This window comes from Pedococcus sp. P5_B7 (assembly GCF_054049895.1).
Genome location: NZ_JBFULM010000001.1, coordinates 511,522 through 619,948, shown reverse-complemented (window position 1 = coordinate 619,948; position 108,427 = coordinate 511,522). Strand labels below are relative to the sequence as shown.

General features: G+C 69.9%; 104 protein-coding genes and 1 tRNA gene (1 of these 105 cut by a window edge). 71 read left to right on the top strand and 34 right to left on the bottom strand.

All coding sequences use genetic code 11. The annotated features are described in order from the left end of the window. From ACXJKD_RS02840 to ACXJKD_RS02830, 3 genes are all read left to right on the top strand, one after another. A partial coding sequence (locus ACXJKD_RS02840; protein WP_457252811.1) for an FtsB family cell division protein occupies positions 1–606 on the top strand: 606 nt, incomplete at its 5' end. Beyond that, a complete protein-coding gene (locus tag ACXJKD_RS02835; protein ID WP_457252810.1) occupies positions 603–1,118 on the top strand; it encodes a DUF501 domain-containing protein in 516 nt (171 codons plus the stop codon). The genes ACXJKD_RS02840 and ACXJKD_RS02835, both read left to right, overlap by 4 nt. 16 nt (positions 1,119–1,134) lie before the next feature. After that, complete coding sequence (locus ACXJKD_RS02830; protein WP_457252829.1) at positions 1,135–2,112, top strand: Ppx/GppA phosphatase family protein; 978 nt, start codon at positions 1,135–1,137, stop codon at positions 2,110–2,112. Here the strand turns inward: ACXJKD_RS02830 and ACXJKD_RS02825 are convergent. Next, entirely contained in the window at positions 2,095–2,739 is a 645-nt protein-coding gene (locus ACXJKD_RS02825) for a TetR/AcrR family transcriptional regulator (protein ID WP_457252809.1), read from the bottom strand. The genes ACXJKD_RS02830 and ACXJKD_RS02825 overlap by 18 nt on opposite strands. 52 nt (positions 2,740–2,791) lie before the next feature. Here ACXJKD_RS02825 and ACXJKD_RS02820 point away from each other — a divergent pair, with 52 nt between their 5' ends. Continuing rightward, positions 2,792–4,285 carry a flavin-containing monooxygenase gene (locus tag ACXJKD_RS02820; protein WP_457252808.1) on the top strand — a complete coding sequence of 498 codons (1,494 nt, stop codon included), beginning with the start codon at positions 2,792–2,794 and terminating at the stop codon, positions 4,283–4,285. After that, on the top strand, positions 4,269–5,129 hold the full coding sequence (locus tag ACXJKD_RS02815) for an SDR family NAD(P)-dependent oxidoreductase (RefSeq protein WP_457252807.1): 861 nt from the start codon (positions 4,269–4,271) through the stop codon (positions 5,127–5,129). The genes ACXJKD_RS02820 and ACXJKD_RS02815 overlap by 17 nt, the downstream gene beginning before the upstream one ends. 117 nt (positions 5,130–5,246) lie before the next feature. On the opposite strand, the gene ACXJKD_RS02810 is transcribed toward ACXJKD_RS02815, so the two are convergent. The 4 genes from ACXJKD_RS02810 to ACXJKD_RS02795 are packed head-to-tail and all read right to left on the bottom strand — an operon-like array spanning position 5,247 to position 8,243. Beyond that, positions 5,247–5,573, bottom strand: a complete 327-nt coding sequence (locus tag ACXJKD_RS02810; protein ID WP_457252806.1) for a hypothetical protein — start codon at positions 5,571–5,573, stop codon at positions 5,247–5,249. An 11-nt stretch (positions 5,574–5,584) separates the two neighbouring features. After that, a complete protein-coding gene (locus ACXJKD_RS02805; protein ID WP_457252805.1) occupies positions 5,585–5,887 on the bottom strand; it encodes a hypothetical protein in 303 nt (100 codons plus the stop codon). Then, entirely contained in the window at positions 5,884–7,473 is a 1,590-nt protein-coding gene (locus ACXJKD_RS02800) for a radical SAM protein (RefSeq protein WP_457252804.1), read from the bottom strand. Before ACXJKD_RS02800 ends, ACXJKD_RS02805 begins: the two co-directional genes overlap by 4 nt. Further along, entirely contained in the window at positions 7,470–8,243 is a 774-nt protein-coding gene (locus ACXJKD_RS02795; protein WP_457252803.1) for a prolipoprotein diacylglyceryl transferase, read from the bottom strand. The genes ACXJKD_RS02800 and ACXJKD_RS02795 overlap by 4 nt, the downstream gene beginning before the upstream one ends. Before the next feature lie 110 nt (positions 8,244–8,353). On the opposite strand from ACXJKD_RS02795, the gene ACXJKD_RS02790 reads away from it, so the two are divergent. Next, positions 8,354–8,431 (top strand) — tRNA-Leu (locus tag ACXJKD_RS02790). Between the two features lie 16 nt (positions 8,432–8,447). Here ACXJKD_RS02790 and ACXJKD_RS02785 read toward each other — a convergent pair. Further along, the gene (locus ACXJKD_RS02785; RefSeq protein ID WP_457252802.1) at positions 8,448–9,566 is read right to left on the bottom strand and encodes an endonuclease/exonuclease/phosphatase family protein; all 1,119 of its coding nucleotides are present in this window, start codon (positions 9,564–9,566) and stop codon (positions 8,448–8,450) included. Positions 9,567–9,725: 159 nt separating this feature from the next. Here ACXJKD_RS02785 and ACXJKD_RS02780 point away from each other — a divergent pair, with 159 nt between their 5' ends. After that, positions 9,726–10,592, top strand: coding sequence for a Bax inhibitor-1/YccA family protein (locus tag ACXJKD_RS02780; RefSeq protein ID WP_457252801.1), 867 nt, complete (start codon positions 9,726–9,728; stop codon positions 10,590–10,592). A 100-nt stretch (positions 10,593–10,692) separates the two neighbouring features. Further along, entirely contained in the window at positions 10,693–10,902 is a 210-nt protein-coding gene (locus tag ACXJKD_RS02775; protein ID WP_457252800.1) for a hypothetical protein, read from the top strand. A gap of 110 nt (positions 10,903–11,012) precedes the next feature. On the opposite strand, the gene ACXJKD_RS02770 is transcribed toward ACXJKD_RS02775, so the two are convergent. The 3 genes from ACXJKD_RS02770 to ACXJKD_RS02760 all read right to left on the bottom strand — a co-directional run bounded on the left by ACXJKD_RS02770 (position 11,013) and on the right by ACXJKD_RS02760 (position 14,641). After that, on the bottom strand, positions 11,013–11,912 hold the full coding sequence (locus tag ACXJKD_RS02770) for a DUF695 domain-containing protein (RefSeq protein ID WP_457252799.1): 900 nt from the start codon (positions 11,910–11,912) through the stop codon (positions 11,013–11,015). A gap of 249 nt (positions 11,913–12,161) precedes the next feature. Continuing rightward, positions 12,162–13,385 carry an acetyl-CoA C-acetyltransferase gene (locus tag ACXJKD_RS02765; protein WP_457252798.1) on the bottom strand — a complete coding sequence of 408 codons (1,224 nt, stop codon included), beginning with the start codon at positions 13,383–13,385 and terminating at the stop codon, positions 12,162–12,164. A 50-nt stretch (positions 13,386–13,435) separates the two neighbouring features. Next, positions 13,436–14,641: an SGNH/GDSL hydrolase family protein gene (locus tag ACXJKD_RS02760; protein WP_457252797.1), complete on the bottom strand. Its 1,206-nt coding sequence runs from the start codon at positions 14,639–14,641 to the stop codon at positions 13,436–13,438. Between the two features lie 181 nt (positions 14,642–14,822). Between ACXJKD_RS02760 and ACXJKD_RS02755 the strand changes: the two genes are divergently transcribed. After that, positions 14,823–16,199: a cystathionine beta-synthase gene (locus ACXJKD_RS02755; RefSeq protein ID WP_457252796.1), complete on the top strand. Its 1,377-nt coding sequence runs from the start codon at positions 14,823–14,825 to the stop codon at positions 16,197–16,199. Between the two features lie 40 nt (positions 16,200–16,239). On the opposite strand, the gene ACXJKD_RS02750 is transcribed toward ACXJKD_RS02755, so the two are convergent. Beyond that, a complete protein-coding gene (locus ACXJKD_RS02750) occupies positions 16,240–17,130 on the bottom strand; it encodes a cobalamin-binding protein (RefSeq protein WP_457252795.1) in 891 nt (296 codons plus the stop codon). A 69-nt stretch (positions 17,131–17,199) separates the two neighbouring features. Between ACXJKD_RS02750 and ACXJKD_RS02745 the strand changes: the two genes are divergently transcribed. Next, positions 17,200–17,709, top strand: a complete 510-nt coding sequence (locus ACXJKD_RS02745) for a DnaJ family domain-containing protein (protein WP_457252794.1) — start codon at positions 17,200–17,202, stop codon at positions 17,707–17,709. Here the strand turns inward: ACXJKD_RS02745 and ACXJKD_RS02740 are convergent. Together ACXJKD_RS02740 and msrA are read right to left on the bottom strand one after the other, a co-directional pair. Then, positions 17,633–18,121, bottom strand: coding sequence for an N-acetyltransferase family protein (locus tag ACXJKD_RS02740; protein ID WP_457252793.1), 489 nt, complete (start codon positions 18,119–18,121; stop codon positions 17,633–17,635). The genes ACXJKD_RS02745 and ACXJKD_RS02740 overlap by 77 nt on opposite strands. 31 nt (positions 18,122–18,152) lie before the next feature. Further along, a complete protein-coding gene (gene msrA, locus ACXJKD_RS02735; protein ID WP_457252828.1) occupies positions 18,153–18,875 on the bottom strand; it encodes a peptide-methionine (S)-S-oxide reductase MsrA in 723 nt (240 codons plus the stop codon). A gap of 122 nt (positions 18,876–18,997) precedes the next feature. On the opposite strand from msrA, the gene ACXJKD_RS02730 reads away from it, so the two are divergent. From ACXJKD_RS02730 to ilvA, 7 genes are all read left to right on the top strand, one after another. Next, on the top strand, positions 18,998–20,011 hold the full coding sequence (locus ACXJKD_RS02730) for a GNAT family N-acetyltransferase (RefSeq protein WP_457252792.1): 1,014 nt from the start codon (positions 18,998–19,000) through the stop codon (positions 20,009–20,011). Then, positions 20,008–20,472: an MOSC domain-containing protein gene (locus ACXJKD_RS02725; protein WP_457252791.1), complete on the top strand. Its 465-nt coding sequence runs from the start codon at positions 20,008–20,010 to the stop codon at positions 20,470–20,472. Before ACXJKD_RS02730 ends, ACXJKD_RS02725 begins: the two co-directional genes overlap by 4 nt. Positions 20,473–20,493: 21 nt before the next feature. Further along, positions 20,494–21,684 (top strand): cystathionine gamma-synthase, encoded by a 1,191-nt coding sequence (locus tag ACXJKD_RS02720; protein WP_457252790.1) that lies wholly within the window; start codon positions 20,494–20,496, stop codon positions 21,682–21,684. A gap of 16 nt (positions 21,685–21,700) precedes the next feature. Then, positions 21,701–23,029 carry a glutamate mutase L gene (locus ACXJKD_RS02715; RefSeq protein WP_457252789.1) on the top strand — a complete coding sequence of 443 codons (1,329 nt, stop codon included), beginning with the start codon at positions 21,701–21,703 and terminating at the stop codon, positions 23,027–23,029. A 214-nt stretch (positions 23,030–23,243) separates the two neighbouring features. Further along, complete coding sequence (locus ACXJKD_RS02710; protein WP_457252788.1) at positions 23,244–24,236, top strand: ATP-binding cassette domain-containing protein; 993 nt, start codon at positions 23,244–23,246, stop codon at positions 24,234–24,236. Beyond that, positions 24,233–25,090 (top strand): ABC transporter permease, encoded by an 858-nt coding sequence (locus tag ACXJKD_RS02705; protein ID WP_457252787.1) that lies wholly within the window; start codon positions 24,233–24,235, stop codon positions 25,088–25,090. Before ACXJKD_RS02710 ends, ACXJKD_RS02705 begins: the two co-directional genes overlap by 4 nt. 47 nt (positions 25,091–25,137) lie before the next feature. Further along, on the top strand, positions 25,138–26,364 hold the full coding sequence (ilvA, locus tag ACXJKD_RS02700) for a threonine ammonia-lyase (protein WP_457252786.1): 1,227 nt from the start codon (positions 25,138–25,140) through the stop codon (positions 26,362–26,364). A gap of 83 nt (positions 26,365–26,447) precedes the next feature. On the opposite strand, the gene greA is transcribed toward ilvA, so the two are convergent. Beyond that, entirely contained in the window at positions 26,448–26,942 is a 495-nt protein-coding gene (gene greA / locus ACXJKD_RS02695; protein ID WP_457252785.1) for a transcription elongation factor GreA, read from the bottom strand. A 399-nt stretch (positions 26,943–27,341) separates the two neighbouring features. On the opposite strand from greA, the gene ACXJKD_RS02690 reads away from it, so the two are divergent. Continuing rightward, a complete protein-coding gene (locus ACXJKD_RS02690; RefSeq protein ID WP_457252784.1) occupies positions 27,342–27,794 on the top strand; it encodes a hypothetical protein in 453 nt (150 codons plus the stop codon). Between the two features lie 108 nt (positions 27,795–27,902). Here the strand turns inward: ACXJKD_RS02690 and ACXJKD_RS02685 are convergent, their stop codons facing one another. Beyond that, positions 27,903–28,292 (bottom strand): DUF4307 domain-containing protein, encoded by a 390-nt coding sequence (locus tag ACXJKD_RS02685; RefSeq protein ID WP_457252783.1) that lies wholly within the window; start codon positions 28,290–28,292, stop codon positions 27,903–27,905. Between the two features lie 96 nt (positions 28,293–28,388). On the opposite strand from ACXJKD_RS02685, the gene mca reads away from it, so the two are divergent. The 3 genes from mca to ACXJKD_RS02670 are packed head-to-tail and all read left to right on the top strand — an operon-like array spanning position 28,389 to position 30,037. Beyond that, entirely contained in the window at positions 28,389–29,324 is a 936-nt protein-coding gene (gene mca, locus ACXJKD_RS02680; RefSeq protein ID WP_457252782.1) for a mycothiol conjugate amidase Mca, read from the top strand. After that, entirely contained in the window at positions 29,321–29,608 is a 288-nt protein-coding gene (locus ACXJKD_RS02675; RefSeq protein WP_457252781.1) for a hypothetical protein, read from the top strand. Before mca ends, ACXJKD_RS02675 begins: the two co-directional genes overlap by 4 nt. 42 nt (positions 29,609–29,650) lie before the next feature. Beyond that, a complete protein-coding gene (locus tag ACXJKD_RS02670; protein ID WP_457252780.1) occupies positions 29,651–30,037 on the top strand; it encodes a VOC family protein in 387 nt (128 codons plus the stop codon). 3 nt (positions 30,038–30,040) lie between these two features. Here ACXJKD_RS02670 and trhA read toward each other — a convergent pair whose 3' ends face one another. Both trhA and ACXJKD_RS02660 read right to left on the bottom strand, forming a co-directional pair. Next, complete coding sequence (gene trhA, locus ACXJKD_RS02665) at positions 30,041–30,739, bottom strand: PAQR family membrane homeostasis protein TrhA (RefSeq protein ID WP_457252779.1); 699 nt, start codon at positions 30,737–30,739, stop codon at positions 30,041–30,043. Between the two features lie 104 nt (positions 30,740–30,843). Further along, positions 30,844–31,668: a thioesterase family protein gene (locus ACXJKD_RS02660; RefSeq protein WP_457252778.1), complete on the bottom strand. Its 825-nt coding sequence runs from the start codon at positions 31,666–31,668 to the stop codon at positions 30,844–30,846. Between the two features lie 140 nt (positions 31,669–31,808). On the opposite strand from ACXJKD_RS02660, the gene ACXJKD_RS02655 reads away from it, so the two are divergent. The 3 genes from ACXJKD_RS02655 to ACXJKD_RS02645 all read left to right on the top strand — a co-directional run bounded on the left by ACXJKD_RS02655 (position 31,809) and on the right by ACXJKD_RS02645 (position 35,397). Continuing rightward, a complete protein-coding gene (locus ACXJKD_RS02655) occupies positions 31,809–32,570 on the top strand; it encodes an isoprenyl transferase (RefSeq protein WP_457252777.1) in 762 nt (253 codons plus the stop codon). Positions 32,571–32,998: 428 nt separating this feature from the next. After that, on the top strand, positions 32,999–34,327 hold the full coding sequence (locus ACXJKD_RS02650; protein ID WP_457252827.1) for a PhoH family protein: 1,329 nt from the start codon (positions 32,999–33,001) through the stop codon (positions 34,325–34,327). A 320-nt stretch (positions 34,328–34,647) separates the two neighbouring features. Then, positions 34,648–35,397, top strand: coding sequence for an aggregation-promoting factor C-terminal-like domain-containing protein (locus ACXJKD_RS02645; RefSeq protein ID WP_457252776.1), 750 nt, complete (start codon positions 34,648–34,650; stop codon positions 35,395–35,397). Between the two features lie 33 nt (positions 35,398–35,430). Here ACXJKD_RS02645 and ACXJKD_RS02640 read toward each other — a convergent pair whose 3' ends face one another. Then, on the bottom strand, positions 35,431–36,834 hold the full coding sequence (locus ACXJKD_RS02640; RefSeq protein WP_457252775.1) for a class II fumarate hydratase: 1,404 nt from the start codon (positions 36,832–36,834) through the stop codon (positions 35,431–35,433). A gap of 70 nt (positions 36,835–36,904) precedes the next feature. Beyond that, positions 36,905–37,876 (bottom strand): type I pantothenate kinase, encoded by a 972-nt coding sequence (coaA, locus tag ACXJKD_RS02635; RefSeq protein WP_457252774.1) that lies wholly within the window; start codon positions 37,874–37,876, stop codon positions 36,905–36,907. Between the two features lie 66 nt (positions 37,877–37,942). On the opposite strand from coaA, the gene glmS reads away from it, so the two are divergent. From glmS to ACXJKD_RS02575, 12 genes are all read left to right on the top strand, one after another. Beyond that, positions 37,943–39,802 carry a glutamine--fructose-6-phosphate transaminase (isomerizing) gene (gene glmS, locus ACXJKD_RS02630; RefSeq protein ID WP_457252773.1) on the top strand — a complete coding sequence of 620 codons (1,860 nt, stop codon included), beginning with the start codon at positions 37,943–37,945 and terminating at the stop codon, positions 39,800–39,802. A gap of 68 nt (positions 39,803–39,870) precedes the next feature. Then, complete coding sequence (locus tag ACXJKD_RS02625; protein WP_056923069.1) at positions 39,871–40,221, top strand: holo-ACP synthase; 351 nt, start codon at positions 39,871–39,873, stop codon at positions 40,219–40,221. 3 nt (positions 40,222–40,224) lie between these two features. Beyond that, on the top strand, positions 40,225–41,682 hold the full coding sequence (locus ACXJKD_RS02620; RefSeq protein ID WP_457252772.1) for a bifunctional ADP-dependent NAD(P)H-hydrate dehydratase/NAD(P)H-hydrate epimerase: 1,458 nt from the start codon (positions 40,225–40,227) through the stop codon (positions 41,680–41,682). Positions 41,683–41,711: 29 nt separating this feature from the next. Next, positions 41,712–42,890: an alanine racemase gene (alr, locus tag ACXJKD_RS02615; protein ID WP_457252771.1), complete on the top strand. Its 1,179-nt coding sequence runs from the start codon at positions 41,712–41,714 to the stop codon at positions 42,888–42,890. Further along, on the top strand, positions 42,887–44,059 hold the full coding sequence (locus tag ACXJKD_RS02610; RefSeq protein WP_457252770.1) for an alpha/beta fold hydrolase: 1,173 nt from the start codon (positions 42,887–42,889) through the stop codon (positions 44,057–44,059). The genes alr and ACXJKD_RS02610 overlap by 4 nt, the downstream gene beginning before the upstream one ends. Next, positions 44,052–44,525: a tRNA (adenosine(37)-N6)-threonylcarbamoyltransferase complex ATPase subunit type 1 TsaE gene (gene tsaE / locus ACXJKD_RS02605; protein WP_457252769.1), complete on the top strand. Its 474-nt coding sequence runs from the start codon at positions 44,052–44,054 to the stop codon at positions 44,523–44,525. The genes ACXJKD_RS02610 and tsaE overlap by 8 nt, the downstream gene beginning before the upstream one ends. Next, positions 44,522–45,196 carry a tRNA (adenosine(37)-N6)-threonylcarbamoyltransferase complex dimerization subunit type 1 TsaB gene (tsaB, locus tag ACXJKD_RS02600; protein ID WP_457252768.1) on the top strand — a complete coding sequence of 225 codons (675 nt, stop codon included), beginning with the start codon at positions 44,522–44,524 and terminating at the stop codon, positions 45,194–45,196. Before tsaE ends, tsaB begins: the two co-directional genes overlap by 4 nt. Continuing rightward, positions 45,193–45,666, top strand: a complete 474-nt coding sequence (gene rimI, locus ACXJKD_RS02595; protein WP_457252767.1) for a ribosomal protein S18-alanine N-acetyltransferase — start codon at positions 45,193–45,195, stop codon at positions 45,664–45,666. The genes tsaB and rimI overlap by 4 nt, the downstream gene beginning before the upstream one ends. Then, positions 45,663–46,712, top strand: coding sequence for a tRNA (adenosine(37)-N6)-threonylcarbamoyltransferase complex transferase subunit TsaD (gene tsaD, locus ACXJKD_RS02590; protein WP_457252766.1), 1,050 nt, complete (start codon positions 45,663–45,665; stop codon positions 46,710–46,712). Before rimI ends, tsaD begins: the two co-directional genes overlap by 4 nt. Positions 46,713–46,908: 196 nt before the next feature. Then, the gene (locus ACXJKD_RS02585) at positions 46,909–47,778 is read left to right on the top strand and encodes a hypothetical protein (RefSeq protein ID WP_457252765.1); all 870 of its coding nucleotides are present in this window, start codon (positions 46,909–46,911) and stop codon (positions 47,776–47,778) included. A gap of 205 nt (positions 47,779–47,983) precedes the next feature. Further along, complete coding sequence (locus ACXJKD_RS02580; RefSeq protein ID WP_457252764.1) at positions 47,984–48,985, top strand: hypothetical protein; 1,002 nt, start codon at positions 47,984–47,986, stop codon at positions 48,983–48,985. Positions 48,986–49,633: 648 nt separating this feature from the next. Continuing rightward, positions 49,634–50,638: a hypothetical protein gene (locus ACXJKD_RS02575; RefSeq protein ID WP_457252763.1), complete on the top strand. Its 1,005-nt coding sequence runs from the start codon at positions 49,634–49,636 to the stop codon at positions 50,636–50,638. 88 nt (positions 50,639–50,726) lie between these two features. Here the strand turns inward: ACXJKD_RS02575 and ACXJKD_RS02570 are convergent, their stop codons facing one another. Then, complete coding sequence (locus tag ACXJKD_RS02570; protein ID WP_457252762.1) at positions 50,727–51,380, bottom strand: TetR/AcrR family transcriptional regulator; 654 nt, start codon at positions 51,378–51,380, stop codon at positions 50,727–50,729. Between the two features lie 52 nt (positions 51,381–51,432). Between ACXJKD_RS02570 and ACXJKD_RS02565 the strand changes: the two genes are divergently transcribed. Then, positions 51,433–52,728, top strand: coding sequence for a glycosyltransferase (locus tag ACXJKD_RS02565; RefSeq protein ID WP_457252761.1), 1,296 nt, complete (start codon positions 51,433–51,435; stop codon positions 52,726–52,728). 85 nt (positions 52,729–52,813) lie between these two features. Here ACXJKD_RS02565 and ACXJKD_RS02560 read toward each other — a convergent pair whose 3' ends face one another. Continuing rightward, positions 52,814–53,077, bottom strand: a complete 264-nt coding sequence (locus tag ACXJKD_RS02560; protein WP_457252760.1) for a hypothetical protein — start codon at positions 53,075–53,077, stop codon at positions 52,814–52,816. A 299-nt stretch (positions 53,078–53,376) separates the two neighbouring features. On the opposite strand from ACXJKD_RS02560, the gene ACXJKD_RS02555 reads away from it, so the two are divergent. From ACXJKD_RS02555 to ACXJKD_RS02535, 5 genes are all read left to right on the top strand, one after another. Further along, entirely contained in the window at positions 53,377–55,431 is a 2,055-nt protein-coding gene (locus tag ACXJKD_RS02555) for a S8 family serine peptidase (RefSeq protein ID WP_457252759.1), read from the top strand. A 259-nt stretch (positions 55,432–55,690) separates the two neighbouring features. Beyond that, positions 55,691–56,323 (top strand): class I SAM-dependent methyltransferase, encoded by a 633-nt coding sequence (locus ACXJKD_RS02550; protein ID WP_457252758.1) that lies wholly within the window; start codon positions 55,691–55,693, stop codon positions 56,321–56,323. 259 nt (positions 56,324–56,582) lie between these two features. Continuing rightward, positions 56,583–60,902 (top strand): hypothetical protein, encoded by a 4,320-nt coding sequence (locus ACXJKD_RS02545; RefSeq protein ID WP_457252757.1) that lies wholly within the window; start codon positions 56,583–56,585, stop codon positions 60,900–60,902. A gap of 242 nt (positions 60,903–61,144) precedes the next feature. Beyond that, the gene (locus tag ACXJKD_RS02540; RefSeq protein ID WP_457252756.1) at positions 61,145–61,507 is read left to right on the top strand and encodes a hypothetical protein; all 363 of its coding nucleotides are present in this window, start codon (positions 61,145–61,147) and stop codon (positions 61,505–61,507) included. 220 nt (positions 61,508–61,727) lie between these two features. Beyond that, on the top strand, positions 61,728–62,063 hold the full coding sequence (locus ACXJKD_RS02535; RefSeq protein ID WP_457252755.1) for a hypothetical protein: 336 nt from the start codon (positions 61,728–61,730) through the stop codon (positions 62,061–62,063). Between the two features lie 363 nt (positions 62,064–62,426). Here the strand turns inward: ACXJKD_RS02535 and ACXJKD_RS02530 are convergent, their stop codons facing one another. From ACXJKD_RS02530 to ACXJKD_RS02520, 3 genes are all read right to left on the bottom strand, one after another. After that, on the bottom strand, positions 62,427–62,729 hold the full coding sequence (locus ACXJKD_RS02530; RefSeq protein ID WP_457252754.1) for a hypothetical protein: 303 nt from the start codon (positions 62,727–62,729) through the stop codon (positions 62,427–62,429). Positions 62,730–63,034: 305 nt separating this feature from the next. Then, entirely contained in the window at positions 63,035–63,742 is a 708-nt protein-coding gene (locus ACXJKD_RS02525; protein ID WP_457252753.1) for a hypothetical protein, read from the bottom strand. Between the two features lie 1,017 nt (positions 63,743–64,759). Further along, positions 64,760–65,344 carry a methyltransferase family protein gene (locus ACXJKD_RS02520; RefSeq protein ID WP_457252752.1) on the bottom strand — a complete coding sequence of 195 codons (585 nt, stop codon included), beginning with the start codon at positions 65,342–65,344 and terminating at the stop codon, positions 64,760–64,762. A gap of 332 nt (positions 65,345–65,676) precedes the next feature. On the opposite strand from ACXJKD_RS02520, the gene ACXJKD_RS02515 reads away from it, so the two are divergent. Then, entirely contained in the window at positions 65,677–66,378 is a 702-nt protein-coding gene (locus tag ACXJKD_RS02515) for a DUF4386 family protein (RefSeq protein WP_457252751.1), read from the top strand. 797 nt (positions 66,379–67,175) lie between these two features. Here the strand turns inward: ACXJKD_RS02515 and ACXJKD_RS02510 are convergent. After that, entirely contained in the window at positions 67,176–67,637 is a 462-nt protein-coding gene (locus ACXJKD_RS02510; RefSeq protein WP_457252750.1) for a hypothetical protein, read from the bottom strand. 228 nt (positions 67,638–67,865) lie between these two features. Between ACXJKD_RS02510 and ACXJKD_RS02505 the strand changes: the two genes are divergently transcribed. The 6 genes from ACXJKD_RS02505 (at position 67,866) to ACXJKD_RS02480 (ending at position 73,407) form a co-directional block, all read left to right on the top strand. Next, complete coding sequence (locus tag ACXJKD_RS02505) at positions 67,866–68,198, top strand: hypothetical protein (RefSeq protein WP_457252749.1); 333 nt, start codon at positions 67,866–67,868, stop codon at positions 68,196–68,198. Positions 68,199–68,410: 212 nt separating this feature from the next. Next, positions 68,411–68,821, top strand: coding sequence for a VOC family protein (locus ACXJKD_RS02500; protein WP_457252748.1), 411 nt, complete (start codon positions 68,411–68,413; stop codon positions 68,819–68,821). A 261-nt stretch (positions 68,822–69,082) separates the two neighbouring features. After that, positions 69,083–69,334: a hypothetical protein gene (locus tag ACXJKD_RS02495; protein WP_457252747.1), complete on the top strand. Its 252-nt coding sequence runs from the start codon at positions 69,083–69,085 to the stop codon at positions 69,332–69,334. 44 nt (positions 69,335–69,378) lie between these two features. Continuing rightward, positions 69,379–70,254, top strand: a complete 876-nt coding sequence (locus tag ACXJKD_RS02490) for a hypothetical protein (RefSeq protein ID WP_457252746.1) — start codon at positions 69,379–69,381, stop codon at positions 70,252–70,254. Positions 70,255–70,375: 121 nt separating this feature from the next. Next, positions 70,376–70,780 (top strand): hypothetical protein, encoded by a 405-nt coding sequence (locus ACXJKD_RS02485; protein ID WP_457252745.1) that lies wholly within the window; start codon positions 70,376–70,378, stop codon positions 70,778–70,780. A gap of 482 nt (positions 70,781–71,262) precedes the next feature. Then, entirely contained in the window at positions 71,263–73,407 is a 2,145-nt protein-coding gene (locus ACXJKD_RS02480; protein WP_457252744.1) for a CHAT domain-containing protein, read from the top strand. A gap of 116 nt (positions 73,408–73,523) precedes the next feature. Here ACXJKD_RS02480 and ACXJKD_RS02475 read toward each other — a convergent pair whose 3' ends face one another. Continuing rightward, positions 73,524–74,423 (bottom strand): hypothetical protein, encoded by a 900-nt coding sequence (locus tag ACXJKD_RS02475; protein ID WP_457252743.1) that lies wholly within the window; start codon positions 74,421–74,423, stop codon positions 73,524–73,526. A gap of 332 nt (positions 74,424–74,755) precedes the next feature. On the opposite strand from ACXJKD_RS02475, the gene ACXJKD_RS02470 reads away from it, so the two are divergent. The 3 genes from ACXJKD_RS02470 (at position 74,756) to ACXJKD_RS02460 (ending at position 77,660) form a co-directional block, all read left to right on the top strand. Continuing rightward, complete coding sequence (locus ACXJKD_RS02470; RefSeq protein ID WP_457252742.1) at positions 74,756–75,568, top strand: hypothetical protein; 813 nt, start codon at positions 74,756–74,758, stop codon at positions 75,566–75,568. Further along, positions 75,549–76,124 carry a hypothetical protein gene (locus ACXJKD_RS02465; protein ID WP_457252741.1) on the top strand — a complete coding sequence of 192 codons (576 nt, stop codon included), beginning with the start codon at positions 75,549–75,551 and terminating at the stop codon, positions 76,122–76,124. Before ACXJKD_RS02470 ends, ACXJKD_RS02465 begins: the two co-directional genes overlap by 20 nt. 387 nt (positions 76,125–76,511) lie before the next feature. Then, complete coding sequence (locus ACXJKD_RS02460) at positions 76,512–77,660, top strand: IS110 family RNA-guided transposase (protein ID WP_457252740.1); 1,149 nt, start codon at positions 76,512–76,514, stop codon at positions 77,658–77,660. 170 nt (positions 77,661–77,830) lie between these two features. Here ACXJKD_RS02460 and ACXJKD_RS02455 read toward each other — a convergent pair whose 3' ends face one another. Further along, positions 77,831–79,087, bottom strand: a complete 1,257-nt coding sequence (locus tag ACXJKD_RS02455) for a glycoside hydrolase family 3 N-terminal domain-containing protein (protein ID WP_457252739.1) — start codon at positions 79,085–79,087, stop codon at positions 77,831–77,833. Between the two features lie 78 nt (positions 79,088–79,165). Between ACXJKD_RS02455 and ACXJKD_RS02450 the strand changes: the two genes are divergently transcribed. Continuing rightward, positions 79,166–80,146, top strand: coding sequence for a nucleoside hydrolase (locus tag ACXJKD_RS02450; RefSeq protein WP_457252738.1), 981 nt, complete (start codon positions 79,166–79,168; stop codon positions 80,144–80,146). Beyond that, the gene (locus ACXJKD_RS02445; RefSeq protein WP_457252737.1) at positions 80,146–80,982 is read left to right on the top strand and encodes a PfkB family carbohydrate kinase; all 837 of its coding nucleotides are present in this window, start codon (positions 80,146–80,148) and stop codon (positions 80,980–80,982) included. The genes ACXJKD_RS02450 and ACXJKD_RS02445 overlap by 1 nt, the downstream gene beginning before the upstream one ends. 33 nt (positions 80,983–81,015) lie before the next feature. Here ACXJKD_RS02445 and ACXJKD_RS02440 read toward each other — a convergent pair whose 3' ends face one another. From ACXJKD_RS02440 to ACXJKD_RS02430, 3 genes are all read right to left on the bottom strand, one after another. Further along, complete coding sequence (locus tag ACXJKD_RS02440) at positions 81,016–81,723, bottom strand: hypothetical protein (RefSeq protein WP_457252736.1); 708 nt, start codon at positions 81,721–81,723, stop codon at positions 81,016–81,018. A 194-nt stretch (positions 81,724–81,917) separates the two neighbouring features. Continuing rightward, positions 81,918–83,150: a THUMP-like domain-containing protein gene (locus ACXJKD_RS02435; protein ID WP_457252735.1), complete on the bottom strand. Its 1,233-nt coding sequence runs from the start codon at positions 83,148–83,150 to the stop codon at positions 81,918–81,920. Between the two features lie 199 nt (positions 83,151–83,349). Beyond that, a complete protein-coding gene (locus tag ACXJKD_RS02430; RefSeq protein ID WP_457252734.1) occupies positions 83,350–84,174 on the bottom strand; it encodes a GNAT family N-acetyltransferase in 825 nt (274 codons plus the stop codon). 261 nt (positions 84,175–84,435) lie between these two features. Between ACXJKD_RS02430 and groES the strand changes: the two genes are divergently transcribed. From groES to ACXJKD_RS02415, 3 genes are all read left to right on the top strand, one after another. Continuing rightward, positions 84,436–84,729, top strand: coding sequence for a co-chaperone GroES (gene groES, locus ACXJKD_RS02425; RefSeq protein WP_056916628.1), 294 nt, complete (start codon positions 84,436–84,438; stop codon positions 84,727–84,729). Between the two features lie 133 nt (positions 84,730–84,862). Then, on the top strand, positions 84,863–86,482 hold the full coding sequence (gene groL, locus ACXJKD_RS02420; RefSeq protein WP_457252733.1) for a chaperonin GroEL: 1,620 nt from the start codon (positions 84,863–84,865) through the stop codon (positions 86,480–86,482). Positions 86,483–86,715: 233 nt separating this feature from the next. Then, entirely contained in the window at positions 86,716–88,203 is a 1,488-nt protein-coding gene (locus ACXJKD_RS02415) for a hypothetical protein (protein ID WP_457252732.1), read from the top strand. A gap of 24 nt (positions 88,204–88,227) precedes the next feature. Here the strand turns inward: ACXJKD_RS02415 and ACXJKD_RS02410 are convergent, their stop codons facing one another. After that, positions 88,228–88,452 carry an RNA-binding S4 domain-containing protein gene (locus ACXJKD_RS02410; RefSeq protein ID WP_457252731.1) on the bottom strand — a complete coding sequence of 75 codons (225 nt, stop codon included), beginning with the start codon at positions 88,450–88,452 and terminating at the stop codon, positions 88,228–88,230. A gap of 19 nt (positions 88,453–88,471) precedes the next feature. Next, positions 88,472–88,765 carry a WhiB family transcriptional regulator gene (locus ACXJKD_RS02405; RefSeq protein WP_457252730.1) on the bottom strand — a complete coding sequence of 98 codons (294 nt, stop codon included), beginning with the start codon at positions 88,763–88,765 and terminating at the stop codon, positions 88,472–88,474. 236 nt (positions 88,766–89,001) lie between these two features. On the opposite strand from ACXJKD_RS02405, the gene guaB reads away from it, so the two are divergent. From guaB to ACXJKD_RS02385, 4 genes are all read left to right on the top strand, one after another. Continuing rightward, positions 89,002–90,603: an IMP dehydrogenase gene (gene guaB / locus ACXJKD_RS02400; protein WP_457252729.1), complete on the top strand. Its 1,602-nt coding sequence runs from the start codon at positions 89,002–89,004 to the stop codon at positions 90,601–90,603. Positions 90,604–90,975: 372 nt separating this feature from the next. After that, positions 90,976–92,097 carry a GuaB3 family IMP dehydrogenase-related protein gene (locus ACXJKD_RS02395; protein WP_056923048.1) on the top strand — a complete coding sequence of 374 codons (1,122 nt, stop codon included), beginning with the start codon at positions 90,976–90,978 and terminating at the stop codon, positions 92,095–92,097. An 81-nt stretch (positions 92,098–92,178) separates the two neighbouring features. Continuing rightward, positions 92,179–93,771: a succinic semialdehyde dehydrogenase gene (locus tag ACXJKD_RS02390; RefSeq protein ID WP_457252728.1), complete on the top strand. Its 1,593-nt coding sequence runs from the start codon at positions 92,179–92,181 to the stop codon at positions 93,769–93,771. Continuing rightward, entirely contained in the window at positions 93,768–95,486 is a 1,719-nt protein-coding gene (locus ACXJKD_RS02385) for a GMC oxidoreductase (RefSeq protein ID WP_457252727.1), read from the top strand. Before ACXJKD_RS02390 ends, ACXJKD_RS02385 begins: the two co-directional genes overlap by 4 nt. 214 nt (positions 95,487–95,700) lie before the next feature. Here ACXJKD_RS02385 and ACXJKD_RS02380 read toward each other — a convergent pair whose 3' ends face one another. Together ACXJKD_RS02380 and ACXJKD_RS02375 are read right to left on the bottom strand one after the other, a co-directional pair. After that, the gene (locus tag ACXJKD_RS02380) at positions 95,701–97,464 is read right to left on the bottom strand and encodes an ABC transporter ATP-binding protein (RefSeq protein ID WP_457252826.1); all 1,764 of its coding nucleotides are present in this window, start codon (positions 97,462–97,464) and stop codon (positions 95,701–95,703) included. A 38-nt stretch (positions 97,465–97,502) separates the two neighbouring features. After that, positions 97,503–99,230 carry an ABC transporter transmembrane domain-containing protein gene (locus ACXJKD_RS02375; protein WP_457252726.1) on the bottom strand — a complete coding sequence of 576 codons (1,728 nt, stop codon included), beginning with the start codon at positions 99,228–99,230 and terminating at the stop codon, positions 97,503–97,505. A gap of 122 nt (positions 99,231–99,352) precedes the next feature. Here ACXJKD_RS02375 and ACXJKD_RS02370 point away from each other — a divergent pair, with 122 nt between their 5' ends. The 7 genes from ACXJKD_RS02370 to ACXJKD_RS02340 all read left to right on the top strand — a co-directional run bounded on the left by ACXJKD_RS02370 (position 99,353) and on the right by ACXJKD_RS02340 (position 105,158). Continuing rightward, positions 99,353–100,606: a YncE family protein gene (locus ACXJKD_RS02370; RefSeq protein ID WP_457252725.1), complete on the top strand. Its 1,254-nt coding sequence runs from the start codon at positions 99,353–99,355 to the stop codon at positions 100,604–100,606. Positions 100,607–100,610: 4 nt separating this feature from the next. Next, positions 100,611–101,354, top strand: a complete 744-nt coding sequence (locus ACXJKD_RS02365; protein ID WP_457252724.1) for an SURF1 family protein — start codon at positions 100,611–100,613, stop codon at positions 101,352–101,354. Then, positions 101,347–101,697: a DUF3817 domain-containing protein gene (locus tag ACXJKD_RS02360; protein ID WP_457252723.1), complete on the top strand. Its 351-nt coding sequence runs from the start codon at positions 101,347–101,349 to the stop codon at positions 101,695–101,697. The genes ACXJKD_RS02365 and ACXJKD_RS02360 overlap by 8 nt, the downstream gene beginning before the upstream one ends. A gap of 63 nt (positions 101,698–101,760) precedes the next feature. Continuing rightward, the gene (guaA, locus tag ACXJKD_RS02355; RefSeq protein ID WP_457252825.1) at positions 101,761–103,371 is read left to right on the top strand and encodes a glutamine-hydrolyzing GMP synthase; all 1,611 of its coding nucleotides are present in this window, start codon (positions 101,761–101,763) and stop codon (positions 103,369–103,371) included. Positions 103,372–103,425: 54 nt separating this feature from the next. Continuing rightward, positions 103,426–104,121, top strand: a complete 696-nt coding sequence (locus ACXJKD_RS02350; RefSeq protein ID WP_457252722.1) for a lysophospholipid acyltransferase family protein — start codon at positions 103,426–103,428, stop codon at positions 104,119–104,121. A gap of 106 nt (positions 104,122–104,227) precedes the next feature. Further along, a complete protein-coding gene (locus tag ACXJKD_RS02345) occupies positions 104,228–104,350 on the top strand; it encodes a hypothetical protein (RefSeq protein ID WP_457252721.1) in 123 nt (40 codons plus the stop codon). Between the two features lie 514 nt (positions 104,351–104,864). Beyond that, the gene (locus ACXJKD_RS02340; RefSeq protein WP_457252720.1) at positions 104,865–105,158 is read left to right on the top strand and encodes a hypothetical protein; all 294 of its coding nucleotides are present in this window, start codon (positions 104,865–104,867) and stop codon (positions 105,156–105,158) included. Between the two features lie 9 nt (positions 105,159–105,167). Here ACXJKD_RS02340 and ACXJKD_RS02335 read toward each other — a convergent pair whose 3' ends face one another. After that, positions 105,168–105,935: an IclR family transcriptional regulator gene (locus ACXJKD_RS02335; protein WP_457252719.1), complete on the bottom strand. Its 768-nt coding sequence runs from the start codon at positions 105,933–105,935 to the stop codon at positions 105,168–105,170. A 127-nt stretch (positions 105,936–106,062) separates the two neighbouring features. On the opposite strand from ACXJKD_RS02335, the gene ACXJKD_RS02330 reads away from it, so the two are divergent. The 3 genes in view from ACXJKD_RS02330 to dhaL are tightly spaced (at most 37 nt apart) and all read left to right on the top strand, a layout consistent with a single transcriptional unit that may run on beyond the window. Then, positions 106,063–106,854, top strand: coding sequence for an MIP/aquaporin family protein (locus ACXJKD_RS02330; RefSeq protein ID WP_457252718.1), 792 nt, complete (start codon positions 106,063–106,065; stop codon positions 106,852–106,854). A 37-nt stretch (positions 106,855–106,891) separates the two neighbouring features. After that, positions 106,892–107,893, top strand: a complete 1,002-nt coding sequence (gene dhaK, locus ACXJKD_RS02325) for a dihydroxyacetone kinase subunit DhaK (protein ID WP_457252717.1) — start codon at positions 106,892–106,894, stop codon at positions 107,891–107,893. A gap of 2 nt (positions 107,894–107,895) precedes the next feature. Then, a protein-coding gene (gene dhaL / locus ACXJKD_RS02320) for a dihydroxyacetone kinase subunit DhaL (RefSeq protein WP_457252716.1) crosses the window boundary here: on the top strand, positions 107,896–108,427 show its 5' portion. It continues 107 nt past the right edge of the window; the window shows 532 of its 639 coding nt (coding positions 1–532); the start codon lies at positions 107,896–107,898; the stop codon falls past the right edge of the window.

The window sequence follows — 108,427 nt, the reverse complement described above, 5'->3', positions numbered from 1 at the left end:
AGCTCGACCCGGTCCACCACGGCGCCCCGGTCGACCACCCCTCGCGCCGGCACCGGGCGACCCGGCACGGCGCGGGGGGCGTCGGCCCGACCGGGAGCCGGCCCGGGTCGCTCCCGCGCCACCGCCTCGGGTACGGCCCGCAAGGTGGCCGGCTCGCCGCTCCCGCCCGAGCGGCGCAGCTCCCGCGGGGTGATGCGCGTGGTGGTGCTCGCCTCGATCTTCGTGCTCCTCGCGGTCACCCTGGTCCCGACCCTGCGGTCCTACCTGCGCCAGCAGGGCGAGATCGACGCCCTGCGCGGCCAGGTCAGCCAGCAGCGCCAGGGCGTGAGCGACCTGCAGAAGGAGCAGGACCGCTGGCACGACGACGCCTACGTGATGCAGCAGGCGCGCGAGCGGCTCAAGTTCGTCAAGGTCGGCGAGAAGTCCTACACCGTGATCGACGGCAAGCCCTCGGCCAAGGCGCTGCCCGGGGTGGCCACGGCGCCAGCGGCCTCGAGCGACCACCCGTGGTACGGCCAGCTCTGGGAGTCGGTGCAGGTCGCCGACGCCGGCCCGGCCGCGACCGGTGCGACCTCCGGCACGACCTCCGGCACCCCGGCCAAGTGAGCGACCAGCCGACCCAGGCCGACCTCGACGCGGTGCAGGCCCAGCTCGGTCGCGTCCCGCGGGGCGTGGCCGCCGTGGCCCACCGCTGCCCCTGCGGCCACCCCGACGTGCTCAAGACCGAGCCGCGCCTCCCCGACGGCACGCCGTTCCCCACGACCTTCTACGCGACCTGCCCCAAGCTGACCGGCGCGATCTCGACGCTCGAGTCCACCGGGCTGATGAAGGAGATGAGCGACCGCCTCGCCGACGATCCCGACCTCGCGGCCGCCTACGCCGCGGCCCACGAGGACTACCTGACGCGTCGCGCCGAGCTGGGCCAGGTCGAGGAGATCGAGGGCATCTCCGCCGGTGGCATGCCCACCCGCGTCAAGTGCCTCCACGTGCTGGTCGGCCACTCGCTGGCCGTCGGCCCCGGCGTGAACCCCCTCGGCGACGAGTCCCTGGCCCTGCTCGACGACTGGTGGGCGTCGGGCTCCTGCGTGGCTGCTCCGGCCGCCGATGGCGAGGAGTGAGCGCGTCATGGGTGCGGTGACCCGCGTCGCTGCAGTCGACTGCGGCACGAACTCGATCCGCCTCCTGGTCGCCGACGTCGACCCGGACCGCGGCACCCTCGTCGACGTCGCGCGTCGCATGGAGGTGGTGCGGCTCGGCTACGGCGTCGACCGCACCGGCCGGATCGACCCCGTCGCCATGGAGCGCACGCTGGCGATGGCCCGTGAGTATGCCGCGCAGTGCCGTGAGCTGGGCGCGGAGCGGGTGCGCTTCGTGGCCACCTCCGCGTCACGGGACGCGTCGAACGCCGACGAGTTCGTGGTCGGCGTGCGGGAAGCCTTCTCCCACTACGGGATCGCGCCCGAGGTCATCTCGGGTGACGAGGAGGCCGCGCTCTCGTTCCGGGGAGCCACGGGCGAGCTGCGGGCACGCGGCATACCCGGTCCGTATCTGGTGGTGGACCTCGGTGGTGGCTCGACGGAGTTCGTCCGCGGCGCCGACTCGGTCGAGGCTGCGCGCTCGGTCGACATCGGCTGCGTGCGGATGACCGAGCGGCACCTGCGGTCGGATCCGCCGACCGACACCGAGATCGCGGCAGCAGTGCGCGACATCGATGCTGCGATCGACAGTGCTGCCGAGGTGGTCGACTTCGCGGGGGTCGGGGCGCTGGTCGGGCTGGCCGGCAGCGTCACGACGATCACCGCCCACGCGCTCGGGTTGGCCGCCTACGACCCGCAGCGGATCCACCTCACCGAGCTGGACTCCGACCAGGTCCTGGCGGCCTGTCAGTCGTTGCTGCACCTGACCCGCGCGGAGCGGGCGGCGCTGGGGTTCATGCACCCGGGCCGGGTCGACGTCATCGGGGCAGGGGCACTGATCTGGCACGAGGTGGTGCGCAGGCTGGCCGGTCTGGGCGTGCACCGGGTCATCACGTCGGAGCACGACATCCTCGACGGGATCGCGCTCTCAGCGGCAGCGTCAGCGAGGCCGCCGGACTCAGCGACGGGGGAGTAGGGCGTCGAGCCCGGTCCACACCGTCGACGCGACGATGTCGGTCGCCTCCTGCGTCGAGACCCCGGGTCGCCGGGTGCGCCACACGGCGACCCGCTCGCACGCGCCGATGATGACCTCGACGTAGCCCTCGAGCAGCCGGTCGGGCACCCCCGCGAGGGCAGGCGCCTTGCGGAAGGTGGCCATGGTCGCCGCGGACTGCTGCTCGCGGATGCTCTCGATGAGCGGACTGGCCTGCGAGGCGACCGCCCCCTCCTGCTGGATGAGGACGAATGCGTTGGCGTGCTCGTCGATGAACTCGAAGAACGCGCGGACCCCGGCGCGGAACACCACCTCGAGCGGTGCGTCGGCGCCGACCTCCTGCCAGGCCGCCTCGGTCGCCACCCGCAGCTGGGTGCGCGCCCGGGTGACGCAGGCGGAGAGCAGGCCCTCCTTGGAGCCGAAGTACTCGTAGATCAGGGGCTTGGTGACCCCTACCCGCTCGGCGATGTCCTCCATCGTGGTCGCCTGGAAACCCCGCTCCGCGAAGACCTCCTCGGCGATGCGCAGGATCTGCTCCTCGCGCTGGGCACGCGGCATCCGCACGCGCGGCGCGGGAGTGGCGATGGGCGGCTGGGGACTCGGCGGCACGCGGCAACTCTACCGTGGCGGCGACCAAACTTACTGATGGTAAGTTGGCGCCATGGCGACACCTCACCACCGGGTGGTCATCGTCGGCACCGGGTTCTCCGGGCTCGGCCTGGCGATCCGCCTCGCCCAGCGCGGCGACCACGACTACGTCGTCCTGGAGAAGGCCGACGAGGTCGGTGGCACGTGGCGCGACAACCGCTACCCAGGCTGCGCCTGCGACGTCCCGTCGCGGCTCTACTCCTTCTCCTTCGCCCAGTTCCCGAGGTGGTCCCGCGACTTCGCGACGGCCGGCGAGATCTGGTCCTACCTGCGCCACGTCGCCGACCGGTATGCCGTGCGCGACCGGATCGAGTTCGGCGCCGACCTGCGCGCGGCCGAGTTCGACGAGTCGACCGGCCGCTGGACCCTGACCGCCGGCGACGGTCGCCAGTGGACCTGCGACGCCGTGGTCCTCGGCGTCGGAGCCCTGCACGAGCCGAGGCTCCCCGATCTGGAGGGGCTCGAGTCGTTCGCCGGCGAGCTGGCGCACACCGCCAGGTGGCCCGAGGGGACCGAGCTGGCGGGTCGGCGGGTCGGCGTCGTCGGCACCGGGGCGAGTGCCGTGCAGCTGGTCCCCGAGGCCGCGCCCGTCGCAGCCCACACCACCGTCTTCCAGCGGACCGCGGCCTGGACGATGACCAAGCACGACCAGGAATGGAGCCCCACGCGGCAACGCCTCTTCGCGCGCTGGCCGACCCTGCAGCGGCTGGTGCGCTGGCGGACCTACTGGTCGCTGGAGGCCAGGGCCCCGTTGTTCGTCCGGCTCCCGGGGCTGGCGCGGTTCGTCGAGCGGATCGCCCTGCGTGAGCTGGCTGCGGCAGTCCCCGACCCGGTGACGCGGGCCGCGCTGACCCCCGACTACCGGATCGGCTGCAAGCGGATCCTGCTGTCCAACGACTACTGGCCGACCTTCGCCCGCCCCGACGTCAGCCTCGTGACCGACCCGATCGTGCGGGTCGAGCCCGACGCGGTTGTCACGGCCGACGGCACGCGGCACGAGGTGGACGTGCTCGTCCTCGGGACGGGTTTCGACGTGAGTGGCAGCACCGACCGCATCGACGTCCGCGGTCTCGGCGGACGCACCCTCGCCGACGCCTGGAGCGAGGGGATGCACACCAACCTCGGCATCACCGTGGCGGGCTTCCCCGAGCTCTACCTCCTGCTCGGACCCAACACCGGGCTCGGCCACAACAGCGTCGTCACGATGATCGAGTTCGCCAGCGACTACGTGCTCAAGGCGATCGACCGGGGCGCGGCTGGTCCCCGGGTCACCACCCGACAGGCCCAGGACGCCTTCACCCGCGAGATGGTGCGGCGCTCCCGTCGCACGATCTGGGCCACCGGCTGCCGCAGCTGGTACCTCGACCGGTTCGGCAACAACACCGCCCTGTGGCCGGGCTCGACCCTCGGCTATTGGCTCCGCACCCGCACGGTGGACGACTCCCAGTTCGAACCAGTCAGCCTCCACTCCCCAGCGAAGGAATCCATTGATGCGCAAGGCATTTGAGCCCAAGGTCTCGATCGTCACGGGGGCTGCCTCAGGTATCGGCCGTGCCATCGCCGCTGAGCTCGTCGCCCACGGCAGCCACGTCCTGGTCGCCGACCTCGACGGCGCCGGGGCGGTCCGGGCCGCCGGCGAGCTGGGCCCGCTGGCCAGCGCAGCCACGCTCGACGTCGCGGACGCGGCAGCCGTCACCGCCCTGGTCAGGAAGGTTGCCGCCGAGCACGGTCGCCTCGACGTGATGGTCAACAACGCCGGCGTCGCGATCGGGGGCCTGCTCGAGGAGCTCGACGAGCGGCACTGGGCCAAGGCGCTCGACGTGAACCTGCGCGGCGTGATCAACGGGGTCACGGCGGCATACGAGGTGATGCGCCCGCAGGGCAGCGGTCACATCCTCAACACCGCCTCGCTCGCGGGCCTGATCCCGGCCCCGGCGATGTTGCCGTACACGACCACCAAGCACGCCGTGGTGGGGCTCTCGACGGCGCTGCGCGCGGAGGCTGCGAGCCAGGGCGTGCAGGTGAGCGTGCTGTGCCCGGGCTTCGTCGACACACCCTTGCTCGACGACGTGTATGCCGCGCCCGACAGCTTCGGGGGGAGCAGCGTCCGGGCCCGGGTCCGGCTGATGCAGCCGAAGTTCCTCACGGCGGAGCAGACCGCGAAGGCGGCAGTCGACGGCCTCGCCGCGAACAAGGCAGTCATCCCGGTGGGGTTCCTCGCACACTTCATGTGGCGCCTGGTGCGCTATGCGCCGCCGGTGGCGCGGGCGGTCATCCAGGGGCAGGCGACCGGTCACCGTCGGCTCAACCAGAGGTCCGCCGCCAGGGCTGCCAAGGCCGGGCGGCGATGAGTTCGCGCGGTCCCCGTGGAAAGTCGGCCAACTGGCCCCCTTTCCAGGCCACGTCGCGCAGATCGCCTGGAAAGGGGGCCAGTTGGCCCCAAATCTCGAGGACGGGGGCAGGACGGGTCAGTTGGGGTTGCTGAGCCCGACCAACAGCACGACGCACGCCCCGGCCGCGAGGACGAACACGATCGCCAGCCCGGCGAGCATGCCCACCATGATGAAGCGCGTGCTCTCGCGCACGAGGCCGACGATGAACGCCGCCAGCAGCCCGACGTTGAGCCCCAAGGTCGCGATGGTGCTGAGCTCGTTCGGGAGGTTGACCGCATTGCCGACGACCGTGGGGAGGGACTCCAGCCCACCCACGAGGAACAGCGCGGGGATGCACAGGGCCACCCCGATCCAGAACTTCGCGACGTTGGAGCGTCCCCGTCGCCGAGCCGGCTGTGTCATGAGCGTTCCCCTCAGTCGATCCAGGCATAGATGCCGATGCACGCCGCCGCGGCGAGCACGGTGAGGTAGAGCAGGACCAGGCGGGTGTCGCCGAGCTTGCAGCGCGAGCGCAGCAGCCCACCCCGCCGTGCCTTGGCGTAGCCGACGATGGCGAGGACCGCGAACCCGAGCAGCGCCACTGGTCCCAGGGCCCACCCCAGCAGTGCGATGGTGGCGAAGACGCACAGTCGCAGCGGGTCGTAGGGGGCCGTCGGCTCGTGATCGCCCTGCGCGGCGTGCGGCGGCGCCACCTGGCGCGGGTCCGGGCCGGTCATGGCGTAGCCCTGGTCGAGGTGAGCGGGAGGCCGACGGCAGTCGAGATCCGTTGCCGCGACAGGGGTGCCCAGGCCTGCACGGCACAGAACGGTGCGCACTGGTGGCCGCCGTCGTCGCTCACCGTGGCCACGTGGACGCAGCACTGGGTCAGGCGCTCCTCGATCATCGTGTTCATGTCCATGAACGGCTTCACGGTGATCCGCAGGACGCGCTCGCCCAGCAGGGAGCGGAGCTTCTCGCGCTGGCCGGGGAGTCGACCGGCGGCCAGGGCCGCGAGGGTGCCGATGCCCAGGTCGCACCCACTGCAGACGTCGCGCCAGATCCCGGCCATCGACGGGTGCGACAGCGAGGACTGCTCCGACAGCAGGTCGAGCAGTGACTGCTTGACGGCTGATCGCAGCGATGCGGGAAGGGCGTCGTCGGCGATGCGGTTGGCGAGCACGTCGGGCTCGAGGTCGAGCCACTGCTTGAGCCGCTCGGGGCCGACGAGCGAGACCAGCGAGCGCCAGCTCCCGGAGTCGTCACGAAGGAGGTAGCCCACCGAGCAGCAGTGCGGGTGCGAGCAGGGCAGGGCGGTCAGGTCGCGCCAGGTCACCTGCCCGGCAGTCTGCCCGTCGAGCCGGGCGAGGACGCCGGTGTGGGTGAGCCGGTCGTGGGGGTCGATGCCGGCGCTGCGGCCGGAGCCGAACACCGGCTGGATCGTCACGCCGCCGACGTAGGGGGTGTCGAGGGCGCGCTTGACCACGAACCCGATCTCGTCGTCGTTCACGCCCAGTGCGGCGGTCATCGTCAGGGTGGTGAAGATTCCGGCGCCCGACAGGCGGTCGATCGCCCGCTCCTTGAACCGGCGGATGTCGGCACCCCGGTGGTGGGTGGAGGCCTGCGCCGACTCGCCGTCGTACTGCAGGTAGACCTCGACCCGGTCGCGGTGCCTGCGCAGGAGGTCGAGCAGCGCGTCGTCCTTGGCGATGGCGATCCCGTTGGTGTTGACCAGGACCCGCACGATGGGCCGGGTCGCCACGGCGTCGAGCAGTTCGGGCAGCCACGGGTACAGGGTCGGCTCGCCCCCGCTCAGCATGAGCACGTCGATCCGGCCATTCTCCCGCGACAGCCGGGCGTCGACCGAGGCCAGCACCTGGTCGAGCGGCACGACCGACGCGAGGGCCGGCGCCGAGGCGGCGAAGCAGGTCGGGCACTTGAGGTTGCAGTGGTCCAGCAGGTCCTCGAGCAGGATGCAGGTGTGCTGGGTCTGCATCTCGGGGAGACCGTCGGCGTAGGCAGCCGGCACCGGCGCGAAGTTCCCGGCCAGGTCGGGCGTGTGCACCTTGGTGGGGGCGGTCCACTGCTCGAGGTAGCTCAGGATCTCGGGCGACTCGTCGTAGAGGGTGCGCACCAGGCCGTGGGACGCACACCCGCGCTCGAGCCAGATCCGACCCTCGCGCTCCACGAGCCACCCGGACAGTCGGTGCACCTCCGTGAGGGGGCGGTCGGGCCGCTCCTCGTGGCACAGGGGGCAGAAGGCGTTGACGTAACGGTGGATGCGGTCGCCACGCAGCGGCATACCGGGTCCGGTGCGGGTGCTCACGCGACCACTGTCTCGTGCCGCAGCCCGTGGTAGGCGCCGCGACGCGCTTGCACTGCCACCCGCGCGAGGATCAACGGCACGGTCACGGCGAGGAAGAGCTGCGGCCTGGTCAGCCCCAGCCAGGCGACCTCGTTGCCCCTGACGTACTCGAGGAAGAAGCGGGCGACGCCATAGGCGCCGAGGTACCAGACCAGCAGCTCACCGCTCGGCACGCGGCGGTGGCGGAGCCACCACCAGATGACGGCGAAGGCCGCGGCGTGGAAGACGATCTCGTAGACGAACGACGGGTGCAGGGGTATGCCGGCCGGCGCGCCCGTGCGCGCGGCGGCAGCGTCGTCGACGGTGATCCCCCACGACGTCCCGGTGGGGCTGCCGGGACGCTCGGTGAGCAGGCAGCCGACCCGGCCCACGGCCATGCCCAGTGCGACCGCCGGCGCGAAGAGGTCACCGGTGCGGGGCCGGTAGCCACTGAGGCGCTTGGCGATGTGCACGCCGGCCCACGCCCCGACCAGGCCGCCGAGGATGCTGCGGTTGCCGTAGGCCCACTGCTCCGTGAGGGAGGCGTTCTGGCGCAGGTCGAGGTGCTGGAGCCACGTGCCGAGCCGCATGAACACCGCTCCGCCCACGAGGCCTCCGGTGACCACGATGAGCAGGCGCTCGTCCGTCGTCCCGCGCCGACGGGCCTCGACCGCGAACACCGCGAGGGCCGTCAGGACGCCGAGCGCGACGAACACCGCGTGGGCGTCCACCCCGAACACCGTGGGAACCACCGACACCCCTCCCTTCCGAGGTCGTGGGTGCCGGCACGCGTCATGGCGCGGGCTGCCACACCCGACTGAAGGGTGGCACGGATGGGGCGGCTCCGCGGCATACTTGGCCCGCCCCCGTGGCCCAACTGGCAGAGGCAGGCGACTTAAAATCGCCACAGGTGCGGGTTCGACCCCCGTCGGGGGCACCAGTGCGCTGGGTCGTGGTCAGAGGTCGACGTCGGCCCAGATCGCGGCGTGGTCCGAGGCGGCGTCCTGCTCGCGCGTGAGCGTCGGGTACATCTCCCAGCGACCGGAGGCGGTCCACACCCCCTTGCGGAAGATTCCGGACGCCGTGACCGCGGCGAAGACGGCCGGGGAGCAGAGGATGTAGTCGATCTTGTTGCCGGCCCGACCCGTCGTGTAGGTGCCCGGCCACCCGCCGTCGTCGAAGCTCGGGTGGGTGGCGATGTCCCGCAGGTCGGTGGGTGCCGCCGCCGAGCCCACGAGCAGGGGGGCCAGGGGCCCCGAGTCGGGGGTGTCGTTGAGGTCGCCGAGGACGACGATGTTCGCGACGCCCTCTGCGCGACGAGCCCGGTAGATCTCGGCCACCCGTTCGGCCTGTCGCTGACGTCGCCGGTTGGAGTCGCTCGCGCTGCCGTAGCCCTTGGACTTGAAGTGGTTGACCATCACCAGCAGCGTCGCGCCGCTCGGCAGGGTGACGGTGTACTCGGGGCAGTCGCGGCCGAAGATGGGCCCGGCGAGGTCGGCGTCGTCGACGTGGCTGACGATCCGCTCGATCACGTGGTCGCCGCGGGTCATGACCCCCACGTCGATGCCGCGGTCGTCGTTGCCGTCGATGAGCATGATGTGGCCGTAGATGCGATCGCTGATCGGGCGCAGCAGGTCGACGTTGAAGCGCTGCAACGCGATCCGGCTCTCCGCCTCCACGACCCCGAGCACGTCGGCCGCGACGTCGTGGACGACCTGCGCGGTGTGCCGGACCGCGAGCTCGGTCACGGCCTGGGTCTTCAGCTCGAGCCACCCGACCCAGTCGGGCCGACCGTCCGCCACGACGACCATGCCGCCGGCTTTCGGCCTGGTGATGAGGCGGCCCCGGTTCTGGCGGAGGATGACGTACGTCCCGCTGTCGGCCTTGTCCAGACCCAGCGCGACCAGCCACTTCACGATGTTGGCCTTGTCGGTCGCCGAGTATGCCGCGTGCTGGAGGGTGCGGGTCAGCTTGGCGTAGGTGTCGAGGAGGGCGCGGTGCGTCGACCAGTCGTCGGCCGCGAGCAGCCGGGCGCGGTCGAACAGGTTCTCGACGTTGAAGCTCGCGATCCTCACGACACCAGAGTCCCGCGCCCGACGCCGGCGCACCAGTGGACAGCCGGGCCGTCTTCGCCATCCACAGGAGGGTGGCCCGGGAACTTTCACCCCGGTTCCGCACGTAGTCTGGGGTGAGCGGCCGACCGCAGGGCCGCCCTACGCCTCCAAGGAGACAGCATGGCCAGCAACCCGGTGTTCGACCGGATCGAGAAGGAGTCCCGCCAGGGCTATGCCGGGTTCGGTCGCAGCGGTGCGCCCGCCCAGCAGCCGACGGCCGGCATGGCGTCCACCGACGGCATGACCAGCCAGCAGCTCCAGGACCTCTACAACCAGCCCTCCGCCGGGCCGGTCCAGACCAAGCGCCTCACCATCGACGACGTCGTGATGAAGACGACTGGCCTGTTCGCCATCGTGCTGGTCATGGCCGTGGTGGGGTGGCGGCTCACCCCGAGCTACGGCATCGGCCTCCTCCTCGGCGGCATCGCGGTCACCCTCGTGCTCGGTCTGGTCATTGCGTTCAAGAAGACCATCAGCGTGCCGCTCATCGTCACGTATGCGGTCGTCGAGGGGCTGTTCGTCGGCGCCATCAGCAACTACTACAGCCTCGCGTTCGACCCGCCGGAGCAGACCGACGTCTTCCGTGGCATCGTCGCGCAGGCCGTGATCGCTACGCTTTCGGTGTTCGCAGGCACGCTGTTGGCCTACAAGACCGGGCTCATCAAGGTGACGGCCAAGTTCCGTCGGATCGTCACCATGGCGGTCATCGGCTACACCATCTTCTCGCTCATCAACCTCGCCTACGCCTGGATCGGCAACCACGCCTTCGGCATCGGCGGGACCGGCGCCCTCGGCATCGGCATCTCGCTCTTCGCCATCGGTCTGGCCGCTGCGATGCTCGCGGTCGACTTCGACTCGATCGACCGGGCCATCGCGACAGGAGCCCCGGAGAAGTACTCCTGGCTGCTCGCCCACGGCCTCATCGTCACCATCGTGTGGCTCTACCTCGAGATCCTGCGTCTGCTCGGGCGTCTGCGCAGCAACTAGCGTGACCCCGAGATCGCCTGTTCCGCAGGAGGTTTCGGCCGAACTGCAACGCGTGGTCCGGCGGTGGCAACAGCTACCGCTGGACCACGCGCTGTCATGTGTGCCGACCGTCCGCGGTCTGCTCGACGACCTGGCCGAGCGCGCTGCCGTGACCCCCGCGCACGGGTCGCCCGCCACCGTCCCGGACCTGGGGCCAGCCGTCCTCATGGACCAGCTGACCGTCCTGGTCTACGACGTCTGCGCAGCGGGCGGCGCAGCGTCGGACGAGCTGACCACGCGCCTGGCAGACCTGCGCCGCGAGCTGGCCTGACCGCCCTCCCGGAGCCAAGCCATGCAAAAGGCGAGTTAGCGCCAGGGCTGGCGGCGCTAACTCGCCTTTTGCATGACTGGGCGTCGCCGCAGCGCCGTCCCGGCTGGCGCTCAGGTGCGCAGGTGGGCCACGTTCGTCCACCCGGGGTCTGGAGTGACCCTGATCCGGACGTCCTGCGGCCATGGGTCGCACACCGCCGCGAGCGACGGTACGGCGTCGTCAGCGGTGGAGTCGACGTAGACGTGCAGCAGCCGCACCCCCGCGTGGGACTGGTGGGCCACCACCCGGCCGCTGTCGCCGAGCGCCTGGTTGATCGCGTCCTCGAGGGTTCGGAGCTCGGTCAACGCGTCCTGGCCGGGCAGGCCCGACTCGGTCTGGTCGGTGTAGGGGACGGCGACCGCGGCGTGGGTGTCGAGGTCGGGCGCCGTGGCCGAGTGGAGTGGGATCTGGGCCATCGCCAACACCGGACCGCCCTCGCCCTCGCCGTTGAGGATCGCCCAGTGTGGCTGGCCGTCCTCGTCGGTGGACTCGGCCTCGAGGTCGCGGACGACCGCCCGCAGCCCGGCCAACCCGAACCCGTCCAGAGGCGGTACGACAGAGGGCGTCACCTCGCCGACCCAGAGCTCGACGCCGGTCTCGCCCAATGCGGTGTCGAGGGCGAGGAAGGTGATGGTGACCCGTGCGCGTTCATCGAGCGACGCGAACGCGGGGTGGTGCACAGACACGTCGACCCTGGATCCCTCCCGTCGAGCGCCCACCACGAGGTCGGCGAACGAGATGGTCTGGCCGCCCACCTCGAGCGTCATCGACTCGGGCTCACGGTTGGCCTGGCGCGAGTCCGCGAACTCCCACGTGGCATCCGCAGCGGGGGCGCCCTTGACCCACCGACGGGCCGCGCCGCGAAGCGCCGCGTCTCCCTCAGGACTGACCACCAGGCAGTGCTCCGCCTCGCGACCCGGGCTGAGCTCCCACGCCAGCCCGGGGTGCACGGCTGAGACGCGGCGGCTCATCGCGGCGACCAGGTCGTCATTGGGGCTGCCCGCGATGCTGGCATCGGCGAGGGCGCGGCCCTCGGTGGCCTACCAGTCCCAGAAACCGGTCACCGACTCTTGCGAGCCGTGCCCGTCCCGGTCGTCACGGCCCTTCCTGCGGCTGAAGATCCCCATGGGGCCAGTCTTGCGGGCGCAGGCAGACGAGAGGCCCGAAACCGTGGATCCGGTGGGGTGCCGGGGTCGGTTTCGGGCCTCTCGACGCTCCGCTCAGCTCAGGCGCTCGTAGATGATGGCCATGCCCTGGCCGCCACCGACACACATCGTCTCCAGGCCGAACTGCCCGTCGCGGGCCGCAAGGCCGTTGAGCAGGGTCGTCGTGATCCGCGCCCCGGTCGAGCCGAAGGGGTGGCCGAGGGCGATGGCGCCACCGTGCACGTTGAGCTTGTCGAAGTCCATGCCGAGGTCGTCGGCGGACGGCAGCACCTGCGCGGCGAAGGCCTCGTTGATCTCGTAGAGGTCCAGGTCGCCGATCGTCATGCCGGCCCGGGCCAGCGCCTGCCGCGAGGCCTCGACCGGCCCGAGGCCCATGATCTCCGGCGAGAGACCAGAGACACCGGTGGACACCACGCGCGCCAGCGGGGTGAGCCCGAGCTCCTTGGCCTTGGTGTCGCTCATGACCACCACGGCCGCAGCCCCGTCGTTGAGCGGGCAGCAGTTGCCGGCGGTGATCGTGCCCTGCTCGCGGAAGACCGGGTTGAGGCCCTGGAGCGCCTCCAGCGTCACGCCGGCCCGCGGCCCGTCGTCCTTGCTGACGACCGTGCCGTCGCCGAGCGTGACCGGGGCGATCTCGCGCTCGAAGAAGCCGTCGGCGATCGCCTTCTCGGCGCGGTTCTGCGACGAGACGCCCCACTCGTCCTGGCGCTCCCGGGAGATGCCCCGCAGGGTGGCGACGTTCTCGGCGGTCTGGCCCATCGACAGGTAGACGTCGGGCAGCAGGCCCTGCTGGCGCGGGTCGGCCCAGGTCTCGTTGCTCTTGGCGATCTGCTCGCTGCGGGCTGCGGAGCCGGCGAACTTGGGGTTCTGGTCGTCCCCGGAGGAACCACCGGCACCAGCCCAGTTGGTGTACTGCGAGACGCACTCGACGCCGCCGGAGACGAAGATGTCGCCCTCGCCGGCCTTGATCGCGTGGTAGGCCATCCGCGTGGTCTGCACGGACGAGGCGCAGAACCGGTTGATGGTCGAGCCGGGCAGCCCGTCGAACCCGGCGAGCACGGCCACGACGCGGGCCATGTTGGACCCGTGGCGGCCGGACGGCTCGGCGCAGCCCCAGTAGAGGTCCTCGACCAGCGTGGGGTCGAGCTCGGGGATCTTGGCCAGCGCCGCGGAGATCACCTGCACCGACAGGTCGTCGGGACGCATCTCCTTCAGCGAGCCCTTGAACGCGCGCCCGATGGGCGTGCGGGCGGTCGAGACGATGACTGCTTCGGTCACGGGGTCCTCCTCATGCAACAGCTGCGAGGGGCCGCGAGATAAGCGGCCGCTTAGTCAGCCTCGATGGTATGCCGTGCGGCTGGGTCTGCGACTGTGGCGTTGCTCTCGTCGGCGCGGGCGTCGGCTCGGCCGGTCCCAGCTCGACCGACCGCACCTGCCGCACCAGCGGCACCGTCGGGGCCAGGCGGCAGCCCACTGTCGTCGACCCGGTGGGACTCGGCCTGGTGGGACTCGGCCTGGTGGGACTCGGCCTGGCGGTCGGGCACGGCATCGTGCGGTCGGCGCAGCAGCACTGCCCAGCGACCGCGGGGGCCGCGGGCCTGGCCAGCGATCTTCGTCGCGGAGACCTCGGTGCCGGGGTCGCGGACCGCGTACTGGGCGGCGACGGCGACCGGGCCCACGCCCTCACCACGGCGGGTGTCGGGAGCGCGCTCCTCGCTCGGCTCGCCGATCCGGACCCCGAGAGCGGCGTAGACGCTCGGCAGCAGCGCGGCGGCCGCCCGGGCGTAGCCGGCAGGGGAGGGGTGGAACCGGTCAGCGCTGAACATCTCGTGCGGCCGCTCCGCGAACTCGGGGCCCAGCAGGTCGCCGAGCGACACGGTGCGGCCACCCGCCTCGACCACGGCGACGGTCTGGGCCGCGGCCATGTCGCGGGACCACCGACGCCCGATGAGGCGCAGCGGCTGGGGGATCGGCTGGATCGTGCCGAGGTCGGGGCAGGTGCCCACGACGACCTCGGTGTCGAGGGCCCGCAGCGCCCGGACCGTGGTCTCGAGGTGGCGCACGGCGATGGCCCTGTTGATGCGATGGGTCACGTCGTTGGCCCCGATCATGATGATCGCGACGTGCGGTCGCGCCACCTGGTCGAGGGCGTTGACGAGCTGGAGCTCGAGGCCTGAGGACTCGGCTCCGACGACGGCGGTGTTGGTGAGGCGGACCGGGCGACCGGTGAGGGCCGAGACGCCGTTGGCGATGATCGCGCCGACCGTCTGGTAGCGGTGGTCGGCACCCATCCCCGCGGCCGATGAGTCGCCCAGGACGACGAGCTCGACCGGGTCGCCCACGCCGGCACCGTAGATCCCGTTGTCGTCGGGGGAGCCGTCGAACGGCTGGCCCACGATGCGGCGGGCCACCTTCGCCTCGGCCTTGAGCACGCCGTAGCCGAGCGCGCCGAGCGCACCGATGCCCGCAGCGAGGCCGCCCCCACCGTAAGCGGCGGTGGCGGCGATCTTGCGGGCCCGTCGTGCCCGGCTCATGGGCCAGCCCCTCTCGTCCGTGGTCCCTCTGACGGTAACGCTCGATGCTGACATGGTGATCCCCCTCCCCCTCGATGGTGCGACCGGGGCGTGTGCTTGGCATCCCCCAGTTGGCGGAGGGCCCGCCGACCGGCCCGCCGGGCGGTCCGAGGGCCTGTCCAGCATCTGAGAGGATGGCGGGGTGAAGTACGCAGAGCACATCGCCGACCTCGTCGGGAACACGCCCCTCGTCAAGCTGAACTCGGTCACCGAGGGGATCGCGGCCACGATCCTCGCCAAGGTGGAGTACATGAACCCGGGCGGGTCGGTGAAGGACCGCATCGCGCTCAAGATGATCGAGGCGGCCGAGGCCTCCGGCGAGCTCAAGCCGGGCGGCACCATCGTCGAGCCGACCTCCGGCAACACCGGGGTCGGACTGGCCCTGGTGGCCCAGCGCAAGGGCTACAAGTGCGTCTTCGTCTGCCCCGACAAGGTGAGCCAGGACAAGCGCGACGTCCTCAAGGCCTACGGCGCGGAGGTCGTGGTCTGCCCGACCGCCGTGGCGCCCGACCACCCGGACTCCTACTACGAGACGTCCGACCGCCTGGTCCGTGAGATCGACGGCGCGTGGAAGCCCAACCAGTACGCCAACCAGAACGGTCCCGCCTCGCACTACGAGTCGACCGGCCCGGAGGTGTGGGACGACACCGACGGCAGGGTCACGCACTTCGTCGCGGGCGTCGGCACCGGAGGCACCATCACCGGCACCGGCCGCTACCTGCGCGAGGTCTCGGAGGCGCGCGACGGTGGACGCGTGCGCATCATCGGCGCCGACCCGGAGGGCTCGGTCTACTCCGGGGGCACCGGTCGCCCCTACCTCGTCGAGGGCGTCGGAGAAGACTTCTGGCCGACCGCCTACGACCCGGCCGTGGTCGACGAGGTCATCGCGGTCAGCGACGCAGACTCCTTCGAGATGACCCGCCGCCTCGCCAAGGAGGAGGGCCTGCTCGTGGGCGGCTCCTGCGGCATGGCGGTCGTCGCCGCGCTGCGGGCGGCCAAGGACCTGCCGGCCGATGCCGTCGTCGTCGTGCTGCTGCCCGACAGCGGTCGTGGCTACATGTCGAAGATCTTCAACGACGACTGGATGAACTCCTACGGCTTCATGCACACCCACACCGAGACGACGGTCGGCGAGGTGTTGCACCGCAAGGCCGGCGACATCCCCGCCCTCGTCCACACGCACCCGACCGAGACGGTCCGCGACGCCATCGAGATCCTCCACGAGTACTCCGTCTCGCAGATGCCGGTCGTCAAGGCCGAGCCGCCCGTGATGGCGGGCGAGGTCGCCGGCTCGGTCAGCGAGCGCGCCCTGCTCGAGGCGCTGTTCAACGGCAGTGCGCACCTCACCGACTCGGTCGACAAGCACATGGAGCCGGCGCTGCCCCTGGTCGGCGCCGGTGAGGCTGTCACCGCGGCTCGCCACGAGCTCGAGAAGCACGACGCGATCATGGTGGTCGAGGACGGCAAGCCGGTCGGGGTGCTGACCCGCGCCGACCTGCTGATCGCCTTGGTGGACTAAGGGATTCGTCGACCAGACACCGACCGGCGCAGCGCGTCGGTCACCGCAGCCGTCGCGCCATGTCCGGGCGCGGCGGCTGCGCCGCGTCCGGGTGCAGGATGCCGGCCAAGGCCTCGACCCCGTCGACGAGGCGAGGTCCGGGGCGGGCGAAGCTGGCGTTCGCGTCGACCGCCCACACGGGTATGCCGTCGGGCAGCTCCCCGTCATCGATCGCCTTGCGTGCCAACGCCGTCGAGCCCTCGAGGTCGTAGCCGCACGGCGCACACACGATCACCTCGGGGGCGCTGTCGCGCACTGCTTCCCAGGTGACGCGCACCGACTTCTCGCCGGCGGTCCCGAGCGCGTTGGTGCCCCCGGCCCGGGTGACCATCTCCGGCACCCAGTGGCCGGGCGCGAAGGCCGGGTCGGTCCACTCCAGCACCAGCGCGCGCGGGCGGGAGGTGGCGCGCACGGCCGACTCCACGGCATACAGGCGGTCGTGGAGCTCGGCCACGACGGCAGCCGCGCGCTCGGCGGTGCCGGTCGCGGACCCCAGCGTGGTGATCGAGCCGATCACCTCGTCGAGGGTGTGGGGGTCGATGGTGAGGACCTCGGCGCGGCAGCCGAGGTAGGCCAGCGCGTCGTCGACGACGGAGACGTCCACGGCGCAGACGGCGCACAGGTCCTGGGTGACCACGAGGTCGGCGTCCAGAGCTCCGAGGGCTCCGGCGTCGAGGTGGTAGAGGTCTTCTCCCGCTGCCATGGCCTTGCTGACGAACGCGTCGATGTCGCTCGCCGAGAGGCCCTCGGGGATGGCGGTCGTGGAGACGATGGTGCGCTCACGGGCCTCGGCCGGGGTGTCGCACTCGAAGGTGACGCCCACGACCTGGTCGCCGGCGCCGAGCGCGAACAGGATCTCCGTCGTCGAGGGCAACAGGGACACGATCCGCATGCCGCGACCATACGCGGGGCCCGTCCCGCGGCATACCGCAGCCTTGGGTGCGCGGGTTAGGTTGACACCATGGAGAACTGGGAATCTCCGGTGGAACGCGCCATCCGTGAGGCGCAGGAACGCGGGGAGTTCGACAACCTGCCCGGGACCGGGAAGCCGCTGCGCAGCCTCGGCGACCCGGAGCGGGACGACCCGGACTGGTGGGTCAAGCAGCTGGCCGAGCGGGAGCACCTCGACCTGTCCGGAGCGCTGTCCCCGCCGTTCGCGCTGCGCAAGGAGGCGGCCACCTTCCCGGGGTCGCTGCTCGACCTGCGCACCGAGGCGAGCGTCCGGGCCGTGCTCGCGGACTACAACCACCGCGTGAAGGCGGACCGCCTGCGTCCAGGCGTCGGGGCGAGCTTCCCGATCTGGGCGCCGCTGGTCGACGTCGACGACCTGGTCGAGCAGTGGCGTGAGCTGCGCGAAGCCACGAGAGCCTCCGCCTCCGGAGGGACCGCCGACCTCACAGCTCCAGCAGCATCACGTGCAGGCCGACCCGGCCGTGCGTCCTGGATTCGAAGGCTCCTGGGACTGTCGTGAGGATCCTGAAGCCGAGGTCCTGCCAGAGGCGCACGGCCGCCGCGTTCGTCTCCACCACGGCGTTGAACTGGATCGCCGCATAGCCCTGGTCCCGGTGCCACGCCACCACGTCCTCGGCGAGGGTGCGGCCCACCCCCTTGCCCCGGGACGCCGATGCCACCATGAAGCTCGCGGTGCCGACGTGCGAGCCACGCCCCGGGCGGTTCGGGCCCATCTTCGCACTGCCGAGCAGGCTGCCGTCCTGCTCCACGGCGACGACCGTCCGCCCAGAGGGCGACTCGAACCACAGGTCGTGGATCTGGGCGTCGGTCAGGTCGTCGGGGTAGGCGTAGGTCTCGCCGGCATCGACGACCTCACGGAAGATGACTGCGAAGGCCGGCAGGTCCGACTCGACTGCCTCGCGGATGACCACGCGACGACCCTATGACCTGACGCTGACGGTCTCAGCCGCCGAGGTCGCTCGAGTCGTTGACGCGCAGGACGCTCTCCTGGCTCGGCAGCTGGTCCTGCTTCACGATCCCCACCGGGCAGGTCATGCCGTTGGGCCCGTGGTTGCAGTAGCCGCCGGGGTTCTTGTAGAGGTACTGCTGGTGGTAGTCCTCGGCGTAGTAGAACGTGCCGGCATCCCCGGCTGAGCGCAGCTCGGTCGTGATCGTGCCGAAACCGTTGTCGGTCAACACCTTCTGGAACGCCTCACGGGTCGCCTCGGCGGCGCGCTCCTGGTCGGGGGTGGTCCAGTAGATCGCCGACCGGTAGGCCGTGCCGATGTCGTTGCCCTGCCGGTTGCCCTGCGTCGGGTCGTGGTTCTCCCAGAACTCCTTGAGCAGCAGCTCGGGGCTGGTCTGCTCCGGGTCGTAGGCGACCAGCACGGCCTCGGCGTGACCGGTCAGGCCGGTGCAGGTCTCCTCGTAGGTGGGGTTCGGGGTGAGGCCGCCCATGTAGCCCGCGGCCGTCGTGACGACCCCCGGGAGCCGCCAGAAGATGCGTTCGGCGCCCCAGAAGCAACCCATCGCGAGGTAGAGCACCTCGGTGTCCTCGGGCCAGGGGCCCTCGAGCGGCGTGTGCAGGACGACGTGCTCGTCGGCGATGTGGAACGGACGCGTCTCGCGTCCGCGCAGGGCGTTCTCGGCGGTGGGCAGGGTGGTCTTGGCGCGCGATCCGAATATCACGACTGGTCCAACGCAGGCCGTCGCACGACTGTTCCGGCCGGACCTTACGGCGGGATGACGCCCCGGCCGCTTCGCCAAACTCGCTGGCTTCCCCCTGTTCGCTCGGCGAAGGTGGACCCATGGTCACCATCACCCTGGTCGAGGACCCCGACGACGCGCAACGGCAGCTGTTCGACGACTGGGCGGGGGTGCTCGTCGCGGACGGCCGCCACCAGTTCGGGCCGGACCACAGTGCCCACTCGGTCGAGGAGCTCCGCGAGATGGGGCGCAGCACCGACCGGCGACGGATCTGCTGGGCGGCCGTCGACGGCTCGGGCGCCGTGGTCGGCTCGGCGGCCCTGACGATGCCGCAGCACGACAACCTCTCGCAGGCCCTGGTCATGGTCATCGTCCACCCCGACCACCGCCGAGGCGGGGTGGGCACCGCGCTGCTCGAGCAGGTCGAGTCAACGGCTCGCGACCACGATCGCACCGTCCTCCTCACCGAGACCCAGTGGCTGGTGGGTGCGCGCGACGAGAGCGGCGAGGAGTTCGCCGCACGTCGTGGGTATGCCGGCGCGCAGACCGTGCTGCGCAGCTCACTTCTCCTGCCCGCGGACCGGGACCGGCTGGAAGCCGCCCTGGAGGGGGACGACGCGGACGGGTACGTCGTGCAGACCTGCTGGGACGGCATACCGGAGGCCTGGCTGGCGGGGCGGGCGGAACTGAGCCGACGGATGAGCACCGACATCCCGATGGGCGACCTCCAGCTCGAGGAGGAGCGCTGGGACGAGGAGCGGGTGCGCACGGAGTACCAGCGGATCGCGGCCATGGGCCGGCGCGTGGTGGACACCTTCGCCGTGGTCGGGGCCACCGGTGAGCTGGTCGGCTACACCCAGGTGCAGGTGCCCCGCGCGAACCCGGTGGTGGGCTTCCAGCAGGACACGCTGGTGATGCGCGAGCACCGAGGCCACCGGCTCGGGCTGCGGCTCAAGGCGGCCGGCACGCTGGCGCTCATGCAGGAGCTGCCCGACACGAGGTCGGTGCGCACCTGGAACGCCGACGACAACGCACCGATGCTGGCGGTCAACCGCGCGCTCGGCTACGTCCACGACGCGATGATGCGCGAGTGGCAGAAGGTGGTCACGTCGTGATCGACGACCCGGTCGACGTCGACCTGGGCACGGTGGTCTCGATCCACGTCGCCAAGGCGACCAAGCTCCCCATGCGGCCGGTGGAGTCGGTCGTCGCCGAGGCCGGCGTCGGACTGGTCGGCGACCGCTACCACGGCTCCAGGCACCGCCACGTGACCGTGCAGTCGGCCGGGGCGCTGGCGGAGGCGAGCCAGGCGCTGGGGGCCGAGGTCGAGCCGGGCGCGACGCGTCGCAACGTCACCCTGTCCGGCGGTCCGGTCCCCAGCCGGCCGGGCACCCGGGTGCGGATGGGCGAGGCCCTCCTCGAGGTCGTGCGCCCTGCCGCGCCGTGCCGGTTGATGGACGACCTCATCGCCCCCGGGGCCATGAAGGCGCTGCACGCGCGTGGCGGCACGGTGTTCCGGATCCTCGAGGGAGGGGTCATCCGGGTGGGCGACCCGGTGGTGCGAGAGGGGTCCTGAGCGGGGGCTAGCCTTGCCGCCATGACGGAGCAGCACAGCACTGACCACGGCTTCTCGACGCGTGCGATCCACGCGGGGCAGGAGCCTGACGCAGGCACCGGAGCGGTGATCACCCCCATCTTCCAGGTGTCCACCTACAAGCAGGACGGGATCGGTGGTTTCCGCGGCGGCTACGAGTACAGCCGCTCGGCCAACCCGACCCGCACCGCCCTGGAGGAGTGCTTCGCGGCGCTCGAGGGGGGCGCCCGCGGCTTCGCGTTCTCGTCAGGCCTGGCCGGTCAGGACACCGTGCTGCGGGCCCTCCTCGCACCCGGCGACCACGTGGTCGTGCCAAGCGACGCGTACGGCGGCACGTACCGGCTCTTCAACAAGGTCCTGACCACGTGGGGTGTCGACCACACCATCGCGCCGATGGGCGACCTCGACGCAGTGCGGGCCGCGATCCGCCCGGGCAGCACCAAGATCCTGTGGGTCGAGACGCCCACCAACCCGTTGCTCGGCATCGCCGACATCGCCGCCCTGGCCGAGCTCGCCCACACGGCCGGTGCGCTGCTGGTGGTCGACAACACCTTCGCCTCGCCCTACCTGCAGCAGCCGCTGGCCCTCGGTGCCGACATCGTCACGCACTCGACGACCAAGTACTGCGGCGGCCACTCCGACGTCGTCGGTGGCGCCGTCGTCGTGGGCCACGACATCACCGTGCCGGGCTTCGAGGACGCGGTGGATCGCGTTGCCTTCCACCAGAACTCGATGGGCGCGGTCGCCGGACCGATGGACGCCTGGCTGGTCCTGCGCGGGCTGAAGACGCTGGCGCTGCGGATGGAGAAGCACAGCGACAACGCCGAGCGGGTGGTCGAGTTCCTCACCGCCCATCCCGCCGTCAGCGCGGTGCACTACCCGGGCCTGGAGAGCCACCCGGGTCACGAGGTCGCCAAGCGCCAGATGAAGCGGTTCGGCGGCATGATCTCGTTCCAGGTCAGGGCGGGGGAGGACGTGGCGGTCAAGGTCTGCGGCGAGACCCAGCTGTGGACCCTCGGTGAGTCGCTCGGCGGTGTGGAGTCGCTCATCGAGCACCCCGCGCGGATGACCCACGCGTCGGTCGCCGGCACCGAGCTCGAGGTGCCTGCCGACCTGATCCGCCTGTCGGTCGGCATCGAGGACGTCGAGGACCTCATCGCCGACCTCGGGCAGGCCCTCGACCGGCTCGGCTGAGGCGAGCGGCGCGCTCGTGCAGCTGCTGTGCGTCGACTTCGGGTCGACCTTCACCAAGGCGGTGCTCGTCGACGGCGAGGGTGTCGTGGTGGCGACCGCCTCGACGCCGACCACCGTCGCCACGGACGTCCTCGACGGCTACCGCACGCTGCGCGACGAGCTCCTTCCCCACGGTGCGGTCGACGAGGTGCTGGCCTGCTCCAGCGCCGGAGGTGGGCTGCGGCTCGCGGTGGTCGGGTACGAGCGCGAGGTCACGGCCCAGGCTGGGTTCCGGGTCGGCCTCAGCGCCGGTGCGCGCGTCGCCCACGTGACGTCGGGGCCGCTCTCCGGCGCCGACGTCAAGGCCCTGCGGGACAGCCGCCCCGACCTCGTGCTGCTCGTGGGGGGCACCGACGGCGGCAACGCTGAAGTGTTGCTGCACAACGCATCTCGGCTCGCCAAGGCGCGGATCGGCGCGCCGGTGGTCGTGGCCGGCAACGCCGATGCGCAGCTGGAGGTCGCCGCGACCCTGGCTGCCACGGGCCGCTCCTTCACCGTGGCCGACAACGTCCTCCCGTCCATCGGGGTGATCGCGCCCGAGTCGGCGCGGGCCGCCATCCGGCGCGTCTTCCTCGAGCACGTGATCGGCGGCAAGGGTCTGTCGCGAGGTCCTGAGTTCGGCGCGATGGTGCAGGCGCCGACCCCTGACGCGGTCCTCGACGGGGTCGCCGTGCTGGCCGAACACCTCGACGGCGACGTCATGGTCGTCGACATCGGTGGGGCGACGACCGACGTCTACTCGGCGCTGCGCCCCCAGGGGGAGGACTCGGGCCTGGCCAAGGAGGTGGTGGCCCCCCTGTGGCACGCGCGCACCGTCGAGGCCGACCTCGGCATGCGCTGGAACGCCGAGGGCATCGTCGAGGCTGCGTCCCGTGAGCACGTGGCGCTGCCCGAGGGAGCTGCCGCGTATGCCGCGAGCCTGGTCCGCAACACCGGTCACCTCCCAGCCGACGAGCGTGAGTGGGCCTTCGACCTGTCACTCGCCCGAGCGGCCGCCGTGGTCGCGGTGCGCCGCCATGCGAGGCCGCCGGCCCCGGGGGCCGGGGCGCGACCGCTGGCCGACGTGCGGGTCGTGGTGGGCTCGGGCGGGGTGCTGCGGCACGCCACCGACGAGGGCCGGCAGGAGGTGCTGCCGGCGGTGGCGAGCGACCACGCGGGCGGCTGGAAGGTCCCCCGTGACTCCGCCCTGGTGACGGACACGGCATACCTGCTCTTCGCGGTGGGGCTGTTGCGCGCGGCGCATCCCGACGTGGCCCGCGCGCTGGCCCGGACGGTCATGGGTTCCGCTGTCGGTGGTCGCTCCTAACGTCGGGGCATGAGCGAGGAGAGGACGGCGGGTTCGAGGTCTCCCTCGACCGTGCTGGCCACCCCTTCTGCCTGGTCGGTCGGCCCTGACGCCGCAGGGGCTTGTGCTGCCCGGTCGAAACGCGATACAACGTGTTTGTGCAAACGCGATATAACGTGAATGGAGCGCCGAAAATGAATGGTCCACCACCCGCCACGCGGCCTAGGGTCGAGCGATGACCTCCCTGGCGATCGAGGCCGAGCACCTCGTCAAGAAGTTCGGTGACACGACTGCCGTCGACGACGTCAGCTTCTCCGTGCCGGAGGGGTCCGTGCTGGGGCTCCTGGGCCCCAACGGCGCCGGCAAGACGACCACGGTGCGGATGATGACGACGCTGGCCACGCCGACCAGCGGCACCGCGCGGGTGGCCGGGCACGACGTGCTGCGCGAGCCCGATGCGGTGCGTCGCTCGATGGGCCTGACCGGCCAGGCGGCGACGGTGGACGAGCTGCTCACCGGGCGCGAGAACCTGCGGCTGATCGGGTCGCTCTACGGCCTGTCCAGCAGCTACGTGAAGTCGGCGGGTGCCGACCTGCTGGAGCGGTTCTCGCTGACCGAGGCCGCCGACCGCACGGTGAAGACCTACTCCGGCGGCATGCGCCGCCGCCTCGACCTCGCGGTCAGCCTCATCGCCACCCCGCCCGTGCTGTTCCTCGACGAGCCCACGACCGGTCTCGACCCGCGCAGCCGGGTCGAGCTGTGGGAGGTCCTGCGCGGCCTGGTCAAGGACGGCACCACGCTGCTCCTGACCACCCAGTACCTCGAAGAGGCGGACCAGCTCGCCGACCGCATCGTCGTGATCGACCGCGGCCAGATCATCGCCGAGGGCACGCCGCTCGAGCTCAAGGACCGCAGCGGCAAGGCCAGCCTGGTGCTGACCGTGTCGCGGGCCGAGGACCTGCAGACCGCCGCCGACATGCTGCGCCAGCGGGTCTCCGAGGTGCACGTCGACGAGGCCGCGCGCCAGCTGACGGCGCCGGCCGAAGGGCTGCGCGACATGACGCGGATCGCGGCGATCTTCGAGGACAGCTCCATCGAGCTCGACGACCTGGGGCTCAAGCGGCCGAGCCTCGACGACGTGTTCCTCCACCTCACCGGCCACCGCGCCGAAGACACGTCAGGCACCAGGGACGCCGACACCGAGACCGAGCAGGAGCAGGCGTCATGACCACCGACACGACGACGCGACAGTCGGCCAGCGGCATCGCCCGACCCGAGATCAGGCCGACCGGCCTGCTGCGACAGTCGCTGGCGATCACCCGGCGCAACCTCATCCACATCAAGCGGATGCCCGAGATGCTGATGGACGTCACCATCCAGCCGGTCATGTTCGTGCTGCTCTTCGCCTACGTCTTCGGCGGGTCGATCGCGGTCAAGGGGTCGCCGGCCGGCTACCGCGAGTGGCTGATGGGCGGGATCATGGGGCAGACGATCGCCTTCGCGTCCTTCATCGTCGCCGTCGGCCTCACCGCCGACATCGACAAGGGCATCGTCGACCGCATGCGGTCGCTGCCGATCAACCCCTCGGCCGTGCTCGTGGGCCGCAGCATCTCCAGCCTCCTGCACTCCAGCATCGGCATCCTCGTGATGTCGGTGACCGGGCTGTTCGTCGGCTGGCGGATCCGCGGCAGCTTCGCCGAAGCCGTGCTGGCCTACGCGCTGCTGCTGCTCTGGGGCTTCGCGATGATCTGGATCGGCATCCTCGTCGGGTCGGCGATGCGCTCGGTCGAGGCCGTGAACGGGCTGATGTTCACGACGATGTTCCCGATCACGTTCCTGGCCAACACCTTCGCGCCGACCGACAACATGCCCCACGTGTTGCGGGTCATCGCCGAGTGGAACCCCATCTCGGCGCTGGTCCAGTCGGTCCGCCAGCTGTGGGGCAACGACCTCCCCGTGCCGGCCGACGCTGCGCTTCCGCTCCACCACCCGATCATCACCACGTTGATCTGGACGGTCGGGCTCACCCTCATCGTGGCGCCGCTCGCGATCCGGGCGTTCGCCAAGCGCACCCAGGGCTAGCGCAGGGGCGTCGTTGGGGCAGGTCCGGAGGGACTAGCCTTCCGGCCATGGCATCACCGACGCTGTCAGTCACCATCGACGACGTGCGCGCTGCGCAAGACCTGCTCAGCGGCGTCGTCCGACCCACCCCGCTCGAGTACAGCCGGGCCCTGTCCGACCGGGTCGGCGCCGAGGTGTTCCTCAAGTGCGAGAACCTCCAGCGGGCGGGCTCGTTCAAGATCCGTGGCGCCTACACGCGGATGGCTCGCCTCTCCGACGAGGAGAAGGCGCGCGGCGTCGTCGCGGCGAGCGCCGGCAACCACGCCCAGGGGGTGGCGCTGGCCGGGCAGCTGCTGGGCATCGACGTCAAGGTCTACATGCCCTACGGCGCCCCGATGCCCAAGCTGCTGGCGACCCAGGCCTACGGCGCGACCATCGAACAGGTCGGCACCACCATCGACGAGTGCCTGGTCAAGGCCCGCGACTGGGAGTCGAGCAACGGCGCCGTCCTCATCCACCCGTTCGACCACCGTGACATCGTCGCCGGCCAGGGCACCGCAGGCCTCGAGATCCTCGACCAGTGCCCCGACGTCCGGACCATCGTGGTGAGCACCGGCGGCGGCGGGCTCCTCGCCGGCATCTCCGTGGCCGTCCGGGCCGCGCGGCCCGACGTGAGGATCATCGGCGTGCAGGCCGAGCAGGCGGCGGCCTACCCGTTGTCGCTGGCGGCGGGCAAGCCGGTCGCCTTCGAGAACATGCAGACCATGGCCGACGGCATCGCGGTCGGCATGCCCGGAGACGTGCCCTACGCCCTGGTGCGCGACCTGGTCGACTCGATCGAGACGGTCAGCGAGGAGGAGCTGTCCCGGGCCCTGCTCTTCGTCCTCGAGCGCGCCAAGCTCGTGGTCGAACCCGCCGGTGCAGCCGCCGTGGCCCACCTGCTCGACCGGGCCGGTCGGCAGCACCTCGACGGCCCCGTCGTGGCGGTCCTGTCCGGCGGCAACATCGACCCGCTCCTGCTGCTCCGGATCATCCGGCACGGCATGGCCGCCGCCGGTCGATACCTGCAGTTCCGGGTGCGGATCTCGGACCGGCCCGGCCACCTGGCCCGGCTGCTCGCCGACTGCGCGGCCGTCGACGCCAACGTGCTGGAGGTCGAGCACATCCGCACCGGCACGACCATCACCGTCGACGAGGTCGAGATCGGCCTGCAGCTCGAGACGCGGGGCAAGCAGCACTGCGAAGAGGTCCTGCGGACGCTGCGCAGCAAGGGCTACCAGCTCAAGTTCGGCTGACCGGCATACGCCACACCGCGAAGGGCCGCCCCGAGGGGCGGCCCTTCGTCTGCCGTGTGACAGTGCGTGGTGTCGAGGGTGGCTCAGCCGCCGTGCGGCGTGGCGCCCTTCACGGACACCTGGATGACCTTGCCGTTCGGAGCCTTGTAGGAGGCCTTGTCGCCGACCTTCTTGCCGTTGATCGCGGCACCGAGCGGGGACTTCTCGCTGTAGACCTCGAGGTCGCTGTCGCCGGCGATCTCACGCGACCCGAGCAGGAAGGTCACGTCGTCGCCGAACATCTCCACGGTGACGACCATGCCGGGCTCGACGATGCCGTCGTCAGCGGGCTTGGCGCCCACGACGGCGTTCTCGAGCAGCTGGGTCAGCTGGCGGATGCGGGCCTCCATCTTGCCCTGCTCCTCCTTGGCTGCGTGGTAGCCGCCGTTCTCCTTCAGGTCGCCCTCGTCGCGGGCCGCCTCGATCTTCTTGGCGATCTCCGTACGGCCTTCTCCGGACATCTGGTCCAGCTCGGCCTTCAGACGGTCGAAGGCCTCCTGGGTCAGGTAGCTCGCGGTGGGGGTCGCGGTCTCGCTCACGGTGATACTCCTTGATCGGGTCCCCGTCGGACGCGGTTGCGTCTCGGAGAGGGTGTTACGCGCAGCGGCCCGGACCCGACCACGTTCGCTGGTGACGTCGCAGTGGCTGGTCCAGACCGCTCGGTGAAAGGACAAGACTACCTCGCGCCGCACGAACACGTCGCTGAGCCTTTCAACAGCGCTGCACTGAACATCTGGACAACCCGTGAGGTATGCCGCGTGGCCGGCTCCCGCTGGCGCCGTCACCCGGCATAGCCGCAGGTCAGCGGCCCGTTCGGTGGGGGCTCGAGCGCCCCGAGGCGCCCGGTCGGGTCGCGCCCCAAGTCAGTCCCAAGTGGTGGGAGGCACGCTCGTCCCAGACGACCACCCAGGACGTCCCGACCCGAGGAGCGAACCAGCATGTCCGTCACCACCCCCGACCGCCCGGCCGACGCCTCCACGGGCGGCGCCCTCCGGGCGCTCCCGCGCAGCACCGGTGGAACCCTCCGGCTGGCGATGGCCGCGCTGCTCGCGACCGACCTCGTGGGCGGGCTGCTCGCCGTGCGTGCCGGGGTGAACACCTGGGGCGAGGCCTGGGGTCCCGAAGCCCTGCTGGCCGCACCGGTGCCGATGATCGTGGCGCAGCTGCTGCTGGTCTGGCTGGCCACCCGTCGCCTCGGCCGGGGTGCCGCCGTGGCCGCGGGCCTCCTGGCGACCGCCTGCCTGGTGAGCGTCGTCTCCGGGTTCTTCGACGGTGGCCTCGGCAACGAGGAGCTGACTGCCGGGCTCGCCGGCTACCAGTACTTCCTGCTGGCCGTGACGACCGCAGTGGGCGCGCTCGCGATTCGGCGCGCCGTGACCGCCCTGCGCTGACCGAACGGCCCACCGTGCCTCGGTTCGAGGTATTCCGCTGCCGGAATCCGGTAGTGGATTACCTCGAACCGAGGGGGGGAGGGGGGAGCAGCGGCGCTGGGGGACTGCTCAGCCGTCGCCGGGTCGCGGCTGCTCGTCGGGGACGCAGCCGCGCACGCTGCCGCCGACCGCCCGGGAGGCGGTGCGGACGAGCACCTGCAGGTGGCTCGAGCGCTGCGTGGACGCGTCGACCGGCACCTCGAGCACCCCGACGACGCCGTGCGCAGTGTCCTGCGCCTGCACGGTGCAGACGACCTCCTGGCCGGGGGAGCGGTGCACGTCGAACCCGACCTGCACGGTCGTGTCGTCGATGACCTTGTAGTCGGTGTCCGTCCAGGTGATCGCGCCCAGGCTGTTCGCCAGGCCGAGCCAGACGGCGAGGGCGATCCCGATCGTGCAGCCGATCGTGCCGATGACCCACCACCGGCCGGTGCCAGGGGCGGGACGGGGGAGCGGCATGGGTGACCTTCCGCGGGTGAGAGGATGGCTGGCGGTCCGGTTCTCGACGACGCCGGACGACACCATTGTCGGCGATGGACGAGTGAGGTTGTGCAGGTGGCTGACCGGTTGCGGCTCATGGCGGTGCACGCGCACCCCGACGACGAGTCGAGCAAGGGCGCGGCGACGATGGCGAAGTACGCCGGCACGGGTTACGACGTGCTCGTCGTCTCGTGCACCGGTGGGGAGCGCGGTGACGTGCTCAACCCCCGGCTCAAGGGTGACCCCCACATCGAACGCGACCTGGCCCAGGTCCGGCGCGAGGAGATGAAGCGGGCCCAGGAGATCCTCGGCGTCGACCACACCTGGCTCGGGTTCGTCGACTCGGGTCTGCCCGAGGGTGACCCGCTGCCCCCGCTGCCCGACGGGTGCTTCGCGCTCGAGCCGATCGAGGTCACGGCCGAGGCACTGGTCCGCGAGATCCGGCGGTTCCGTCCGCACGTCATGACGACCTATGACGAGAACGGCGGCTACCCCCACCCCGACCACATCATGACCCACACGGTCTCGATGGCGGCCTTCGCAGCCGCCGGTGACGCCGCGGCATACCCCCATGCAGGTGAGCCCTGGCAGCCGCTGAAGATCTACTACAACTCGCACAACCGGGCGAAGTACGCGGCGTTCCACGACGCGCTGCTCGCCCAGGGTGTGGAGAGCCCGTACGGCGACTGGCTCAAGGACTGGGACCCCGAGACGGCCCGCACCATCACCACCCGGGTGGTGTGCTCCGACTTCTTCGACCAGCGCGACCAGGCCCTGCTCGCGCACGCCACGCAGATCGACCCGGACGGCGCATGGTTCCGGGTGCCGCGCGAGCTGCAGGTCAGCGTCTGGCCGACCGAGGACTTCGAGGCGGCGCTGTCGTACGTGCCCGTCGTACCCGTGGAGGACGACCTCTTCGCGGGCATCCCCGACGCGGCGACCGGTGACGCCCTGGCCACCAGCAGTGACCTCGAGATCGCGTACGACGGCCGCAAGGAGAAGACCCCGTGAACGGCGCACCGTCGGCGATGGTCTCGCCCGGGCTCTGGGGTTTCCTGGCGTTCTTCGTGCTGGCCCTCGCGCTCTACCTGCTGATGCGGAACATGAACGCGCGGATGCGACGGATGTCCTACGCCGCGCAGGAGCGCGAGCGGGAGGCCGAGGCCGAGGCCGAGGCGGACGCTGCCCCGAAGGAGCCACCGCGGGGCGGGTCAGGCGCGCAGCAGCCGGAACGACCTTCCGACACCGGTGACGCCGAGGGCGACCAGGGGCACACTGGGGAGCCCAGAACCTAGCGCTCCGCCCCCGGGCGGGGTGCCGACCCAGGAGGCCCCGTCATGAGCGGTCGCATCGTCCACTTCGAGCTCCCGTACGACGATGCGGAGCGGGCCCGTGCCTTCTACGGCGACCTGTTCGGGTGGGACCTGCAGTCCTACCCGGGCATGGACTACACGATGATCTCCACCGGCCCGACCGGTGACCAGGGGCCGACCGAGCCGGGCTTCATCAACGGCGGGATGGGGCCGCGCGCCAGCGCCGACGAAGCGCCGCGCGTCGTCATCGACGTCGAGGACATCGACGCGACGCTGCAGGCCATCGAGGCCAAGGGCGGGACGGTGTCGCTGCCCAAGCAGCCCGTCGGGGGGATGGGCTTCACGGCCTACTTCACCGACACCGAGGGCAACGTCGTGGGTCTCTGGGAGACCGCGCCGCCGTCTGCCTGAGCGTCAGCTGGCCGAGCCGGCTCCGTAGACCGACATCGACGCCGCGATGTAGTGCACCGTGAACGCGGCGACGGTCAGGGTGTGGAAGATCTCGTGGAAGCCGAACCAGCGGGGGGAGGGGTTCGGACGCTTGATGCCGTAGACGAGCGCGCCCACCGTGTAGAGCAGGCCACCCACGGCGATCAGGGTGACGATCGCGGGGCCGCCGAACTCGAGCAACGGGCCGAGGTAGAACACGGCCACCCAGCCGAGGGCGACGTAGACCGGCGTGTAGAGCCAGCGGGGTGCGCTCACCCAGAACACGCGGAACAGGACGCCGGCGATGGCGCCGATCCAGACGATGAGCAGCATCGTGCGGGCGTCGTCGCGGGGCAGCAGCAACGCGAACGGCGTGTAGGTGCCCGCGATGATGAGGAAGATGTTGGAGTGGTCCATCCGCTTGAGCACCCCGGCGACCTTGGGCGACCAATTGCCGCGGTGGTAGACCGCGGACGTGCCGAAGAGCAACCAGGCGGTGATGCTGAAGACGATGGCGGCGATCCGCGCCGGAGTCGTGGGGGCCAGCGCGATCAGGACGATGCCCGCCGCCAGGGCCAGCGGGACCATGCCCGCGTGGAGCCAGCCGCGCAGGTGGGGCTTCACTGCGGCGACGACAGACTCGAGGTGTCCCTGCGCGGGACCGGGGTCGGGTGCTGAGGTCATGGCCCCACTGTAACCTACGGTCGCGTAGGTTACTAGCGCGTAGGTTGTGAGACGCGACTCAGGACCACCGGGAACTCGGACATCCGCACCACGGTCATCGCCCGTCACGCGCGGGGCGTCGGGCGGACCAACAGGGCCTGGGCGGTCCGGCCCACGAAGCCCTGGTCGTCGAACACCTCGGCCTGCGCCAGACCGGCGGCCCCACCGCCGAGTGTGGTGAGGGCGCGCAGCCCGATCCACTCGCCGGCCGGCTCACGCACGAGGTGGGCGGTCAGCTCGGTGTTCATGAACTGCCACGCGGTGATGTATAGGGCCGCGCTCGCCCCCGACGCGGAGTCGACGCAGACCATCAGCCGCTCCAACGCTGCCATCGGCTCGCCGGCCACCAGGGGCAGCCGCGGACGCATCCAGACCGTCGCCGGCCCGGACTCCCCGAGCGAGCCCTCCACCCACGACCACTCGATCGCGTCGATGTAGCCGGGGTGCCAGCCCGGGGGGACGGCCCGTTCGCCACCGGTCGCGGGGCCGGTCGGCGGGGTCGGCAGGCCGGCCACCGGGCCCGAGTCGACCCGAGGCACCAGCCAGGCGGCGGCGCGTGCGGCGACGCGCCCCGAGTCGGCGTCGGCCAGCTCGCACTCGACCAGCTCGACGCTGCGCCCCGGTCTCGCGACCACCGCCTGCACCCGCAGCCGGCCGACCGGCACGGGGCCGAGCAGGTCGCAGGTCAGCCGAGCGACCACGCGGCTGCCGTCGCCCAGCCGCTGCGCCTCCCTCGCCATGAGGGCCATCGGCGGACCGCCGTGCTGCGCCTGCGGAGACCACGGCCCGGCCGTGTGGCTGGTCGAGCTGACGGTGCTCGACGTGGTGCTGCTGCTCGCCCCGGCGTCGGAGTCGTCGAGCAGGTAGAAGGCGTCGGGGGCGGGCGACATGGTCGTCATCCTGCCGGACTGCACGCAGCCGACGGGGGTAGCGTGGTGGGTCGGGACCGCAGGTTCGGTCCCCGAGAGCAGCCCGCCGGCCCGTCGGGGTCGGGACGGGGAGCAGCACCGGGAGAAGGTGAGGAGTGGCCGTGGCGCTGTCCGACCTCCTGTATGCCGCGTACGAGCGGCGACTGAGCCGCCGCCTCTCCCGGGAGACCCTTCCCCGACACGTGGGCGTGATGCTGGACGGCAACCGCCGCTGGGCCAAGGCACGGGGTCACGGCACCAAGGAAGGCCACCAGGCCGGGGCCGACAACATCGCGGGGTTCCTGGACTGGTGCGAGGAGGCGCGGGTCGAGGTCGTCACGCTGTGGCTGCTCTCCACCGACAACCTCAACCGTCCGGCTGCCGAGGTGGTCCCCCTCCTGTCGATCATCGAGACCACGGTCGGTGACCTGGCCCAGACCAAGCGCTGGGTGATCAACCCGGTGGGCTCGCTCGACCTGCTGCCTGCGGAGACCGCCCGCCGGCTCAAGGAGGCCGCCGACCTCACCGAGGGCGTGCAGGGGATGACCGTCAACGTCGCGGTGGGCTACGGCGGGCGCCAGGAGATCACCGATGCCGTCCGGTCGATGCTCATCTCGCACGCAGCCAACGGCACGACCATCGAGGAGCTGGCCGAGACGCTCCAGGTCGAGCACATCGCCGAGCACCTCTACACGAAGGGCCAGCCGGACCCCGACCTCGTCATCCGCACGTCGGGGGAGCAGCGCCTCTCCGGGTTCCTGCTCTGGCAGAGCGCCCACAGCGAGTTCTACTTCTGCGAGGCCTACTGGCCCGACTTCCGGCACGTCGACTTCCTCCGCGCGCTGCGCGCCTACGCGGAGCGGAACCGCAGGTTCGGCAACTAGTTGCCGACCAAGGGCTCAGGGGCAACTAGTTGCCGACCAAGGGCTCAGGGGCAACTAGTTGCCGACCAAGGGCGCAGGGGTAACTAGCTCCCCGCGGCATACCAACGTCTGAGGGCCGCATCGGGCCAACGGGTTAACTCTGGATGACTCGCGGCGTGGTTGCACGGTACGGGCCGGACACGGTCGTACCGTCCGTAGTGACGCGGGGCACCCGTCCCGCGTTCGGGGAGGCCAACCTATGGAGCAGATCCAGCTCCGAGCGGAGGGCCGGAACCGGCTCCACCGCGGTGGGAAAGCCTGGTCCCGGCACCTCGTTCGCGAGTAGGCGCACCGCGCCGAAGCGCGCGCTGTGCCAAGGAGAGACATTGGCCTCGAACCACGACACCACCCGTCGTACCTCCTCCAGCGCTGCGGCTGCGCCCCGCGCCATGCCGGTTCCGAAGGCCACAGGCAAGGCCGCGGCTCCCGCCTTCCGGACGTTCGTCCTCGACACGTCCGTCCTCCTGTCCGACCCGCGCGCCATGCTGCGGTTCAAGGAGCACGAGGTCGTGCTGCCGGTGGTCGTCGTCACCGAGCTCGAGGCCAAGCGACACCACCCCGAGCTGGGCTACTTCGCCCGGCAGGCGCTTCGGCTGCTCGACGACCTGCGGATCAGTGAGGGGCGGCTCGACGCGCCGGTTTCCGTCGGCGCCGACGGTGGCACGCTCAGGGTGGAGCTCAACCACACGGACCCGAGCTCGCTGCCGGCCGGCTTCCGACTCGGCGACAACGACACCCGGATCCTGTCGGTCGCCAAGAACCTGTCGGACGAGGGCTTCGCCGTCACGATCGTCAGCAAGGACCTCCCGATGCGGGTCAAGGCCTCCGCCGTCGGGCTCGAGGCCGAGGAGTACCGCGCCGAGCTGGCGGTCGACAGCGGGTGGACCGGCATGGTCGAGCTCGACGTCACCGTCGAGGAGATGGATGCCCTCTACGAGCACGGGCGGATCGAGAACGCCACGGCGGCCGAGATGCCGTGCCACACCGGCCTGGTCCTGCTCTCGCCGCGGGGAAGCGGTCTGGGGCGGGTCGGCGCCGACAAGCAGATCCGCCAGGTGCGCGGCGACCGTGACGCGTTCGGCCTCCACGGCCGCAGCGCCGAGCAGCGGATCGCGCTCGACATCCTCCTCGACCCCGACGTGGGCATCGTCTCGCTCGGCGGGCGGGCCGGCACCGGCAAGTCGGCACTCGCGCTCTGCGCGGGCATCGAGGCGGTGATGGAGCGTCGGCAGCACCGCAAGGTGGTGGTCTTCCGTCCCCTGTATGCCGTGGGCGGCCAGGAGCTCGGCTACCTCCCGGGTAGCGAGTCGGAGAAGATGGGCCCGTGGGCCCAGGCGGTCTTCGACACGCTCGGAGCGCTGGTGTCGCACGAGGTGGTCGAGGAGATCATGGACCGCGGGATGCTCGAGGTCCTGCCGCTCACGCACATCCGCGGGCGCTCGCTGCACGACGCGTTCGTCATCGTCGACGAGGCGCAGAGCCTCGAGCGCAACGTGCTGCTGACCGTGCTCTCGCGGATCGGCCAGAACTCCCGCGTGGTGCTCACCCACGACGTCGCCCAGCGCGACAACCTCCGCGTCGGGCGGCACGACGGCGTGGCCGCGGTGATCGAGGCGCTCAAGGGCCACCCGCTGTTCGCGCACATCACGCTCACCCGGAGCGAGCGCAGCCCGATCGCCGCCCTGGTGACCGACCTGCTGGAGGGGCTCGAGGTCTGACCCGTCGACGAGGTGACCGGCTTCTCGTCCAGGTGACGCGCCGCCGTGGTCCAGCGCGGAAATTCGCCAGAATTCTCGCGGATCCACGGCGGCGCCTCCACCGAAAGGATGACTCTGTCGTCACATCTGTCACACCAGTCGCAGAAAGTGGTTGACGATTTCAGTTCGCGACGTCCGGTCGGGTAAGGTCTCGGTTTCATAACGTGCCGGGACGCTGTTCTGTTGGGCTGTCTGCCAGCCTGTTGGGCGACTTCGGCGAATACATCCCCCGGCACCGATTGAGGCCACCACAGGGTGGCTTTTCCTTTGGAGGAACCCGTATGAGCCAGCCCTACCAGGGACGGCACCGCCATGCGTCGTCCCACGGCAGGAAAGCTTCTCGCTCCTCCGGTCTGACGAAGGCGATCCGTCGCCCCGCCGTCACCTCCAGCATGCTCCTCGCGGTCATCGCGACCACCGCCGCCGGTTACCAGGCCGCGGACCAGCGCCAGACCGGCGCCGCCGCCTTCACGGTGAGCACCGAGGCGATCGCCCAGGCCAACGAGCTCGCGGACGCCCAGATCGAGGACACCGCTCGACTGGCTGCCGACCGCAACGACACCAACGCCAGCATGGCCGCCGCGCAGGAGAAGGACCGCGTCGCCGCAGTCGCCGCGGGCGAGGCTGCCGCCAAGGCACGCCGTGAGGCCGCCCAGAAGGTCGCCCGCGAGAAGGCCCGCAAGGCGCTCGCCGCCAAGAAGCAGGCCATCCTCGCCAACGCCCAGGCCGACCCGCGCGCCGCGGCCCAGGCGCTGCTGCCCGAGTTCGGCTTCGGCGACGGCCAGTGGAGCTGCCTCGACAACCTCTGGATGGGCGAGAGCGGCTGGCGCTACACCGCCGAGAACTCCTCCTCCGGCGCCTACGGCATCCCGCAGTCCCTGCCCGGCTCCAAGATGGCCACGGTCGCCTCCGACTGGCGGACCAACCCGGTCACCCAGATCCGCTGGGGCCTGCAGTACATCAGGAGCTCCTACGGCACCCCCTGCGGCGCCTGGAGCGCCTGGCAGAGCCGCTCCCCGCACTGGTACTGAGCCGCACTGAGCGGCACTGAGCCAGACCGCTCCTCAGCGGGGCGGACGGGTCATGGCCAGCACGTCGAGGGCCTCGTCGAGCTGCTGCTCGGTGAGCTCGCCGCTGGCGACGTGCCCGCGTTCGATCACGACGTCGCGGATCGGGCGACGCTCCTTGATCGACTGCTTCGCCACGGCCGCCGCGGCCTCGTAACCGATGTAGCGGTTGAGCGGGGTGACGATCGACGGCGACCCCTCGGCCAGCTCCCGGGAGCGCTCGGCGTCGGCCTCGATGCCAGCCACGCACCGGTCGGCCAGCAGCCGGGTCGCGGCCGACAGCAGGGTCGCCGACTCGAGGATGTTGCGGGCCATCACCGGCAACATCACGTTGAGCTCGAACGCGCCTGACGCCCCCGCCACAGTGATGGCCGTGTCGTTGCCGATCACCTGGGCGCACACCATCAGCGTGGCCTCGGGCAGGACCGGGTTCACCTTGCCCGGCATGATGCTCGACCCGGGCTGGAGGTCGGGCAGGTGGATCTCGCCCAGCCCCGAGCGCGGACCGGACGACATCCACCGCAGGTCGTTGCAGATCTTGGTGAGGCTGACGGCGACCACCTTGAGCGCCCCGCTCAGCTCGACGACGGCGTCCTGGGCGGACTGGGCCTCGAAGTGGTCGGCCGCCTCGCGGAAGGTCACCCCGGTGCGAGCAGTGACGCGGTCGATGACCGCCGCAGCAAAGCCGGGGGCGGCGTTGAGACCGGTGCCGGCCGCCGTCCCGCCCAGGGGCAGCTCAGCCGTGGCCTGGGCAGCCACCAGCACCCGCTCGGCCCCGAGCTCCACCTGCCTGGCGTAGCCGCCGAACTCCTGGCCGAGCGTGACCGGCACGGCGTCCATCAGGTGGGTGCGTCCTGCCTTGACCACGTCGACGAACTCGGACTCCTTGGCGCGCAACGCCTTCGCCAGGTGCAGCAGGCTCGGCGCGAGGTCGCGGTGCGCGGTCAGGGTGGCGGCGATCCGCAGGGCGCTGGGGAAGGTGTCGTTGCTCGACTGGCCGGCGTTGACGTGGTCGTTGGGATGCACCGCCTGGCCGGTGGCGAGGTGGGCGATCCGGGCCACCACCTCGTTGACGTTCATGTTCGTCGAGGTGCCCGAGCCGGTCTGGAACACGTCGATCGGGAACTGGTCGTCGTGCCGACCCTCGGCGACCTCGGTCGCAGCAGCCGCCACTGCGGCGGCCATCGGCTCCGGCAGCACCCCGAGCTCGGCGTTCACCGCGGCCGCGGCCGCCTTGAGCAGGGCGAGGGCGTGCACCACGCCGACCGGCACCGGCTGGCCGGAGATCGGGAAGTTCTCCACGGCTCGGGCGGTCTGCGCGCCCCAGAGGGCGTCGACGGGCACCTCCACGTCGCCCATCGAGTCGTGCTCGGTGCGGGTGGCAGGGGTCTGCTCGCTCATGTCCCCATCATGACGCTGTCGGCTGACCCGTGGGTATGCCGCGGCTGCGAGCCACGCGGCATACCCCACCTCAGAGCTTGCGGAGCCTGATCCGGCGGACGCTGTGGTCCTTGCCCTTCGCCAGCACCAGGGTGGCCCTGCTGCGGGTGGGGAGGACGTTCTCGCGCAGGTTGACCTCGTTGATCTCACGCCAGATGCGAGCAGCGGTCTCGCGGGCTTCCCCGTCAGACAGGACGGCGTAGCGGTGGAAGTAGGAGTGCGGGTCGGCGAACGCGGTCTCGCGCAGGCGCAGGAAGCGCTCGACGTACCACTGGCGGATGTCGTCGAGGTGGGCGTCGACGTAGACGGAGAAGTCGAAGAAGTCGCTGACGGCCAGGCCGGAGCGACCGTCCTCCTGCAGCCGCGGGGCCTGGAGCACGTTGAGACCCTCCACGATGAGCACGTCGGGCTGGCGCACCACGATCCGCTCGTCGGGGACGATGTCGTAGGTCAGGTGCGAGTAGACCGGGGCACTCACCTCGGCCTTGCCGGACTTCACCTCGGCCACGAACCGCAACAGCGCCCGCCGGTTGTAGGACTCCGGAAAACCCTTGCGCTGCAACAGGTTGCGGCGCTCGAGCTCGGCGTTGGGGTAGAGGAAGCCGTCGGTCGTCACGAGCTCGACCTCGGGAGTGCCGGGCCAGCGGGACAGGAGCTCCTTGAGCAGGCGTGCGGTGGTGGACTTGCCCACCGCCACGGATCCGGCGACACCGATCACGAACGGGGTCTTGGCCGGGCTCTCACCCAGGAAGTCGCCGGTGATGCGGTGCAGCCCGGCGGTCGCACCCACGTAGAAGTTGAGGAGGCGGGACAGCGGCAGGTAGACCTCCTCGACCTCGGTCAGGTCGATCCGCTCGCCGAGGCCCTGGAGCCGGGCGAGGTCGGCGGCGTCGAGGCTGAGCGGCTGGTTCTCCCGCAGCCGGGCCCAGGCGGCACGGTCCAGCTCGACGTAGGGCGAGGGAAGGGCGCCGGTGCCGTTCGCGGGATGGCTCACGGGCGCCATTCTTGCTCACGGGCCGCCCGCCCTCTGATGCCGTCCTCGGAGCGGTCGACGGTTAGGCTGCCTCCCATGTGCGGAATCGTCGGATACGTCGGCCCGAACGCCGACGGCAAAGCCCTGGACGTCGTCATGGAGGGCCTGGCCCGTCTCGAGTACCGCGGGTACGACTCCGCGGGGGTCGCGCTCGTGACCGAGGACGGGGTGGCGAGCGAGAAGCGCGCCGGCAAGCTGGTCAACCTGCAGGAGGCGCTCGACGCCGAACACCTCCCGGGCGCGACGACCGGGATCGGCCACACCCGCTGGGCCACCCACGGCGGCCCGACCGACCAGAACGCCCACCCGCACCGGGCCGGTGAGGACGGCAAGCTCGCCCTCATCCACAACGGCATCATCGAGAACTTCCACCAGCTGAAGAACGCCCTCCTCGCCGACGGCGCCGCCTTCTCGAGCGAGACCGACACCGAGGTGGCGGCCCACCTCGTCGCCCGCGAGTACGCGAAGACCAACGACCTCACCAAGGCCATGCAGAACGTCGTCAACCGGCTCGAGGGCGCCTTCACCCTGCTCGCCGTGCACGCCGACAGCCCCGGGGTCGTCGTCGGCGCCCGTCGCAACAGCCCGCTCGTCGTCGGCCTCGGCGAGGGCGAGAACTTCCTCGGCTCCGACGTCGCGGCCTTCATCGGCCACACCCGCCACGCGCTCGAGCTCGGCCAGGACCAGATCGTCACGATCACGCCGGACTCCTACGAGGTCATCAACTTCGACGGCAGCCCCGCCGACGGCAAGCACTACGAGGTGACCTGGGACGCCGCGGCCGCCGAGAAGGGCGGCTACGCGACCTTCATGGAGAAGGAGATCTACGACCAGCCGCACGCGGTCGGCGACACCCTGCTCGGTCGCACCGACGTCGACGGACGGCTGGTGCTCGACGACATGTCGATCACCGAGGACCAGCTCCGCAACGTCGACCGCATCATCATCGTCGCCTGCGGCACCGCGGCCTACGCGGGCATGGTCGCGAAGTACGCGATCGAGCACTGGACCCGCATCCCGGTCGAGGTGGCCCTGGCCCACGAGTTCCGCTACAGCGACCCGATCGCCACCGAGCGCACGCTGGTCGTGTCGATCAGCCAGTCAGGCGAGACGATGGACACGCTGATGGCCGTCAAGCACGCCCGCGAGCTGGGCGCGCTCACGCTGAGCATCTGCAACACCCACGGCTCGACCATCCCGCGTGAGTCCGACGCCGTGCTCTACACGCACGCCGGCCCCGAGATCGCGGTCGCCTCGACCAAGGCGTTCCTGGCCCAGATCACCGCCTGCTACATCCTCGGCCTCTACCTCGCCCAGCTGCGCGGCGGCACCTTCGCCGACGACGCGCAGTCGGTGATGAAGGAGCTCCACGAGATCCCCGCCAAGCTCGAGGAGCTGCTCGGCCGGATGGACCGGGTCAAGGAGATCGCCCGGTTCATGGCCGACACCCGCTCGGTGCTCTTCCTCGGCCGCAACGTCGGCTACCCCGTCGCCATGGAGGGCGCGCTCAAGCTCAAGGAGCTCGCCTACATCCACGCCGAGGGGTTCGCGGCGGGCGAGCTCAAGCACGGGCCGATCGCGCTCATCGACGCCGGCCAACCGGTCTTCATCGTGGTCCCCGGCCCGGGCACCCCGCACGAGCTGCACAAGAAGGTCGTCTCCAACATCCAGGAGATCCGGGCCCGCGGGGCCCGCACGATCGTGGTGGCCGAGGACGGCGACGAGGACGTGCTGCCCTTCGCCGACGAGGTGATCCGGGTGCCGGCGACGTCGCCCCTGCTCGCCCCGCTGCTGACGGTGGTGCCGCTACAGGTCTTCGCGCTGCACCTGTCCACCGCCAAGGGCCTCGACGTCGACCAGCCGCGCAACCTGGCGAAGAGCGTCACCGTTGAGTGACCACGGCGCGGCCGGCCGCGCTGAGCCCGCCGCCACGAGCGTCACCGTCGAGTGATCGTGGACGTCCGGTGATCGTCGGGGTCGGGATCGACGTGGTCGACGTGGAGCGTTTCGGGGAGTCCCTGGAGCGCACGCCCGGCCTTCTCGAGCGGTTGTTCACCGACGAGGAGCGGTCGCTGCCGCTCAACTCCCTCGCCGCCCGGTTCGCCGCCAAGGAGGCCCTGGCCAAGGCGCTCGGGGCGCCGGTCGGGCTGCACTGGCAGGACGCCACGGTGCGCCGCGGTGAGGACGGCCGCCCGCACCTCCAGATCACCGGCACGGTCGAGGCCAGGGCCGAGGCGCTCGGCGTGCACGCGATGCACATCTCCCTGTCACACGATGCCGGGATCGCCTCGGCCGTCGTCATCGCCGAGGGCTGAGCGGTGCTCCGGGCCTGGTCCGCCGAGCGGGTGCGCGCCGCCGAGGAGGAGCTGATGGCCGGCCTCGACGAGGGCGAGCTGATGGCCCGAGCGGCCGAGGGCCTCGCCGAGGTCTGTCGCGCGCGCCTCCAGGCGTCCGGCGGCAGCCGCGTCGTCGTGCTCGCCGGAGCGGGCAACAACGGCGCAGATGCGTTGTATGCCGCCGTGCAGCTCACCGCCGATGGCTTCGACTGTGTTGCGTTGCAAGGAGATTGGCCGCTGGCGATCGGCGACGGGGCCTCGTGGGCGGCTGACGGCGTGACCGTGGTGCCGCCCGAGGGGGACTGGGCGAGCGCGCTGGCCGCAGCCGACCTGGTGGTCGACGGCGTCCTCGGGATCGGTGGTCGTCCGGGCCTGCCCGAGGCGGCCAAGGCCTGGGTGGACGCGATCCCCGAACGCGCCTACGTGGTGGCGGTGGACCTGCCCTCGGGCCAGGACCCTGCCGGCCGTGCTGCCGTCGAGGACGGGGTCTTCGCCGACGAGACGGTGACCTTCGGGGTGGCCAAGCCCGTGCACCTGCTGCCCGCGAGCGAGGCAGCGGTCGGCCGACTGACGATCATCGACATCGGGATCGAGCCCGACGGGGTCCCTGACGTGGAACGCCTCGACTTCGCCGACGTGCCGGCACTGTGGCCGGTCCCGGGAGCCGGTGACGACAAGTACTCGCGCGGGGTGCTGGGAGTCGTGGCCGGGGGAGAGGACTACACCGGCGCAGCCCTCCTGTGCTGCACCGCTGCGGTCGGGGCCGGCGTCGGCATGCTCCGCTACGTCGGCACCCCCACGCCGACCGCCTTGGTGCGTGCCGCGGTCCCCGAGGCGGTCCACGGTGAGGGCAGGGTGCAGGCGTGGGTCGTCGGACCCGGCCTCGACCTCGCCTCCCGTGCCCGGGGCGCCAAGGCCCAGCTCGACGTCGCGCGCGCCGCGCTCGCGTCCGACCTACCGGTGCTGGTCGACGCGGGAGGCCTGGACCTCGTCGACGGCCCGCGCGGCGGCCCGACCCTGCTGACCCCCCACGCCGGCGAGCTGGCGCGCCTCCTGACGAGGTTGACCGGCGAGGAGACGAGTCGCGAGTCCGTGCAGGGCGACCCGGTCGGCCACGCGAGGCGAGCCGCCGACCTCACCGGCGCCACCGTCCTGCTCAAGGGCGCCACCACCCTCGTCGTCCCCCCGACCGAGGACGGCGGACCGGTGCGCTCGCAGAACGACGCCCCGCCCTGGCTCGCGACGGCAGGCGCCGGTGACGTGCTGGCCGGAGTCTGTGGTGCGCTGCTCGCCTCCGGGCTCGGTCCGCTGGACGCCGGCAGCCTCGGCGCGCTCGTGCACGGGGTCGCCGCCGACCTGGCCAACCCGGGTGGCCCGGTGCGCGCCCTGGCCGTGGCGCACGGCATACCGAGTGCGGTGGCCCACCTGCTCGCTCGCTGAGCTGCGCGCTCGTGAAAGACTGGACGACGATGAGTACTGCCACGACCAGCACCACCCCAGCCCCGGCCCCGCCGGGGCTGCCCGCGTGTGCCCAGGTCGACCTGTCCGCCATCAGCAGCAACGTCGCCGCGCTCAAGGCGCGGGCCGGCAGCGCCGAGGTGATGGCTGTCGTCAAGGCGGACGCCTATGGCCACGGCCTGGTGCCGAGCGCGCGGGCCGCCCTGGGCGGGGGCGCCACCTGGCTCGGCGTCGCGCAGCTGCCCGAGGCCGTCGAGCTGCGGCGGGCAGGCGTGCTGGCGCCGCTGCTGTCGTGGCTGCACGTGCCGGGCCAGGACTTCACCGAGGCCCTCGAGCTCGGGATCGACCTCGGGGTCTCGACGACGTGGTCGCTCGACCAGGTGCTCGAGGCGGCCACCACGACGGGCCGCACGGCCAGGGTCCACCTCAAGGTCGACACCGGCCTGGGGCGCAACGGCGCCTGGGACGCCGACCTCGCCGCACTGCTCGCCACCTTGGCGTCCTCGCAGGCCGACGGCGCGGTCGAGGTCGTCGGGCTGTTCAGCCACTTCGCCTACGCCGACGCGCCCCAGCACCCCACGGTGCGCGCGCAGCAGGAGCGCTTCGAGGGCATCCTCGAGCAGGCGGCGCTGGCCGGCGTCGTGCCACAGGTGCGCCACCTCGCCAACTCGGCGGCCACGCTCACCAACCCCTCGGCGCACTACGACCTCGTGCGACCGGGTGTCTCCGTCTACGGGCTCTCGCCGGTCCCCGACCTCGGTGCGCCCGAGGAGTTCGGGCTGCGTGAGGCGATGCGACTGGTCTCCCGACTGTCCAGCGTCAAGGATTCGCCTGCGGGGCAAGGCATTTCGTACGGCCACGTCTACACCACCACCGAGCCGACCAAGCTCGGCCTGGTGCCGATGGGCTACAGCGACGGGGTGCCGCGGCATGCCACCAGTGTCGGGCCGGTGCAGGTGGGCGGACGTCGGTATGTCGTGGCGGGCCGGGTCTGTATGGACCAGTTCGTGCTCGACCTCGGCGCGGACTCGACGGCCACGGCGGGCGACGAGGTCGTGCTCTTCGGAGTCGGGGCCGCGGGTGAGCCCACGGCGCAGGACTGGGCGGCGGCGATCGACACCATCAACTACGAGATCGTGACGCGGGTCGGCGCCAGGGTGCCGCGGATCCACGTCGGAGGCGACCAGTGAGCCCGACCAACCGCAGCCTCGCCGGCCTCGGCATCGGACTCGCCGCCGCAGGCGTGGCCACCGCTGCCGGCATCGCGGCGGGGCGCATCAGCAAGGAGCGGCACGCGCGGCTCTCGGTGCTCGCGCCGGCCGGCGCCTTTGCCCACACGGCCAGCAAGGAGTTCGTCGTCGTCGCGGACGACGGCGTGCCGCTGCACGTCGAGATCGACGAGCCGTCCGCCGACTCCTCCTCCGAGGACAAGCCCACCGTCGTCTTCTCCCACGGTTTCTGCCTGAGCCTCGAGAGCTGGGTCCTGCAACGCAAGGCGCTGGTGCGGGACGGCTTCCGCGTCGTGACCTGGGACCAGCGGGGCCACGGGCGCTCTGGGCGCGGTAGCGAAGAGTCCTGCGACATCGACCAGCTCGGCAGCGACCTGCACCGGGTGATCGAGGAGGCGGCGCCCGAGGGCCAGCTGGTCCTCGTCGGCCACTCGATGGGCGGCATGACGACGATGGCGCTGGCCGACCAGCACCCCGACCTGATCCGTGACCGCGTGGTCGCCACCGCCTTCGTGGCCACCAGCGCTGGGGGTGCCCAGCTGGTGTCCCTCGGCTTTGGGCAGTACTTCGGCAAGCTCGTCGGCCGGTTCGGGCCCTCGGTGCTCGACCGGCTGTCGGCGCGACCCGGGCTGGTCCGCACCGCCCTGCGAGCCGGCCGCGACATCGAGGAGTTCCTGGTCGAGCGCTGGAGCTTCGCCTCGCCCGTGCCCCCGGCCGCGGTCCGGCTCACCGGCGACATGATCTTCGGCACCCCCCTCGACGTGATGGCCGACTTCCTCCCGACCTTCGACGCCCACGACAAGCGCGATGCGCTGGTGTACTTCCACGGCGTGGAGGTGTTGGTGCTCAACGGCGTCCACGACGTGCTCACTCCTCCCGACCACAGCGAGGAGATCGTCCGGCTGGTGCCGGGCGCCGAACACGTGGTCATCGAGGAGGCCGGGCACATCATCATGCTGGAGCACCCCGAGGTGCTCAACGAGCAGCTCGAGGCGCTGATCGACCGCGGCATGCGGGCCGCCGCCGAGGGCGTGAAGGTCGCGCGCAAGCCGCGGGTCCGGCGCACGGTCACCGATCTCGCCAAGCGTCGCAAGGTCGCCCGGGCGCGGCGCGGAGAAGGCCGTGCCTGAGCTGACCAGCCCGGAGCTGCCCACCGCCGAGGACACCCGGGCCTGGGGCACCCGGCTGGGTCGCCTGCTGTCGGCCGGCGACCTCGTCGTGCTGACCGGCGGGCTCGGTGCCGGCAAGACCACCCTGACGCAGGGTCTGGCCGAGGGTGTGGGGGTGCGCGGGCCGATCACCTCACCCACCTTCGTGATCGCGCGGGTGCACCCGTCCCTGGTCGGCGGTCCCGCCCTCGTGCACGTCGACGCCTACCGGCTCGGGGGGTTCGCCGAGCTCGACGACCTCGACCTCGACACCTCGTTGGAGGAGTCGGTCACCGTGGTCGAGTGGGGCCACGGGCTCGCGGAGGACCTCGCCGACGACCGGCTCGAGGTCACCCTGTCCGGTGAGGACACCCGCCGCGCCCGCGTCCAGAGCCACGGCTCGCGCTGGGCCGACGCCGACCTCTCCGAGCTGGGGGCGAAGGCATGACCCGCGTCGTCCTGGCCATCGACACGTCGACGTCGGTGAGTGTCGCCGTCTCCACTGGTGCCGACTGGGCCATGGGCGGGTCGGACGACCCGCGCGGCCACACCGAGAGCGTCGCCCCCCTCATGCGCGACCTCCTGGCCAGGGCCGGGGTCTCCGCGGCCGACGTGACGGACGTGGTCGTGGGCAACGGCCCAGGGCCCTTCACCGGCTTGCGGGTCGGCATCGTGAGCGGTCTGGTCTTCGCCCACGCCCGGGGGATCCCGGTGCACGGGGTGTGCAGCCTCGACGTCCTGGCGCAGCAAGCAGTCGAGCACGTCGGGGAGGGCGAGTTCCTCGTCGCCACCGATGCCCGACGCAAGGAGGTCTACTGGGCGCGCTACCGGGTCGACCCCGATCGCGACGAGCGGGACCGGGCGGTGCGTCTCACCGACCCGGCGGTCGCGCGACCCGCGGAGCTGCCGGAGGACGTCCGGTCGCTGCCCACCGCCGGCCGTGGTCCGGTGCTGTACCCCGAGCTCTTCCCTCATCCCGTCGCAGTCCTCGACGTCTCGGCGGGGGTGCTGACCGACCTTGCGGTGCAGCGACTCGACGCCGGTGTGGAGCTGCCGGTGGAGCCGCTCTACCTGCGCCGCCCCGATGCGCTGACCACTGCGGAACGGGCCGCGAAGTGACGACCTCGACGGCGACCCTGCGTGACCTGCACTGGACCGACATCGACGACGTCGTCGCGCTCGAAGGTGAGCTGTTTCCCGACGACGCGTGGACTCCGGCGTCGGTGTGGGCCGAGCTGGCTGCACGCCCGCGACGCTCCTACGTCGTCGCGAGGGGCTCCGATGGCGGCCTCGCCGGCTATGGCGGAGTCGACCTCGGGGGCGAGGTGGCCGACATCATGACCATGGCCGTCGCGCCCAGCGCCCAGGGCCAGGGCCTCGGTCGCCAGCTCCTCGAGGAGCTCGTGGCCCGCGCGGTCGCCGACCACGCGGCATACCTCATGCTCGAGGTGCGGGCTGACAACGACGCGGCCCGAAAGCTCTATGAGTCAAGGGGATTCGAGACGTTGACGGTCCGCCGACGCTACTACCAGCCGGGTGACGTGGATGCCCACGTGATGCGGCTGAGCCTCCAGGAGGTGGCGCCGTGAGTGCCGACCAGCCCCTCGTCCTCGGGCTCGAGACGTCCTGCGACGAGACCGGTGTGGGCATCGTGCGCGGCGAGACGCTGTTGGTCGACGCGATCGCGAGCAGCGTCGACGAGCACGCGCGGTTCGGCGGGGTGGTGCCCGAGGTGGCCAGCCGTGCCCACCTCGAGGCCATGGTGCCGACCATCGAGCGCGCGACGCGGGAGGCCGGGATCAGGCTCTCCGACCTCGACGCGATCGCCGTCACCTCGGGTCCGGGGCTGGCGGGCGCGTTGATGGTGGGCGTGGCGGCGGCCAAGTCGCTCGCTGTCGCCCTCGGTGTCCCCCTGTATGGCGTGAACCACCTCGCGTCGCACGTCGCCGTCGACATCGTGGAGCACGGGCCGCTGCCCGAGCCGACCCTCGCGATGTTGGTTTCCGGAGGCCACTCGTCGCTGCTGCTGGTGCCCGACGTCACCCACGACATCCAGTCGCTCGGGTCGACGATCGACGACGCGGCGGGCGAGGCCTTCGACAAGGTCGCCCGCGTGCTGGGGCTGCCGTTCCCCGGGGGGCCGCACATCGACCGGATGGCTCGCGAGGGCGACCGGGTCGCCATCGACTTCCCCCGAGGGCTGACGACCGGGCGCGACATGGAGCGCTACCGGTTCGACTTCTCGTTCTCCGGGCTCAAGACCTCGGTGGCCCGGTGGGTGCAGGCTCGCGAGGCGGCAGGGGAGCCTGTGCCGGTCGCCGATGTCGCCGCGTCGTTCCAGGAGGCGGTCACCGACGTCCTGACCCGCAAGGCCGTCCTGGCCTGCAAGGAGCACGGCGTGATGAACCTGCAGATCGGCGGTGGCGTCGCCGCCAACAGCCGGCTGCGGGCGATGGCCCAGGAGCGCTGCGACGCCGCTGGCATCACGCTGCGGGTGCCGCGACCCGGGCTCTGCACCGACAACGGTGCGATGGTCGCGTCACTGGGTGCGCAGATGGTGCTCAAGGGACGCGCGCCGTCCGACCTCGCGCTCCCCGCCGACTCGTCCATGCCCGTCACGCTCGTGCAGGCCTAGGTTCCACCGAACCCCCTGGGCCTCCTTCCTGCGTGACTGAGGGCGACTCGTGATGACTGCGAGTGACTAGAAACCCAGTCATTGACGGGCACTGTGCCGAGCGGCAGACTGCCTGCTGCTCGCCTGGCCGAATGGGACTGCGTATCGATACGCAGACGGCCACGGAGCAGGAGGGGACGCCATGAGAAGGCTTCTGATGGTTTGTGGACTCGCCGGGGTGTGTCTGGCCGCTCCGGCTCAGGCTGGCTTTGCGGCGACGCCCGACCCAGTGGTGGACGACGGAGGAGGCATCACGCCCGCGGGGGTGTCCCCACCCGACACCCAGCAGGCGAAGGACAAGGTTGCTGCGACGGTGCTCTGGGCCAAGGCCGCCGCTGGCGGAGACGTCGCCGGCGCCCGGCGCGCCGAGGCTGCCTATGAGTCGAAGTACGGCGGACCGGGTGGGGGCTCGTCCAAGGCGTCGTCCACTGTGGTGTCCCGAGTCATGACGTCGACGGACCTGGCGGCGGCCTTCCCGACATCCCGGTCCCTGGGCGTCGTCCAGGTCGGGCAGCTCAAGACCTACTACTGCGGCCCGGCGAGCGGCTACGAGATCATCCGTTACCTGCACGGCGCCGGCTTCAGCAGTCGATTCGATGGCACGGCCGCGGGGCAGGGCGGGCTCGCCAACGCCAACCACATGGAGACCGACAAGTATGCGAAGACCGACTGGGCCCGGGCGGACTGGACCCTCGGCGTCAACCGCTGGCGCGGGGTCAACTGGTATGTGCAGGTGCACGCGCCGAGCAGCTCCTTGCTGAAGTCGGTGGCCGCGCAGAGCATCGGCGGCAACGGTATGCCGTTCAGTGGCGACACGGTGGAATTCGCGGGTGGGCCGCACTACAACGGGCACCGGAAGGATCGCACCATCGGTCACTGGATCGCCGGGTACGCCTACACCGGCAGCGGGTCGACCATCAGCTGGGCCGACTCCTCGACGACCAGTTTCCCGGACGCCGCCCGGTACTTCTCGTACAGCGCCTCGTCGTTCGCGACGTTCCTGCAGAGCAACGGGATCGCGTACTGAAGTGCGGCGCACACGCACAGTGGCGCTCGCCCTGGCCTGCCTGCTCGCCGCAGGCTGCCAGGGTCAACCCCCGCCTCCAGCACCCGTGAGTTCATCACCTGAACGGTCGACGACGAGCTCACCACCCTCTGCTGCAGAGCTGAGCACGGACAACGCCCGCAAGCCGCGGGCTGGCGAGCTCACCATCCTGACGACCCTGCGGGGCATGTCGGGAACCACTCGCAATGTCGTCCTCGCCCTGTCACCGGACGGTCACGCCCTAGTGGGTGTGAACCCCCCGCCCCTTCAGGGCGGCCTCATCGCGCAAGCTCGGATGCAGGTGATGAGTGGAGGCAAGCGCTCGTGGTTGCCCGCAACGCCGAAGGAGGCTATGCCGCGGCAGGCCTTTGACGGCGCGATGCCGAACGACGCCACGGCGGCATGGCTGGAGACCAGGTCCACCGACCTGTTCGACGTCGACTGGAAGGTGTTCGGGTGGTCCCACGGAAAGGTCCGACTGCTCGCCGACTCCGACACCTTCGCGAAAGGACATCCCTTGGCACCCGCGGCCGGTGGCGACCACCTGATCGCCAGCGACGGCAAGAGCGTCTGGTGGTCCTTCCGCAAAGCCGGAAGCGAGCTGCCGATCGCCACGAACATCGCCACCGCCGACCTGGCTGGCACCTCAGCGCCTCGCGTCGTCGTCAAGGGTGCCGACCTGCCCACCGTCGACCCGCGCGGCGGGCTGGTCTACGTGCGGGATCCGTACACGGCGCCGCACAGTGTCGGGTACGACATACACCTGCTCCGCGGGACTCGGGACGAGATCGTCTACCACGGGCCTTTGGGAGACGTCGGCTTCATCTCCGAGCTGTGTGTGGGCCCAGACGTGGTGGCCTGGGCCGTCCCGGTTGAATCGGACGACGGCGGAACGATCATGGTTCTGGACCGCACCACCCATCACGTGAAGGTCATCCGGCGAAGGGACAGTTCGCGGGGCGCAGAGCTGGCCTGCGGCGACGACTTCGTCGCGTGGGGCAATGGGAGCGGCAATGGCGACGCCGGTCAGTATCTGTACTCACCCAAGACCGGCGCGCTGGTGAGGCTGGGCGAGTCGTTCGGCATCAGCGGGGTCATCGCGGCGGGGCGCTACGTGGCGTGGACCCTGCCGCCGGCCTCACCGCAAGCATCGGCCGACACCCGACTGGCTCGGTGGGACGGTGGCTGACGGCGGGGTCCCTCGCCGCGCTAGTCGTCACTCGCGTGCGGCCCGGGGCCGGGCGTCCCCGTCGCGGTCGCGGTCGCGGTCGCGGTCGCGGTCGCGGTCGCCCCGATCGTGGACGAGGGCGCCGCTCGCCTAGATGCGGTTCAGCCGAACGGATGAGGCGATATCAACCGTTCGGCTGGTTCATTTCGGACAAAGCATCAGCAAAGCGGATCCCGTTTTACCGCGCCTTTACCCAATGATGACACTTCCTTGACTCGGCCCTAGCCTTCCATTCGGGGGCCACGGACGACCTTGGGGAGGTCGCTCCGAGGCAAGAGGGGGCAGGGTACGGCTGGTCCGGTTGCTGCAGGGGATGGCGACTGGACCGGCCAAACCCGGAGGCAGCCGGATTCCAGCCCGCTTCACCACTTCGCGAAGGCTCGGCACTGACAAGCGGCGGCCCACCATGAGGAGGCGTCGGCACTAGTACGTTTGCTGCTGTTTGGATCGACTGTCGCGCGGTTTGCTCTGAGAAGGGACGAACGTCGCCTTCAGCCAAGCCCGGAGCGGTTGGTGCGCTGGCATCTGCACGACGGCCGCGATCGGCAGCGTTCGCTCCACCCCCGCCCGAACACGTTGGGTGGGCGGGGCTGGACGGAAGGAATCGCGATGAGTGAGAACGAACAGGCGAAAATCACCGGGATCACGCACCGGTATGTGCGCTGGCTGATGATCCTGCTGCCGCTGCTCCTGCTGGTCGTCTCGGTCGGTACAGGACTCAACAAGGGCGAGTTCGAGACCTCGATCAGCGCCTACTACGGCGGTCCAGTCCGCGACGTCCTGGTCGGCACCCTCGTCGCGACGGCTGCCTGCCTGGTCGCGTACCAGGGCGTGGGGTTGTTGGAGGACTACGCGCTCAATGGGGCAGGCTTCTATGCGGTCTTCGTCGCACTGCTTCCGAATGGCTTCGCCGGGATCATGGCCGACCTCCGGGACAACCCCGCGCCAGACGGAGTCACCGCAGCGGACTACGGCTCCTTCTTGCGGATCGCCCTCTCCATGGTCGTGCTGCTGTGCCTCGTACTGCTCGTCCGAGAGCTGCGAACGGGTAACGTCACGCAGCTCGTCGGCGCCGAAGTGGGCACCGCGTCGAAGTTCCTTACGCGGTTCTTCGTTCTCTTGACGTCGGTCATCCTCGCGGGCTTCCTGGCGTTGGCGATGTGGCAGCTCTGGCGCGGCCCGGCCGACCAGATCACGATGGAGGGCATCAGCGTGGCCGGTCGGCAGGCCTCGGTCCATTTCCTTGCGGCGGTCTTTCTCATCGCTTCCCTGGGCGTAGCCGTCCTGACCAACACCTGGCCGTTCTTTGGGTTTGGTAGCGCGCTGTGGAAGTCTGGTCGCGGCATCTACCTGGTGATCCTCCTGCTGATGACATTCGGCCTGGTGGTGCCCTGGCTGATTTCGCGGGCGGTGGCCCCGGAACACCTCGTGCTCTTGGTGGAGTGGTGGGAGATCGGGCTGTTCATCGCCTTCTGGACCATGGAGACGCGCCGGATCGTGCGGTCGAGCAGGATGGAAAAGGCCCCGCCTGGACCACTGAAAGAACCACAGCGCGTCCCCGAACCCGCACACGACCCCGCTGTGAAGGCGGGGGCCCTCGTCAAGCAGGACTAGTCGATCCGCGACCTCCTCGCGCGGATCGACATTGGCGGGACCGTGAGGAAAGTATGGAGAGGAAGCCCACGATCGCAGGGCGACGGAGTCACTCTCCTAGCAATTGGGCGTGGAGCAGTTCGTGCAGGAACGTCGTGGTGCGTGCCTTGGACCATCGTCGGCCGACGCGGATCGTCTGGTAGAGGTCGGCACTGAAAAGCACCACCAGGATGTCGGCGGCCCTCGCCGGTGAGAGCCCGGTTCGCAGACCGCCGGGTTTGTGGTGCAGTGCGCGGGCGATCTCGCGATAGGACTCGACGCGGCGGCGCTCGCTGACCTCCACCACGGCGGCCGCCTCGGCGTCGCCGGCGGCGCCGTGCATCGCGTTGGCCAGTGGCGCCACCCGCTCGAGAATGGCAACGCCATGGGTGAAGAACACCGCGAACGCGGCTTCTGCGGTGGGGGCGGCTTCGAATTCCGCCCACCACTGGTGCCAGGGCATCAACTCGGCGAGATCTGGGTCTGGTGGCGGTTCGCGCCAGTGGTCGAACCCGATGATGGCTGCCCCCAGGGACTCGCCCAAGAGCGCGGCCTTCGTCCCGAACGTGTAGTAGATCGTCGGAACCGCCACACCCGCCTGGTGCGCCACCTCGGCGATGGTCGTGCCGAGGTATCCCCCCTCGGAGAACAGGTCGTAGGCGGCCCGGACCATCCGTCGCCGGTTGGCCAGCGCCCGGTCTGTGCGGGTGGTCGTGGTAGACATCGGCTCCATACCGGTTCACTATAGTAAGACTATAGTGAAGGAGCGTTGGGCGATGAAGATCCTGTTCGCATCGATGCCCGCCGATGGACACTTCAACCCCCTGACGGGGATCGCCGCCCACTTGGCCGACCATGGTCACGACGTGCGCTGGTATGCCGGGCCGGAGTATGGCGCCAGGCTCGACCGTCTGGCGATGCGTTGGTTTCCCTATCGGCGGGCCATCGAGATCATGGCGAGCAACATCAACGAGCTGTTCCCCGAGCGTGCCGCCCTCAAGGGACCACGGTTGATCAGCTTCGACCTTGACACCTTCTTCGTGAGCCAGGTCGAGGAGAGCTTCCAGGACATCGTGGACCTCAGACAGGAGTGGTCGTTCGACGCCTTGGTGTGTGATGGCGCCTTCTACGCCGAGCAGCTCGTCGCCGAGGCGCTCCAGGTCCCCGTGTTCGCCATCGGCCTGAGCATGGTGTTGCCGGACGCCCAGGGCCCGCCACCGTTCTTCGGGTTGCGCCCCGCACGCAGCCCGGTGGGACGGATCCACCACGCAGTGGTGCGCCGGATGCTGGCCGGCGGGATGAAGGCCGGCACCACCCACTACAACCAGATCCTCGCCCGGCACGGCGTCGCACCGATCAGCCTCGATGGGTTTCCAGATGGTCCGATGCTCAAGTCAAACCGTGTCTTCCTCAACGGTTCTCCCGGCTTGGAGTTTCCCGGCTACCGACCTGCCCCCAACGCCGAGTTCGTCGGCCCGCTGAGCCCGGCTCGCCGCGCCTCCGGCCCGGACACGGCACTGCCGGCCCTGGTGGTCGAGACCTCGCTGAGGGTGGTGGTGGTCTCGCAGGGAACCGTCGACAACTCCGACCCGGGCAAGCTGATCGTCCCAACCATCCAGGCACTGAAGAACTCGCCGTACGTGGTCGTGGCCACCACCGGGGGCGCGCACACCGAGACCCTCCGTGAGCGCTTCCCCGAGCCGAACGTGGTCATCGAGGACTTCATCGCTTACGACGATCTCTTTCCGCACGTCGACGTATTCGTCACCAGCGGCGGCTTCGGCAGCAACCTCGCGGCCTTCCTCCGCGGGGTTCCGGTCGTCGCGGCCGGCAAGCGAGAGGGGAAGAACGACATCAACGCCCGGGTCGGCCACAACAAGCTCGGGATCGACCTGCGCGGCGAGCACCCCAGGCCCGCGGCCATACGCCGGGCCGTCCGCACCGTCCTCGGGGACCCCAGCTACGCCAAGCAGGTCGCAGCCCTGCGTGCCGAGCTTCACACATACACCCCCATGCAGACAATCGAGAACGCAATCCTGCAGGCGTCGGCAACGCCTCACGCCCTGCGTTGACGTTGTGGGCCATCTCCACTGTCGTGCCCACGGAATCCACGGGCAGGCGGGGGGCGTAGGGAATGAGTCTGGGGCAGCGAGGTGGCTACCGCTCGACGTAGACCGTGAACGGTGGGATGACACCGTGCGACTCGGCCTGCGCTGCGACCTCCGGCGGCATCGACTCCAGCATCGCCATCAGCGCATCGACATCATCGGTGTCGACGCTCACCGCTGCCTTGTTACTGCCGTCAAGCGCGACGAGGTCGGTCACCCCGGTGGCGCCCGGCATGGCTGCCGCCCGCTCGTCCTTGCCGGCCAACCAACGGTCGACCTCGCGGATGTCGTGCGTGATGATGACTCGGGGCACTGCGCCCACCTCCGTCGCCTTCTCGCGCCGGCGGTCCAACGACGGCGTCCTGACGACATCGAGTCTGCTCCGCGCTCGACTCGCTGACCTCACGCGTTTGAGTGATTCCATGAGGCACAGTGCCGAACGCATGTGACTTCAGTATCCGGATGTCGGGAGAGCCCGATATGCCCTCGACCGAGCGGCTGATGGCCCGTACTCCGTACAGGCGATGCCGACCCCCTACTTGGGGTCGATGCTCGGGAGTGCGGCCATGCGGCCGCGTTCTGCGGGTCCTGAGCCTGTCGAAGGGTGCTGCGATGTCCACGTTGGTTCGTCACATTGTCACCGCGTCTGCGGTAACCCTCGCCGCCATCGCACCCGCACTGTCTGCCGCCGCCGCGCCGCCGGACGAATCACCTGCTCGTCCCGACACGGTCTCCGCTGGGAAGGGCGACCGCGACCACGACAAGGTGGCAGACGACCTCGAGGCAGCTCTCGTCCGGCGCGGCGCAGGTGACCGCGTGCGGGTCATCGTCCAGGGCGCCTTGCCCGGCGAGGGACGCCGCGCTGCGCCCTCGCTCACTGTCAGCCACAGCTACGGACTCGTGCGCGCGTTTGCTGGTTCGCTCACCGCGGGACAGGTCTCGGCCTTGGCAGCGATCCCTTCGGTGACGAGGGTGGAGCTCGACGGCGTGGTCCGGGCCATGGACGCCGCGGGCGATGACGGGTACGGCGTGTCTACCGCCCGCGCCGCATACAGCCCAACGCTGGGCGCCCTCGACGGCAGTGGGGTGGGCATCTGTGTCATCGACACCGGGATCGATCCCAACCATGAGCAGCTCGCCGGGCGGGTCGTGGGGTGGCGGGACTGGGTGAACGGCCGTGCCACCGCCTACGACGACCACGGTCACGGAACGCACGTCGCGAGCATCGCCGCCGGTGACGGCACGGGGTCTGCGGATGCTGACCGCTATGGCGGGGTGGCCAGGGGCGCGCTCCTCATTGGCGCCAAGGTACTCAACTCGTCGGGCTCCGGTTCGGACGCCGACGTCGCCGCCGCGATCGACTGGTGTGCCACTCGCAGTGACGTGCGGATCCTCTCGATGTCGCTCGGGAGCCCTGGCGGTGATGGCAGCGACCTCGGTAGCCAGATGGCCAACGCCGCCGCCGCGGCGGGAAAGGTCGTCGTGGTGGCGGCAGGCAACTCCGGTGACGCCCCCGCCACGATCACATCGCCCGGCGTCGCGACCAACGTCATCACCGTTGGTGCGGCGTCGGACGAGACGACCCTGCCCGGCGGACTCGACACCGACACCGGGCTCTACCTCGCGGGGTTCTCCGGGCGTGGACCCACCGCCAACCCGGCTGCGCCCCTCAAGCCGGATGTGGTCGCCCCGGGTCTGAGCGTCGTGGCGGCGAAGGCCAACACGACCAGCTCCTATGTCGCCTTCTCCGGCACTTCGATGGCGACGCCATTCGTCGCCGGGGTCGTGGCCCTCGGGCTGGAAGCCGCTCCAGCCAGCACGCCGGCGGCCGTGAAGGCTGCGCTGCAGGCCAGCGCCCAGGACGCCGGTGCGACCGGCGCGGACAACGAGTGGGGGTACGGCCTGGTGGATGCGCGTGCCTTCATCGCGGGGTTGGGTGCCGAGCCGGCCGGCACCGCCGCGTGGCCGGGCCACCAGGTGCTGACGGGCTCGCTCGGTGCGAACGCCAGTCGTGACACCGCGATCAGCGTTTCCACCGCGGGGCGGCCGCTGGGCGTCACACTGCAGACCACCACAGGCGCCGCGACGTGCCTGCTGCCGATCGGCACCACCTGCCTCTACGGGTACGAGTGGGCACCGGACCTCGACGCGTACCTCATCAACCCGTCGGGCAGCGTCGTGGCAGTCAGTCGCTGCATGCTCGAGGCCACGAACGGGAACTGCGCGGCGCCCGGACGCTTCGAGACCCTCGGCGTCTCGAACGCTGCAGCCGGCACGTGGACGCTGCGCGTGGAGTCGTTCTCCGGGGCTGGGAGCTACCTCGCCGACGTCTTCGGCGGGCTCTCCGGGTCGACGCCACCGCCGCCACCGCCGCCCGCTGTGCCATCGGCGCCCACAGGGCTGACTGCCGTGACCGCGTCCTCGACGCAGGTCCGGCTGGCCTGGACCGACACCTCCAGCAACGAGAACGGATTCCGCGTCGAGAGGTGTACCGGTGGGAGCTGCACGGCATTCGCGGTCGTCGCCTCACTCCCAGCGGGCAGCACGGCATACACGAGCACTGGGCTCAAGGCGAACACGAACTATCGCTACCGCGTCGTGGCATGGAACGACGCCGGGGCGTCGGCCTACTCCAACATCGCCACGGCCAAGACTCCACGCAGGTAGCCAGGGAGTGAATCCGTACTTGCCGTTCGTCTCAGCCGTGCTTCCTTCTCGTTGGTTCGACGATGCAATTCGTCCTGGCTGCCCGGGGCCCACCCGTCGGACCATCGAGTCTGGGCAACTGCGACAGTTACCCGGATGCTCCGTCTCGCGGCGGAATGGGACAGGCACGAGTCGACACCGATGTGGTGGATCAGTCCCTCATGTCTCCTCTCTGGTCTGTACTGGTGCCTTGAAACAACGTGGTCGGTAGTCTCGAGCGGTGACGAGCGAGCCATTCGGCATGTTCGAGGGGATGTACGCCGGCGCGGAGGCGGGCGGGGCCAAGCCGCCCTGGGACTACGGCGCCCCTCGTCCACAGCTCGTGGCGTGGGCTGAGGCGCAGAACCTGGCCGGGGGTGGCCGCGAGGCGCTGGTCGTCGGGTGTGGCTACGGAGCTGACGCCGAATACCTTGCCTCGCTGGGATATCGCACCACCGGGTTCGACTTCGCGCCGACCGCGATCGCTGCAGCGCGGCGGAAGTATCCCGCCAGCGAGGTGAAGTACCTCGTTGCCGATGTCCTGGATCTTCCTGGTGAGTGGCAGCGTCGGTTCGACCTGGTCGTAGAAAGTCTCACCGTGCAGTCGATGCCGCCAGAGCAGCACACGGAAGCTGCGCAGAAGATCGGCTCGCTGGTGGCACCAGAAGGCACGCTGCTGGTCCTTGCGACCACCCGGGACGAAGGGGCCGAGGTGAAGGGACCGCCGTGGCCGCTGTCCCGTGTAGAGCTCGAGGACTTTGCCCTCGGCGACCTCACCCTGCGCCGGGTCGAGCGGATCGAGGGCGGCGCTTGGTGGCGAGCCGAACTCTCAAGAGGAGAGGCACATTCGACCAATCACGCGGGCGGCTCATAGATCGGCTCCTGCCTGTGGTCCTCTCCCGGCGGAAAGACGCGGTTCGGGCTGCCAGAGTCACTTGGGCACGAAGCTCGTGGGGTGACGAACCCGGATGTTGAAGGTGCCCTGGCGCCGCTCTGCGGCGTGGACAAGGGGCCTCTTGGGCGGGGATCGCCCGTTCGGTCCGGTTTGCAGCAAACCGGTCGATATTGCTTCGAGGCGGGGGCGCGGAACGTTACCTTGGTGCATCGTCCTTCCCAGACCCTGAGGAAATTCGTTGCACCGCACGCTGGCCGCTGGCCTCGCTGCCCTGGTCGGCTTCACGGTCCTTGCCCAGACGCCTGCGTCCGCTGTCGAGCCGCACGATGCCGGCGCACCGCCCATGGTCCTGACCCTCGCGGGCGACGGCCTCGGGTCGTCCGGACCCGCCTCCCGCGTCATGCTGCCGTCAGACGTCTTCATCGACGGCAGAGCCGACGGCACCCTGCTCGCCCACGATTCCCAGCGGCTCATGCGGGTCGACCCCGCGACGGACCGAGTGACCGTCCTTCCATGGCCGACTGACTCCGGCTTTTGGGTCGGCGGGGACCTGGCCGTGGACGGCGGTGAGGTGGTCATGGGAGCCGACAACCGCATCATCCGCTTCACCCCGGGCGGCGGGCCGGCTACCACTCTCTGGTCAGGCGGTGGACCCACGGCCCTCGATGTCGGAGCCGACCACGCCGTGTGGGCCCTGGCCGGCGGCCGCGTCCATCGGCTGCCCCTTGGTGGCGTGTGGACCGCCCTCACCCCGGTCGGTGCCATCGTCGAGGGCCTCGACCTCGCCGTGTCGCCCGACGGCACCAAGGCCTACGTCCTCGACGTGGGCAGCGGCCATCGCGGCGTCTACGAGGTGACCACTGCCGGACTCGGGACGCGGGTCGCCGGCAACGGCGGCAACGTCGGTGCCTTCCTGGCCGGGCGGCAGTCGCGTGAGGTCTCGACCGTCGATGTCACCTCGATCAGCACCGACGCCACGACGCTGACCATGTCGTCGCCCGACAACGCCGTCCTACGGGCCCCGCTGGCGGGCGGCCCGCTGACGCAGGTCAGCAGCGGCGCGTGCACCGGCCGGTTGAGCCAGCTGGGGGCTGACCTGGCCGTCGGGTGCAACACCGGCCCGGGTGAGCGGTCACTGCACCGGTTCTCGGTCGCTGGCGTCGACCGGGGCCGCATCCTGGGGATGGACCCCGAGCAGCCCTGGTCGCCTGACGGCGTCCTCGCCACCGACGCCTATCTCGACGAGGTCCGTGGCTCCGCCGGCACACCGGACGGGCGCGTGGTCTTCACGACAGAGCGCGGTCTCGTGCGGGAGGTCCGGAGCGACGGCACGCTGTTGACGCGCGCGCGGCTGTCGCCACTCACCACCGGCCGCGGCAAGGTTGCGCTCGGCGACGACGGCACGGCATACGTCACGACGGGCACCGGCTCGCTCACTGCGGTGAGTGTCAACGGCACGGTCAGCGACGTGGCGGTCTCGGCCGACGTGGCCGACGTCGAGGTGCTGTCCGACGGTGCTCTCGCAGTCGCGGACCGGGCGGGGCACCGGATCCTGCGGGTGACCGCCACCGGCACGCAGACCACCCTGACCTCCGCCATCGGAGACCCCGTTGACCTCGCCCGCTCCGGTGACCGGCTGCTCGTCGCCGAAGGCGGCCTGCGCTGGGTCGACGCCGACGGAGGGGTCAGCACGGTCCTCAGCGGGGGCGCACCCACCAGCGTGACCGCGACGGTCGAAGGGCCGTGGGCCAACGTTGACTACCAGTACCTCGGGGGAATCGCGGTCATCGCCGCGGACGGGTCGATGCAGCCCGTGGCTGCGGTCGGCGGCGTCGTCGCCCAGCTCCAGGCCGTGGGCGATGGCAGCGTCCTGCGCGCCGGTGGACGGACGGTCAGCCGCATCCTGACTCCGGGCCTCGGCGCATCGGTGCCACCACTGGGCGTCACGGCGACACCGGGCGAGGGGAGGGTCTCCATCGGCTGGGACAAGCCGTTCGCGGACGGGATGATCGTCGCAAAGCGGGGTTCGACCCCCCCGCACGACCACTGGGACGGCGTCCAGCTGCCCTGGCCCACCAGTAACCCCATGACCGTCATGACGATCGCAGGTGAGCCGCTCGTGCCCGGCGAGGAGTGGTCGTTCGCGTTCTTCGAGCGCGGGTACACCACCAACCAGGCCGGTTCGGCGATGGCCATGGGCCCGCCGGTGGGCGTGACCACCGCCGCCTTGCCCGACAACACGCCGCCGGGGCAGCCCACGGACGTGGTCCTCAACGCGACGCATACCGAGATCAGCTTGGGGTTCAACGACCCCCGAGTGGACGACCTTGCCAAGGTGCTCGTCCGGTATGCCGCCGGCTCGACGCCGCCTGCCAGTGTCACCGACGGCCTGCCGTTCCCCGAGGACGTGGCCGGGGCCGGGTGGTGGTGGGGAACGTTGCCCAACCCGGTGAGGGGTCAGGACTACGCGGTCTCGATCTTCCTCATGGACCATCAGGGCAACGTCTCTACCTGGACCGGCCTCACCCGGCTGGACTTCGAGCCACCCGCGCAGGTCATGCAGGTGAGCGTCGAGCCCTCGTACCAGAGCCTGCGTTTCGCCTACACCGCGCCCACGGACGCCGACTACTCCGGGACCTTCTATGCGATCGGTGCCGCGGGTGCGACGCCGAGCACCTCGACGATGCGCTGGGCTGGCGGCACCCCCGTGTTCACGCCGACCGAGCTCGCCATGGACACCGACTACACGTTGGCGCTGTGGACGATGGACGTGTCGGGCAACCTGGGCGAGCCGGTCCTCGTGCCCTTCCACACGCTGCTGGACACGACTCCTCCCGCGGCGCCGAGCGGGTTGGCGGCCATCGGCGGGGACTACGAAGTCACCGCGACCTGGACGGCTCCGACGGACGCGGACCTGGCCTCGCAGACGGCCGTTCTGACGGACACCGTCACGGGCGCGCGGTCGCAGGCCTCGCCGCTCGCGAAGACGGCCGGCACCTACACGTGGCCGCGCCTGGCGGGTGGCCGCACCTTCACGGTGGAGGTCTTCGCCACCGACCGGCAGGGCCTTACCTCCACGACGGTCAGCGCGGAGGTGACGACGGCCCCGGACACGAACGGCCCTCCACCTGCCATCCCCCTGTCCTCGATCTCCGTCACGCCGGCGTCGACGCGCAGCGTGGCCGTCAGCTTCCCGCGGCCGGTCCTGCCGGACCTCAAGACCGTGGGGTACGAGGTGCGACCGCTCGGCGCAGGCCTCGACCCCGTAGGTTCCGTCTACGCACTGCCGCTCAACTCGGCCACGGTCAACGGGAAGGTGACCTTGCCCGAGGCCATGACGGCATACCAGCTGGTCATCCACGTGTGGGACCTCAACGGCAACAGGGCCCGCACCGTCATCCCGTCCGTGGTCGGCGCCGCGAATGCCTCGGAACTGCCCTTGGCCCCGGTCAACCTGCTGGTGAGCTCGCCGCGGGACAACACCCTGGACGTGACGTGGGGGAGGAATGCCTTCAGCGTCCCGGTCAGCACGTGGAAGGTCACGGCGACGTCCGGCAGCCTGACTCGCACGGTGGAGGTCGAGGGGTCTCGCACCGCCGTGCAGCTCGGTGGCCTGGTCGGCCGGACCACGTGGCAGGTCAAGGTCCTCGGCCTCGGCACCTGGGGGGCGGGGCCGAACACCACCGCATCGCCGGTCACCGTGGGCGACACGACTGCTCCGCAACCGGTGACGGCCGCAAAGGCCGTGCCGTCGTACGACACCGACACGCTGACGTGGACCAACCCCGCCGACTTCGACCTCGACCACGTCGACGTCATCAGGCGCGGGGCCACCGCGGCGGAGACCAAGCTCGTGTACCGAGGCAAGGGAACGACCTTCCGCTCCACTGGCCAGGTCGCCGGGCGGTCGTACACCTACGAGCTGCGCACCTATGACGCGTTCGGCCAGACCTGGTCGGGTTTCGTCCGCCTGGACAACCGCAGGTCCGCTCCCACCCTCGCCGGTTCCACGACGATCAAGTACGGCTCGAGCACACGGGTCTCCGGCGTCCTGCGGTTCGACGGCGCGCCGCTGGCTGCGCGAAAGGTGACGCTGTTCGTCCAGAAGTACGGCACGACGACGTGGGCCGCCCTGACCAGCGCCACGACGACGAGCACCGGCACCTACGCGTTCACAGTCAAGCCCTCGTACAGCACGCGCTACCGGATCGGCTACGTCGGGGCAGCCGCTGTGGGCGGCGCCTACAGCCCGGCGGCCGCCGTGTCGGTGGCACCCACGGCCACCATGGGGGCAAGCCGCACGAGCCTCAATTACGGCGGATCCGTCACCCTCTCGACCACGATCAGGCCGGGGCACGCAGGCTCAACCGTGACCCTGCAGCGGTGGAACGGCACCGCCTGGGCAACGGTGACGACCAGGAAGCTTTCGAGCACCAGCTCGACCACCGCCTACGTCAAGCCGCCGGCGCGCGGCACCAACAAGTACCGGTGGTTGCTGCCGGCCCACACGGACCACACGTCAGGTGTGTCTGCCACGGCCTCGGTCCGGGTCTACTGAGCCCAGGGATTTCTACGCATTCGCGGGGACGGTCGATGTGGGGGGTGTCGCCCGCGATCACTCACGCATCCAGTGCTGGGTCTGCGGTCATCCCCCGGTGTTCGGGGGGTTGGAGTTTGATGCCGCGGCCTGCCCAATGGAGAGTTGGTGGGCGATCCGGGCCGCACCCCACGCGGCGGAAAGACTGTGAGGATCGCCGCACGCATCGCAGCAGGTTCGGGCGTTCGGGCCATGATGTACCCATGAGGCACCTGACCGAGGAGCAGGCCTTGGGGGCGCTCGATCGAGGGCGCCCCATCGAGCAGTTGCTAGTTCAGTCGACGACCGACCACATGGGCATCGAGTGGCTTCGACTGTCGCCACAGTCGTCAGGCGTCGCGTTGGTTCGGCACCGCGTGCGCGACTTGGGGAGTGCCGCCTTCCTGGATCTGTACGAGTTCCCTCCCGTCGACCCGGACGAGGAGCCGGGTGAAGGGGCGGTGCTCGCCAGGTTTGCAGGGGGCGCCGAGGCCCTTGCCGCGAGCATCGAGCACGGCGCGCGGGCCGACGGATGGGTCAACGATGGCATCCTTCAGGATGAGTACGCCGACCTGACTCGGTCCTGACCTAAATCGCCCATCGTCGTGAGAAGACACTCAGGGGTTCATGACCCGCGACGAGCCAAGGCGGCGTTATGACGCGAAGTGGATGGGTGCGTTGCTGAGCCAGCCAAAGGTGGGCGGCTGTTCCTGCCGACTGCCTCGTCCCCTCCGGCTACTCCCACGTCACAGGCACCCTGCCGGCAGGGCCGGCGCTCGTGGCGGCTGGCCGCCTTACACTCGCTAGATGAGCGGAACGCACGTCCAACTGGAACGCTCGGTCGCTGCCCTCGCCCTTGCCATATTGGCCGCTTCGACGATGCCAGCCGCCATCGCTTTCGGTTGGGACGGCCCGCTCTTCGCCGACGCAGGCATGAGCATTGAAGACTTTGGCATCGCCGCGGCCGTCATGGGCGCCTTGGCGATGGGTGTGGCCGTGTCGGCGGTTCGCGTCAACCGTCGCAGCCACAACCATTTGTTGATCGCATCATCGGCGATAGCCGTCTCTCTCGCAGCCATTGTGATGGGGCTCATTCTGCCCGTCAGCCTCCTGTGCGACTTCGAAAACGCCGGGCCCTGCTGATTAGGAAATCGCGGGCTGAGCTCGAGCCAGCGAGCCAGGGAGGATGTGCCGATACCGCTTGACGACCAAGCCCACGAGCAATTATTCAGGTCGCTGCACCACATACAGCACGGCAAGAATTGAGCCGAGTTCAAAATGCTCAGATATAGAGCACGGACAAGCTGCCTCTCTCAACACATGGACTGTCTTGCTGCGGCACGTCGCTGCGACCCGCTCGCGGCGGAGTGACGCGCCTATCGGGCCGGATCTGGCCGAGCCCGCTCGGGAGTCCTAGGACCCGGACTTCCTGGCAGTCCGGGTCCTAGGACGGCGGTGCGGACTCTGGCACCTTCCTCGGGTTTCGGTCGTGGCGGCCTGTGCAGTTCAGGCGTGCGCAGGTGCCCTGACTTCGTTGACCACTTCGAACACCGATTCCTGCGGGGGATCGGTGAACCCGCCGGGGATGCCTTGCTGCATACGTGGCATAAGGGTCGAGTCACGGAAGGTCTCCCAGCTGTCCTTCGTGTCGTGCACGGCAACGATGGTCCACCCGTCTGCGGAGGGGCCAGCCGCGTGGTACACCTGCCCAGCCGGCAGGCTTCCGTCGGCCGGGTGCACCGCCGCGATCGAGGCTTCGTATTGATCCTTTGTGCCGCCTTTGAACTGGTGAACGACTCCATAACTCATGGGGCTGCCCTCGCTTTTCCGGGTCCGCCCCGGCCCAGCAGGGGCGGCCCGGGACAGTCTCGGCGGGGCCTATTCGACGCTACGCACCAGCCGAGAACCTGTCGATGGACAAACCGGCCACAGCGTTTCCGATTCCCACGGTTGCCCATGTGGGGGCCTAGCCTGCCGATCCCCGGCCACGCCGATAGCCGTCCTCAAGGCGGCGAAGTGACGCGGGTTCCCGGTCGGTCAGCGAACTAACAGACGGGCGATACCCGAACCCGTGTTGGGCGCCTTCGAACGCTTGGCAGTACGCAGCGCCTGTCCTAGCGATCGACCTTGCCTCGGAGGACTGAGCGAGCTCGAAGCCACGTCGCCCCGTTGCGAAGCAGCGCAAGCCTCTTGGCGAAGTAGCTTGCCCGAGCATCGGGACCGCCGGTTACGGAGTCCCCTGCGCCATGGATGTCGGCAGACGCAAGCCAATCTGGGTCCTCGCCCGCCAACATTGCTAGGTCCGGATAGGGAGGCGGCGCGAACGCATGGCGAGACTTGGCGTTCCAGTCGCCGTGCAGCAGGTCAATGACGTCCTGCGCGTGACGCCCAAAGACTTGTCGAGCTGCGTCGCCTCGCAGTTCGGCTGTCTCAGCCAACTCATCACCCAATCGGGTGCCTCGCATCTCAGCGGACCCCCCAAGCCCTGCCTGGAGCCAACGACGGAGTTCGCGCGCCCGTTCGACCAAGACCTCAAGATGGTCAAGCTCGTCGCTGCTGTAGAAGAACCGGGCCGCCGTGATCTGGCTGCGAAGCGGCCAGATGTCAAAGTTCCCCTTTGCCCCCTTTTGAGAGAGGACGGCATCGCGCAGCATGAACACATCACGCGCCAAGAGAGACGCCGCCTGCCGACGGCCTCGGCGTTCGTCGGTTCTATCGCTCAGTCGGCGCTCCAGCAACACGCCCACGAGCACCACGAGGCCGCCCAGGATGGCGCTCCCGACGTTGGTATTAAAGCCCTCCCGGATGGCCAGCCAGTCCATGCCCGATCTAACCTCACCTCACAGCGCTGACGCCATACTTAAGATGCAACGTCTAGCCGGCTTGCGGCGGTATGACTCGCTGCCAGAGGCAATAGCCTGCGTCAATCCCGCAGGGAGTCAGCGGCAAGTCGCAAGTCTCTGAAGTCCTCGACGGCCAAGCGTGCCGCTCGGACGAACCCAGTCACACTTCCTCGGGCCACAACGAATACGTCGTCAATGACTGAATCTGGCGGGGAAACCTCGCCGTAGCAGTCGTGCCAAGCGAACTCGGTCAGCTCGAGCACGTCGAGAACCGCTTCCGCGTCTGAACCAAACTCAGCGCGAGCCCGGCCCTCCGGTCCCTGCGTCTGTTTGCCCTCCCTATTGCCATGGACACACTCTGTCAGCACCGCGACGAGAACATCCGGACATCGGCACGGGAGAGTGCGTCGAGACGACTTCGTCCAGAGCGAGCCCTCGGTGACGATCGGCCCGTGGTCCCGACAGGCGGCGGAATGACCCATCGTGATTGCACTCCCCTGAGGGCTGGTCGCCGATCCACGTTGGTCGGTAACCTGCTTCTGTCAGACGGAGACACGCAAGCTCCGAACCGGGCCGAGCGCCATCAGTCGCGAACCCAACGTGCCGGACTGGATATAGCCAGTTGAGCACGGGCCCTGAGGAACGGTCGCGATGCTCGACTGCTCAAAGAAGTCCTATCCCAACCAACGGGCCGCGGAGCGCGCCCTACACGTGATCCAAGAGTCCTGCCGGTCACTCGGACGAAAGGTACCGACGGGGTCCTACTGGTGCAGCCTCTGCAGAGCTTGGCACTTGACCTCACGATCGAAGAGTCGAACTCCGCCATGGCTCAAGGCCAAACGCGCTCCGAGCGACCTCGAATAAGCAGTCGCGACGAAAGGACGCGCCCTGATCCTCAGGCTCAATGCAGCGTTTGGTCGTCACGGTCGAGACTGGCCCGCATGCACTGGCTCGCGAGCGCTCTCGCTCAGTTGACGCTTTCCAGGATTGGGCCACTCACCACACGAAGGGGACCAGCCGAGCGCGGTTCTTGGCGAAGTCCGAGTAGGCCTCTCCCAGTGCGTACGCCATCGTCCGCTCCTCTCGCAGGAGGCGATAGACCACAGCGAACAGGATCGAAAGGAACGACGCACCCGTCCCCACCCAGTTGCCGTACATCAAGCTAGCGCCGAGGAACGCCGCTAGCAGGCCGGTGTAGCTGGGATGCCTCAACACCGCATAGGGGCCCCGACTGACGACGACCTGATCGGAAGAGGTCATGACGACGGTGGTGAAGTACTTGCCCAACGTGACGAAGGACCACCAGCGCAGCAGCAGGCCGAGCCATCCGATGGCGGCGCCCACCGCGAAGGCCCAGGGGCCATCCAGCACGGCGTTCGGCGCGAGCGACTGAGCCAGCGGCAGCATCAGGATGCCCGTGAAGAAGACGACGCGGAACACAACTTCGCCACCAAGGTCCGCTCGTGAGGCGCTGCGACGCCACTTCACCGCCTGCGACAACTCACCCATGGCGAACGCACCGAGGCTGATGCCAAACACCATCCGGGCCAAATCACTCTGCTGGATGAACGGTGCCACCATGTCGGCAGTCTTCCAGCCCGCGCGTCGCCTCAATTGATTGATGGACGCCCGCATCCGGCGCGGACAGATTGGTCGGCACGCGGCGGAATGACGCACCACCCGGACTGCGGCAGATGAGTGCGTTTCCCGAGTCAGCCTTTAGTAGCGCCACAGCAGCGCCAGGGTAGGCCAGGGCGTGGATCGGGGTGATCCCCGATGTTGATCGCGGCTACACAAGAGCATGCTGTGGCCGTGAACAAGGTTCCGCTGACGGCCCGAAGGAGTAAGAGATGAGATCGCCGCACAAAAGCGCAAAAGCTGTGGAGTCCCAGCATGTGCCTGCGAGCGCGGCAGTGGCCACGAGGGGGCCGATCCCGACCCCTGCGTTCGGGGAGCCGGTCGTGGGCGCGGCGGCGATCGCGTTGGTAGCGTCGTTGGTCATCCAGAACGTGATGTTTGGTTGGGCCGGAGCGCCCGGCTACGGGGACCCGATCAAGGACGTGCTCGCCTGGCACCAGCAGAACCGGGACGTGGTCGCGATCGCGGTCGGCTCAGAGGCGCTGAACCTGCCGCTGCTGCTCGTGTTCCTGAGCGGTCTCCACGGGCTGGTCGGGCGTCGCGGGGGTGCGGGCGCCGACTGGTCGCGCCTTGCGGTGGCCGCGGGCGCGACTACCGCGGCGGTCTTCGCGCTCTACGCCGTTCTGTGGAACGGAGTCGTATTGTCCGCCCGCGAGCTCGCCGAGCCGAGCCCGCTGTTCCAGCTCGTCTGGCAGCTGCATGCAGGAGCATTCGCTCTGGCGCTGTCGGCGCTGGGCACCACCTTCATCGGCGCTGCGCTAGCGGCGCATGCGAGTCGGCTGGCGCCGCCGTGGCAGCGTGTGCTCGGCGTGGCCGGGGGAGGCCTGCTGATCGCCGCCGGGGTGGCCAACCTCGCGATCGCTGACGGCTCGCCGATCCTGTTCGTGGGGCTGCTCGGCTACGCCGCCTGGCTCGTGTGGCTGCTGGTGACCGGGGTACGGCTGGTTCTGATGCCCAGGAAGGTCCGCGCTGCCTAGGAACCGTTCCCGCCACGCGGCAGCCCCGATACAAAGATGCGTCAATCTGGGCGAGCCGAAGTGACACGACCGCTCATGGGCATGAGCGGACGTCGCGGCGATCCGACTCGCGGCGAAATGACGCACCATCCTGGTCGCGACAGATGTGCGCGGCCGGCCCTGCGGTGATGAGCCGCCTTTCGATGACGTTGTGGGTTTACCTGGGGCGGCTGGGCGCGTTGTGCGTTGCCTGCCGACTCGCGAGCCGTAGTCCAGCGATCCAGCCAGGCGCCTGCCCATTCGGTGGTGGCGCTATTGCTCGCATGTCGTGGGCCGTCCTCGCCAGCGCCCACGACACAAGCGAGTTGGAGTTCCACATGTCACCGGTGCCCAGTTCGTCGCGTCCCCACGTCAGTGGTGGAACCTGCGGGATCGTGTGCAGCAGTGCGCGCACCTGGACCGGATCATCGCTCACGCGCTGTGGCTCACCGACAGCCTCGTCGAGGTCCGGGATGCTGCCCCCTGGCCAACAGCGGACCTCGTAGCGGAAGGCCCTAAACCTGCCGAGGGCGCGCGTTCCTACGGGGCCTTCGCAGACTATGCCGCGAGCGGTCGTCGGTAGGTTCCAAACGGGCCCCATCTCGACGGCGTACGTCGTGCCGTCCGAGCGGATCCGCAGAGCCGAGTGGTACAGGTCGCACCGTGACCGATGCTGCCGGGCCGCAGCCACCGTCTCGTAGATGCGCCCGTTCCAACGTACGCAGTGACCGCCCGCGCCCAGGGGCAGCCAGTACAGGTCGACCCAGTCGTCCCTCATCTCAGTGGCCGGTTGCGACGACATGTCCATGTACCCAGCGCTCGAGCCGCGGGAGGCGCAACAGAAGGAGGACAGCGAAGCTGCCAGCTGCGTGGATGACCACGTCAAAGCCCGGGTTCGCGACTCCGGAGGCGTCCGCTGCCATCCAGTACGGGACCAGCGTGACCAGACCGGCGACGGCACACGCGACGCCTAGCGGCTCCCACCATTCGGTGCGCTGGAACAGTCCCCACGTGGCCACCGTGAAACCGATGATGGTCACTGCCGCCAGGATGGTGACTGCCGTCCACGCCGCACCGGCGGTGTCGACGTCGGCCGCAGTGAACATTGGTGTCAACCACAAGAATGTCGTACCGAAAAGGAAGAGTGAGACTCCGCCGACGTTCCGGATGCTAAACACGATGACCTCTCCGCGGCCCGTAAGCCCAAGCCGCTTCCTTGTCCCGACGATGCTCGTCGGCACGTCACCCGCGACAGAGCCATAGGTCCTGAAACCCCAGGCCGAGCGATGCGTCCGGCTCTCGGCATGTCCCGGCAAACCAAGAGGGAGCTCCGCGACCCGATCGCGGCGAAGTGACGCACCTTGACTGGCCGAGGGTTAGCCCCCGGAGGGCGCTCACCCTGGAGGTCCAGCTACGCCACGACATGTCGCACCTTGACGCGCCATAGGGCGTGGGAAGAGAGTCGTTCCGTGGTTGGGCATGACTTCTTCGCCACAGCAATCGGCGTTATGACCTTCGCCTACCTCGTCTTCGCTTTTGAGGCGCGAAGGAGCGAGGGTCGAGTGCGTCGAGGACTTTGGGCGGCCCTAGCGGATGATCGAGGACCCGAGCGCGCATGGGGATACGTTGCCTTGTCCTTTCTTGTGCTCACCTTCCCGGCGATTGTCGTCGGTCTATTGGCGCTGGCCGTGGATGAACCCTCAACTTGGATGGCGTGGTTCGTAGGCAGCGAGACGTCGGTGATCGTGCTCTTGGCCACTCTGGCGACGGTGGGAGCCTTGCTACCCGAGGACAAGGTTTGACTCTGTCTACTCTTGAGCAACCAGACTGGGGATCTCTCGGCCCGGTGCCCAGCACGCGGCGGAAAGACTCACGCAGATCGCGGCATGATCGGGCGGTTCGTGCAGTCCTCGCGTGCCGGGTCGTCGAACCGGACGGCTGGTGCCGTCGAGACCGGCGGCTTCAGACCCCCCACCTACACCCTCGATTGGGATGAGCCCTCTATCGTCGGTCCATGACCACTCGACTGAACCCCTACCTGAGCTTCGCGGGTGATGCCTCGGCCGCCCTGGCGTTCTACCAGGACGTGTTCGGCGGCGATCTCACGATCAACCACTTCGGCGACTTCGGCACCGACGACCACGGCATTGGCGACCAGATCATGCACGGCCAGCTGGAAACGGCGTTTGGCCTCACGCTGATGGCCGCCGACATGCTGCCGGGCGAGACGTTGCGGCCCGGGAACAACCTCGCGGTCAGCCTCGGCGGGGACGACACCGAGGAACTGCGCGGCTACTGGCAGGCGCTGTCGGACGGAGGGACCGTGACGGTCGAGCTGGCCACCCAGCCGTGGGGCGACGAGTTCGGGATGTGCGTCGACCGGTTCGGGACCTCGTGGCTGGTCAACATCGCTGCGGGCGGCTGACCTGCCCCATCCGCGCTGCGCCCGGTCGGTCAGGCTGTCCGTCGGTATCGCAGGTCGGCGATGCCGCGGCCGGCGGCAGTCCCCTTGCGCTCGAACCTCGTCACCGGCCGCTCGGCCCAGCGATCGACCACGCTAAGACGGCCCCGCAGGGGTGCCGTCATAGGCACGACCGGCGGCAGTAGCGTGCGCCTGATCGCGCGCAGAGCGGCAGATGCGGACGTTCCACTCCGAGCGATGCATCGGCACGGCTAGGCTCCCCGCGTGAAGGAAAAGTGGATCGGTCGGGCTCGGGCCACGCCGTCGGGTACCCGAGTCGTGCTGGTTGTCCTCGCCTTCCTCGTGGTCTCCACCGTCGGCAGGGCTATGGCCGAATGGGACCAGATCACCCACAGTTCCTCGGCCGCCGCAGGCGCGCTACTCAGCGTGGTAGTCCCGTTCGCGGCGCTGCTCTGGGGCGTACGTTCGGCCGCGAGCGCAGCCAATGTTCCACGAAAGTCGGTCTCGCGTCGCTGAGCGCGTTACGGCGCGCTTCGCGGCATGAGCGTGCGGGTTAGGCGATGGTGCTCGAGGGGCTTCACTACCGGCAGGTGGCAGCAGTGGAGAATGCGGTTGTGAACTCGATCGCTGTGTCCTCAGGGCTGTCCGTGTGGAATGAGTCCGATGGCAGCGCGGACCTCCGACACGTCGTGCGACGTGTCGAGTTCCTGCTGGATAGTCAGCCTTTGAGTTCGCTGCTAGAACAGGCCGGCGACGCCGTAGAGCCAGAGTCCTACGTAACTGTCTTCGAGGTCGATCCGTCAGGGGCACGCGAGGTACTGCAGGGACAGCGTCGATTCGAGGACTGGCTGACCGACACGGAGCGGATCCCGATCATGGTGTGCCCGTGCGGGGATTTGCTTTGCGGTGCCCTGACTGTCCAGCTGGAGACCAACCAGAGCATGGTTCGTTGGTCGAACTGGGCGTGGGACAACTACCACGAACCCTTAGAACCGATCGGGTCCATCCCGACGTTCGAGTTCAGCGTTGACGAGTACCTATCAGCGCTCCTACAGGCGACCCGTGGTGCGCGCGAAGGCGGAGTTCCCATGACTCGGACGAGCGTTCGTTCTCCGCGGCACTCGTGGCGGTCCCCACTCAGGTTTGGATTCGAGCGGACTGACTCTCACGCCATGCTTGACAGGCTGGACGTTGAGCTCCTTGAATCCCGTCTGGACGAGCCAGAGCAGGCTGGCCTTCTCGACATGCTGACCCGGCTGGGCACGGCCCGAGACGCCATTCCTCCCATCGCAGCCGGGTCGAGCTCAGCACAGACGCGCGAGGAGCTACTGCACCTCCTGGAAAGCATCGCGGCCTCACCACAACGCATCTTCCTACCGACTCCGACACTTGCGTCGGTCCAGTGGCACCGCGACCGCCTCAGTGGGTCTGGCTAAACCAACGAGGCCGCGTGATCGCGAGGCGGGTAGGCCGTCCTGCCACTGTCTCGCCACCGCGCTCATCGGCACGACCGGGTCGCGGCATGGTCGGGCGAATCCGAGTGGCATGCTCAGCGACATGCAGCGCTACGAGTTGCCTGACCCGACACTCCGGGCCTACGACCGAGGCGTCGGAACCCTCAGGGTCAGCGGCGAAGTCCGCGGCTACCTCGCCAGCGTCGTCGGAGAGATCAAGTTCCCGGGTCGTGCACCCTGGCCGTGGTTCGTGGTTGTCTGGCCGGACGGGACGAAGGAGCGCTCCTTCGAGGACTACGGCCCGCACTGGTCCACGGTGAGCGAACTGGATGCTGGCTACTTCGACCACCACGAGCAGGGCACACTCAAGGAGCGCCGGGGCTGGTTCGGCAGGACCATCAAGGACACGGAGCAAGGTCCGCCGCGCCGCTACGAGTTTGCCTGGCTGCCCGCTGACGAGGCTGCCGAGAAGTGGGTCGAACTTGGCCTCACGGACAACGACTTCTGAAGTAAACCTGCCGTCTCAGCAGGCTTGGCGCCGCGCTCGATACGCGGCATGTCCGGACGGTGATCAGGGCCAGTGGCGCACACTTGGGAGATGCGCGCACCAAGCCACAGAACTCTCGCTCGGTTCACTGACCTGACGACGTACGGGAGTTACTACAGCTACGCCTTTGCGATCTGTGTTGCGGGTGCTGCAGTCGGTGGCATCCTCGGTTGGCTGTTGACCGGTGACCCGGCAATCGGGATGGGTATCGGCATCTTCGCGTCGATGGCCGTGTGGTTGGGCCTGGTGATTTGGGCAACGAAGGTGCTTCAGAAGTACGAGGGACGGCGACGTGCCGAGCCATAGCTTCAGCCCGCGCCGAACCCGCCGCGTGGAACGAGCCGTCCGCAGATCGGCATGAGAGGACGGTGCGTCGCGGCCGACAGGCGGCGGTATGACGCACCGCAGGGATCGCGGCCGCGAGCGGCGTGCCAGAGTGAACCATGCTCGCACGGACGCCCCTTCGGGCACTCTTCCCAGCCGCATCGGTGGCGCTAGACGTTGATCCTGGCATCTGGGATAGGGAGGCTGACCCTGGGACCGCCGACGGGGTTCGGGATCTCTATAACACCATCATCTTCTTGGAGAACACCTCTCAAGACGAGGGTTTCGATGCCCTACTCCGCACGGCTCGCGCGCTACGCATCGACCTACTTGGCCTTGCCGCCCAGGAGTCGCCACCGATAGCAAGTGCCGATCTGCACGCCCTACTTCTTGCGACAGCTTTGGGACCAGCCCGCGTCGGCGTAGTAAGCGGACGGGTCAATATCGCATACGACTGGTTGCTCTGGTCGCTAACCACCTCATGGGATCTCGAGGGTGAGCACGAGATCAACTTCCACTGGCTCGCCTCGGCTGCGACGTCGCATTTGGACGACGCCACAGATGAGATTGTGCGGCCTTGGCTGCTCACGCTGTACCAGTACGACTGGCTCACTGCCGGTCTGCCTTCGGTGGCGGATCAGCTACTTGCCTCGACCCTCGCAATCGCTGTCCACGGTCTTGCCCGCGCTGACTTGGATCTGGCTGCAGTTCTTCTGAGTTGGGCTGGCAACCGATCTCTCGACACCACTGTTGCGGCCGAGCTCAAAAGGATCGGTGGCTTCTTTGCCACTATCGCGGACAATCAAGCACTGGCACCGGCCATCCGGCTTCAGGCACTCAGACCACTCGCGCTCTGCGTCGGCACCGTCACCGGTCAAGACCAGACTCAGCGTTCTCGGCAACTCCTCGACGAGTTTGGGTCAAACCTCAGCTCCACGGACAGGCTCGGTGCGCTTGGCAACGTGTTCACTGGAAAGCCGGGCGAGCTCGCCGACCAGATCGACACCTTCATCGAGCTCGCTCTTGACCACCACCGGCAGTTCGAGGCCATTCAGGGGACGATCGCCGGGATGGCCTGGGCGCGAGGGACGAGGCACTCCCTGGTGAACGTCCCAATTCGGACTCTTCTCCTCGATGGTCGGGTGGAGCCTGCCGTTCGCCTATTGCGCGCATGGCGTGGCCTAGCAGACAACATCTTTGAAGGAACGCAGACACTCGTGGGGATGCTGGCCAGCCCGGGCGGCGTCACATGGGTCGCCGAGGGTGGCAAACCCCAAGAGGCGGCCACCGGGATCTCCCTTGTCGACTTTCAGACGGCTGCTAACGCATACCTCGGAAATACCGTCGCCGTCCCCACCAGCCCTGGGATGGCGCTTCACGTGGGGCCCCGCGGACGGGGTATTCCAGACGGTGATCTGGAGGCGCACTACCAAACGAGCGCCGAGGCGTTTCTCAACCTTGGAGCAGCAGGACAAGCGCGCGCTGCTGCGACGATGCCCCCAACGTCGCTGCTTCTCTTGCCGACACTTCAAGCTCCCGTCCAGGCGCTAATGACGCGTAAACATGGCTCGACACTTCCGCTCTGGATGAGCCTCCAACAACCAGCACCCGATCGGCGCATCCGCAATGCTCTTCTCTACTTGGGAGGATCCTTGTTCAGTCCCATCGAGCAGGAGATCCTCGTAGCATCGCTGTCCGCCGCAGACGTCCGGTTGACCCTCAGGACCGAAGGAGAGATGACTCGCGCCCGCTTCCTCGACGACTACAACTCGCAGGACTTCGATCTGATCTGGGTTGGAACACACGGCATCTACGACGGGCTCCAGCCGGACAACGCTCACTTGCATCTCTCCAGGACGGAACAAGTTCGACTCAACGACCTTCAACCGCCGGCATCGGTGATGCGACGGTTGCTCGTTCTGAACGCCTGTGATGGAGCAGTGACCGCTCAAACCGGCGGGATAGGCGAGATGGGCTTGGCTGCCGTAGCAGCCTCTGCAAACCAGGCAGTCATCAGCCATCAATGGCCGGTCGCGTCGTCGACCACGGCCCTATTGTTCGCGGGAGTTCTGGCGACGTCGCTTACGAGGGCTCCATCCTTCTTCGAGGCGTACCAGTCGATGATGAGCCTGGTCGGCGGCGAGTCGCGCGTACTCCGGGATCAAGTCGCGACGATCTCCCAGCGTTTGGTCCGACTGCTTGACGACAAGCCCGAAGACTTCGAAAGCCTTTCGTCTTGGGGTTCTGCAGCGTTCGTTCAGTGAGGGAAAGGCCAGAGCACCTAGTCGATACTGTCAGGCAGCCTGCTCGCCCTCTTCACTCGGCGAAGAGCGTGCCTACGTAGCACAGACGGACGCCGAGCCTTGCCTCTACGCGGCATCTAAACACCTGTCACCCACCACACGCTTCTGGTTTGTGCCATAAGGGACTGAATGGACGCCAACGCCCGCAAGGAATCTACTGTCTGCGAATTGAGGTTGAGCCCCTCAAGCTGGCGGGCCCACAAGTCCACGTCGCGCCGAAGTCGCGGTTCGCGTTCGCGACAAGCGGCCGCCGTCGTCAGCAGGTGTTCGCCCATCCCCGCGAGCGGTTCCGTCGGGTAGGGCTGCAACTCCCTTCCAGCGGTGGAACGACCTAGCGCTTCCTCTAGCAAGACGTCGAAGGTCTCAAACAATGTCGGTTTCCCGTTAGGGTTTGCACGCCCAAGATTGCCGGGCGAGTCATACGTCCACCAGAGATGACGCACTAGACGGGCCGGGGGGACGTGTCCGGACTGGGTAATCACCGAACTCGTCAGCTGGGCAGTTTCGAGGTCTCCGAGCGTAGAGAAGGCGGGAGCGGCATAGCGAACGATCGCCTGTCCACCTAAACGTCGCTCAAGCCGACCGAGAACCCGCTGCTGTTCCGTCGTTCGCTGGAATCGGTAGTAGGGATGGCGCCACATCTTCCACTGCTTTGCGGCTGGCCCCCGTAGGTACTCGGGTCGCTTAAACTGCAGGAACAGGCTGATGGGGTACAAAGGAAGAGCCGCTGCCGGCGGCTGAAGCGCCTTTGCGGCCCCCCATAGTGGAGGCACGAGTTGTACGGCTGGTGGTCGCGGCAGAGCCAGCACCCGCCAAATCACGTGGTCCGGGTCCGGGTTGCCGGCGGCGTCGAAACCCAGGAGTTTCTCGAGCACCTGTCCTGGCGAATAAACGATGCGGCTGGTGCCGACCCCGAGAGCAAGTTCAATGCAGTAGGCCACCTCGTAGGTCTTCTCCTCAAACCCTGCGACGCCCATTGGTTCATCCTGCACGAATGTTCATCGGCACGCTCTGCGATGCGCCTAGCCGCCGTGGACGCCTCGGGACCAGGGTCGCCGTCCGAGACTTGCCGGACCGTACAACCTGGCTCTGCCGCCTAGCTGGACGATCCGTGCATTAGCCTCCGAGCCCTCGAGATCCGCGCCTGACCTACGTCCTAAGGTAGTCAAGCGCTCAAGCCACGGCGCCGCCTTCCCCCGGAAGGGAGTCCTGATGTGGCTTGTGTCCGGAAAGTCGATTTCACGGAATCCGCCACCTCAATCGGCGCTCCGGGTGCAGCATGGTTCCGACTCGCGAAGGGGGATCATCAATGCTGCCGCTCAAGACGACACTCGAGGACTTCGACACCCTGCTGGCCTACATGAAGACACAGGTCGGATGGGTGCCCTTGGAGAAGATCCGAAAGACACTGCCCACTAAGGCCACCGACAACCGCAAGTTGGAGGCTATGCGCACGATCGGACTCATCGAGCGAGACAACACCAACATCAAAGTTAGTGATGCTGGGTGGAAATACATTCGCTCGACGGAGAGTGCCGATAAGGCCGCCGTCCTGAGGGATCAGCTCGGCACCGTCCAGTTGTATGTCGACACTGTTCACTGGATGCACTACAACGGGAAGCCAGAGCCGACCCGCACCGACGTGGCGAACTACTGGCACGACAAGCACGAGGGCCAAATTCAGGGCGCGAAGGGTGCCGCGCTCACCGACGCCGCCGTATTCTTCCTGCGCTTGGCAGCTGGAGCAGGTTTGGGAACCTTCGTCAGAGCCGGCAACAACCGCCCTGACACCTACTTGAAGGGTGACGCGTCTGCGATCTCTGCTTTCACCCTTGGGCCGACGACGGCAGCGCCGGAAGTTGAGTCGACCAGCGGGGATGATGTGGAGCAGCCGCCAACTCCTCCTGTCGCGCTTGCCGACCCTCCGCCTGTTGGCGTCGGCGCTACTCCACCAGTGTCCCCACCCGCTGCCAACCTACAAACGAGTCCGAACATCCATGTGAACCTTGAGATTCACATTGCAGCGGATGCCACGCCAGACACCGTCCGCGAGATATTCCGAAACATGAGGAAATACGTCCTCAACACACCAAAGATTGAAGATGACGACGGCGTCAGGTGAAGTCGGTCCGCTCCTTGAGCGCCTTGACCGCCTCCGAGCCTTCCAGGCCGAATATGCGATCCCCGTCACAGACTCCGCCAAAGAATCCCCCGTCCATGCCTTGTCGTCCCTTCGCGATGCGGCAGACCAAGCGCCGCCCGAGTATCGGGCCTACCTCGACGAGGCCGTCGACTGCTACGAGGGAGGCATGTACCGAGGCGCAATCCTTATGGTCTGGGCGGCCACCGTCCAGCACATGTACGGCGTCGTAAGGGGTCACCACGGTGGGATTAAGGCGTTCGAGGCAGTCAACGTAAAACGATACGGCAAAAACAAGAACTATCGAGAGATAAGAAAGGTGGACGACTTCCTGTACCTCGGTGAGGCGCAATTCCTTCAGCTTGCCGAAGACTCGGGAATGATAAACCGGAACGCACGAGCGACACTGATCACTCGCCTCAACACTCGAAACCTGTGCGGCCACCCAACCGGATATACGGTAGGTCGTGAGGAGACCGTCGTGTATGTCGAGAGCCTCGTTCTCAACGTCCTGACCGGCAGCTGGCTCAACTGGTAGGCATTTCGACGCGAGGTGCTTGTCGAGGCACCACGCGCCATCGAGCACCTCGGCGTCTGGATACAGGGCCCGCCCTCAATGCGCGCCAACCATGTTGACCACCCAGCTTCCGCTCAACCGGAAGCTGGGTGGCCCCAGTGGTGCGTCGGCGCCCTTAGTGGGCTACTAGAGACTTTCCGCAGGGCCGGCGTCTGGCCAGACTCGGTCCAGGTGCTCGGCGGGACGCTCTCTATTGGGCTGCCCACCAGCCTCATCGGTGTGGCTCACTATCGGACTGCTGCCCGCCGGGTGCCGTGACGAGGCGTGGCTCAAGAAGGGACTGCCCAGCTCGTAGTAGCACTGCCCACCTCGCCGTCCACATCGGAACGAGCAAGGCGGGAGTTGCCCATGGAGCACGTCGTCATCGGGGTCGATCCCCACAAGCTGTCGGCGACGATCGAGGTCGTCGACGACCACGAACGGATGCTCGGCTCAGGCAGGTTCACGACCGACCGGACCGGCTACGCGGCTATGCGGACCTACGCCAAGGCCTGGCCGGTGCGGGTGTGGGCGGTCGAAGGAGCCAACGGTGTCGGACGTCCACTGGCGCAGCGGCTGCTGGAGTCGGGCGAGCACGTCGTCGACGTCCCGGCCAAGCTCGCCGCACGAGTCCGGCTCTTCGACACCGGGCACAACCGCAAGACCGACGCCCACGACGCGCACTCGATCGCCATGGTCGCGGTCCGCACCCGAGGCCTGCGCGTTCTGCGGGTCGACGGCGAGCTCGAGGCGCTACGGCTGCTGGTCGAACGCCGCGAGGCGCTGACCCGTCGCCGGGTCCAGATCGTCGACCGCCTCCAAGCGCTGCTGGCCGAACTTCTTCCAGGACAAGCGAAGAAGGACCTCACCACCGGTCAAGGCAAGCGCATGCTGGCGTCCGTGCGACCCCGCGACATCGCCGGGAAGACCCGCCGCCGGATCGCGGCCGAAGAACTCACCGAGCTGGTCGCGGTCGAGACGAAGATGAAGAAGGCCACCGCCGAGCTGAAAGCGATGGTTGCGGCCCGAGGCTCGCACCTAACAGACATCCACGGCATCGGCCCGGTCGTCGCCGCGCGGGTCCTGGCCGACGTCGGCGACGTCGCCCGATTCACCGACCGCAACCGGTTCGCGTCCTGGACCGGCACCGCCCCACTCGACGCGTCGTCCGGGGAGCAGAACCGGCACCGACTGTCCCGGGCCGGCAACCGACGGGTCAACCACGTCATCCACATCGCCGCGATCACCCAACTCCGCCTCGACACCGACGGCCGGGCCTACTTCCGACGCAAGCGAGCCGAGGGCAAGAAGCCCCTGGAAGCCCTTCGCTGCCTCAAGCGACGGATCTCCGACGCCATCTTCCGACAGCTGGTCGCGGATGCCACGGCCCGAGGAGAAGACGTGCAGGCGGGCCCGGGAGGGCACCGCGGGGCGTCACTTCAATCCAGCGCGGCCGGCTCACACCCGCACACCGACACTTCGGATCAGCCACTTCCCGGACCCGCACCAAGACGCTAAGCCCCACCACGCCGCCCCCGGAAGACCGAGCCGGCCAAGCGCCTCCAGCCGACCGGTTGACAACAGAAGGGAGCCGGTAAGCAGCGGCTTGCGGGCCCGCGTTATCGGTCCGGGGTGACACACCCTTCTATGGCATTCGTCCGGGAGTCTCGAGGTGTCGCTGGCGCGGGTCAGCCGCACTTCACGAGGCCGAGGTCGGCCTTCAGGTCGAGGACTCGAGCCGCGGCTGCGTCGACCTGAGCGGCGAACGCCGGGCTGGCCGCCCGCTTGGCGGCGATGGCCTTGAGCATGGTCGGCGCCTGCGAGGCCCGTGCCGTCAGCACGATGTCGCCGCCTGCCGCGATGAACCTCGTCGCGCGCTGACCGACCGGGACCGCCGAGACCGCCCTGGCCGCGCCCACGTCGTCGGTGATGACCACCCCGTCAAAGCCCATCCGTTCGCGCAGCAGCCCGGTGATGATCGCCTTGGAGAACATCGCCTGGTGGTCCGCGTCGAGCTTCGGGTAGTAGGCGGAGGAGACCATCACGAGGGGTGCACCCGCCTCGATCCCGGCGGCGAACGGCGCGAGGTAGGGGTCGTCGGTGTCGGCGGTCCGGTCGGTGATGCCGCTGCTGGTCACGTCGGTGTTGCCGGTGATCCGGCCGAGCCCGGGGAAGTGCTTGACGGTCGGGGCGATGCCGGCGGTGAGGGTCCCGCGGACGAACGCCGCGGCATACGTCGCATTGGTCTTGGGCGAGCCGGGGGCGAAGTCTCGGCGGTAGCGGCCGATGGGCTGGTTGGCGGCTCCGAGTGAGGTGGGCACGGTGTCGCTGACCGGGGCCAGGTTGATGTTCACGCCGGCCTTCTTGAGTTCTCGTGACCAGGCCTCGACGTTCTTCTCCTCGGAGTCGACCCTCGACTGGGCCTGCGTGCGCGCGGAGGGCATCCGGGTGAACCCCGCCCCCCGCAGCTGCTGCACCTGGCCACCCTCCTGGTCGGCGGCGACGAGCAGGCCGTCCTCGGCGGCGGACTGGAGCCGGTCGGAGATGGCGGCCATCGACGTCACACCGTTGGACCACCCGCCGAGGTAGATGACCCCGCCCAGACCCTGCTTCTTCACCTGGGCGGCCAGGGCGCGTGAGCTGCCGGTGGGCTGCAGCCCGACCATCAGGAGCTGTCCGGCCCGCTGGGCCGGGGTCATGGCGCCGGCCAGCTGCTCGCCGCACGTGGGCACCGCGGTGGTCGTGGAGCTGGATGAGGACGAGCTGGAGCTCGACGAGGACGTGGAGGAGGACGAGGACGGCGAGGAGCTGCCTGAGGAGGCGCTCGCGCCGGTGGTGGAGGCAGCCCCCGGGGTGCCCGAGTCGCAGGCGGCCGTGGTGGTGAGGGCCAACACCGCCACTGCGGCCCCGAGGACTCGGGTGTGGCGGGCGGGGTGCTCAGTCACGGCCCGAACCTATCCCGCTGGCCAAGCCACGACGAAACTGCACCGGAGCCGCGCGGCCCGCTCTGGCAGGATCGCGGTATGGCCATTCCCGTCGTCCTCGACGTCGACACCGGCGTCGACGACGCGTGTGCGTTGCTCCTCGCAGCGCTGCACCCAGCCCTCGACCTGCGTGCCGTGACCTGTGTCGGTGGCAACGCCCCGGTGGACGCAGTGGTCGCCAACACGCTCACCGTCCTGGACGCGGCCGACCGCCGCGACGTGCCCGTCGCCAGGGGTGCCGAGCGCCCGCTCCTCGAGGACCCCGTCGACGCCCGGCACGTCCACGGGCAGGACGGCATGGGCGACCTCGACTGGCCCAAGTCGCAGCGGCAGCCCGACCCGCGGCACGCCGTGGAGCTCTTGCGCGACGTGCTCCTGGAGGCGGCGGAAGGCGACGCCGACAGCCGAGTCACGCTCATCCCGCTCGCACCCCTCACCAACATCTCCCTCCTCCTACGCACCTATCCCAGTGTTGCCAAGGGAATTCGCGAGATCGTCTTCATGGGCGGGGCGGCCGAGACCGGCAACGCGACGGCGTCCGCGGAGTTCAACGTGTTCCACGACCCCGAGGCGGCTGCGGTAGTCCTCGACGCCTGTGCCGACCTCGACATCCAGGTGACGATGTATGGCTTGGACGTCTTCTACGCCCCGCGGGTTGGTCTGGACACCGCACGAAGGTTGTCCGCCCCCGAGGGCCACGACGCCGCAGACCTCGCGGGTCGGCTGATCGCGTTCCAGTGCGAGCGGTTCGGGACCGTCGACGCCACCATCGGCGACGCGGGCGCGGTGTGTGCCGTGCTCGAGCCGGCCGGGGTCCGTCGCGAGCGCCTGCCGGTGCGGGTCGAGCTGGCCGGCACCTGGTCGCGGGGTCGCACGATCGTCGACCGTCGCGACTGGTCCGCCGGACTCGACCACGACCCGCACGGGCCGGCGCGGTCGACCATCGACGTCTGTGTCGAGGTCGACGCCCAGCGCTACGCGACGCTCTGGCTCGACACGGTCGGCGGGGGGATGCGCTGATGGGCCGGGTCGTGGTGCTGGGCTCCCTCAACGTCGACCTCGTCGCCGCCGTCGAACGCCATCCCGGTCCGGGCGAGACGATCCTCGCCGATGGCGCGCTGGAGCGGTTTGCCGGCGGCAAGGGTGGCAACCAGGCCGTCGCAGCTGCCGCAGCCGGCGCCGACGTCGCCATGGTGGCCGCGGTCGGTGACGACGAGGGCGGGCGAGCCTACGTCGAGCGGCTCCGGTCCCGTGGGGTCGACGTCTCGGCCGTGCGCACCACCGCGACCGCGCCGACCGGTCAGGCCTGGATCACGGTGGACGACGAGGGTGAGAACGCCATCGTCGTGATCCCCGGCGCCAACGGGGAGGTTGGTCCGGAGGGCCTGTCCGACGCACTGGCGGGCCTGGGCGCGGGTGACGTGCTCCTCCTCCAGCTCGAGGTGCCGGTGCGGACCGTGGCCGCGGCCGCCCGCCGGGCGCACGGCGCGGGTGCACGGGTGGTCATCAACGCCGCCCCGTATGCCGCCCTCCCGCACGACGTGGCGGCCCTCGCCGACCCGTTGGTGGTCAACGAGCACGAGGCGCTCCAGCTCGCGGACAGCGACGCCCAGCCCACCTCGCTGCTGGTGACCTTCGGCGCCGCAGGCTGCAGCTGGGACGGCCAGCGGCACGACGGCATACCGGTCGACGCGGCAGACGTCGTCGACACGACCGGCGCGGGCGATGCGTTCTGTGGTGCCCTCGCCGCGGCGCTGGCACGCGGAGCGGACCGGGATGCGGCGATCAGGGCCGCGAGCCAGGCCGGGGCAGACGCGGTCCGCCACCGAGGCGCCCAGCTCGACCCCCAGCTCTAGCGAGGTCCGGCGGAGAACGGTGAGGGGGAAGGTCTAGAAGACCGAGACGTGCACGTGGTCGTAGTGGTTGGCCGTGGCGCTGCCGCGGTCCTCCATGCCCTGCCAGCTGCCACCGGGGTACCAGATGCGCTGGCGCCAGATGAGGTACTTGATGTTGAGCTCGCCGGCGTGCGCCTGCAGGAAGCTCGCGATCTCGTTGCCCTCGGCCGTGCTGCACATGATGTCGACCGCGTGACCGGTGCCGTGGTCGAGCGGGTCGCCGGGACGGTAGCCACCGAACGGACCGGAGCCGGGGAACTGCGCCTTCACGGCGTTGATCACGGCGATGGCGTTCGGGGTCATGCCGCCGACGTTGCCCAGGCCCACACGGGAGGTGTTGCGGGAGATGCCGGTGGTCGTCCGGGTGCTCTTGGCGGCCTCGGTGGCCTTGGCCTTCGGCGTGGCGGCGGCCTTGGCAGTGAACCCGATGACGCCGTAGTCAGCGACCCGGGCCGGGGCCGACACGGCTTCGGCGCGGGCGACCACGGGCTGCTGCTGCACCTCGGCAGCGGTCAGCTCGAAGGACGCACCCGGCGCGGGGGCCGCGAAGGCGGTGGCCACCCCGAGGGCCGACGCAGCCAGGCCCAGTCCCTTGACGGCCGAGCGGTGGCTCGGACGTCGCCAGACCCGGGACAACAGGGTCGTGGGTCGGGGGCTGGCGCCACGGTGGCGGCCGTAACCGGCGGAGTGAGGGGAGGACATCGCCGCTGAGGATACGAGATGGTCACGGCGCAGGGCCAACTCCGGGGCAATTCAGACACCACTTGCCCCGCTTTGCCCTCTGTTGCCTCCGGTTCCGCTGACGGGACCAGCCCTCCCGGCGCTATCTCATGCAAAAGGCGAGTTAGCGCCGTCCCGACCGGCGCTAACTCGCCTTTTGCATGAGATACCGGCGGTCAGGCTGGGTGCACGATCAGCGCGACCTGGTTGCTGCGGACCCGCGTGAGGACGACCGTCGCCTCCTGGTGGCCCTTGGCCGGCAGCCGGAGCTGGCGTCGGAGCAGGTCGGCGTCGACGCTGACGCCGCGCTTCTTGATGGTCAGCCGGTCGATCCCGTGGTCGCGCAGCCAGCCACGCAGCGCCTTGACGTTGAAGGGCATCGCCTCAACCACGGCATACCGCTTGGCGAAGGGCACGTCCACGGACCGACTCGACCCGACGTAGCCGACCCCGGCATCGAGCTCGGCCCCGTCGGTCGCGGCGGTCAGGGCGCCGACCAGGCCGGCCCGGAGCACGGCCTTGTCGGGTTCGTAGAGCCAGCCGCCGAGGTCGGCGAGGTTGACCAGCGGTGGGGCGTCGCCGTCGGTGTCGGCCTCGGTGACCACCACGGCGGGACCAGTGGCGCGCAGCAGGGCCGCGCTGCGCCCGGCAGTCCGGACCAGCGGGCCCCACCAGAGCGCGCACTCGACGACATCGCCCTCCCACGAGGTCCACTGCGCCTCGGCCCCCGGGGGGAGCGCGGCGTGCGGGAAGGCGGGGCTGAGCTTGGCGCCGGTCGCAGGGAGGGCTCGGGCGACCTCCTGCACGGTGGTCCAGCTCGGGGAGATCTCCGCGAGGTTGAAGATCCGCCGGGTGCGACCCTTGGCGTCGGCGATCCCGGGGGTGCGTCGGGCCGGGTCGAGCCAGGCGCCGACACCGCGACCACCCTCGCCGGCCGGGGCGGTGAACTCCTCGACGACGCCCTGCTGCGCGGTCGAGTCGGGCCAGTGCCGCAGGTTGACCGCCGCGATGCCGGCCGTCAGCTCGTCGGCGTCGATCGCACGAACCCTCAGGTCGAGCCCGGCCATCGCCATCGCGTCGGCGCCGATGCCGCAGCCGAGGTCGTGGACGGTGTGGATGCCGGCGGCGCGGTAGCGCTGGGCGTGCTGCGCGGCGACGCCGAGGCGGGTGGCCTGCTCCAGCCCGTCGGACGTCAGGACCATGCCGCGGGCGAACTCGCCGAACTTCTCGACGGCCCGGGCGCGCAGCCTCGCCTGGTTGAGCGCGGCCGCCACGAGGTCCGGGTCGAAGCCGGCGCCGCGCAGCCGCTGCTGCAGGGCCAGCGCTCCCGACTCCTCATACGGGGGGAGCGACTGCAGCAGACCCCAGCCTTCGCCGGTGGTCAGCCGTCGCAGCAGGGCCAGATCCATGTCGCGCATTGTTGCGTATGCCGCGTGCCGAGGTCGCGGGTCCCGGCACCCGTACCGTGGGCTGGGACTCGCCCTGGGCCGGACCGGGCTGGAACGCGCTCGGACCGCTCATGACGAGGGACCCCCGGTCGTGACGTGGGTTCCGACGGAACCGTCATCCAGTAAGACGCACGCCGGAGCCTTCTGGTTGTGCCCAGTTTCAGCTGGCGCGGCGCCACTCGTAGGGAGTCGTCGTCGAGACCTTGACGAGTCCGGACCGCTCCAGGATCGGCCGGGAGAACTCGGTCGAGTCGCTGTTGATGTAGCGCTTGCCATAGCCGATGGCCGACCGCGCCCGCGCCGCCGTCAGGGCCCGGTAGATGCCCTTCCCGCGATACTCCGGTCGCGTCGCGCCACCCCAGATCCCGGCGAACTCGGTGCCGTCGACGGGTTCGAGGCGGCCGGCGCTGACTATCCGGCCGTCGTGCTCGGCCACCCACATCTCCATGTCGTCGCGCGTGCGGAGCCGGTGCAGGATCTGCTCGACCATGGCCCCGAGCTCGGCCGGCTCGTCCCCGAAGACCTCGCCCTGCATGGCCGTCATGGCGCGGACCTCGTCCTCGTCGGTGACCCTGCGCACCACGACGCCGTCGGGCAGGTCGACGTCGACGGCCAGGAGCCGGGCCTCGCCGATCATGACCGACTCGGGCTCCTCGGGGACGAAGCCGTGGGCGACGAGCGCTTCGTGCAGGCCGGGGGCGTGGTCGTGGCCGCGGGTCTTCCACTCGACCCGCTGGATCTCGGGCATCGCCTCGTAGTGGGCGAGCGCCTGCTCCACGAGTTGCCGGACCGAGTCCTCGTCGGCCGGTAGGCCGTCGACCTCCAAGTTCTTGTAGGTGATGAAGCCACGTCCGCCCAGGTAGGTCGCGAGCACCAGTGGCCCGAGCCGGTCGACGGTGATGGCGGACGGCACCTCGGCCTCCTGCCGCAGCTGTTCGTCGTAGGCGCGCAGCAGCTCGGCGGGGTCACTGGTGGAGGTCGTCATGCGACCAGACCCTGCCCGCTCAGGGGTGCGCGGCGCCAGCGGATTTGGCCCCGGCCGTCCGCCCTCGGCGAACGCGCCGTCCAGTTCTGGCACTCGAGTTGACCGAGTGCTAACCGCGAGCCTAGATTTGCGTTGGCACTCCGGTTCGCCGAGTGCTAACGCAGCCAGCCGGTCGACCCCCGCGACGGCGACCGGATCGGCAGCACCCAGCTCCACCCACCACTGTCCAACTTCGACATTCCCGAAGGGGAGGTCCTCACCGTGTCGGTTTCCATCAAGCCGCTCGAAGACCGCATCGTCGTCAAGTCCGTCGAGGCCGAGCAGACCACCGCGTCTGGCCTCGTCATCCCGGACACCGCGAAGGAGAAGCCCCAGGAGGGCGAGGTCCTCGCGATCGGCCCGGGCCGCATCGACGACAACGGCAACCGCGTCCCGCTCGACGTCACCGTCGGCGACCGCGTGATCTACAGCAAGTACGGCGGCACCGAGATCAAGCACGGCGGCGAGGAGTACCTCATCCTCTCCGCTCGCGACATCCTCGCCATCGTCGGCTGAGCATCCGCACCTTGTGAGTGACGTGCCCTGTATGCCGGCTACCCGGCATACAGGGCACGTCCCCTTCACGCTCAGGTCACGGCAGCCCGAATCTCACTGCACCGCTGAATCCGATTGCTAGAGAAGGATTTTCATGGCTAAGACGCTGGAGTTCAACGACTCCGCCCGCAAGTCGCTGGAGCGCGGCGTTGACGCGCTCGCGAACGCGGTCAAGGTGACGCTCGGCCCGAAGGGCCGCAACGTCGTCATCGACAAGAAGTGGGGCGCCCCCACGATCACCAACGATGGCGTGACCATCGCGCGGGAGATCGAGCTCGAGGACCCCTACGAGAACCTCGGCGCCCAGCTCGCGAAGGAGGTCGCCACCAAGACGAACGACGTCGCGGGTGACGGCACCACCACCGCGACCGTGCTCGCCCAGGCCATGGTCAAGGAGGGCCTGCGCAACGTTGCTGCAGGCGCCGCCCCGGCCAGCCTGAAGCGCGGCATCGACGCAGCCGTCCAGGCCGTCAACGCCCGGCTGCTCGAGAACGCTCGCGAGATCGAGGGCAAGGACGAGATCGCCCAGGTCGCGTCGCTCTCCGCCCAGGACGAGACCATCGGGTCGACCATCGCCGACGCGTTCGACAAGGTCGGCAAGGACGGCGTCATCACGGTCGAGGAGTCCTCGACCGCGACGACCGAGCTCGAGTTCACCGAGGGCATGCAGTTCGACAAGGGCTACATCTCGCCCTACTTCGTCTCCGATGCCGAGCGCATGGAGGCCGTGGTCGAGGACGCCTACATCCTCATCAACCAGGGCAAGATCTCGGCCATCGCCGATGTCCTCCCGGTGCTGGAGAAGGTCGTCAAGACCGGCAAGCCCCTGCTGATCATCGCCGAGGACATCGACGGCGAGGCGCTGTCGACCCTGGTCGTCAACAAGATCCGTGGCACGTTCAACGTCGTCGCGGTCAAGGCTCCGGGCTTCGGCGACCGTCGCAAGGCGATGCTCCAGGACATGGCGACCCTCACGGGTGGCCAGGTCATCTCCGAGGAGGTCGGCCTCAAGCTCGACCAGGCTGACCTCGACGTGCTGGGCCAGGCCCGCCGCGTCGTCGTCACCAAGGACACCACCACGATCATCGACGGCGGCGGCAACTCCGACGACGTCACCGGCCGGGTCAACCAGATCAAGGCCGAGATCGAGCGCACCGACTCCGACTGGGACCGCGAGAAGCTCCAGGAGCGCCTCGCCAAGCTCGCCGGTGGCGTCTGCGTCATCAAGGTGGGCGCCCACACCGAGGTGGAGCTCAAGGAGAAGAAGCACCGCATCGAGGACGCCATCTCGGCGACCCGCGCGGCCATCGAGGAGGGCATCGTCGCCGGTGGCGGCTCCGCCCTCGTCCACGCCTCCACCGTCATCGACGACCTCGACCTCGAGGGCGACGAGGCGACCGGTGCGCTGATCGTCAAGAAGGCCTCGGCCGAGCCGCTGCGCTGGATCGCCGAGAACGCCGGCATGGAGGGCTACGTCGCCGTCTCCAAGGTGCGCGAGCTCACCGCGGGCAACGGCCTCAACGCCGCGACGGGCGAGTACGGCGACCTCATCAAGGCCGGCGTCATCGACCCGGTCAAGGTCACCCGCTCCGCCCTGGTCAACGCCGCCTCGATCGCGTCGATGGTGCTCACCACCGACACGCTCGTCGTGGAGAAGAAGGAAGAGGAGCACGAGGCCGCCGGTGGCGGCCACGGTCACGGCCACGGTCACTGACCAACGCACCTCTCGTCGAAGGCCCGTCCCCGTTCGGGGGCGGGCCTTCGCCATGCTCCCGCTGACTTGTGGTTGGCCGCGCTATGCCGTGCCCCTGAGGGTGGGGCACGGCATAGCAAGCCCAACCCCGCGACCGCGCAGATCGGGGCCGGTCCGCGGCCGTGCCGCGCGGCATACGATGCGGTCGGCATACGATTCGGGCAGTGCAGGGGTGGCGCAGAACGAAGGTGGCCATGGCGGACCGGTTCGCCGAACCCCCCAGCTTCGACGAGTACGTCGTCGCCCGGGGTGCCGACCTGCTGCGGACCGCCTGGCTGCTGGTGGGGGACGACCGGGGCGCCGAGGACCTGGTGCGCACCACGCTCGCCCGCAGCTGGCCGCAGTGGCGCCACCTGTCGCACGTCGGCGCGGGCTCGTACGACGCCGAGCTCAGGCGTGCGCTCGTGGAGACCTACCTGCGGCGCCGCCACGTCCGGGTCAGTCGGTCGGAGCAGCGCGCGCCCGTGGCCGACCCGCCGTCGCGCGCCGACGTGCTGGGTGCGCTGGCCGGGCTGGGGCCGCGCGAGCGAGTGGCACTGGTGCTGTGGACCTTCGACGGACTCTCCGACGGCCAGGTCGCTGCGGCCCTCGACGACGACGTCGCCGCGGCCCGGCGACACCGGCTGCACGCCCTCGACACGGTCGGTGGCCGGCTCGGTCTCGACGAAGAGCGCCTCCGGGTGGTGCTCGACGCGCTGCCACCACAGGACCCGTCCGTGGCCGGGCTCCTCGAACAGACCAGACCGTATGCCGCCCGCTGGCGTGGCGCCCGCGGCTGGGCGTTGGGGGGAGTCGCCCTCGTGGCGGCGGTCACCGTCGGAGGCCTCCTTGCGGGGGGAGACCCAGACCGGGTCACCCCCCTTCCCAGCCCGAAGCCGTCGGGCGTGACCTGCCGCGACTCCCTCGCGCCGCCCACCCCACCGCCGGTCACGACCGAGCCCCTGAGCCGCTCCGTCTCGGCGGTGCTGGTGTGCGCGCAGACCGACGAGGGCTCGGTGTGGTCGGGCTCCCTGCCGCCCGATGCGCCGGTGAGCGTGCCCATCGCCGTGGACGCGCTCGTGCTGGCGCCTCGCACGACCGGTGCGGAGTGCGCGGCCCTGCCGACCGGGCCGGCTTTCCGGTTGCTGCTGCTCGGCACCGACGGCGCGGTGCGCACCTACGCGAACGAGGGGCTGGCCTGCAACGGCTGGCCGGCGCTCGCGAGCTACTACGCCGCCCTGGCCGAGCAGGGAGCGCTGGCCGACTCGGGGTCTGACGCGACCGACAGCGGGTTCCTCGGCTGCCCGTCAGTGCTGGGGAAGTCGCTCGCTCCCCCGGGGGTGGCCCCGCCGAGCCTGCCCCGCGGCACGGTGCTGGTGGCCGCGACCGCCTGCCTGCACCCGCGGGCCGTGGCGACCGCCGTTCCCCGGTTCCGGGCGGTCCGCACCAACGTCATGGGCACACCCCAGCTGGCCCAGCTCAACGCCGACCTCGCCAGGGGCGGGTCGAGGACGCAGGCGGGGAGCACCTGCACCACGGGGACGTCGCTGTTCGTCGTCGAGGCGCGGATGCAGAACGGGCGGATGCTCGAGCTGAGCAGCAACTGCGCAGACGTCTTCTCGGTGGACTGGCAGTCGCGGGACAACTGGGCGGTCAGCAGCCAGACCCGCGACATGCTCCGCGCCCTGCTCGTCGCCCAGTGACCTGAGGTGAAGGGACGGCGGCACTCAGCCGCCGGCGACGACGTGCAGTGACTCCCCGGCATACCTCACGACCTGGCCGGGACGCACCTGCGCGCCGCGTCGCACCTCGACGGTGCCGTCGACGGTCACCTCGCCGAGCTCGATGACCGAGCGCGCCATCGCGCCGTCGTCGACCACGCCGGCGAGCTTGAGGAGCTGGCCGAGCCGGATGGACTCGTCGCGGATGGGGAGGTCGACAGGGCTGCTCACGCAGCCGAGTCTAGGTCGGTCAGCTGGCGGCGGGGACGGCGTGGCCGGCGTAGTGCGCCTCACGCTCGTCCTCGGTCATCGCGCCCCACACGCCGTAGGGCTCGCGGACCCGGAGGGCGTGCTCGCGACACTGCTTGAGCACCGGGCAGGCGAGACAGACTTCCTTGGCCTGCGAGTCGCGCGAGCGGCGGGCCGGGCCACGCTCACCCTCGGGGTGGAAGAAGACCTCTGGGTTGATCTGCCGACACGACCCGTCGAGCTGCCAATCCCACAGGTCGGCGATGGGTCCCGGAAGCCGTGACAACTCAGCCATGTCGTCCTCATCTCCCCGCGGCACGATGCCGCACGTCTCGGACGCTACCGCCGTGTGACCTGCGGAAACAGGCCCGTAACGTAAGGGTTTGTTCAAGGCCGTTCACACCAAAGCGGGCTGTCCCAGATGCTGGACGGGGCAGCCGGCCCCGGTCTCGTGACTGGCGGTGGCCCGCTCGGGTTGGGTCGTGCGCTGGGTCGTCACGGGCCGGTGGTGGCGCCCGTTACGATTGGGCAATGAGCCTTGGTGTGGACCTCGACGACCGTCACCGCCTGGAGGAGTCCGCTCCTTCCCCTGCATCAGGTCCCGCCCCCTCCGAGGCCGCCGCTCCTGAGCCCGAGGAGCACGACCCGTTCGGCAAGCTCGGACTCACCTACGACGACGTCCTGCTGCTGCCCGGCGAGACCGACGTGATCCCCTCCGACGTCGACACCACCGCGCGGCTGACCCGCGAGCTGTCACTGCGCATCCCGCTGGTCTCGGCAGCCATGGACACCGTCACCGAGTCGCGGATGGCCATCGCCATGGCCCGGCAGGGCGGCATCGGCATCCTGCATCGCAACCTCTCGATCGAGGACCAGGCCTACCAGGTCGACCTCGTGAAGCGGACCCAGACCGGCATGATCAGCAACCCGGTGACGATCGGCCCCGACGCCACGCTCGAGGACCTCGACCGTCGGTGTGGCGAGTACCGCGTGTCCGGTCTCCCGGTCGTGGACGAGGGCGACCACCTGCTCGGCGTGATCACCAACCGCGACCTGCGCTTCACCCCGGTCGCCGAGTGGGCGACCACCCGGGTGCGCGACGTGATGACCCCGATGCCCCTCGTGACCGGTCGGGTCGGCATCTCGCGGGAGGACGCCACGGCCCTGCTGCGCCAGCACAAGCGCGAGCGCCTGCCGCTGGTCGACGGCGAGGGTCGCCTCGCCGGACTCATCACCGTCAAGGACTTCGTGAAGTCCGAGCAGTTCCCCCACGCCAGCAAGGACGACCACGGCCGGCTGCTCGTCGGTGCCGCCATCGGTTTCTTCGGCGACGCGTGGGAGCGGGCGACCACCCTCGTCGAGGCCGGGGTCGACGTCCTCGTCGCCGACACCGCCAACGGCCACGCCCGGCTGATGCTCGACATGGTCCGCCGCCTCAAGACCGACCCGGCCACGCGCCACGTCCAGGTGATCGGCGGCAACGTCGCCACCCGCGCCGGCGCGCAGGCCCTCGTCGACGCTGGCGTCGACGCCGTCAAGGTCGGCGTCGGCCCGGGCTCGATCTGCACGACCCGCGTGGTCGCCGGGGTCGGCGTGCCGCAGGTGACGGCTATCTACGACGCCTCACTCGCCTGCCGCAAGGCCGGGGTCCCGGTCATCGGTGACGGCGGCCTCCAGTACTCCGGTGACATCGCCAAGGCGATCGTCGCCGGGGCCGACACGGTCATGCTCGGCTCGCTGCTGGCTGGCTGCGAGGAGTCCCCGGGCGAGCTCATCTTCGTCAACGGCAAGCAGTTCAAGTCCTACCGCGGCATGGGGTCGCTCGGCGCGATGGCCTCGCGCGGCAAGAAGTCCTTCTCGAAGGACCGTTACTTCCAGGCCGACGTCGCCAGTGACGACAAGATCGTGCCCGAGGGCATCGAGGGCCAGGTCGCTTACCGCGGCCCGCTCGGCAACGTCGTGCACCAGCTCGTCGGCGGCCTGGCGCAGTCGATGTTCTACGTCGGCGCACCCACCATCCCCGAGCTCAAGGCCCGCGGCAAGTTCGTGCGGATCACCTCCGCGGGGCTCAAGGAGAGCCACCCGCACGACATCCAGATGACCGTCGAGGCGCCCAACTACAGCGGTCGCTGACCGCCCGTCCGGCTCGTCACCGCCGCCGGTATGCCGCGCGGCCGGCCCCGCGCGCGTCGCGGCGACGGGAGTCTGGAAGCCGTCCAGACCGGCATACGCAATCTGGGTGAGTCGCCCCGCGAGCGCGCAACCTAGGGTTGCGACACGGACGTTCACACGCCCCAGCAGGGGTGCCTCTGAACGTCGTCGCTGACGGGCCGCGGTCGGTCGCGACGATCCAAAGACGTCCCGTCGCCGGTCGCCCCCCTCACCCGGCGACGGGGCGTCGTCCCTTTCCGGGCGCTGGAGCGCGGCCCGTGCGGTGGCCGATGCGGGGGCCGATGCGGTGGGCCATGGCGCGGCGCACCCGTCGGCTGCCGATAGCCTTGCGCGGTGACTGAGATCGAAATCGGCCGAGGCAAGCGCGGTCGCCGCGCGTACTCCTTCGACGACATCGCCGTGGTGCCGTCGCGCCGCACCCGCGACCCCGAGGACGTGTCAGTGGGCTGGCAGATCGACGCCTACCACTTCGACATCCCCGTCATCGCCGCGCCGATGGACTCGGTGATGTCGCCGGAGTCCGCGATCGCCCTCGGTCGGCTCGGTGGCCTGCCGGTGCTCGACCTCGAGGGGCTCTGGACCCGCTACGAGGACCCGACGCCGTTGCTGGCCGAGATCGCCACCCTCGACCCGGCGCTGGCCACCGCGCGGATGCAGGAGATCTACGCCGCCGAGATCCAGCCCGAGCTCATCACCGAGCGGCTGCGCCAGGTGCGCGAGGCCGGCGTGACCGCGGCCGGGGCGCTCAGCCCGCAGCGCACCCAGCAGTTCTGGAAGACCGTCGTCGACGCCGGGGTCGACCTCTTCGTCATCCGTGGCACGACCGTCAGCGCCGAGCACGTCTCCGGCCGGGCCGAGCCGCTCAACCTCAAGCGCTTCATCTACGAGCTCGACGTGCCCGTCATCGTCGGTGGCGCTGCGTCCTACACGGCGGCCCTGCACCTCATGCGCACCGGTGCCGCCGGGGTGCTGGTCGGGTTCGGCGGGGGAGCGGCGCACACCACCCGTCGCACCCTCGGCATCCACGCCCCGATGGCCAGCGCCATCGCCGACGTCGCCGCCGCCCGTCGCGACTACCTCGACGAGTCCGGTGGCCGCTACGTCCACGTCATCGCCGACGGCGGCATGGGTGACAGCGGCGACATCGTCAAGGCCGTGGCCTGTGGCGCCGACGCCGTCATGCTCGGCGCCGCGCTCGCCCGGGCGACGGATGCTCCCGGCCGCGGGCTGCACTGGGGCTCCGAGGCACACCACCCCGAGCTGCCGCGAGGCGAGCGGGTCGAGGTCGGGGCGCTCGCGCCGCTCGAGCAGATCCTCTTCGGTCCCGGTCGCACGGCGGACGGCAAGAGCAACCTGATCGGGGCGCTGCGCCGGGCCATGGCTACCACCGGCTACTCCGACCTCAAGGAGTTCCAGCGGGTCGAAGTCGTCGTCGCCCCCTACCAGCGCAGCTGACGGGCCCGTCGGTCCGCGGTGTGGGGAAGGTCGCTAACTTACTACTGGTAAGAAGCGCTCGCCGGACCTAGGCTGCGAGGCATGGCTCACGACGTCGTCGCCGACCCCGAGACCGACCCCACCGCCACGTATGCCGTGGACCCGGCACTGGTCCGACGGCTGGCCCGGCGGGTGGTGGCGGCGCCCCGGGCCGCGCACCACGTCAGCCACACGCCGCTCACCGGCGCACCGCTCGGGTCGCTGCCGCTGTCGACCCGTGAGGACGTCGTCGTCGCGGTGGACGCCGCGCGAGCGGCCCAGCGCGAGTGGGCGCGGACGCCGATGGAGCTGCGCGAGCGGATCTTCCTGCGCTACCACGACCTCGTCCTGGAGCGGCAGGTCGAGCTGCTCGACATCGTGCAGCTGGAGTCGGGCAAGACCCGCCGCCAGGCGTTCGAAGAGGTCGCCGACGTGGCGATCGTGGCGCGACACTACGCCCGCTCCGCCGCGGCATACCTGCGTCCGCGCCGTCGCGCGGGGCTGTTCCCGGTGCTGACCCAGAGCACGGTGCACCACCACCCCCGAGGGGTCGTCGGCATCGTCAGCCCCTGGAACTACCCGCTGTCGCTCGCGATCACCGACGCCATCCCGGCGCTCATGGCGGGCAACGCCGTCGTGCTGCGACCGGACCTCCAGGCGTCCCTGACCGCCCTGCAGGCGGTGCAGCTGCTCACCGAGGCGGGGCTCCCCGAGTCGGTGCTGCAGGTCGTCCTCGGCGACGGGCCCTCGGTGGGTCAGGCGGTCGTCGACCTGACCGACTACGTCTGCTACACCGGCTCGACCGACACCGGGCGACGCGTCGCCACCTCGGTCGCGGGACGCCTGGTCGGCTACTCCCTCGAGCTCGGCGGCAAGAACTCGATGTACGTCGCCGACGACGCCGACCTCGACAAGGCGGTCGAGGGTGCGGTACGGGCCTGCTTCTCGTCGGCCGGCCAGCTCTGCATCTCGATCGAGCGGCTGCTCGTGCACGGCGCAGTGGCCGACGAGTTCACCCGGCGGTTCGTCGCGGCGGTCGAGGAGATGAGCCTGGGTGCCGAGCTCGCCTATGGCACCGACATGGGGTCGCTGGTCTCCGCCCTCCAGCTCGAGCGCGTCTCGGCCCACGTCGAGGACGCCCGCTCCAAGGGCGCTCGGGTGCTCACCGGTGGACGCGCGCGCCCCGACGTCGGCCCCTACTTCTACGAGCCCACCGTCCTCGAGGGCGTGACGGCCGCGATGGCGCTGCGCGACGACGAGACGTTCGGCCCGGTTGTCGCGATCTACCGGGTGCACAGCGACGAGGAGGCGATCCGCTTCGCCAACGACACCGACTACGGCCTCAACGCCTCGGTCTACACCCGCGACGTCACGCGCGGCCGCCGCATCGCGACCGCCATCAAGGCCGGCACCGTCAACGTCAACGAGGGGTATGCCGCCGCGTGGGGGAGTGTCGCGTCCCCCATGGGTGGCATGAAGCAGTCCGGCGTCGGCCGGCGGCACGGCAGCGAGGGCATCCTCAAGTACACCGAGTCGCAGAACGTCACCGCGCAGTACGTCCTCCCCATCGCTCCGGTCGCCGGGATGAGCGAGGAGACCTACACCCGCCTGATGACCGCCGCCCTCCGAGTGCTGAAGTCCGCGGGGCGCGCGTGACAGGTGCGGGTCCGGGCGGCAGGGGCAGCGACTACGACGTCCTGGTCGTCGGGTCAGGGTTCGGCGGCTCGGTCACGGCGCTGCGGCTGGCCGAGAAGGGCTATCGCGTCCACGTCGTCGAGTCCGGCCGCCGGTTCCGCGACGAGGACTTCGCCAAGGCGTCGTGGGACCTGCGCAGCTACCTGTGGGCGCCCAAGCTGAAGTGCTTTGGCGTGCAACGGGTGCACCGGCTGCCCGACGTGATGATCCTCGCCGGGGCGGGCGTCGGTGGCGGCTCGCTCAACTACGCCAACACCCTCTACGTGCCTCCGGCGTCGTTCTTCGCCGATCGCCAGTGGGGTGACATCACCGACTGGCAGTCGGAGCTGGCGCCCCACTACGACACCGCCTCGACCATGCTCGGCGTCGTCACCACCCCGTGCGAGGGCGTCGTCGAGGACGTCATGCGCCAGACCGCCGAGGACCTCGGGGTCGGCGACACCTTCCGCAAGACCCCGACCGGTGTCTTCTACGGCATGCCCGGCAAGCGCGTGCCGGACCCCTACTTCGGGGGCGCCGGCCCCGACCGCACCGGCTGCACCGAGTGTGGCAACTGCATGGTGGGCTGCCGGGTGGGTGCGAAGAACACCCTCGTGAAGAACTACCTGGCCCTGGCCGAGAGGCTCGGGGTCACCATCGAGCCGATGCGCACCGTCGTCCGCGTCGCCCCGCGCCGCAGTGGTGGGTATGCCGTGACGCACGAGGCGAGCGGCGCGTGGTTCCGGCGGGCGCGGCATACCGTCACTGCGGACCAGGTGGTGTTCGCGGCGGGGACGTGGGGCACCCAGAAGCTCCTGCACGCCATGCGCCAGACGGGCGTGCTGCCGCGCCTGTCTGCCCGGCTCGGCCACCTCACCCGGACCAACTCCGAAGCCGTCAACGGCGTGATGCTCGAGAAGGTCAAGCCCGGCCAGGACCTCTCGCACGGGGTCGCCATCACGTCGTCGTTCCACCCCGACGCCGACACCCACGTGGAGAACGTGAGGTACGGCAAGGGCTCCAACGCGATGGGTCTGCTCGCGACGATCCTCGTGCCCGGGGGTGGGCTGCCGCGGCCCGTCCAGTTCCTCGTCGAGGTGGTGCGGCACCCGGTGGTCTTCCTCCGCTCGCTGTCGCAGTACCGCTGGAGCGAGCGGACCGTGATCGGCCTGATCATGCAGTCGCGCGACAACTCGCTGCAGGTCACCGGCACGAGCGGGCTCTTCGGCGGGCGGGGCCTGACCTCGCGCCAGGGGCACGGCGAGCCCAACCCCACCTACATCCCGGCCGGTCAGGAGGCGATGAAGGCGCTGGCGGTCCGGCTCAGTGCGGCGACCGGGCTGAGGGCCTTCGCGGGCAGCAGCGTCAGCGAGATCGCCAACATCCCCCTGACCGCCCACTTCCTCGGCGGGGTGACGATCGGGTCGAGTCCCGAGCGTGGGGTGCTCGACGCCTACCAGCGGGTCTGGGGCTACCCCGACCTGCACGTCGTCGACGGCTCGGCCGTCTCGGCGAACCTCGGCGTCAACCCGTCGCTGACGATCACCGCGCAGGCCGAGCGAGCCATGTCGCTGTGGCCGAACAAGGGCGAGACCGACCCGCGTCCTGCGCAGGGTGAGGCCTACCGCCGGCTGGAGGCGGTGAAGGCCGCCAACCCGGCCGTCACGCGGTACACCCACGAGAGCGCCAAGGTCTGACGGCTCCGCACCTCTGGCCACCCAGGTGGCACGGGACGCGGTCTTCGCCGGTCCGGTGGGGCATGGCTGGCCAGCAGTGCGGGAATGGAGAAAGACGGTGGGCGACGCACGCCCCTGCGCTGCGTCGACCACCGTCCCAGTGGTGTGGCTGGAGACGAGCSGGGGGGTGGGTCTCCAGCCACACCACCCAGACAACGACGCTGTTGAGCGGGGGTTACGGCGCCCCTGAGACATTTCTCCCGGTGGCACCCGAGGCCGCGCCGGGCTGGTCGCGCCACGAGGCCCACAAGGCGGCATACGGACCGTCGGCGGCGACCAGCTCGTCGTGCGTGCCGATCTCGGTGACCACGCCGTCCTCGACCACGGCCACCCGGTCGGCGTCGTGGGCGGTGTGCAGCCGGTGGGCGATCGCGACCACGGTGCGTCCCTCGACCACGGCAGCGAGCGAGCGTTCGAGGTGGCGCGCGGCACGCGGGTCGAGGAGCGAGGTGGCCTCGTCGAGGACGAGCGTGTGCGGGTCGGCCAGCACCAGGCGGGCGAGCGCGACCTGCTGCGACTGAGCCTCGCTGAGCGGGTGGCCGACGCTGCCCACCCGGGTGTCGAGGCCCTCGGGCAGCCCGGCTACCCACTCGTGGGCGTCGACGGCGCGCAAGGAGTCGTCGAGCTCCTTGCGGGACGCACCCGGTCGGGCGAGCAGCAGGTTGTCGGCCAGCGTGCCGACGAAGACGTGGTGTTCCTGGGTCACCAGGGCCACCTCACCGCGCAGCCGGCCGAGGGTGAGGTCGACCAGGGGCACGCCCCCGACCTCGACGCTGCCCTCGCGAGGCCCGTCGATGCCGGCCATCAGGCGGCCGAGGGTCGACTTGCCCGCACCCGACGGGCCCACGATGGCGAGCCGTTCGCCGGGTCGCAGGTCGAGCGAGACGCCCCGCAGCACGTCGTGCCCGGGTCGGTAGGCGTAGCGCACGTCGTCGACCGCCAGGTCGGAACCGTCGGGCTCCTCCCCGGTGGCGACGCGGTCGGGCGGCACGTCGCCCACGCCGATCACGCGCGCCAAGGAGGTCGCGCCGACCTGGATCTCGTCGAGCCAGCCGAGCACCTCGTCGAGGGGGTTGGTCATCTGGTGGATGTAGAGGGTGACCGCCGTGGCCGCCCCGGCGCTGATGTGGCCGTTGATCGCCAGCCAGCCGCCCCAGAGCACCGCGCCCGCCGTCGGCACGTAGTAGCCGAAGACCACCGCCGGGAACCAGTGCAGCCGCAGGTTCAGGGTGTAGCGCTCGGCCTGGAAGCACTCCCGCAGGGCCTCGTGGAACCGCGCCCGCCGCGCCTCGCCGAGCGAGAGCGCGTCGATCGTGCGCGCCCCGTCGACGGTCTCGGCGACGACGCCGTTGAGCTGGGCGTAGGTCGCGCGCTCCCAGAGGTAGCCGTCCGACGCGTGCCGCAGGTAGCGCCGCGTCGAGAACCAGTAGAACGGCAGCCCCAGCAGGATCGGCAGGGTGGCCAGGGGCGAGGTGAACAGCGCCGCGACCGTCGTCATCAGCACCGTCATCGAGGCGACGAACAGCGACGGGATGCCGAACCGCACCACGTGGGACAGGGCCTCGACGTCGTTCGTGGTGCGGGCCACGAGGTCACCGGTGCCCGCTCGCTCGACCGTGGACAGTGGCAGGTTGACCGCGCGGCCGACGAACTGCTCTCGCAGCTCGGCGAACACGGTCTCCCCGAGGATGAACGACCACCGGCGCGCGGCCCAGGTCAGCGCCGTCTGCGCGACGACGGCCACGGCCAGGCCGATCGCGATCGTGTCGACGGTGCCGGTGTCTCCCCGGTGGCCGCTGACGACGTCGACCAGCCGGCCCACCAGCCACGGAGCGGCCAGGGCCGCGAGCGCGGCGAGGGCGTGCAGCCCCAGGACTCGCGTCACGAGCCCGCGGTGCTCGCGCACGAGTCCGCGGGTGTGCTGCCAGACCCCAGCCATGTCGGCGATCGGCAGGGTGCGTCGGGCGTGGTCGGTGATCACTGGTCGTCCTCCTCTCCGCGGATCACGATGTGTCGGTATGCCGCGTGGTCCAGCAGCTCGCGGTGCGTGCCGGTGAGCGTGGCGAGCCCGTCCTCGAGCACCACGACCACGTCGGCCTGGCCGAGCAGCAGCGGGCTGACGGTGGTGACCACGGTCGTGCGACCGCGCCGGTGCTCGGCGAGCCGACCGGCGATGCGTGCCTCGGTGTGGGCGTCCACCGCGCTGGTCGGCTCGACCAGCACGAGGACGGGGGCGTCGGTGAGCAGCGCCCGCGACAGCGCCAGGCGCTGGCGCTGGCCGCCCGAGTAGGACCGACCGCGCTCCTCGACGGTGCCGTCGAGGCCGTCGGCAACCGCGTCGAGCACGTCGAGGGCGCTCGCCGTGGTGAGGGCGGACAGCACCTCCCGGTCGGCTGCAGCGCGTGCGTTGGCGTGGCCCCCGAGCTGCTCGCGCAGCACCCCGGTGAACAGTCGGGGGTCGGGTTCGCTGACCACGACGTGCCGGCGGACGTCGGCGATCGACAGGTCGTCGAGGCGCACGCCACCCCAGGTCGTCTGGTGCGGACCGGGTCCGTGTCGGCCCAGGCGGTCGGCCACTGCCGACGACTCCTCCGGCCGCGCGGACACGATGGCCGTCAGCAGGCCGCCGCGGATGACCGTGCCGGACAACGGGTCGACGAGGTCGGCGTCGGCGGACGGCACCGGGACCGTGCTCGGCCTCGCGGCGTCATGGTCGGGTTGGACCGCCATGACGCGCAGCATCTTGCCCGCGGCGATCTGCGCCCGGATGCCCCGGTCTACGACCTCGATCGCGGTCTGGAGCGGCATCGTGAGGAACGCCGTGTAGCCGTAGAAGGCCACCAGCTGACCGGCAGTGATGTCACCGGTCACCGCCTCACGCGCGCCGAGCCAGGTCACCAGGACCACGAAGATGCCGGGGATGAGCACCTCGGCGGAGTCGAGGGCCGCCTGGATGCCGGCGACCTGGAACCCCCGCTCGCGGACCCTCGCCGACTGCTGCTCGTAGCGGCGCAGGAAGGTCTGCTCGCCACCGATGCCACGCAGCACCCGAAGCCCGGCGACGGTGTCGGCGCCGAGGGTGGTCAGGCGCCCGGCTTCCTCGCGCTGCCTCGCCTGGCGTCGCTGGAGCGGCCGGACGATGAGGCTCAGGCTGGCCAGCATGACCGGACCGCCGAGCAGCACCAGCCACCCGAGGGCGGGCGATGCGGCCAGCAGGATGGCGCCGACCACCGCGTAGCTCACCACGGCGCCGGAGAACCGACCCATCACGTCGTAGAGGCCGCCGAGCCGCATCACGTCGTTGGCGAAGACCGCCACGACCTCACCCGAGGGCATCGTGCGCGTCAGGGCCGGCCCGGCGCGCTCGGCTCCCCGGGCGGTGAGCTGCGCGCCGCGGTAGGAGGCGAAGAGCCAGTTGTAGACGGCGAAGTAGTGCCGGATGGCGGCCGTGACCGCGCAGACCGCGCCGAGCCCGATCAGCACCAGGGCCCAGCGGACCAGACCACCGAGGTCGCCGGGCACGATGCCGTCGTCGACGCCCTTGCCAACTGCGGCCGGCACCAACGCGATCGCCAGCATCCAGGCCATGCCCGCGAGCATCCCGAGCACTTGGGTGCGCCACTGCTGCCGACCGACCCAGAGCATGAACCGCGTGGTGCTGCGGGTGTCGGGTCGGCCGGGGTCAGGGAACGGGATCGTCTGCATCAGGGTCCCCACCGTATGCCGCGGCGACGACACCCCGACACCGATTTTCCGCCCGCCCGGTGAGCCTTCGGGACGGTCGCGAGCACGCGGCATACCGTGACCTGCGGAAGGGGTGACCGGCGATGATGGTGCGCAAGGAAGCCGTCTACGTGCGCCGCAGGCGCGTTGCGCTCCTCGTCGTCGTGGCCTTCGTGGCGCTCAGCGTCCTCGGGGTCAGCCGGCTGGTCGGCGTCCTCTCCGGCGGCACCGCTGAGGCCGCTGCTCCCCGGCCCGCGGCCGCCAAGCCGGCGGCTCCCATGCCCACCATCGCGGTGCCGACACCCCACCCGGTCGAGGCCCAGGGCGACCCCGGTCCCGCGGCGAAGACGGCCATGGTGCGGGTCCTGCGCCTGAGTGGCGACCTGACCCCGAAGTCCGTGGTGGCCTCGAGGCAGGGCCTCGTCTTCGCCCAGAACATGATGTACAGGCACACCATCACGGCCTTCCGGGCCGACGGGGCGCGGCTCAAGTCCATCGACGACTCCGTCGACCTCGCGTCGTTCGGCGTCAAGGGGCACGAGGGCACCTCCAAGGGCTCGCCCGTCGAGGCGGCCTTCACCCCGGACGGGCGCTACGCGTGGGTGTCCAACTACTCGATGTTCGGCAAGGGCTACGGTTCCGAGGGCCTCGACACGTGCACCAAGGGCGACGGCACGTCGCCCAGCACGGTCTACCGGGTCGACACGACCACCTTCGCCATCGACAAGGTCGTGGCGGTCGGGTCGGTGCCCAAGTACGTCGCGGTGACGCCCGACGGCAAGACCGTGCTGGTCACCAACTGGTGCTCGTGGGACCTGTCCCTGATCAGCGCCTCCACCGGGAAGGAGGCGGCGCGGATCCCGTTGGGCGGCAAGTACCCTCGCGGCATCGCGGTCTCTCCCGACAGCCGCACTGCCTACATCGCGCTGATGGGTTCGGACCGGGTGGTCCGGGTCGACCTCGCCGCCCGGACGGTGCACCCCTTCGCGCAGACCGGGGACGGCCCGCGACACGTCGTCGAGAGCCCGAACGGGAAGTTCCTCTACGTCACCAACAACGGCGACGGCACCGTGAGCAAGGTCGAGCGACGCACCGGCACGGTGCTCGAGTGGGTCCGCACCGGCGAGCAGCCGAGGTCGCTGGCGATCTCGACGGACGGGGCAGCCATCTACTCGGTGAACTACGCGTCGTCGACGGTCACCAAGCTGCGCACGTCCGATCTCGAGGTCGTCGACGAGGTCAAGACCGACTACCACCCGATCGGCATCACCTACGAGCCGACCAGGAAGATGGTGTGGGTCGCCTGTTACGGCGGCAGCATCCTCGTCTTCGACGACTCGAGGCTTCCCGTAGCCTGACCCGGTGCTGCGAACCGCCCTGAAGCCTCGCTGGCTGGGCCTGTTCGCCCTGCTGCTCGCGATCATGGCCGCCTGCGCCCAGCTCGGGCTGTGGCAGCTGCACGTCGCTCAGGACAAGGGGCTCGCCGATGCGCTGCGCAAGGCGCACGAGGCGCGCCCCGCGCTGCTCGACACGGTCATCCGACCGCACGAGGCGTTCCCGAACCCCCAGTCCAACCGTGCCGTCACCGCCATCGGCAGGTATGCCGCGTCGGACCAGTTCCTCGTCGGGCCGCGCCGCCTCGGCGGGGTCACCGGCTACTGGGTCGTGACGCCGCTGGACGTGACCGAGACGGGTGCGCGGCTCGCCGTCGTGCGCGGCTTCGTCACTGACACGACGACCCCGATCGACCCGCCTGCCGGGGTGGTGTCGGTCGACGGCACCCTCGCGCCGGGGGAGGCGCCGGCCGACCCGCCTGCCGGTCTGCCCGCCTGGCCGCAGGAGGCTCGCGGATCGATCGACTTCTCGCTGCTGGTCAACGAGTGGCCGGGAGAGCTCTACAACGCGTTCGTCTTCGCCCAGGCGGAGAAGACCGGTGCGGGGGTCGGGATCCCGGCCCCGGACGGGGTGAAGCGGGTGCCGCCGCCCGAGGTGACGGGCGGCCTGAAGTGGCGCAACGCGGCATACGCGCTGCAGTGGTGGATCTTCGGCGGCTTTGCCGCGTTCATGTGGTTCAGGATGGTGCGAGAGGATGCCCAGCGTGACTGAGACCGGTGTGAGTGAGATCAAGGACGTCGAGGCCGCCCGCAAGGCGCTCGGCTTCTTCAAGGTGATGGCGTTCGTCGTCGGCGTGGGGCTGTTGGTCCTCGTGACGGAGATGGTGCTGCGCTACGGGTTCGACAACCACGTCCTGGACTGGTGGCCCCAGCCGCACGGGTTCATCTACATCGTCTACCTCGTCGCCACCGCGAACCTCGGGTTCAAGGTCGGCTGGTCGCTCGGGAAGATGGTGCTGGTCATGCTGGCCGGGGTCGTGCCGTTCCTTTCGTTCTGGGCAGAGCGCAAGGTCGCCAGTGAGACCGAGGCGCGGCTGGCTGGGGCACGCCGGTAGCCTGTGCGCGTGAGCGACCCCGCAGCCGCCGACGTGGTGACCCAGGCCCAGGACGACGACCGGGTGGAGGCCCCCGACGCCGAGCGTTCGGACGAGCCGGCCACCCCTCTCCAGGCTCGGCCGGTGCTGGTGGTCGACTTCGGGGCGCAGTACGCGCAGCTGATCGCGCGGCGCGTGCGTGAGGCCAAGATCTACAGCGAGGTCGTGCCCCACACGATGGCGGTGGCCGAGATGCTCGCCAAGGACCCTGCGGCGATCGTGCTCTCCGGTGGCCCCTCCTCGGTCTACGAGGAAGGGGCCCCCGAGCTCGACCGGGCCCTCCTCGAGGCCGGCGTGCCGGTGTTCGGCATGTGTTACGGCTTCCAGGCGATGTCGCAGGCGCTCGGCGGGACCGTCGCCCACACCGGGCTGGGTGAGTACGGCGCGACGCCGGCGAACGTCTCCGACACCGAGTCGACGCTGTTCAACGGACAGCCCGTCGACCAGTCGGTCTGGATGAGCCACGGCGACTCGGTCACCGAGGCTCCCGCCGGCATGTCCGTCACCGCGACCACGGCTGGTGCCCCGGTCGCGGCCATCGAGGACGACGAGCGGCACCTCTACGGCGTGCAGTGGCACCCCGAGGTGATGCACTCGACGTTCGGGCAGCGCGTGCTGGAGAACTTCCTCTACCGCGGGGCCGGACTCTCGCCCGACTGGACCGCCTCCAACGTGGTCGACGAGCTGGTCGACGCGATCCGCGAGAAGGTCGGCGACTCCCGGGTGCTCTGCGCGCTGTCCGGTGGCGTCGACTCGTCCGTCGCGGCGGCCTTGGTGCAGAAGGCCGTCGGCGACCAGCTGACCTGTGTCTTCGTCGACCACGGTCTGCTCCGCGCCGGGGAGGCCGAGCAGGTCGAGAAGGAGTTCGTCGCGGCGACCGGGGTCGACCTGGTGGTCGTGGACGCGCGCGAGCGGTTCCTGTCGGCGCTGGCCGGGGTGTCGGACCCCGAGGAGAAGCGCAAGATCATCGGCCGCGAGTTCATCCGCGTCTTCGAGCAGGCCGCCCGTGATGTCGTGGGGTCGCGCGGTGACTCCGACCACCCCGTGGAGTTCCTGGTCCAGGGCACGCTCTACCCCGACGTCGTCGAGTCCGGCGGCGGCACCGGCGCAGCCAACATCAAGTCGCACCACAACGTGGGCGGGCTTCCCGAGGACCTGCAGTTCAAGCTCGTCGAGCCGCTGCGTTCGCTCTTCAAGGACGAGGTGCGCCAGGTCGGTCTCGAGCTCGGGGTGCCGGAGGCGATCGTGTGGCGCCAGCCCTTCCCGGGGCCGGGGCTCGGCATCCGCATCGTCGGCTCGGTGACTGCCGAGCGGCTGGAGATCCTGCGGGCCGCTGACGCGATCGCCCGACACGAGCTGTCGGCGGCTGGGCTCGACCGCGACATCTGGCAGTGCCCGGTGGTGCTGCTCGCCGATGTTCGTTCGGTGGGCGTCCAGGGTGACGGGCGCACCTACGGTCACCCCGTCGTGCTGCGCCCGGTCTCGTCCGAGGACGCGATGACCGCCGACTGGACCCGCGTGCCCTACGACGTGCTCGCCAAGATCTCCACGCGCATCACCAACGAGGTCCGTGAGGTCAACCGGGTCGTGCTCGATGTGACCAGCAAGCCGCCGGGCACCATCGAGTGGGAGTAGTGCGTGCGGCCAGGTAGGGCGCGCGGTCTCAGCACGGCCAGCGTCAACGACGCCGTGAGCCGTGCCGTGATGCGCCATGTGCTCATCGGGCCCCCGCTCAAGCTGCTCACCGGGCTGCACGTCGAGGGTCGCGAGAACGTGCCGCGCGAGGGTGGGCTCATCGTCGCGTCGAACCACCTGTCGTTCATCGACTCGATCGTGATCCCGCTCGCCTCGGGACGACAGGTGCACTTCCTCGGCAAGGCCGAGTACTTCCAGGGGTCTGGTCTGCGTGGGGCTGCCGTGCGCTGGTTCCACTCGACGGCCGGCACCATCCCCGTGGACCGCTCCGACCCGCGGGCCGCCGGTGCGTCGCTCGAGCTGTCGGAGGACGTGCTGCGCCAGGGGGAGGCCTTCGGCGTCTATCCCGAGGGCACCCGCTCGCCCGACGGGCGGCTGCACCGCGGCCGCACCGGCGTGGCCCGCATGGCGCTCTCCACCGGGGCGACCTTGCTGCCCTGCGCCGTGATCGGCACCGACCACGTGCAGCCCTCTGGTTCCAACGGTTTCCGCCCCGCGAAGGTCACCGTCAAGTTCGGTATGCCGGTCGACGTCGCCGGTCTCTCGGCTCGCTTCCAGAAGGCTGCCCTGTTGCGAGCCATCACGGATGCCACGATGGACGCGATCGGTGAGCTGTCAGGGCAGGAGCGTTCCGGTCTCTATGCCTCCGACGTGAAGGCCGCCATGGAGGCGAGCAAACCGTCCGCGTGAGCGTGGCCCACTGAGCCCCAGTTGGAAGGCGGACGCTGCCAGGACGGGGTGCGCCCCGACTCCCGCGCATGGTGTGAACGGAGGCAGCGCGGGGTAGACATGCCGCATGCGTATGGGAAGAGTCGACGTCCGGCCCCTCGGGGGCGCCGCAGGCTGCCTCATGATGATCCTCGTGTCAGTGCTCCTGTCGGTGGTGCTGACAGTCGGCCTCAACCTGCTCTTGCGCTGAGGCCCTCCCGGTTCGTCAGGGGTCCACCTGTTCGGCCACGGAGCCGACGTCCGCAATCTCCCACGCTTCGGAAACCTTGCCATCGCGCGAACGCCTCGACGTCTCCCGCGTCCCCGGCGGCCAGCCAGCGGGCAACCACAGTGAGGCGCTGATCCTCCTCCCCATTGTCGCGCCTCATGGGCAGTGACGTCAGGCCGATGGAGCGGGTCTGTGTCGTCCTCGGGTCCACAACGGTGGCCCCGCGGATGACGCACTCGGACCGTGCGGCTGATGACATGCGTCGAGGCCGGCGAGATGGTTTGTGGGTAACCCGTTGCAGGACAGAGAAGACTTCTCAGGAGCTGCCATGCAAGCGTTCGCGAGTCTGATCCGACGGGTGATGCCGCAGCCTTGGAACGGATACCTGCTTGCGGCGCTGGTGTTGTGGCTCCTTGCGCTGGTCGCTACCCAGGCGCCGGCGTTCTTGACCGCCCCAGAGCCTTCCGCCTCGGCCTATCACCTGGCGGCTGGGCTCATGGTCACAGTGTGGGTGGCCACGGTCCTGTTCGGGTTCGCCATCGGCTGGACGAGACGCGCCTCGAGCATCGTGCGGTGTGCCCTCTTCGGCGCGTTCGTGCTGACCACGGCGCAATTTCTGCTCACCCACTGGGTGCCTGGAGGTGGCGAGCCCGTCTTCCCCATGCCCGTCAACTTCCTCATTGCCATGGTGATCAACGGAATCTGTGCAGGAGTCTTGCTGGGCCTTGGTGCCCTCGCCGCGGCAGGAGCTCACCGGTGGGGGCGCCCTCGCACCACACACCGCGTGTGATGGTGCGCTCTAGTTGCGCCCATCCACGCGTGGGGGCCACGCCTGCGCGCCCAGCTCCCGCGACACGGATCGCGCCGTGTCCCGAACCAGGTCACGCGACTCGTGGCGGGCAACGTCGCCATCCGAGGGGATCACGACCCCCACGGCCCCGACGGCCTCTCCGTACGAATCGAAGACAGGGCTCGCCAGCGAGCTCTCACCAAGCACAGCCTCGTCCTGCTCGAGGGCGATGCCGGTCGAACGGATCTCCTCCAGCTGCTCGCGAAGCTGGTCGGCGGAGGTGATCGTCTCGCCGGTCATGCTGCGCAGCTCTCCTGAGGTCAGCACTCGCTTCTCATCCTCAGGCAGGAAGGCGAGCAGAGCCTTGCCGAGGGCGCTCGCATGGGCCGGGATGACAATGCCCACCTCCGGCATCTGGCGACTGCCATCCGGGCGCGGCTCGTGGTGGATGATCACGACGTCGTCGACGAGGAGCACGCCGGTGCGCACGGCCAGACCCGTGCGCCGGGCGAGGTCTTCGGCCCAAGGGATGGCCTTGGACCTGAGCTCCAACGTGTCGAGATAGACGTTGCCGAGCCGAAGGACGGCCGGGCCGAGCTGGTAGCGGCTCGAGCCGCGCTCCTGCACCACCATCCCGTGCTCGACCAGGCTGCGGACGATCCCGTGAGTGGTCGAGGGCGCGAGATCGAGGCGGGCGGCCAGCTCCGACAGGCTCATCCGCCGCGCACCTTGAAGGGCGCTGAGAACCCGGATGGCGCGATCGACCGATTGGATCACTTTTGTCCTCTCCGTTGTGACCTACTTCACGAAAACTCTTGCCTCGTAGTGAATCATAGGGGTAGCCTCCAAATCACGTTCGACAATATCGAATACAATTCAGACAACTTGCAAAGGGGCAAGGGCGATGCTTGACGAGACCAATCTCCTCCAGCGTTTGGGCGCTGAGGTCATCGGAACGGCTTTCCTGGTGTTCATCGGCGTGGGATCCGTCCCCGCCACTCTCATCGTCAACGGCAAGGCGCCGTTCACCATGGCCGACCTGGGCGTCATCTCCCTGGCGTTCGGCACCGTGGTCGTTGCCACCGTCTACGCCTTGGGGCATGTCGGCGGCAACCACATCAACCCGGCGGTCACCCTGGGCCTGGCCGTGTCCGGCAAGTTCCCGTGGGCCCAGGTGCCGGCCTACATCGGAGCCCAGGTCGTCGGGGCGATCGTCGGGGCTGCCGCGATCATCGGTGTCCTCGGTCACAAGGCGAGCGACGTGGGCCTGGGTGTTGCTTCCTACGGCGACATCAGCTGGCTGCAGGCCTTCACGGCCGAGTTCGTGGGCACCTTCATCCTCGTGTTCACCATCTTCGGGGTCATCCACCGCAAGGCCGCCGCGGGGTTCGCCGGCGTTGCCATCGGCCTGGTCGTCTTCGCGGCCATCATCCCTGTCGCTCCGGCAACGGGCGCATCCATCAACCCGGCTCGTACCGTGGGTCCCATGCTTGTCCAGCAGCTCGCGGGTGGCGAGGTGAAGTGGGCCCAGCTCCCGGTGTACCTCGCGGCCGAGCTCCTCGCCGGAGTGGTGGCCGCCCTGCTGTACGGCCTGCTCACCCGCACCCCGGCTGACCGTGCCGTCGCGGCTCCCGGGCTGGACCTCGGAGACCCCGACCCGCAGGCCACCATCTCTCGTCAGACCAGCACCGTCTGACGCCTCCCGAACCCGTTGACTGCGAAAAGAGACTCTGATGAAGAAGTTGATCAACGACCCGAACGACGTCGTCGTGGAGGCACTGCGCGGCATCGAAGCCGCTCACCCCGACCTGCGGGTCGACCACGACAGCAAGGTCATCTACCGCGGTGACGCGCCCAAGCAAGGCAAGGTGGGCCTCATCTCCGGTGGAGGGTCCGGGCATGAACCGCTGCACGGCGGATTCGTCGGCCTGGGCATGCTCGACGCGGCGTGTGCCGGTGAGATCTTCACCTCCCCGGTGCCGGGGCAGATCCTGGCCGCGACCAAGCTGGTTGACGGAGGGGCAGGCATCCTGCACGTCGTGAAGAACTACACCGGCGACGTGATGAACTTCGAGATGGCGGCAGAGATGGCGGCCGCGGAGACCGGAGCCCGCATCGTGTCGGTGGTCACCGACGACGACGTGGCGGTCCAGGACAGCACCTGGACCGCTGGGCGACGGGGAGTCGGCGTCACCGTCCTCCTGGAGAAGATCGCCGGAGCGGCGGCGGAGCAGGGTCGTGACCTCGACGAGGTCGCCCAGGTCGCGCGCACCGTCAACGAGAACGGTCGAAGCATGGGCCTTGCCCTCACCTCGTGCACGGTGCCGGCTGCAGGCCGCCCGACCTTCGACCTGGGCGACGACGAGATGGAGCTCGGTGTCGGCATCCACGGAGAACCCGGCCGGGCGCGGTTGCCGCTCGCCCCGGCGAGCGAGATCGCCGCCCTCTTGGTCGAGCCGATTCTGGCCGACCTGCCGTTCGCCAGGGGCAACCCCGTCATCGCGTTCGTCAACGGTCTCGGCGGCACCCCGCTCATCGAGCTCTACGTGATCTTCAACGAGGTCCAGAAGATCCTCGGCGGGCGCGGCGTGCCCATCGCCCGGTCGCTCGTCGGCTCCTACATCACCTCACTCGACATGGCCGGCGTCTCGATCACCCTGCTCAGGGTCGATGACGAGCTGCTCTCCCTCTGGGACGCTCCTGTCAACACCGCAGCATTGAGATGGGGCATCTGAGCATGAGCGACACCGTGACCACGGCGGTCTTCGAGCAATGGGTGCGCGGATTCGCACATCTCATCGCCACCAACCGCGAGCACCTGACCGAGCTCGACGCAGCGATCGGCGACGCCGACCACGGGTCGAACATGGACCGGGGCATGAAGGCCGCCGTGGCTGCGCTCGATGAAAGCCAGCCGCCGACGGCGGGCGCGCTGCTGACCAAGGTGGGGATGACGCTGGTCTCGACGGTAGGCGGGGCCAGCGGGCCTCTCTTCGGGACGTTCTTCATGAGGATGGGCGGCTCGCTGGGGCCCACCGCCGAAACGGTCTCGGCAGGCGACGTCGCAGCGGCGCTGCGAGCCGGTCTCGGAGGCATCGTCGATCGAGGTAAGGCCGCCCCCGGCGACAAGACGATGTATGACGCCCTGGCGCCTGCCGTCGATGCGCTGGAGGCAGCGCTCGCCGACCACGCCTCCCTGGCCACCGGGCTCAAGGCGGCCCGGGATGCCGCCGCTGCGGGTCGCGATGCCACCACACCCATGCTGGCGC

Bases quoted from the DNA above. Each gene is read 5' to 3' on its own strand.
- ACXJKD_RS02375 (WP_457252726.1), bottom strand. From the start codon at position 99,230: ATGCAGACGATCCCGTTCCCTGACCCCGGCCGACCCGACACCCGCAGC.
- ACXJKD_RS02500 (WP_457252748.1), top strand. From the start codon at position 68,411: ATGACCACTCGACTGAACCCCTACCTGAGCTTCGCGGGTGATGCCTCG.
- ACXJKD_RS02780 (WP_457252801.1), top strand. From the start codon at position 9,726: ATGGCCAGCAACCCGGTGTTCGACCGGATCGAGAAGGAGTCCCGCCAG.
- ACXJKD_RS02570 (WP_457252762.1), bottom strand. From the start codon at position 51,380: ATGTCTACCACGACCACCCGCACAGACCGGGCGCTGGCCAACCGGCGA.
- ACXJKD_RS02380 (WP_457252826.1), bottom strand. From the start codon at position 97,464: ATGGCTGGGGTCTGGCAGCACACCCGCGGACTCGTGCGCGAGCACCGC.
- alr (WP_457252771.1), top strand. From the start codon at position 41,712: ATGAGTACTGCCACGACCAGCACCACCCCAGCCCCGGCCCCGCCGGGG.
- tsaB (WP_457252768.1), top strand. From the start codon at position 44,522: ATGACCCGCGTCGTCCTGGCCATCGACACGTCGACGTCGGTGAGTGTC.
- ACXJKD_RS02580 (WP_457252764.1), top strand. From the start codon at position 47,984: ATGTCGGGAACCACTCGCAATGTCGTCCTCGCCCTGTCACCGGACGGT.
- ACXJKD_RS02565 (WP_457252761.1), top strand. From the start codon at position 51,433: ATGAAGATCCTGTTCGCATCGATGCCCGCCGATGGACACTTCAACCCC.
- ACXJKD_RS02465 (WP_457252741.1), top strand. From the start codon at position 75,549: ATGACGACGGCGTCAGGTGAAGTCGGTCCGCTCCTTGAGCGCCTTGAC.
- ACXJKD_RS02720 (WP_457252790.1), top strand. From the start codon at position 20,494: ATGACGGAGCAGCACAGCACTGACCACGGCTTCTCGACGCGTGCGATC.
- ACXJKD_RS02730 (WP_457252792.1), top strand. From the start codon at position 18,998: ATGGTCACCATCACCCTGGTCGAGGACCCCGACGACGCGCAACGGCAG.
- ACXJKD_RS02480 (WP_457252744.1), top strand. From the start codon at position 71,263: ATGCTCGCACGGACGCCCCTTCGGGCACTCTTCCCAGCCGCATCGGTG.
- trhA (WP_457252779.1), bottom strand. From the start codon at position 30,739: ATGACCTCAGCACCCGACCCCGGTCCCGCGCAGGGACACCTCGAGTCT.
- ACXJKD_RS02415 (WP_457252732.1), top strand. From the start codon at position 86,716: ATGGCGGACCGGTTCGCCGAACCCCCCAGCTTCGACGAGTACGTCGTC.
- ACXJKD_RS02710 (WP_457252788.1), top strand. From the start codon at position 23,244: ATGACCTCCCTGGCGATCGAGGCCGAGCACCTCGTCAAGAAGTTCGGT.
- ACXJKD_RS02810 (WP_457252806.1), bottom strand. From the start codon at position 5,573: ATGACACAGCCGGCTCGGCGACGGGGACGCTCCAACGTCGCGAAGTTC.
- ACXJKD_RS02745 (WP_457252794.1), top strand. From the start codon at position 17,200: ATGGAGAACTGGGAATCTCCGGTGGAACGCGCCATCCGTGAGGCGCAG.
- ACXJKD_RS02750 (WP_457252795.1), bottom strand. From the start codon at position 17,130: ATGCGGATCGTGTCCCTGTTGCCCTCGACGACGGAGATCCTGTTCGCG.
- glmS (WP_457252773.1), top strand. From the start codon at position 37,943: ATGTGCGGAATCGTCGGATACGTCGGCCCGAACGCCGACGGCAAAGCC.
- ACXJKD_RS02760 (WP_457252797.1), bottom strand. From the start codon at position 14,641: ATGAGCCGGGCACGACGGGCCCGCAAGATCGCCGCCACCGCCGCTTAC.
- ACXJKD_RS02450 (WP_457252738.1), top strand. From the start codon at position 79,166: ATGGCCATTCCCGTCGTCCTCGACGTCGACACCGGCGTCGACGACGCG.
- ACXJKD_RS02520 (WP_457252752.1), bottom strand. From the start codon at position 65,344: ATGGTGGCACCGTTCATCCAGCAGAGTGATTTGGCCCGGATGGTGTTT.
- ACXJKD_RS02640 (WP_457252775.1), bottom strand. From the start codon at position 36,834: ATGAGCGAGCAGACCCCTGCCACCCGCACCGAGCACGACTCGATGGGC.
- ACXJKD_RS02705 (WP_457252787.1), top strand. From the start codon at position 24,233: ATGACCACCGACACGACGACGCGACAGTCGGCCAGCGGCATCGCCCGA.
- ACXJKD_RS02470 (WP_457252742.1), top strand. From the start codon at position 74,756: ATGCTGCCGCTCAAGACGACACTCGAGGACTTCGACACCCTGCTGGCC.
- ACXJKD_RS02460 (WP_457252740.1), top strand. From the start codon at position 76,512: ATGGAGCACGTCGTCATCGGGGTCGATCCCCACAAGCTGTCGGCGACG.
- ACXJKD_RS02485 (WP_457252745.1), top strand. From the start codon at position 70,376: ATGCAGCGCTACGAGTTGCCTGACCCGACACTCCGGGCCTACGACCGA.
- ACXJKD_RS02685 (WP_457252783.1), bottom strand. From the start codon at position 28,292: ATGCCGCTCCCCCGTCCCGCCCCTGGCACCGGCCGGTGGTGGGTCATC.
- ACXJKD_RS02525 (WP_457252753.1), bottom strand. From the start codon at position 63,742: ATGGACTGGCTGGCCATCCGGGAGGGCTTTAATACCAACGTCGGGAGC.
- ACXJKD_RS02405 (WP_457252730.1), bottom strand. From the start codon at position 88,765: ATGGCTGAGTTGTCACGGCTTCCGGGACCCATCGCCGACCTGTGGGAT.
- ACXJKD_RS02770 (WP_457252799.1), bottom strand. From the start codon at position 11,912: ATGAGCCGCCGCGTCTCAGCCGTGCACCCCGGGCTGGCGTGGGAGCTC.
- dhaK (WP_457252717.1), top strand. From the start codon at position 106,892: ATGAAGAAGTTGATCAACGACCCGAACGACGTCGTCGTGGAGGCACTG.
- ACXJKD_RS02345 (WP_457252721.1), top strand. From the start codon at position 104,228: ATGCGTATGGGAAGAGTCGACGTCCGGCCCCTCGGGGGCGCCGCAGGC.
- ACXJKD_RS02645 (WP_457252776.1), top strand. From the start codon at position 34,648: ATGAGCCAGCCCTACCAGGGACGGCACCGCCATGCGTCGTCCCACGGC.
- ACXJKD_RS02555 (WP_457252759.1), top strand. From the start codon at position 53,377: ATGTCCACGTTGGTTCGTCACATTGTCACCGCGTCTGCGGTAACCCTC.
- groL (WP_457252733.1), top strand. From the start codon at position 84,863: ATGGCTAAGACGCTGGAGTTCAACGACTCCGCCCGCAAGTCGCTGGAG.
- ACXJKD_RS02435 (WP_457252735.1), bottom strand. From the start codon at position 83,150: ATGGATCTGGCCCTGCTGCGACGGCTGACCACCGGCGAAGGCTGGGGT.
- guaB (WP_457252729.1), top strand. From the start codon at position 89,002: ATGAGCCTTGGTGTGGACCTCGACGACCGTCACCGCCTGGAGGAGTCC.
- ACXJKD_RS02660 (WP_457252778.1), bottom strand. From the start codon at position 31,668: ATGTCGCCCGCCCCCGACGCCTTCTACCTGCTCGACGACTCCGACGCC.
- ACXJKD_RS02690 (WP_457252784.1), top strand. From the start codon at position 27,342: ATGTCCGTCACCACCCCCGACCGCCCGGCCGACGCCTCCACGGGCGGC.
- ACXJKD_RS02820 (WP_457252808.1), top strand. From the start codon at position 2,792: ATGGCGACACCTCACCACCGGGTGGTCATCGTCGGCACCGGGTTCTCC.
- ACXJKD_RS02440 (WP_457252736.1), bottom strand. From the start codon at position 81,723: ATGTCCTCCCCTCACTCCGCCGGTTACGGCCGCCACCGTGGCGCCAGC.
- ilvA (WP_457252786.1), top strand. From the start codon at position 25,138: ATGGCATCACCGACGCTGTCAGTCACCATCGACGACGTGCGCGCTGCG.
- ACXJKD_RS02490 (WP_457252746.1), top strand. From the start codon at position 69,379: ATGGTGCTCGAGGGGCTTCACTACCGGCAGGTGGCAGCAGTGGAGAAT.
- ACXJKD_RS02585 (WP_457252765.1), top strand. From the start codon at position 46,909: ATGGTTTGTGGACTCGCCGGGGTGTGTCTGGCCGCTCCGGCTCAGGCT.
- ACXJKD_RS02370 (WP_457252725.1), top strand. From the start codon at position 99,353: ATGATGGTGCGCAAGGAAGCCGTCTACGTGCGCCGCAGGCGCGTTGCG.
- ACXJKD_RS02530 (WP_457252754.1), bottom strand. From the start codon at position 62,729: ATGAGTTATGGAGTCGTTCACCAGTTCAAAGGCGGCACAAAGGATCAA.
- ACXJKD_RS02330 (WP_457252718.1), top strand. From the start codon at position 106,063: ATGCTTGACGAGACCAATCTCCTCCAGCGTTTGGGCGCTGAGGTCATC.
- ACXJKD_RS02575 (WP_457252763.1), top strand. From the start codon at position 49,634: ATGAGTGAGAACGAACAGGCGAAAATCACCGGGATCACGCACCGGTAT.
- ACXJKD_RS02535 (WP_457252755.1), top strand. From the start codon at position 61,728: ATGAGCGGAACGCACGTCCAACTGGAACGCTCGGTCGCTGCCCTCGCC.
- ACXJKD_RS02430 (WP_457252734.1), bottom strand. From the start codon at position 84,174: ATGACGACCTCCACCAGTGACCCCGCCGAGCTGCTGCGCGCCTACGAC.
- ACXJKD_RS02670 (WP_457252780.1), top strand. From the start codon at position 29,651: ATGAGCGGTCGCATCGTCCACTTCGAGCTCCCGTACGACGATGCGGAG.
- ACXJKD_RS02390 (WP_457252728.1), top strand. From the start codon at position 92,179: ATGGCTCACGACGTCGTCGCCGACCCCGAGACCGACCCCACCGCCACG.
- ACXJKD_RS02540 (WP_457252756.1), top strand. From the start codon at position 61,145: ATGAGGCACCTGACCGAGGAGCAGGCCTTGGGGGCGCTCGATCGAGGG.
- ACXJKD_RS02815 (WP_457252807.1), top strand. From the start codon at position 4,269: ATGCGCAAGGCATTTGAGCCCAAGGTCTCGATCGTCACGGGGGCTGCC.
- ACXJKD_RS02650 (WP_457252827.1), top strand. From the start codon at position 32,999: ATGCCGGTTCCGAAGGCCACAGGCAAGGCCGCGGCTCCCGCCTTCCGG.
- ACXJKD_RS02475 (WP_457252743.1), bottom strand. From the start codon at position 74,423: ATGGGCGTCGCAGGGTTTGAGGAGAAGACCTACGAGGTGGCCTACTGC.
- ACXJKD_RS02805 (WP_457252805.1), bottom strand. From the start codon at position 5,887: ATGACCGGCCCGGACCCGCGCCAGGTGGCGCCGCCGCACGCCGCGCAG.
- ACXJKD_RS02445 (WP_457252737.1), top strand. From the start codon at position 80,146: ATGGGCCGGGTCGTGGTGCTGGGCTCCCTCAACGTCGACCTCGTCGCC.
- ACXJKD_RS02340 (WP_457252720.1), top strand. From the start codon at position 104,865: ATGGTCACAGTGTGGGTGGCCACGGTCCTGTTCGGGTTCGCCATCGGC.
- coaA (WP_457252774.1), bottom strand. From the start codon at position 37,876: ATGGCGCCCGTGAGCCATCCCGCGAACGGCACCGGCGCCCTTCCCTCG.